Genomic DNA, 113949 nt, shown 5'->3' with positions numbered 1-113949 from the left:
CTGCCCCGCCTCGTCGGGCGAAAGGTCGATCGAAGGGACGAGATTGGCGCGCACCAGCCCGTCGGAGCCGACAGCGCCCGGCGCGCGGAACCCGTCGCCGAGGGTCGCACGGAATTCGGTCCCGTCAGGCAGGGTCACGTTGACGCCGCCGGTCTGCTGCACTTCGAACAAAAGCTCCTGCGGCAGGCGCGCCTCGATGACCAGCGGCGCATCCGGAGCGGAGATCTCGAAGAGCGGCTCGCCGGCAAGAACGGTGCTGCCCTCGGCCACGGAAATCGGATGGACGGTGCCTTTGCTCGGCATGGCGATCGAAAGCGTCTCCCCGTCCACCGTGTCGAGCGCGAAGAGCACATCGCCCGGACCGGCATCGGGGTTGATGAAGCTGATCTGACCGTCGGCGGTCGCCCGGATCGTCTGGCCCTGCGCGACCACGCGGCCCGGGGCTGCGATATCGGTCGTGAACAGACGCGCCTGCATCAGGCTGACGGCCAGCGCGATGAGCGCGACGCTCAGGGCAAGCACGACGAGCGTGCCGAACGCGCTGCGCAGCCGCTTGCGGAACCCGGGCTTCGGCGCCGCTCCGGTGCCGCCCTTGGGTTGCGCGAGCGATCCGCTGCGGATCAGCCCGCCGGAGCTGGTCAGGTCACCCGAGATATAGTCGTTCAGGATTTGCCGCAGTTGCGGCGAGTGATCGCCCGTCGGCTCGGTGAAGACCAGTACGCTAGAATTGTCGCCTTCCACCATGACCCGCGCGGTCGGCACGAGCGCCACCTGAAAGCCGGGAAAGTCGAAGATCAGGTGGACGATCTTTTCCGTGCCGTCGATCCGGCGGTCTATCAGGCCCGAGACCTGCGCCTCGGTCAGCGACAGACCGTCGCCTGCGTAGCGCCGTCCGTCGATGACCGCGGAAAACGGGATATCGATCAACGGGTGTTCGTTTCCGGCCGAAAGCGGCGCCGGGGAAGTATCGGGGGCGTGTGTCATGGTGCGTCCTGTCGGTCGTTTAGAGAAGTCCGGTCGAGAGCGCCGCGGCGAGGGTTAGCCACCCCAGCGCAAGGACCTGCATGTAAGTGGAAGTGGCCGAGCGCAGCCGCGCTCCGAGAGGCATGCGCGCCGCGGCTTTCTTGGCGGCCTGGCGCGTCCATTTCTGCCGGTCGAGACGGAACAGGGCCGAGCTCTTGACCGACGCGCCGAGGATCTGGCCGAAGTAGAGCAGCGGCGCGTAGATGATCGGGAAGCCGCCGCCCCGGAAGGTCGAGAGCATCCAGCAGAAGACGTAGCGGGTGAACATCACCCAGGCGATGTAGGCGGGGATCACCGCAGGCGTCGCGAAGAGCGCGGTCAGCGCGATCGAGATCGGCCCGAACAGCGTCGTCCAGATCGACACGCGCTGGTCGAGGATTGACCACCAGGTGAAGAACCCGATCCGCGACGGGCCCAGCGCCACCGCGCGGCCATTGGTGCGCAGCATGTTGCCGAACCACCGCTTCATCAGCGCCACGGCGCTTTCGACGAAGCCCGGCATCGGCTGCTCCTCGTAGGAGACGCAGCGCACGTCGGGCAAATAGGTCATCCGGTAGCCGCGGCTCAGCAGCCAGAACCAGGTCGATTTGTCGTCGCCGGTCAGGAAGTTGATCCGACCGAGCCGCCAGTGATCGATATGGTCCGATTGAACCTGTCGGATGAAGCTCGGGTCCACCGCCAGGTCGGCGCGGAAGACGGACATCCGGCCCGTCAGCGTCAGCACCCGGCCGCCGAACGCCATCGAGGACATCATCATCTGGCGCTGCATGAAGCGCAGATCGAACCAGTTCCGAAAGAGCCAGTCATCCGGGATCTCGACGGATTCGTCGGTGGTCAGCGCCCCGACCCGTTCGTCGGTGAAGAAGGGCGCGGAGCGCTCGACGATGTCTGCTGGCACGGCGCTGTCGCCGTCGACGAACAACATGATGTCGTCGCGTCGCGGGGCCTCGCGCTGCATCAGCCGCAGCGAGCGGGCGATGGCGTCGCGCTTCCCGGTTCCCGGGATCTGGTCGATGATGAAGCGCACCTGCGGCATGTCGTGCCTGCGCGCCTCGAAGAGATCGCGCAGCACCCTGAGGTCAGCGCCATCCACCACCGAGGCGACGATGGTCGCGCCGCCGGGCGAGCGGCGGGCCGCCTCGAAGATCGAGCTGTAGACGCGGCTCGTGACGCCCGGCTCGATCTTGTAGGTCGTGACCATGAAATACGCGTGCGCCGGAACGGGGCGGCGCGCATAGGCGGCCTCGGCCCGCGCGCGGCGCCGGGGATAGAGCACCCGGACATAGGCGGTCGCGCGCAGGAAGTTCAGTGCCGCCCATCCATACCGCCACAGGCCGATCACCCCGAGCACCACGATGGCACTATCGGCGGCAGCCAGGCTGGTGTCGCGCACGGCAAGGCCCAATGCGACGAAAGCCGCGATATAAATGAGATGACCCAGCATTGCGGATTACCAGCAGATGCCCTGATAGCCAGCGTCGCTGACGAGGTTCGGGTCGATGCGGCCGAGATCCACCACGCGGCGGTTGCCCAGCGTCTCCTTCAGGCGGGCGGTCACCTCGGGATACTTGTTGCCCACGACGATGACCTCGCTGTCTTCGATCAGACGGTCTAGATCGTCTTCCATCCGTTCGAAGAGGTCGGGCACGACGGCGTTGCCGCGGCCAGCGGCGCCGGGATCGTTGGCGAAGGCTGTGGCGACATAGGGATCGTAGATGCGCACGTCCTGACCGCTTTCGATCAGCCGCGCGGCCAGGTCGGCCAGCGGGCTTTCACGCAGATCGTCGGTGCCCGACTTGAAGCTGACGCCGACGAGACCGACGGTCTTCTTCGAGGCGGAGCGCACCATGGCCTCGGCGCGCTCTATCTGCGCCTCGTTCGCCTCGAGAATGGCGTTCAGAAGCGGCGTCGCGACGCCCGATGTCTCGCCCACCGCCTTGAGTGCGCGCACGTCCTTGGGCAAGCAGGAGCCGCCGAAGGCGAAGCCGGGACGCAGGAAGGCCGGCGACATGGCGACCTTGGTGTCGCTGCACAGGACCGCCATCACCTTCTGACCGTCGAGGTCGTTGGCCTTGGCGATGTTGCCGATCTCGTTGGCAAAGCTGATCTTCGCCGCGCGCCAGCTGTTCGAGGTGTATTTCACCATCTCGGCGGTGCGAATATCGACCTTGTTCATCTCGCAGGGAAGATCCTGGTTGATCTCGGTCAGGACCTGTTCGGTCTGCGCGTCGAGGCTGCCGAACACGATCAGGCCGGGATCGGCGTAATCCTCGATCGCGGTGCTTTCGCGCAGGAATTCCGGAAAGTAACCGACGCCGAAATCGCGCGCTGCGAGCTTGCCGGAGGCGCGTTCGAGCGTGGGAATGCAGATCTCTTCCATGGTGCCGGGGACGATGGTCGAGCGCATGATGACCGTGTGGCGGTCTGACTTGTTGGCGATCGCCTTGCCGATGTCCTGACAGACGGAGACCACGAAGGTCAGACCGACCGAGCCGTCGGGCGCCGAAGGCGTGCCCACGCAGACGAAGGAGGCGTCGGTCTTCGCGACGGCCTCCGCCGCGTCGGTCGTGGCCCTGAGCCGACCGCTCGCAGCCATCTCGGCCACCAGCTCGTCGAGCCCTTTTTCAACGATGGGCGCGCGGCCCGCATTCAGTCCATCGACCTTGCTCTCGTCGAGATCGACCGCAATCACTTCGTGGCCGTCACGAGCAAGGCAAGCCGCTGACACGACGCCCACGTAGCCGATCCCGAAAACACTGATCTTTGCCATAATTCTTTTCCTTCTCCCCTCGAAACGGGCGAATCGAAACGTGTAATGGGCAGGGGTACCGCCCGGTTCGACCCAAGGGATAAAGGAAGATTCGCAGCCCTTTCAGTCGGGAATACGGGCGAAGAGCGGAGGAATTTCGGAAAGGGGTCGGGAGCTTCCTGACCCCCCGTGTAGGGCAAAAACCCACCCGGGAGGTCGGACGGGCTCAGACGAGCCAGCCCCGCGCGCTCGCCATCCGGATCAGCGCGGGCCGGTCCGCGAGGCCAAGCTTGTTCATGCCACGCGCGCGGTGGCTGTCGACGGTCTTTCGGCTGAGGCCGATCTGGTCCGCGATGTCGCTGTTGGAATAGCCTTTGGCCCAGAGCCGCAGCACATATTCCTCGCGCTCGGTCAGCGCCTTGCCCTCGGTGGGGCCCGGCATCTCGCCCTCGGCGGAGCGCGAAAGACCGCGGTCGACCAGGCTGCCGCCCGCAAGGGTGACGCGGATCACCCGCATCAGCGCGGGGCCCGAGATCGATTTCGCCACGACGGAGCTGAAGCCGATCCGCATGCAGAAGCTGACAAGCTCCTTTGTCGGCTGCGACGCAACGGCGATCAGCGCCAGCGAGGGACAGGCGGCTAGCATCTGCGGGACCAGATCTTCAAGGTTCGGAGTGAACTGCGGATCGATAAGGAGAACATCCCAGTCGGGATCGCGCAGGCGTTCTATGTCGGTGGCAGAAAGCGCGTCGCCATGCGTCCCCGTGTCGTCGAATGTCGACGCCGCGAGGTCGAGCACCGCTGACGCGAAAATCGGACTTTGGTCGGCCACGCCGATCCGGATCGGACTAACGCTTCGCATCTTCCACTAGACCCGGTTACACCGCCCAGGCGTTGCGGCGCGCAAAGGTTTCGAGTTCGCGCGCGCATGTGAGACCCATCTTTGACAGGGCGCGGTACTTATGCGTCTCGACGGTCTTGCCGCTGATCAGAAGGTCGTTTCCGATCGCGCGACAGCTCTTGCCGTAGACGAGCCCGCGCACGACCTCCCGCTCCCGGCTGGTGAGGGCTTCGGTGCCGACCAGAATGGGCGCGCTGGAATCGCTGCGCGCTTCGGCATAGCACCCGTCGACATACAGACTTCCCATGGAGACCGAGAAAACCGCGTCGATGAGCATTTCGATATTGCCGCTGCGGGAGACGACGCCGTCGTAATCCGACTGGAGACACTGGCGCGCGATCTCGAGTGCAGTTTCCGGCAGGTAGGCGATTGCGGCGACCGGACCGGCGGCCTCGCGGACGGCGCTCAGGGTCTCGGCAGGGTCCGCAGAGGTCTGGCTCGGGTCGAACACGACCACGTCGCAGGTCTCCATCGGGACGTCCTTCGAGGTCAATGCGGAGGGAACATCTTTGCATTCGCTGACAACCGCGATGCTTCCATCCGCAGCGAAGCTCCGCTCCACAGCATCTGCGAGAATGGCGTTGTCGTCGATGAACAGAACACGGGGGGTTTCGGTTGCGTTCGTGAAGTTGGCCATGTTGAGTTCTCCCGCTCACTTCGGTTAACAGCGAATTTACGGTCCGTTAACAGGTGCTTTGCGGGTTAGTTCCATCACGACTGACGGTCTTTTCGAGCGCTCAGCGGGAACCTGCCGCCGACTTTCGCGAAGGTTCGGATATTGTTGGCAAAGTTCGTTTCATGGCTCTCGGCGCGTTATCGCCTGAAGATTTTGCGACTACCGTTATGGTTGTATTAATTCCCGAAACTCAACCGAGTTCCCCTGCTATCATCGCGATTTCTCGTTGAGGCGCCTCGTCCGAAACCAGCCCCATCGCGTCAAAACACACGTCGAAAGCGAGGCCCAAAAGAGACTGTGCACGGACGCGTGTGAAAGTCTCCTTCCCGCATGCTCGCGCGGCAGCGTCGTTGCGAGGCCTTCGCGGCGATACGCACGGGGCCTGAATGCACTGTGGCGCTCTTTGCGGGCGCCTATGTCGCTGCGCGACATCGGAGTGACGCTTATGCCCATTTCGAGCTCCGGAATTCGTCGTAGGGGCGAGGCTGTTTCAATCCGGGTACGCGCCCGGTCGCCACGAGGTTCATTTTCCGCCTCGAACTTCCCGGAGGCCATCATGGCACGCCAGACAAAGCTCATCCTCTGCCCCATCAACCTGCGCCACGCCCAGGTCGAACATCATGCCTACATGGAAGCCGTCGAGATGGCGCGGCGGCGCCAAGCCAAGCTGATCGTCGCGACGATCGCGCCCGAGATCGAGCGTAATCTCAACATCTACAACTCCGATACCTATTGGGGCCAGCAGCTGCGCAAGTTCGTCAACGACAATCCCGCCAGCGGGGTGCCCGAGATCGAGATGGTCGTGCGCAAGGGCGCCGTGCATCGTCAGATCGTCAAGCTGGCAGACGAGCGCAAGGTGGACCTCATCGTGATGGAAGCCGCCAACCCGAAGGTGAAGGACTATCTGCTGGGCACCACGGCGTCGCATGTCGTGACCCATGCGGAGTGCTCGGTCTACGTGGTGCGCAGCTAAGGACACGGCCCGGGATGCGACAGCACACCGGGCAGCGCGCACCCCGCTCCTGCGGCATCCCACGCTTATATTTGGGAAAAGCCCGCGCCTGTCGCGCGGCGGGTCGGACCCGCCCCAATACAGGGGCGGATCCCTTTCTTCTTACCTCTTGGCGGTTTCGCCCGAGGATTGCGCGGGCACCAGCGCGCGCATGATCGAGGGCATGGTGAGGCTGCCCACCGGCTCGCCCCCCATCATCACGCGGTAGCGGCGGTCGAGCGCCCCTTCCGCCTTGGCGATGACGCTCTCGAGGTTGTCGTTGCCGTCGATATCGCCCGACATTTCGCCTTCCGGCGCGCCACGCTCCATCACCGAGCGCACGCGCAGCACGCGGGCGCGGTTGATGTCGGCCACGAAGTCCTCGATGTAGGGATCCGCCGGATTGAGGAGGATCTCCTGCGGTTCGCCCTGCTGGACCACCCGACCGTCATTCAGGATCACCAGGTGATCTGCAAGCTTGAGCGCCTCGTCCAGATCGTGGGTGATGAAGATGATGGTCTTGTGCAGCTCGGCCTGAAGCTCGAGCAGCAGGTCCTGCATGTCGGTCCGGATCAGCGGATCGAGCGCCGAGAAGGCTTCGTCCATCAGCATGATGTCCGAGTTCGACGCCAGCGCCCGGGCGATCCCCACGCGCTGCTGCATCCCGCCCGAGAGCTGGTGCGGGTGGTGGTCCCCGTAGCCCCCGAGCCCGACACGGTCGAGCCATTTCTCGGCTTCCGCGACATAGTCCGAGGCCGGGAAGCCGCGGGTGGCCAGCGCCATCGCCGTATTCTCCGCCACCGTGCGGTGCGGCAGAAGGGCGAATTTCTGGAACACCATCGACATCCGCTCGCGCCGCAGTTTGCGCAGCTGCGCCTCGTTATAGTCGAGGATGTTCTCGCCATTGACGAGAACCTCCCCCGCGGTCGGCTCGATGAGCCGGTTGAGGTGCCGGATCAGCGTGGATTTACCCGAGCCCGAAAGCCCCATGATGACGGTGATCTCACCCTCTTTCATGTCCACGTTGATGTCGCTGAGCCCGAGCACGTGGTTGCGCTTCTCGAGCAGTTCCGGCTTGCCCATGCCTGCCTTCACGTCTTCCAGCGCCGCTTGCGGATCCGACCCGAAGATCTTGTAGAGATGTCGGATCGAGACCTTGATTTCCTTGGTCATGCCTGTCTCCTCACTTGCCGCTCTTGCTGGTGTCGATCCGCGCCAGCGAGGCTTTCGTCACGCGGTCGAGCAGGATCGCGATGATCACGATGCCGAAGCCCGCCACGAGACCAACACCCAGTTCGAGCGACCGGATACCGCGCAGCACGAGCACGCCCAGACCCGGGGCCGAGACGAGCGAAGCGATCACCACCATGGCGAGGCTCATCATGATCGTCTGGTTCACGCCGGCCATGATGTTGGGCAGCGCGAGCGGGATCTGCACGCCGAACAGCTTCTGGCGCTTGGTCATGCCGAAGGCGTCGGCTGCCTCGATCACGTCGGGATCGACCAGTCGGATGCCGAGATCGGTCAGGCGCACCACGGGCACGATCGCGTAGAGGATGATCGCGATACCGTAGAGCTTCGGCTCGGTCACCGAGAACAGGAAGATCAGCGGGATCAGGTAGACGAAGGGCGGCAGCGTCTGCAGCATGTCGAGGATCGGGATCACGGTGCGCTGGAGCCTGTCGCTCCGCGACATCGCGATACCTATGGGCACGCCGAAGAGAACGCATATGAACGCACAGACGAAGATGATCGCCAGCGTCTGCATCGCCGCGTCGTAATGGTTGATGAAGGCGAGGAAGGCGATCGAGACCAGCACGAAGACCACAAGTCTCCAGGACCGCGTTACCAGCCAGGTGATCAGCATCAGGATCGGCACCATCAGCCACCACGGCGTGTTGGTCATGATCCAGAGCATGTCGCGCAGCGCCCAGCTCAGCGGCTGGGTCAGCGGGTCGACGACGGCACGCAGACCGCCACGGATCGCGAGAAATCCGTCTTCGAGGCCCTGCGTCACGTCGCGCGAGGGCGGGATCGCCGCGCAGGCCTTGTTGAGGGCGTCGAGCGAGGGAAAGGGCCAGTTCCATAGGGAGGGGCCTTGCGTCGTGGTGCCGTCGGTCTGTGCGATCAGGTCGGCCATCGACGTCATGCCGCCGCCACCGTCACCGCCAGCCGAGCACCAGTCCTTCAGCCCCACGGCGTTAAAGAAATTCTCGTAAGCTGCCATTGGTTTTCCGGGTCATTGGGGAGGACCCGCCCCATGTTGTTGCGTGATGGATCGAAAAAGGACGGGGCCTGCCTCGGCCCCGTCCAAGGTGTGCGCATCAAGCGCGCGTCACGATCATCCGCCGATCAGCTTCGAAAGCTTCTTCTGGGCGTCTGCGTTGAGCCAGTTCTTCCAGGTGTCCTGGTAGTTCTTGATGAAGTAGACCGCGGTCTCTTCACCCGACGCCTTGTTCTCGTCCTGCCACGCGAGCAGTTTCGACATGGTGTCGGTCTTGAAGCTCATCTTCGAGAAGAACTCGGTCTCGGCCGGGTGGGTCTTCGCGAAGTCGCTCGTCACCGAGGTCAGCACGGGCGCTGCCGGGAAGTCGGAAACCTGCGGATCCTTGGTGTCCTTGTTCTGGAGCTTGTCGAACTTGGCCTTGTCGTAGTCACCAAGCTTGACGCGGGTCATGTCATAGTTGCCCATGACCACGGTCGGGCCCCAGTAGTAGCCGAACCACGGCTTCTTGTCGGCGAAGGCCGAACCGATCGACGAGGCGAGCGTCTGGCCGGAGCCGTGGTTGAACACCTCGATGCCCGAGCTCTTAAGGTCGAGCGCCTTGATCAGGTTGTCGCTCACGACGCGGCAACCCCAGCCGTCCGGGCAGTTGTTGAACGTGCCGCCGACCCAGTCGGGGTGCGCCATCACGCCCTCGATGGTCTTCAGCTCGGGGTGCTCCTTGGCGAGGTAGGTGGGGATCCACCAGCCTTCGACGCCGCCCGGCTGGAGCGTCTTGGCGACGCGCTTGATCTTGCCTTCGCTCTCGAGCTTCTTGTAGGCGTCGCCGGCCGAGTTCAGCCACAGGTTGGTGACGACGTCGGGGCGGCCGTTTTCGGCGATCGAGGTGATGGCCGGGATGGTGTCGGATTTGACCAGGCTGGTGTTACAGCCGTAGCCTTGGTCCAGCATGAATTTCGCGATGTTGGTGGTGACTTCGGCAGCGGCCCAGTTCATCTGGGCGATCGAGATGTCGCCGCACTGCTCGGCAGCGCGGGCAGTCCCGGTCTGAGCTGCAAAACCGGTCACAATTGCAGTCGCACCGGCGACCGCGAGAAGTGTCGTCTTCCGCATGTGTTTTCCTCTCATCCGTTGGATTGTTTGCGATCGTTGTCGGACCGCATTCGCTTTGCGCGTGACGAGACCGCCTGACCTCCCCGCACGGGCGTGTTTTCCCACCCGGAGGAGCGTCTCGGCCCATCGTCGACCATCAGGTTGCGCAATGCACGCGAATGCGCCCGCTCGACGATTGCCGCAAAACCTAGCCTCCACGGCCCCGATCAGCAATCGTCCGCCGGTAACATTAATTTGAGAAAAGCGTCACGGAACCCAATGATTATTGAGAAAAATTATGTAAACGCCGCCGCTTGCCCGACCTTCCGCCAGTACAACAGCCCGATCGCCAAAAGGCATCGGACTGCCGATTTCGGTGCCTTTGAACGGCGAGCTAAGGCCTGCGCCCTGCCCTGCGGCCCGGGATGAGCGCCCGGGCGCGCGGTTTCAGACCGCCATGCCGTCGGCGTCGAAGAACACCGTGCGGTCGGCCTCGAAGGCCAACCCAGAGACATCGCCCGGGCGCAGGTCGGTATCGCCCGCGACGCGCACATTGATCGCGCCCAGCGGTCCGCAATCGAACAGGATGAACGTATCGGCGCCCAGGAATTCCACCACATCGACGCGACCGTCGCATTGCCCCTCGCCCTCAGCCACGAGCGAGATATGCTCGGGCCGGATACCAAGCTGCGTGGTCTGCGGCGCGGGACAGGCCCCGCTGCGCCCGCCTTCGAGGCTGTAGCGACCATCCGTGACCGCGCAGGGCATCACGTTCATCTTCGGGCTGCCGATGAATTGCGCCACGAACAGGTTCGCGGGCTTCTCGTAAAGCTCGCGCGGGGTGCCGACCTGCGCGATCTTGCCATATTCCAGCACCACGATCCGGTCCGCCAGCGTCATCGCCTCGACCTGGTCATGGGTGACGTAGATCATCGTGCGCTTGAGATTGCGGTGCAGCCGCGCGATCTCAAGCCGCATCTCCACGCGCAGCGCCGCATCGAGGTTCGACAGCGGCTCGTCGAAAAGGAACGCGGTCGGGTCGCGCACGATCGAGCGCCCGATTGCCACGCGCTGACGCTGGCCGCCAGACAGGTCCTTGGGCCGCCGGTCGAGGAAGCTCTGCAGTTTCAGGATGTCCGCAGCCTCGTCGACCTTGGCGCGCCATTCGCCCTGCGGCGCCCCGGCCATCTTGAGCGAGAAGCCCATATTCTCGGCCACCGACATATGCGGGTAGAGCGCGTAGGACTGGAACACCATCGCGAGGCCGCGTTTCGAGGGCGGCTGATCGGTGACGTTCGCGCCGTCGATCTCGATCGCCCCGCGCGAGGTATCCTCGAGCCCGCCGATCATCCGCAGAAGCGTGGACTTGCCGCAGCCGGAAGGCCCGACGAAGACGACGAATTCGCCATCCTTGATCTCGAGGTCGATCCCCTTGATGACCTGCACCTCGCCGAACCATTTCTCGACACCGTTTAACGTGATCGACCCCATGTCAGCCCTCCTTGCCGGCCCAGGCGAGCCAGACGGCCGCCGTCCAGGTGAATGCCTTGCCGCCCGCAGCCGCGCCCGTCATCGGGTCGAAATACTCGACGAAACCGTAGCGCCCGATCACCTCGCGAGTGCGCTTGCGGACCTCTTCGCCAAGCGCGACGCCCCGTTCCGAGGCGCCCTCGCCGATCATCATGTTCATCATCCCCCAGGTCGGGCCGCGCCAGTAGCGCTTCGCGTCGAAGCGCGGATCGAACGGCGCGAGCGAGGGCACGCCATAGGGCGCGGCATCTAGCACGCGGGCGAGGTGTTGCTCCATCTGCGGCGCGTCGAGCCCGCCGAACCAGCACAGGAAGGAGGCGTTGCTCAGCGCGTTCGACCAGATGCCGTTGTTGCAGTTGTAGCTGTCGTAGAAGCCCATGCCGGGGTTCCACAGCGCCTGAGCACCGGCCTCCAGTTCGGCCAGCTGCGCGGCCATGTCGCCGGTATCGAGATCCTGCGCCTCACCTGCCGCCAGAAGGTCGCGCAGGCCCCGCATCAGGATGAAATGCATGGTCGGATCGGCCACCTTGAACGGGTTGTCCTCGGCGACCTTGGCATCGTCCCAATCCAGCGCCTTGGCGCGCTGCACCAGCCAGATATAGCGGTCGTAATCGTATTTCGTCGGGCGCATCGAGGCGTCGACATGCTGGGTGTCGCGGCGCTCGTAATAGCCCACGTCCTGCGGGTCGATCTTGCTCATCGCGTCGTCCCAGTCCGGCGCATTGTCGCGGCCGGATTCCCACGGATGGATCACGAAGATCGCGCCCTTCTCGTCACGGCGCCATTTCAGGAACCACTCCGCCCATTTGCGCATCTTCGGATAAAGGGCCGCGAAGCGAGCTTTCCCCGCCTCCGGATCGGCCGCCAGAAGCCGCGTCGCGAAGCTGAGTGCCACGGGCGGCTGGGTGATGCCCGAGGACGCGATCGGCCCGTTGCAACCCCAGACGTCGGGACCGGGGAAATAGCCCGGATCGGGTTTGTGGAAGATGATATGGGGGACCATGCCGCTGTCCCATTGCCCGGTGAACAGCGTCTCGATTTCCTGCCAGGCGCGGTCCAGGTCGAATTCGGCGAAACCGAGACTCGCAAAGGCGCTGTCCCAGTTCCACTGGTAGGGATAGAGGCCATCGGTCGGCACGGTATAGCCGCCCCGGTCGTTCTGCGTAAGGATTTCGCGCGCCGCAGCGTCCCGGTCGGAGAAATCGGTGGCGGCCACAGTTTCGGTCATCATGTCTTATCCTTTCACCGCGCCGGCCGTCAGGCCGCGGGTCATGAAACGTTCGAGCCCGAGGAACAGCGCCATGATCGGCACCGTCGCGATGACGGCGCCCGCCATCAGGTGCTGGCGCGGGATCTCGGAGGAGTTGAGCGAGGCGATGCCTCGCGTGAGGGTGAATTTGCTGGGATCGTCGAGCAGCATGAAGGCGAGCAGGAACTCGTTCCACGCGATCATGAAGACATAGAGCCCGACCGAGGCCATCGCGGGCAGCGCCAGCGGCAGCGTGATCTTCCAGATCACCTTGAGCCGCGAGAGCCCATCCATCAGCCCCGCCTCCTCGACCTCGACGGGGAGGCCGCGGAAATAGCCCTGCAGCATATAAAGCGCGACCGGGATCGTGGTGACCGGATAGATCATCACGATCCCGAGGATCGAGTTGCGCAGACCCACCATCGAGTAGGCGATGTAGATCGGCAGCGCGAGCACGATCATCGGCACCATGTAGATCAGCAGGATACCGCGCGAGAACACTTTCTGCCCGCGAAAGCGCAGCCGCGCCACCGCATAGGCGCCGGGCACCGAGAACAGCAGCGTCAGCAGCACGGTCAGCACCGAGACGTAGAAGCTCGTCCAGAGGTAGCGGCCGAAATGGAACCGCGTCATCAGCTCGTAATAGCTGTCGAACAGGTGCCAGCCCCGGCTCAGGTCGATCGAGAAATCGAGCGGGTTGAGCATCAGCTGCTGCTGCGACTTCATCGAGGTCATGACCATCACGTAGAACGGGATGACCACGATCGCGGTGAAGAAGATGTAGCCGAAACCGGTCAGGAAGCGGATCACCGCATCCTCGAACTGGTGGCGGGTGAGCGCGCCGAATTGCAGCTCGCGCAGGATCGAGTTGAGCGGGATCGACACCGTGCCCGCGAGCACAACGCTGAGGACGAAGCGCCAGACAAAGTTGAAGCTTTCGTCGAATTGCAGCGCGCCGAGGCCGATGGCCATCAGCACCAGCGCCACGACCACCGCCACCGCATCCGCAGCCCATCGATTGGCGATGCGCACGCGGGCAAACCCGGTCGCAAGCCCGAGGATCAGCGAGCCGATCAGCGCAGGCTTGGCCGCAGCCCCGGTGGCGAAGGAAATCGCGACCCCCAGCGTGACCGACATGACCAGCGCCCAGAGCGCTCCGATGATCGGCCCGGCGAGATAGCCTTTATGCAGGATTTTCATAGCCCTTCCTCCCGGCTCATGGTGCGGAAGAACAGCCCCGAGAAAACCAGAAGGCAGGCGAAGATCACCACGGCGACCGCGGCACCCGCACCGATATTCGACACCGCGAAAGCCTGTTCGTAGACATTGACCGTCAGGACCCGCGTGCCGGCATTACCGCCGGTGAGCAGGAAGATGTCGTCGAACTTGTTGAAGGTCCAGATGAAGCGCAGCAGGAACAGGACCGAGAGGATCCCCAGCAGCTGCGGCATCGAGAGATACCAGAATTTCTGGAACGGCGAGGCCCCGTCCATATCCGCCGCTTCGTACATATCCGTGTCGATGCTCTGCATCCGCGCGAGGATGAAAAGGAACGAGAGCGGGAAATAGCGCCAGATCTCGAACACCGTCACCATGATGAGCGCGAGCGGCTTGGCCCCGAAGAAGTTGATCGCGCCTTCGCTCACGCCCATCTGCACCAGCAGCGCGTTGGCGGAGCCGGAATAGGGATCGAAGAGCGTGATCCAGGTGAAGGCCACCGCGATCACCGGGGCGACATAGGGAAACAGGTAAAGCCCGCGCAGAATGCCCTGCCCGCGGAAGCTCTTGTTGAGCAGCAGCGCCGCGAACAGCCCCACGACCAGCGCGCCCAGCGTGCCGAAGACCGTGTAGAACAGCGTGATACCCAGCACGCTCCAGAACTCGCTGCCCGAAAAGAGCCGGCGGAAGTTCTCGAGCGTGAAGGTGGAATTCGTCAGGACGTTCGAGACGTGGCCGGTCGCCGTGACCTCGGCGTCACGCATCGCGCGCTCTGCCGCGCGGGTATCGCCGGTCACCTGCGCATCGACGCGGAACCGCTCGTTCGCGCCGGGTTCGAGCGTGCCGAAATCGCAAGACAGGTCCTGCCCGTCCATCGCGCAGCCCTGAGGCAGATCGCCGGTCAGCGTCACGCCCTCGGGCAGGGTCACATTCAACCCCGCCTTGGTCATCTCCTGCTCGCCCGACGGATTGATCACGCGCAACTCGAGAAGCGGCTGATCGCCCCGCTCGCGCAGCGCCACCCGCGTGCGGATCTCGGCCGGACGCAGATCGCCCAACGTCACCGGCTTGAAGGAGATCCAGAAGATCGCCAGCAGCGGCACGATCACAACGAGCGCCACGATCGCGATGGTCGGGAACAGCAGGCCCCAGGCGAGACGCGCTTCGCGACGGGCAAGCGCGCCGCGCCCCTTGGGCGGCGATATGTCGGTCATGACAGTCTCCAATCCATGCAGTCAGAGCGGGCTTCGGTCCCGGGGCAAGGCGCGACCGCCCTGCCCCGGCCAGAGATCGGATCAGTTGATCTTGCCCAGCTCGTCGTTCATCTTCGCGACCGCATCCTCGGCCGAGATGTTGCCGTCGATGAAGTCGCGCACAACCCGGTTGATGACCTGGCTGTTGAGCATCTTCGAGGCCAGCGCGAGCTGCCCGTCTTTCACGCCCCAGCGCTGTGCAGTGTCGAGACCCTTGGTGATCTCGTCGACCACGGCCGGATCGTAGAGATCCTTGAGCGGCGCCTTGCGATCCACGCCCACCGGCAGGGTCGCCCAGAGCTTGGTGAACTTCTCCGGATCCTCATCGGTGCCGCGACGCGTCGGGAACTTGCCCTCGGGCGCGATCGACAGCGTCTGCTCGTAGCCGTCATTCATCGAGTAATCGACGAATTTCTCGGCCGCATCGGTGTCGGCGTCGGCGGTGATGGTGAAATAACGCAGGTCCGCCCAGCTCGCACCGTCGGGATTCGACGGGCCCGCGAGGTTGGTCACGACGCCGGTATCCTTCGACAGCTCGGTCGAGGTCGGATCGTCGTTGATCATCGGCGGGGCGCTGTCACGCAGACCGGCCAGTTCGTCGAGGATGAAGGGCGACCACATGATCATCGCCGCCTTGCCCGCGAAATACAGCTCGCGCGACTGCTTCCAGTAGTTCTCGCCGGGCGGGGAGGCGTCGGCCAGCTTCTTGTAGAAGTTCAGCACTTCGACCGTCTTCTTCTCGTCGAGCGGCTTGAAGCCGTCCGGCCCCACCGGCGAGACGCCGTTGGCGAGGAAGATCTGCTCGAGGATCTGGCTCATGTAGTTGTCGTCGACCTTGGTCGCTGCGACGAAACCATACATGTTCGGCGGATCGTTGAGCTTGTCGAGCGCGGCCTCGATCGATTTGAAATCGGTCGGCGGCGCGAGGCCCGCCTTGTCGAACAGATCCTTGCGGTAGAGGATCATCTGCGTCCAGCCATCGACCGGCACCGCGGCGTAATCGCCATCGGTCTCGACCATCTTCAGCGCGCCGGGCGCGAAGGTGGCCGGATCGAGCTTGTCGACCACGTCCGAGCTCGCCAGCGTGTCGAGAATGCCCGCATCGGTCCAGGGCAGCACGTTCTGCAGCGGCGTGTAGATCACGTCGGGCAGGTCCCCCGCCGCGAAGGCTGCGGTCGCGCGCTGGTTCAGGTCGCTTTCGGTGACCGGGATCACGTCGACGGTGATGCCGGTCTTGGCCTTGAAGTCGTCGGCCATCTGCTGCTGCTTGGCCAGACGCTCGGGCTGTTCCTCGGTGGTCCAGAACTTGATCGTCTGCGCCTGCACCGCGACGGCGCCCGCCATCAGCGCAAGTACGGTCGAGCCCATCAGCATCGCCGTTTTATGTCCAAGTATCGATTTCATTTACTTTCCTCCCGGTAGATTGCGTTACTCTTATGGGTCGACGGGCGGCCCGTCGGAGCCTCCCGGTTCCAGTTGCGCCGCCACCAGTTCCGTCAGCTCACCGGGCGGCGCACCACGGAGCTGCGCGATCAGCAGCGACGCGAGACGCGCGCCCGCATGCTGGCTGTCGACTGCGAATGTCGTGAGGGGCGGATCGACCATCCCGCCCTCGGGAATGCCGTCATAGGAGATGACCGACAGATCGCGCCCGATCGTCAGCCTCCGCTCGCGCGCCACGTCATAGGCGCCGAGCGCCGTCGCGTCGGTCGAGTAGACGATCGCCGTCGCGGGCTCGGCCAGGTCGAGCAACTGGCGCGCGGCCTCTGCCCCTTCCGCGCGGTTCGAGACCTCCATCACCTCGAGCGCGGGATCGAAGGGCAATCCGGCCTCTTCCAGCCCCTTTCGGTAGCCGTCTCGGCGCAACAGCGCGAAATTGTAGCTCGTATGCGACCCGGCGAAGGCGATGCGGCGATGGCCGAAACCCGCCAGACGCGCGACGGCGGCGCGCATCGCCCCCTCGCCATCGACGTCGAACCACGACAGGCCCGGATCGGGCTTGCCGTGACCGGTGCGGCCGAACAGAACGAAGGGCACATGTTTCGATTGCAGGAATTTCACCCTCGGGTCGACGACCTGCGTTCGCGGCAGGATGAAACCATCGACCTTGTGCTCCTGCAGAAGCCGCGTGACCGTATCCTCCATCTCCTCGCGCGAATTTGACGAGGCGATCGTCAGGGTCCAGCCTTCCAGCGAGGCTTCCTGCGTGATCCCGCCCAGAAAATCCGTAAGGAACGGGCCGTAGCGGTCCGGTGCGTCCAGTTCGAGCACCAGGCCCAGCGCCCGTACCCGCCCCGTACGCACCGCCTGCGCATAGGGCATCGGCGCGTAGCCCATCTCGGCTGCCACCCGCGCCACGCGTTCGCGGGTTTCGGGCGAGATGTCGGAATAGTTGTTGAGCGCGCGCGACACGGTGCTCTTGGTCAGCCCCAGCGCCTGCGCAAGGTCAGAGATCCGAACCCGGCGCGGTGCCGGCTCGGACGGTTTCTTATCGGTGTCGCGAATCTCCTCCATGGCGAGAGACTAGGTCACCGAAACCGATTTCGTAAAGCCGAAACCGGTTTCGAAGCGCGATTTCAGCCTCAAGTCGCCGTGTGCCGCACTGCGGCGTCGCGGTCGCGGATCATTTCGGTTGGGGGCGCGCCGGTTTCGAGAAATCATTCAAAACCAAAGCCCTAGGAGGCGACTTTAAAGTGAAAGTATGCCGCCGCAGGTTCCGCTCACGTGCCTGCCTTTCGTCGATGACGAAAGCTGACCGTGGAACCGGTGCGCCAGCCAGCGATCACAGCTTGGTGTTGAGGTCGGAAAGCTGTGCAGATCCAATAACACGAAACCAAGTGCTTTCAGGCACCTACAAGGCGACCTTAAACCTAGAGGATAACGTCGCGTGTCCCCGCTTTCTCCTCCTTGCGGCTGAACCAAACCCGGCTCCGGGCCGTTGTCTTACAGGGTAGTCCAGCGCGCCCCCGAGATTTTCGAACAGTTTCCTCAAGGACTGACCAGCATCAGCCTTCAGCGAAAAGGAATTGCCATGTCAGTTTACCTCCACGGTCTCTCCACCGCTCTGCCGCCGCATTGCCTCGCGCAATCCGAGGTGCGCGAGCGGGCCGAGATCATCTTCGGCGAGACCTACCCGCAATTCGAGCGGCTCTCGAAAACCTTCGACACGGCGGGGATCGACCGGCGTTATTCGGTCGTGCCGATCGACTGGTTCTCGGAAGCCCACGGCTGGGCGGATCGCAACGCGGCGTTCATGGAGGGCGCGAAAGCGCTGTTCATCGACGCGGCGCAGGCGGCGCTCGACGCCGCAGGCTGGCAGGGTTCGGAGGTCGATTGCGTGGTCACCGTCTGCTCGACCGGCCTCGCGACGCCCTCGCTCGAGGCGCAGGTTCTGGGCGAGATGGGCTTTCGCGACGACATCATGCGCGTGCCGATCTTCGGCCTGGGCTGCGCGGGCGGCGTTTCGGGACTGTCGACGGCGCAATCCATCGCGGCGGGCCGTCCGGGCGCGAAAGTGCTGCTCGTCGTGGTCGAGACCTGCTCGCTCTCGTTTCGCGCCGACCGGATGCAGAAGGCCGATATCGTCGCTGCCGTCCTCTTCGCCGATGGCGCGGCTGCGGCCTGTATCAGCACCGAGGCGCCGGGCGCGGGTCAGGTGATCTCGCTCGGTCAGGGGCACCAGAAGACATGGCCCGACACGCTCGACATCATGGGCTGGGACGTGGACGAGATCGGCTTCGGCGTGATCTTCGACCGCTCGATCCCGGGCTTCGTCAATTCCGAATTCGCGACGGCGGCGGAGGGCGCGCTGCGGGCCGCGAACCTCGATCACGCTGATATCGACCGCTATGTCTGCCATCCGGGCGGCGCGAAGGTCGTGGAAGCGATCGAGGCCGCGTTGCATCTGGAACAGGGCGTGCTGGATGCCGAGCGCAACGTGCTGCGCGAGGCGGGCAACATGTCGGCGCCGACCATGCTCTTCGTGATGCGCGCGGTGTTGGATGCGGGCAAGACCGGGCAGATGATGGGCTGCGCGCTCGGGCCGGGCTTTACCGCCTCGTTCCTGCCCTTCCATGTCGGCCCGTCCCAAATCGAGGCGGAGGCCGCGTGATGTCCCTCCCGAGCGTTCTCTTTCTGGCCTTCATCATCGTCCAACGGCTGAGCGAGCTTGTCATCGCCAGGCGCAACACTGCGCGGCTTCTGGCGCGTGGAGCCCGTGAGGTCGGCGCGGCGCATTACCCGGTGATGGTCGCGATGCACAGCGCGTGGATTCTGTGCCTGATCGTCTTCGGCCTCGGCCAGCCCGTACACTTCGGCTGGCTCGCTCTCTTTGCGGTGCTGCAGGTGCTGCGCATCTGGATCCTCACCAGCCTCGGCGGACGCTGGACGACACGGATCATCATCCTCGAAGAGCCGCTGGTCGCGCGCGGGCCATTCAAATACGTCTCGCACCCCAATTACATGCTGGTCGTGGCCGAGATCTTCGTCGCCCCGATGGTACTGGGCCTGCTCTGGGTCGCAGTTCTGTTCACCGTACTGAACGCGGCGATGCTCTGGGTGCGGATCGGGGTCGAGAACGAGGCCCTCGCCCCGATGCGCGCGGGCTGAATGCGAAACGGGGGGCGATTGCGCCCCCCCGTTCCGTCTCATCCGCTTGTCTTGAGAGGATCAGCCACCAAGCACGCGAGGCAGCCACAGCGTCAGCGCCGGGAAGCCTAGCAGAAGCGCGACGCGCACGAGCTCGGACAGGAAGAACGGGAAGACACCGCGGAAGGTGGTGCCCATCGGAACGTTCTTCGCCAGCGCCGAGATCACGAAGACATTCATCCCCACCGGCGGCGTGATCAGCCCCAACTCCACCACGACAAGCGCAAGGATACCGAACCAGACCTTCAGCTCGTCGGTCGAGAGGCCGAAGCCAGAGCCGTCCGCCATCTGGTAGAGACCGCCATTGATCTCGACCAGCACCGGCCAGAAGAAGGGCAGCACCAGCAGGATCATCGACATCGAGTCCATCAGGCAGCCCAGCACGATCAGAGCGATCAGCAGGATCGCCATCACCATCATCGGCGGCAAGCCGGAATTAACCGCCATATCGGCAGCCGCTTGCGGCACGCCTGCCCGCGACATGAAGATCTTCAGAAGCTCCGCGCCCAGCAGGATCAGGTAGATCATGCCAGTGGTGCCCGCCGTCTCGAGGATGGACGAGCGCAGGGCTTCGCGCGACATCAGCCCGCGGAAGAGGCCGTAGACGAAGACCGCGAAGACGCCGATCGCAGCGGCGGGCGTCGGGTTGTAGAAGCCTGCATAGATGCCGCCGATGACGACGCCGAAGATGCCCAGCACCGGCAGCACGCCGCGCGTGGCCGCCCAGAACTCGGCCTTGTCCGACACGCCCTGCGCGGGGCCCGCGCTCGGCACGAGGCGGACATAGATCGCGATGGTCAGCAGGAACAGAGCGACCGCGATCAGGCCGGGCACCAGTGCCGCCATGAACATCGTGACGATATTGGCCTCCACGATCACCGCGTAGATCACAAGGATCACCGAAGGCGGGATCAGGATGCCCAGCACGCCGCCTGCCGCGACCGAACCGGTCGCGAGCGCGGGAGAGTAGTTGTAGCGCTCCAGCTCCGGCAGGGCGACCTTGCCCATCGTCGAGGCGGTTGCGAGCGAGGAGCCGCAGACCGCGCCGAAGCCCGCACAGGCGGCGATCGAGGCCATCGCGGTGCCGCCGCGCATCCAGCCGAACCACGCATTGGCGGCGCGGAACATGTCGCGCGACAGGCCCGTCTTGGTGGCCAGCGCCCCCATCAGGACGAACATCGGCACGACCGAGAGGTCATAGATCGAGAATTGACCGTAAGCGAGCGTCTTGAGCTGGCTCAACAAGATCGCCGGGCCGTTGATGATCGCGGTGCCCCCAGCGCCCACGAGGATCATCGCGTAAGCGATGGGCACACGCATGACGATAAGCGCCACGAGAATGGCGAGGCCAAGCAGGCCGAGAGTAATCGGGTCCATCAGGCACGCCCCGTCCAGTTGTCCCGCAGGCTCAGCGCTGCGGCGATGAAAAGTAGCGCAAGCGAGGCAAGCGCGGGAAGGTAAGCCCACCAGACCGGGATCTGCAGGATCGTGGTGGCGAGCGAATATGATTTCTGATCGAGCATCCCGAAATACATCCGCCACAGCAGAAGCGCGGCAAACCCCAGCGCCAGCACCGAGCCGATGGCCGAGAAGCGACGCTGCACGGCGGCGCTAAGTTTCGAGGTGAAGATATCCGCCGTGACGTTCTGATCGGCCAATTGGCAGTAGGGCAGGAACATGAAGGCCGCGATGGCGACCCCCATCTCCGTCAGTTCGAAGTCCCCCGCGAAGGGCAGCCCGATAAAGCCGCCCAACACTGTCCAGACGTTTACGGCGACGATCGCTGCAAGCACCCCGCCTCCGGCGAGGGCCCAGGCATAGATCGCCTTGCGCAAGAAAGTCTCAGTTGCAGAATGCATGATCGTCGCCGCTCCGTTGGTTACTGGCTCGCCAGGTTCTTTTCTTCTTCAGCGGTCAGCTCGCGGGCTTCTTTCACCAGCGCCGGACCGTCGATGCCCTGGCCTTTCACCTCGTCTTCCCAACGGGTGACGACCGGCTGCATCGCATCCTTGAAGGCTTGGGTCTCGTCGGCCGAGAGCGTGATCAGCTCGTTGCCATCGGCTTCGGCGGCCTTGATCCCGTTATTGTCGCTGGTGCGCCAGATCTGGCCGACTTCCTTCAGCCACTCCTCGTCGGAGGCCTTGCGGAACGCCGCCTTGACGTCATCGGGCAGGCTGTCCCATTTCGCCTTGTTCATCGACACCTGGAAGATCGAGGTGCCCAGACGCCAATGGTCCTGCCCTTCGATCTGGTACTGTGTCTGCTGCTGCAGCTTCAGCGCGGGGATGATTTCCCACGGGATCAGCGCCCCGTCGACGACCTTCTTCGACAGCGCCTGCGGCAGTTCCGGCACCGGCATCGCGACCGGCTGCGCGTTCAGCGCCTCGATCACCCAGGCCCCCGTGCGCGACGGCGTGCGCAGCTTCAGGCCCTTCACGTCGGCGGGGCTGTGAACCGGGGTATCGACGGTGTGGATGCCGTTGCCCGCATGGGCGTGCAGGAACATCACTTCGAGGCCCTTGTCCTCGTATTCCTGCTTCAGTTCCTTGTCGAACATGTCGCGCATCGCGAGGTTGGTCGCGGCCGGGTCGTTGTTATAGACCGTCGGCAGCTCGAACACCTCGGTCCGCGGGAAGAGACCCGGCGTGTAGCCGTTGAGCGTCCAGATCAGATCGACCACACCGTCGCGCGCCTGCTGCACGAGTTCCGGCGGGCGACCGCCCAGCGTCATCGCCGGGTAGATGTCGATCTTGACCTTGCCGTTCGACAGCTCTTCGACGCGCTTGGCCCAGGGCTCCAGCATCTGTGTCTGCACCGGCGCCTTGGCGCCAAGGAAATGGTGCAGCTTGAGGGTGATCTCCTGTGCGAAGCTCCCGCTTGCCCAGAGCATGGCTGCGGCGCTCAGGCCCAGCAGTTTCGTAAGTTTCATCGTTATTTCCTCCCTTTGTGCCCCTTGCGCGGGGGCGGTTCGGCCCGTCAGTAAGGCAGGCCCACGTAGTTTTCGGCAAAGCTCTTGCGTGCGGTCTCCGACATCTGGAGATATTCGAACTCCGCGCGCTGCATCCGGCGCTCGAACGCACCCGTTTCCGGGAAATCGTGCAGCATCGAGGTCATCCACCACGAGAAGCGCTCGCATTTCCAGACCCGCGACAACGCCGTCTCGGAATAGGCGTCGAGCCCTTCGGACGTGCCGTGGTTGTAGAACCGATCGAAGGCGCGGTGCAGATAATAGACATCCGAGGCCGCGAGGTTCAGGCCCTTCGCGCCGGTCGGCGGCACGATATGGGCGCTGTCGCCAGCCAGGAACAAACGCCCGTGGCGCATCGGCTCGGAGACGAAGCTGCGCAGCGGCGCAATCGACATCTCCAGCGGCTCGCCGGTGACCAGCGTCTCTGCCACATCGGCCGGGATGCGGGTGCGCAGCTCGTCCCAGAACCGCTCTGCGGGCCAGTCTTCCAGCTTTTCGCTCAGCGGCACCTGCACGTAATAGCGGCTCAGCGTGGGCGAGCGCATCGAACACAGCGCAAAGCCCCGATCATGGGCCGCGTAGATCAGCTCGGGCGCGGCGGGCGGCGTCTCGGACAGAAGGCCAAGCCAGCCGAACGGATAGGCACGCTCGAATTCCTGACGGTGGCTTTCCGGGATCGCCTTGCGCGACGGCCCGTGGAACCCGTCGCAGCCCGCGACGAAATCAGCGGTCAGGGTCTTCGCTTCGCCCTCATGGGTGAAATGCACGGTGACGCCGTCGCCCTCGATCCCCTCGATTGCCGTTACCTCGGCCTCGTGCAGCACGGTGCCGCCGCGCGCATCGCGGGCGGTGTAGAGGTCCTGCGTCACCTCGGTCTGGCCATAGACCATTACCCCTCGGCCCGTCAGGCTCTTGATGTCTATATTGAGCCGCTCGTCGTGCCACGAGATCTCGACACCGTCGTGGATTTCGCCCTGCCGGTCCATTCGCGCGCCCACTTCGGCGGCGCGCAGCAGATCGACGGTGCCCTGTTCGAGCACCCCGGCCCGGATGCGCGACAGCACGTAATCGCGCGAGCGGCGCTCCAGCACGACGCTCTCGATCCCGTGCAGGTCGAGCAATTGCGAAAGCAGCAGCCCGGCCGGGCCACCGCCGATGATGGCGACTTGAGTCTTCATGCGTTTCCTCCGCAAAGGTCATTGCAGCGCTGCGCGAAAGCGCGCGCCTGCGCCGGGGCCTGCCCTGCCGCGAGAAGCGGATCGGTCAGGATGTTCCCGTCGAGTTCGGGATGGGCGGCCAGAAGCGCCGCCACGGGATCGGGTGCGGCCATCGCCTCTTGCACCGCTTTCTTCGCCGCGTTGCGCGGCAGCGTCTTCGCGAGCGTAAAGATCGCGCGCTCGGCATAGGGGCCGAAGCCCGCAGCCTCGAGATTGGCGCGCATCCGGGGGGCGTCGGCCTCGAGCCCTTCCAGCATCTCTCCGGCAAGGCGCAGCGACGTGCCACAGGCCACGAGGATCGGGCGCAGGCTCATCCATTCCAGCGCCCAGGCGGCGCCGTCGCGGAACTGACCATGGAGCGCGGATTCAAACAGGCTCCCCTGCAGATGCGCCGCGTGACGCGCCAGCGCCACCAGCGCCTCGGCGGCCACGGGGTTCGATTTATGCGGCATGGTGGACGAGCCCCCCCCCGAGATCCGCACCTCGTTGATCCCCGATTGCGCGAGGGTCACGACATCCATGCCGATCTTGCCCAGCGAGCCGGTCAACAGCACCGCCTGCGCGCCCAGCCCGGCCATCGCGTCGCGGCGGCTGTGCCACGGCTGATCCTCGGCCTGAAGCCCCAGCGCCTCCGCCATGCGGTTACGTACCGCCTGCGCCTTGTCGCCCAGCGCCGCGTCGGTGCCGACGGCGCCATGTAGCGCGACCCGCCCAGCGCCCTGCATCACCGCCATGCGCGCCGCCGCGTCGATCAGCGGCTGGCCCCAGGACGCGACCAGCGCGCCGAAAGTCACCGGCAAACCGATCTGGCTGCGGGTTCGCCCGGCCATCACCGTCTCCGCCTCGCGCCCGGCCAGTTCACCGGTCACGCGGATCACGCGCCGCAGCCGCGCCGCGATCACGGCGAGCGCCTGCGTCATCAAAAGCGCCGTCGCACTGTCGATGATGTCCTGCGAGGTCGCGCCCCAATGGATCGCCTCCCCCGCCTCTTCCGACAGCTTGGCGCGCAGATCGCTCAGCAGCGCCGGAACCGGCACTCCGTCGCGCGCGGCGCCCTCGGCCAGTGTCGCCGGATCGGGCTGGTAACCGGTCAGCTTCTCGGCAATCTCGGTCGCCGCAGCCTCGGACACCACGCCTTCGGCCGCGCAGGCCTCGGCCAGCGCCACTTCGACGCGCACCATCGCCGCCAGCAATGCGGCATCGTCGAGCATCGCACCCAGTTCCGCATCGCCATAGAGACCGGACCAGAGCGGGCTGTCGAGGGGAGAGAGGCTCATGCGGCCCCCTTCATGGGCAGCGCGAGGATTTCGCGCGCCTGCTGCCATGTGGCAACCGGACGGCCCGCTTTTTCACACAGATCGACCGTGCGCTGGACAAGCGCCGCGTTCGAAGGTGCGAGCGTTTCGCGATCCAGCCGAATGTTGTCCTCCAGACCGGTGCGGCAATGCCCGCCGGTCTCGATGCACCATTGGTTGACGACCACCTGCCCCGGCCCAACGCCTGCCGCGCACCACGTCGCCTCGGGCAGAACGCGGGCGCGGGTCTCGCGCATGAAATCGAAGGCCGCGCGGTCGACCGGCATCGCGTTCTTCACGCCCATGACGAATTGCACATGGACATTCGCGGGCAACCGCCCGTCGCCGACCAGTTTCGCGGCCTGAAAGATGTGGCTGAGATCGAAACACTCGATCTCGGGGCGCACATCGTAGGTCTTCATCTCGCAGGCCAGCCAGTCGACCAGATCCGGAGGATTTTCATAGACCCGCGTCGGGAAGTTGTTCGACCCGACCGAGAGCGAGGCCATGTCGGGCCGCAAGGGCAGCATCCCGCCGCGCGTCTTGCCCGCGCCGGAGCGCCCACCGGTGGAAAGCTGCACGATCATGCCGGGACAATGTTCATGCAACCCCTCCATCAGTCGTGCGAAGCGGTCGGGATCGGAACTGGGCGAGCCGTCCTCGTTGCGGACGTGGCAATGCGCAATCGTCGCACCCGCCTCGAACGCGGCCTGCGTCGACTCGATCTGCTCGGAGATCGTGATCGGCACCGCCGGATTGTCGGATTGCTGCGGCACGGAGCCGGTGATCGCGACACATATGATGCAGGGATCCTGGGTCATGGCTCAGATATCGAAGAAGACTGTTTCGCCCGCACCTTGCAGGCGGATGTCGAAGCGGTATTCGCCCGGGCCGGTCGCCTCGGCGACCATCGTGGCGATCCGGTCGCGATGCTCGATCCGCGCGAGAAGCGGGTCGCCCGAGAGATCGTCCTCGGGGAAATACATCCGGGTGTGCAACCCGTGATTGATGCCGCGCGCGAAGATCCAGAACGAGATATGCGGCGGCGTCTCGCGGTCGCCCGAAAGCGCAATCGCGCCGGGCTTGATCGTTTCGAAAATGATCTCGCCCGTGCTGAAATCGGCGGGGATGCGACCGAAGCCGGAGACCGCCGGATCTGCCCCCTCCTGCCCCGGATAGATCCCGGCGGCATCGGCCTGCCAGGTCTCCACCAGACAATCGCGCAGCGGCAGATCGCCGCCATCGACGACGCGGCAGGTCACCTTGATCCGCTCGCCCTTCGCCTCCGGCCCGGCGATCTCGCGGCCCAGCGTCTCGAAAGGAGCCCCCTCGATGCCGCCCGCCTCGGGAGCGAGCCCGATATGGACGTAAGGCCCTGCCGTCTGCGAGGGCGTCAGGATCGGCTTGTCGAATTTCTGCACCATTACATGCCCTCCGGACGGTTCTCGAAATGGGTCTGGCGGTGGCCGCGCAGCACGATGTCGAAGCGATAGGCGATCGCGTCCATCGGTTTCGTCTCGCTCATGTCGAGCGCCGCCACGAGCCGGTCGAGTGCGGCCTTGTCGGGGATCGTCTGCGCGATCGGGCAGCGCGCGATCAGGGGATCGCCCTCGAAATACATCTGCGAGATCAGGCGCTGGCCGAAGCTGTGCCCGAAGATCGAGAAGTGGATGTGGGCCGGGCGCCATTCGTTCGGACCGTTGGGCCACGGATAGGCGCCGGGCTTCACGGTGCGGAACGCGTAGGAGCCGTCCTCGCCCGTGATCGTGCGCCCGCAGCCGCCGAAATCGGGATCGAGCGCCGCCAGATAACCGTCTTTCTTGTGGCGGTAACGCCCGCCCGCATTGGCTTGCCAGATCTCGATCAGCGCGTTCGGTATCGGACGGTTGTTCTCGTCGAGAAGCCGACCATGCACGATGATCCGCTCGCCAATGGCGCTGGTGCCGGGGCGGGCATAGTTCAGCAGCAGGTCGTTATCGAGCGCGCCGAGCTTCACATGGCCGAAGGTCGGCCCGGTCTCTTCGCTGGGCGAGCTGTCGAAGGCGATCAGCGCGCGCTGCGGGCTGCGCAGCACCGAGGTCTTGTAGGCCGGCGTGAAGAGAGGCGGGTGGATACCGGCCTCGCGGGGGATCAAACGACCGGTCATTGGCCCATCTCCTTCAGCGTTTCCTTGATGATCTTGATCGCGTGATTGGCGCGGGGCACGCCCGCATAGACCGCGACATGCAGCATCGCTTCTCGCAGATCCGAAGGCGTGGCGCCGGTATTGGCGGTGGCGCGGGTATGCATCGCGATTTCCTCGTGATTGCCCTGCGCCGCCAGAAGCGCGATCGTCACGATGGAGCGTTCGCGCGGCGTCAGGTCAGGCCGCGACCAGACCGAGCCCCAGGCGCCCTCGGTGATGAACTCCTGAAACGGCGCGTCGAACTCGGTCTTGCTCGCATCGGCGCGGTCGACATGGGCGTCGCCCAACACACGGCGGCGCGTTTCCATCCCTGCTTCATATCGCTCAGACAAGCTCGTGCTCCTTCAGAAATTCAGTGATGAGACGCGCGACGTGGTCGGGCGCCTCGATTGCGGGGATATGCCCCGCGCCTTCGATCAATTCGGCCCGCGCGCCGGGAATGTCGGCGGCCATCTCCATGACCTGTTCAGGCGGGGTCGCGCCGTCATGGCTGCCCGCGATCACCAGCGTCGGGGCGGAAATCTCGGGCAGAGCGTCGCGCAGATCAGCTCCGGCGAGCGCCTTGCAGCAATTCGCATAGCCCTTGGCATCCGTGCGCGCGACTTCCGTCACCCAGAGCGCGCAGTCGGGATGGGCGCGGAACGCGGGGCCGAACCAGCGCTCGATCACGCCGTCCGCCATCGCGGGCAGACCTTGACTTTCCACCGTGGCGATCCGCTCTGCCCAGCTTTCCTCGGTGCCGATCTTGGCGGCCGTATTGCTGAGCACCAACGCACGCACCCGCTCGGGGGCGATCCGCGCGATCTCCTGCGCGATCATGCCGCCGATGGAGCAGCCGACGAACACTCCCGCCTCGATACCCAGATGATCGGCGACCGTCAGCGCATCCTGCGCCAGATCGGTGATCGTGGGGGCGGTTTCGGAAGTCGCGCTCAGCCCGTGACCGCGCTTGTCCATCCGCACCAGACGATAGCCGGAGAGCGGGGCGACAAGGCCTTCCCACATCCGCAAATCGGTGCCCAGCGAGTTCAGACATATAACCGGGACGCCCTGCGCCGCGCCGTCTTCGCGGTAATGGATATGCCCCCAGTCGCAATTAAGTGCGTGCATCCTCTTCCTCCCACCATAATCTTTTCTGAAGTTTTCGCTTGAGCCAAATATAAAATGCACGTTAATCCATAACCCCATGGCTATGCATAAAGGTCTCAAGCTCCGTCACATCCGCGCCTTTCTCGACACGATCGAGGCAGGCGGGGTCTCGGCTGCGGCGCGTAAGCAGGGGATTTCACAGCCTGCCTTGTCGAAGACCCTCTCCGAGATGGAGGCGATGCTGGGCGGTGCGCTGCTGGAGCGACGCGGGCGGCGGTTGACCGTGACGCCGGCGGGCGAGGCGTTTCGTCGCCATGCGATTCAGGCGTTGCAGGAACTGGAGGCCGGCGCGGCTGCGCTCAGCGGCGACGGGATCGGCGACGTGATCAATGTGGGCGCGCTGCCGACGGTGGCGGGCTCGATCTTTCCGGGCGTAGCCCTCGAGTTCAGCCGCGCCCATCCGGGCACGCGGCTCTCGATCAGCACCGGGCCCAACCTGTATCTGCTCGACCGTCTGCGCTCGGGGGCGATCGACCTGATGATCGGACGGATGCCCGCCGCCGCCGACATGCCGGGGCTGCGTTTCGATTTTCTCTACGAGGAAGAGGTCATTCTGGCCGCGCGCGCGGGCCATCCATTCGCGCACCGCCCCGCCCCCGAGGCGCTGCGCCAATGCGACGTGATCCTGCCTACGCGCGGCGCGATCATCCGGCGCATCGTCGATGATTATCTGGGCGCGCAGGGCATCACCGAGCCGCGCTGCCCGATCGAGACCGTGTCGCTCGCGACCGGACTCGGGCTGTTGGAAGGGTCGGATATGCTGTGGTTCATCTCGCGCGGCGTGGTCGCTCGCGAACTGGCCTCGGGGCTTCTGGTGAGCCTGCCGCTGGGCGCGCAGTTCATGTCGGGCGCTGTCGGCTTGACGATGAAGCACGAGATGACCGAGCGCCCCGAGGTCGCCCGGCTGACCGCGATGATGCATGAGGCCGCCCGGTTGCGCGCGGCCACGTCCGGCTGAGGCTTGGCCGAGCCGCCCTGCCCCAGTGCGCCAAGCCGCGTGCTGCAGGCTGGACCCCATTTGTGCTATCCGCCATATTGTGAACGATTTTTCATGATTTCTCGCCCCGAGAGACGCCCGACATGGCCACGATTTCGGGCCCCGCCAAACCGCCGAGATAGGTTACACCAATGCCTGATACCGTCTTGAAAGACCGCCAGATCGCCTGGACTGGGCAGCTCGAACGGATCGGGGCGGATCATGGTTTCTACCGCCGCCTCGATGCCGAGCATAAGGCACTATTCGTCGAGGGCGACGACACGCTGGTCGTGACCTTCGACAATCTCGACGATGCGCGCCAGAAGGTCGAAGAGCGCCTGCCCTGGGGCGTGAATTTCATCAACTCGCAGGGCTGGTCGGCGCTTGGCATCGGGGCGCATGGCTGGACATGGTACCGCGCCGAAGCGGTCTATGATTTCTTCGACGAGATGCGCGAGACCGGATTTTTCGAGCGGTTCCGCCGCGTGGTGTTCTACGGCACCTCGATGGCGGGCTACGCGGCAGCGGCGTTTTCCTCGGCAGCTCCCGGCGCCACGGTGCTCGCACTCTCGCCGCAAGCCACGCTCGACCGCGACGTGACCGGCGGCTGGGAAGGGCGCTATCGCGCGGTCTGGCGGCGCAATTTCACCGATCGCTACGGCTATGCGCCCGATGAGGCCGCACAGGCGGCGCAGATGTGGCTCCTCTACGATCCGACGGTGCGCGAGGATTCGATGCACGCGACCTTGTTCCGCGCGCCCAACGTGACCCGGATCCGCTGTCGACGCTTCGGCCATCGACTGGGGTCATCGCTTACCGCGATGGGCGTTCTAAAACCGATCACGCAACGGGTGGTCGCGGGCGACGCGACCCCGGCGGAGATCTACGCTTTGCTGCGTGCGCGCCGCACCGTGCCCGCCTATCAGAAAACCCTGCTGAAACAGCTTCTCGCGATGAAGCGGCCGCGCCTGACCTATGACTATGCCCATGCGGTGCTGAGATCCTCCCACCCCGCGCGGCGACCGCATTACCGCAAGGCGATGGACGAGATCGCCAAGCAATTCGACTGGCCCATCTACACCCCGCCTGCCGTCTGACCGCCGCGAAAGACCTTCCCAATCAGGAGCCTACCCTTGTCCCAATTGCCGACGATCGCGACCCTGTGGATCGGTGACCGCCTGTCCTGGCTCGAACAGCTGAGCCTGAAATCCTTCGTCGACGCGGGCCATGATACCCTGCTCTATTGCTACAATCTGATCCCGAACGCCCCGCCCGGCGTGACGCTGCGCGATGCGCGCGACATATTTCCGGGCGACAAGATCATCCGCCACAAGCGCACGGGAAGCCCGGCTATCCATGCCGATCTGTGGCGGCTGCATCTGATGGAGAAGACCGATTACATCTGGGTCGATGCCGATGTGCTTTGCGTGAAACCCTTCGATTTCACCGATGATTACGTTTTCGGGCTCGAGAAACCGCACCTGATCTGCAACGCGGTGATGCGCCTGCCGGCGGAGTCGCAAACCCTGCGCGGGCTGCTGGATTTCGTGGCCGACCCTTATGCGATCGGGCCATGGCTGAAGGAAGAGCAGCAAGAGGAATTGCGCGCAGCCCGCGATCGCGGCGAACCGGTGCATTTCTCCGAGCAGGAATGGGGACTGACCGGCCCGGCCGCGCTGAGCCACTTCCTGCGCGAGACCGGCGAGTGGGACCATGCGCTCTCGCAACAGGCCTTCTATCCGATCTCCTTCAAGGACCGGAACAAGATGATCATGTCGCGCTTCGACGTGGAGGCGGATTTCCTCACCGACGAGACCTATGCAGTGCATATGTGGGCGCGTCGGATGAAACCGCGTCTGGAAGAGGCCGAGAACAACCGCCCCCGGCGCGGAAGCTACATGCACAAGGCGCTGCTGAAACACGGCATCACGCCCTCCGAAGCGCCGATCCCGCCGAAGGTGAAGCCCGTCGACGCCTGACGCAATGGCGCGTCGCCGCGTCGACATCGGCAACGCGCGCGCCCAAGGCGTGGCAGAGGGACATCATGCGCTGCGAGAAACGGATCCGGCCGAGCTGCGCCATATTGCCCGAGCGGTGATTTGCGGCTATCGAACGGACAGGTGCCGGGCACCTGCCGCCTGCAGACAAACGTCACGGTGAAGCCCGGAGCAAGATGACATCTCACCCTCGATGCATTTCGCAGGTGGGCAATGCAGGCACCCTCCCCATTCGAAATGCCTCTGCGGAGGAGTGAGCGATGTCTGTTGGACCCGCTTCGAACACTGTTGAAAACCGCTTCCTGACCCGCCCCGTCGGGCGATTGTTCCTCTCGAATGCGCTCCCCATGGCGGTTGTCATGTCCACCGGGGGGCTGTTGAACGTGATCGACGGCATCTTCGTCGGTCGTTTCATCGGCGCTGAAGCCTTGGCCGCCGTCAGCCTGGGCTTTCCGGTCGTCATGTTGCTCACCGCGCTGACCGCCCTGGGCGGCGGCGGCATGTCGAGCCTGCTCGCCCGCCATCTCGGAGCCGGCGAGCGAAGCAAGGCGGGCGCCGTGTTCGCCCGCGCGCACGGCTTGGCGCTCGCACTCAGCGCGGGGTTGATCGCCGCGGCGCTGACTCTCGGCCCATCCGTCGTCTCCGCCCTCGCCGCCGGGAACGAAGCGGTCGCGGCGGAAACACGCAGCTACCTGCTGATCCTTATCCTCGGCGCGCCGGTCCAGTTCACCTTGGGGCTGCACGCCGATGCCCTTCGCAACGAAGGACGCGCGGGGCTGATCGCGCTGCTCTCGGTGCTGGTGAACCTGCTGAACATCGCGGCGAACTATGTCGCGATCGTGCTCCTCGGGCTGGGCGTCGCGGGCTCTGCCCTCGGCACCGTGAGCGCGCAGATCCTCGGGCTGGCGCTGGTGCTGATCGTGCGGGCGCGCGATCGGGATTTGCTGCCGCTCGGGGCGCTCGTGCAGGCCAGTTGGCTGTCGGGATGGGGGCGGATTCTCGCGCTCGGCCTGCCGCTGTCGCTGACCTTCATCGGGATGGCGCTGGTGAGCAGCACCGTTCTTCTTCTGATTGGCACCACCTCCGCGGATCACGCGAGCTATGTCGCGGCCTATGGTGTGGTGACGCGCATCCTCGGGCTGGCCTTCCTGCCGCAGATGGCGATCGCGCTGACGACGCAGAGCATCACCGGAAACAACGTCGGCGCAGGCCGCATGGCGCGCGCCAGTGCGGCCCTGCGCCTCGCAATCGCCGTCGTGTCTCTCTGGTGTGCCGGTGTGGCGCTGACGTGTCTCGTCGCGGGTGAACCGCTTGGTGCGATGTTTTCGGAAGATCCGCAGGTCACGGCGGCAGTCGCCGCGATCCTGCGACCGATGACGGCGCTCTACGTCTTCACCGGGCCGATCCTCGTTCTCGCGATGCACTTTCAGGCGATGGGCCATCCGCTGCGGACGGCGGCGCTGACACTGGTGAAGCCCTGGTTGTTGGTGCCGGCCCTGCTGGTCCTCATGAATGCGCTGGCCGGTATCGAGGGCCTGTGGTTCGCCTTTCCGATTGCGGATGCAGTGCTGCTTGGCCTCGCGCTGCTCCTGATCAGGCGGGTCCGTCCTATCGCCTCCCTCTCGGCGGCCCCGTCTGCCGAGAAAGCGGCCTGACATCGCCGCTCCCGAGATCGCGTCGGCCGAGGCCGGATGACGCGGCTGCGAACGGACGCGCGCCCCCAACCGGGGCGCGTGTCTGTATGTGACCCGACCTTTCCAAATGCGATCTGCCCGCTCGCCTTAGCCGCCCACCAGTCGGCGACGAGATCGCGTTATCAGCCGTCGGACCGGTTCCAGACGGCGCTGGAAGACGCGGGCCTCAGGTCGGGCGGCGCGGTCTCGAGATAACGCCGGAACTGCCGGACCAATTCGTCGGCGATCACCGGCTTTTCGAATTCCGCGACGATGTTCGGGAACTTGGATCGTTCGAAATTGACGACCTCCGCACCGCTGCCGACGATGACCGCGGGAATCCCGTGCCGTTTCAGCCAGGGAAGCGCTTGGGCAGCGGCGGCTTCGTGCAGCGTGACGTCAATCACTGCCGCCAGAATCCCGCCCGGGCCATACGCCTTCAGCTCACTCACATCGCACGTCGCGCAATGCGCGACGCGGAATCCGGCCTCCTCCAGCACCTGCTCGAGGTCGAGCGCGAGGACTGTTTCACTCGTAAAAAGCACAACAGGGCGAGAACGAACCAGATCGCCTTGATATGTCTCTGCGTTCTTCTGTTCCATGTGTGAAGTCTAGCATGAATTTGAGGTTTTCGGTATTCATTTCAATTACATAAACTTAACACCCTCGGCCACTTGACAACCTTGACTGCGAGCAGTTCGTGACCTCCCTGCCCTCAATTGACAAACTTCTCGAAGATATTAACCTTGGGTAAGCTAATTTAAGTTGAGTAAGTTTAGTCGGTCCGGAGGGTTTCATGGCGAACGACCACGGCAAGCGCCTGACCAGACTCCAGATCATGGTTTCGGACGACGAAATCAAAGCACTGGATGACTGGCGTTTTTCCCAGCGGATGCCGAGCCGTGCTGCCGCCATTCGCGAACTGCTCCGACGCGGCCTCGGGGCCGAAGGCTATATCGGAGAGGCCGGCAAGCAAGGCGATTCCAGCAGTTTCGGCGTCATTGACGTCAACCCTGATAGCCCGACATCGCGGTGATGCGCGCTCAGGCGCTGGCCGTCGTGACGCTCTGCGCGACGAGCCAGTCGCGGAATTTCTTCGCCTTTGCGGAGGCACGCCGGTGAACCTTGATGTAGAAGCACTGCGGTGACACGACGCTTTCCGCCCCGAGCGTGACGAGCTCTTCGGCCTCGATCAAGTGACCCACGAGGCCGTCCCAGCCCAGCAAGGCGCCGATGCCTTCCTTCGCCATCTGCAACCCGATCATGTAATTGTTGACGGTGATCCGTTTGCCGGTCGGCTGCGGGCACCCAAGCTCGGACAGCCAGTCGGGCCATTCGGTCCAGCGATGGCGCTCGCGGGTGATGTGGATCAGCGGGACACGGTGCAGGTCATGCGCGGAGGCGATGCCGTAACGCGCGGCAAAAGCCTCCGAGCCGACCGCGCAGATACGGTCCTGAAAGAGCTGCGTGCAGCTTTCGTCCCCTTCGGGGAACACGCCGTAATGCAGGCTCAGATCGACGGTCGCTTCCAAATCCACCGCGTCGCTCACGATCTGCGAGACGTTAATTTCCGGGTGGGTCAGCCAGAATTCCGTCAATCTCGGGGTGAGCCAAAGCGAACTCACCGCGGTCGAGGCCAGCACCATCACGTCGTCTTCCGCGACGGGCCCGCGCATGTCGCGCACGACGTCGGAAATGGCTTCGAAGCTGCGCTGCACCGCGTTGAACAGATAGGCCCCGGCTTCGGTCAATTCGACGCCGCGATGCTGGCGGCGGAAAAGCTGCTGGCCAAGCTCCGTCTCGAGCGCCCGAATCTGATGGCTGACGGCCGTCGGGGTCACGTTCAGCTCTGAAGCCGCCGCCTTGAAGCTTAATTTTCGGGCAGCCGCCTCGAAACAATTCAGTGAGCTAAGCGAGGGAAGATCATAGGGGCGCTGCATGATGTCGGTTTCGAACCATTCCATGTCGAAATATGTCTTGGGTGAATTCAACTCACCCCGGATGAATATTTATGACGTTGAGAGGCACAAAAAAGCAAATTTGAAATGAGGTGAAATCACGCTTGGATAGGAAAGGCCGCGCCCGTGACACCTCCTCTTGCCGATCTGCTCGCACATCGCAAACCCGGATATTCGCTCGACCGGGCCTTCTATACCGACCCGGGCATATTCGAGGCGGATCTCGAGCATATCTTCTATCGCCAGTGGCTCTTCGCCATTCCCGCCTGCCAGTTGGTCAAGACCGGCGACTATGCGCGCCTGAAGATCGGGGCCTATGACGTCGTTCTGGTCAAGGGCAGCGACGGCGAGATCCGGGGCTTTCACAACAACTGTCGTCACCGTGGCTCGATCCTGTGCAAGACGAGCGCGGGCCGCGTGGCCAAGCTGGTCTGCCCCTATCACCAGTGGACCTACGATCTCGATGGCAGCCTGCTCTGGGCGCGCGACATGGGGCCGGATTTCGACCCGGCAGCGCACAGGCTGCGCCCGGTTCAGACCCGCGACCTCTGCGGTCTGATCTATATCTGCCTTGCCGATGACGCCCCCGATTTCGAGGCCTTCGCCGCGATGGCCCGCCCCTATCTGGAGGTCCACGACCTGCACCGGGGCAAGGTCGCCTTCACGTCTTCAATCATCGAGGAAGGCAACTGGAAGCTGGTCTGGGAGAACAACCGCGAGTGTTATCACTGCTCGAGCAACCACCCCGAGCTGTGCAACTCCTTCCCGCTCGACCCGGAAGTCGCGGGCGTTTCCCCAGATGGCTCGATCTCGAGCCGGCTGCAGGGGCATTTCGACCGCTGTGAGGCATCCGGCGCCCCGGCGCAGTTCCGTCTGGGTGGCGACGGCCAATACCGCCTCGCGCGGATGCCGCTGCAGGACAATGCCGTCAGCTACACGATGGACGGTCAGGCGGCGGTGCGGCGTCCCCTCGGCCGCGTCGCCCTGCCCGATGCCGGCTCGCTTTTGAAATTCCACTACCCGTCGACCTGGAACCATTTCCTGCCCGACATTTCGCTGACCTTCCGGGTGATGCCGATCAGCCCCACGCAGACCGAGGTGACGACCTGCTGGATCGTGGATCGCGATGCGGTCGAGGGGGTCGATTACGATCTGCAACGGCTGACCGAAGTCTGGATCGCCACCAACGATCAGGATCGCGAGATCGTCGAGGACAACCAGCGCGGCATCAATTCGCCGGCCTATACGCCGGGCCCCTACAGCCCGGAGTGGGAATCGGGCGTGATCCAGTTCGTCGACTGGTATGCCGCCACCATGACCCGCGCGATTGCCCCGCGCAGCCTCGCAGCGGAGTAGGCTCATGGCAGCAAATGCTCAACCGCTCCTTCAGTTCTGGACCGACGACGAACCGCTGGAATGCGTCAACTTCCTGCCCGAGGCCCCGAATACGGCGAGCTTCACCTTTCGCCCGCCCTCAGGGGCGCTGTTTCACTTCAATGCCGGGCAATTCGTGACGCTGGAATTGCCGGTGGCGGGCGGCCCGCTGCACCGGACTTTCACGATCTCCTCGTCGCCATCGCGGCCCACCTCGCTCACCGTCACGGTCAAGGCACAGCCGACCTCGCTCGGCACGCGCTGGATGCTCGACAATCTGCGCCCCGGCATGCGGATCAAGGCGTTGGGGCCTGCGGGGATGTTCTCGAACGTCGTGCATCCGGCGTCGAAATACCTGTTCATCTCGGCAGGCTCCGGCATCACCCCGATGATGTCGATGACGACGCAGCTCTATGATGCGGGCAGCGACCCGGACATCGTCTTCATCAACTGCGCGCGTCGTCCGTCCGAGATCATCTTCCGCGAGCGGCTGGAGCATATGGCCTCGCGCCTGCCCGGCATCGCACTGACATGGGTGGTTGAAGAGCAGGATCCCTACGCGCCCTGGACCGGGATCAAGGGGCAGCTGAACCAGCTCATCCTTGGCCTCGCAGCCCCCGATTACCTCGAGCGCGAAGTGTTCTGCTGCGGCCCCGAGCCCTTCATGCGCGCGGTGCGCGAGGCGCTGACCGGGTTGGGTTTCGACATGGACCACTACCATCAGGAGAGCTTCAACGCGCCGGTCGCCGACCGCCCCGTCGAGCCCGAAGACGACGTGACCCCCGACGAGGATGCCGCCGTCGAGGTCACTTTCGCCAAATCCGGCAAGACCGCGAAGATCAAGGAGACCGAAACCCTGCTCGCCGCCGCGAAAGCTGCGGGCGTGCCGCTGCCGTCCGGCTGCACTTTCGGAGTCTGCGGCACCTGCAAGATCAAGACCAAGGGCGGTCAGGTCCACATGGTCCACAATGGCGGCATCACCGATGACGAGATCGAAGACGGCTACGTCCTCGCCTGCTGCTCGAACCCGATCGGGGATGTCTCGATCGACGCCTGACGCCCCTGCCCTCACGACCCGACCTCAAGGAGTCCGCCCATGTCCAGTGATCCGCTTCTGCAACCCTATCAGCTCAAGCATCTGACGCTGAAGAACCGCCTGATGATCACGAGCCACGAGCCCGCCTATCCCGAGGACGGGATGCCGAAGGAGCGTTACCGTGCCTATCACGTCGAGCGGGCCCGCGCGGGCGTGGCGCTGACGATGACGGCGGGCTCTGCCTCCGTCGCCCGCGACAGCCCGCCGGTCTTCAACAACATCCTCGCCTGGAAAGACGAGGTCGTCGGCTGGATGAAAGAGCTGACGGATGCCTGCCACGCGCACGACTGCGCCGTGATGATCCAGCTGACCCATCTCGGACGCCGCACCCGCTGGGACAAGGCAGACTGGCTTCCGGTCGTCTCGCCCAGCCACGAACGCGAAGCCTCGCACAAGGCCTTTCCGAAGAAGGCCGAGGAGTGGGACATCTCGCGCATTATCGAGGACTATGCCGACGCCGCCGAACGGATGAAAGCGGCTGGGCTCGACGGGATCGAGCTGCAAGCCTATGGCCACCTGATGGATCAGTTCTGGTCGCCTCTGACGAACGAACTGGACGGGCCTTACGGCGGCAGCCTGGAGAACCGGCTGCGCTTTACCTTCGACACGCTCAAGGCGATCCGCGCGCGGGTGGGCGACGAGTTCATCGTCGGCGTGCGCTACACCGGCGACGAGGACCTGCCCGGCGGCATCACCCGCGAAGAAGGCTTGGAAATCTCGCGGCGGCTGAAAGACAGCGGCATGGTCGATTTCCTCAACGTGGTGAAGGGCCATATCGACACCGATGCGGGGCTGACCGACGTGATACCGGTGCAGGGCATGCGCAGCGCGCCGCATCTCGACTTCGCCGGAGAGATCCGCGCCGCCACCCAGTTCCCGACCTTCCACGCCGCCAAGATTCAGGATGTCGCCACCGCGCGGCACGCCATCGCGGAGGGCAAGCTCGACATGGTCGGCATGACCCGCGCCCACATGGCCGACCCCCATATCGTCGCCAAGATCATGCGCGGCGAGGAAGAGCGTATCCGGCCCTGCGTGGGCGCGAATTACTGCCTCGACCGGATCTATCAGGGCGGCATGGCGCTGTGCCTGCACAACCCATCGACCGGGCGCGAACTGGAAATGCCGCATGAGATTACCAAGGCCGACGCGTCGCGCCGGGTGGTCATCGTCGGCGCCGGTCCGGCCGGACTGGAGGCCGCGCGCGTGGCCGCCGAACGCGGCCATGAGGTCATCGTTCACGAGGCCGCCAACGATCCCGGCGGACAGGTACGCCTCACGGCGCAATCCAAGCGCCGCCACGAGATGATCCAGCTGATCCAGTGGCGTTTCGCGGAATGCGCGCGTCTCGGCGTGAGTTTCCGGTTCAACAGTTTCGCCGATGCGGACACCATCCGCGCAGAACAGCCCGATGTCGTCGTGATCGCGACCGGCGGGCTGCCGCATACCGAGGTGCTGGCCGCAGGCGATGATCTTGTCGTCTCGTCTTGGGATATCCTGTCGGGTGACGCCCGCCCCGGCAGCAACGTGCTGATCTATGACGACGCTGGCGACTACGCCGCCCTGCAGGCCGCCGAAACCCTCGCCGCCAGCGGTGCCAAGGTCGAGGTCATGACGCGCGACCGCAATTTCTCCTCCGAGGTCATGGCGATGTCCCTGACCCCGTCCTTGCGCGAATTGCAGGCTCGCGACGTGACCTTCACCGTGCTCTGGAAGCTGACGGGCGTGGCGAAGGCCGGCAACGGCCTGGTCGCGACCATCGGCAGCGATTACGGCGACTTCACCCGCGAGCGGCATGTCGATCAGGTCGTCGTCAATCACGGCACCCGACCGCTGGAAGACATCTATTTCGATCTTCGCGAAGGCTCGAGCAATCACGGCGAGGTCGATTACGAGGCTCTGATCGCGGGCGAACCGCAGAGGGTCGCGCGGAACCAGGACGGCACCTATCAGCTTTTCCGGATCGGCGACGCGGTCGCGGCGCGCAACACTCACGCCGCAATCTACGACGCGCTGCGGCTGGTGCGGACGGTCTGATGCGTTCGTGACGGCTCGATGGCGCGGGGCCGACAGCCGAGGCCCTTGCGCATCAGATCCGGGTCTCGCTGACGAGGCGCAGGCCCAGATGCGCGGGCGGGCTTCCGACGGCACAGCCGCCCCGCGCCGGATCTCGCACCAGAAACGGGATAGCTGCGACATGCTCGCCGCCCGCGAAAAAGGCCGCGCAGCGCTTCGGATCGACCGGGCCGCCGCCCTCCCCGCCATAGCAGTCCTGCGTCCATTCCCAGACCGACCCGTCGAGATCGACGATCCCCTCGGCGCTGGTCGAGAAGCTGCCCCGCGGCGACAGCTTGCGCGGCGCGAGACCGCTCGTCAGGTAGGTCGAGGCCCAGGTCAGGTCAGGATCGGTGAAGATCGGGTCTTCCTTCTCTGGCAGCACGTCCTTGGCCATGAACTGCCACTCGGCGATCGTCGGCAGCCGGAATTCGTGACGCGCCTTGCGGTTGATCCAGCCGAGATACTGCTCGACGTCGACATGGCTCAGCCCGGTCGCCGGGGTGGCCTCCGGCGCACTGCCGTGCGGCGCGCGCAAGGCAAGCTCGCAGGCGCCGTCCGCGTGGCAACGGTTCCACTCCGCGACGGTCACCTCGTATTTCTGAACGTAGAGCGGGTGGCCGTCGGGCAACGTCACCGCCCGCTCGGCCATCTGGGGCACGTAATCGAGATCGGGGCCGCGCAGGAAACCCCACGCGGCCCCGAGGGCGAGGATCGCCGCACCCGCCGCAAGCACCTGACGAAGGGAAAGACGTGGTGCGCGCGAACTGAGCTTGGCGATCATCTCCGGTCTCCTTCGATCAGGTTTCCACCACGTGGGGCGGCATCACCTGCTCCATCAGGGCGTTGTCCCAGGCACCGTCCACCACGAAGTGGGCCGTCGCGCCCAGCAGGGCCGCCTCGATCAGGTTGTGGTTGACGTAGGCATAGACGCCCGGCTGCAGGAAGGTGTACATCGCCGCCCCCGCGCTGCCGCCGCGGATGAACCAGGTCTCCTGATCCTTCTGCGGGGGATTGGCGAATTTGCCGTTCTCCCAGACATAGTCGCCATGACCGCCGATCAGGTGCGGACGGGTGTCGCGGTTCGCCTGATTGTGGATCATCAGAACCGTGTCGCCGACCTTGGCCTTGAACGCGTTCTCGCCGGTCAGAGCCCCGACCGAGCCGTTGAACACGGAGTGGGTCGGCGTGAGCGTGCGCATCGCCTCGACACTGTCGGAGAAGTCCTCGCCGGCGACCTCGTAGGTCTTGTAATCGCCGTTCTCGTCCATCGGCAGATAGAAGTCCTGCTCGCCGATATAGGCGATCGTGTCGTAGCGCAGCGGGTTGCCCTCGGCATCCTTGAGCCCGTCACGCGGCAGCACCATCAGCGTGCCGTTCATGCCGTGGGTGACGTGGTAGGGGATCATCGCCCCGCCCGGCGCGCAGTGATAGGTGAACACGCCCGGCCGCGTCGCCTTGAAGCGCAGCACCGTTTCCTCGCCGGGATAGACATGGGTCAGGCCACCGCCGCCCAGCGCGCCCGAGGAGGCGTGAAAGTCGATATTGTGCTCCATCTGCGAGTCGGCGGGGTTGGCGAGGGTCAGTTCGACATAGTCGTCCTGGTGCACGATGATTAGCGGGCCGGGAACCGAGCCGTTATAGGTCAGCGCCCAGATGCTCGCGCCGGTATCCTCGTCCACCGTCAGCAGAACCTCCTTGGTCTCCATCCGGATCTCGACGATTTTCGGGCCACCGGTCGCGACCTGTTCGTGTGCGGGAGCAAAAGGCGGCGCGACCAGCTCCTGGCGGACGCGGGTATAGCCCGACAGGTCCACCTTCGGAGCGGCGACCTGCGCCTCGGCTTCGGCGAGGATGAATTTCGGCGCGGCAGGGCGCGGCGCGACATGGGGCGCCATGCGCTTGGACGGGGTTCCGGCCATCCCGGCCCCTGCGGTCATCGCCGCGGCACCTGCCAGAAGCGACCCGCGCAGCACATTGCGCCGATTGGTTTTCACGAGAGCTGGATTGATAAATTTAGGCATTTTAGCCTCCGATGGTTAAAAGTAGCAGGAAGTTGTCGCGCGTTTCCTGCCGCGGGCGCTCACAGCGCGCCCAATTCCGCTTCGAAGCGTTCCTTGGCTTTCTTCGGCACACGGCCATCGAGGAACCCTTCGGGTGCCTTGGCGTCGCCCACCGAGATCAGCATCACCATGCCCATCGCGTAGTGCGGCTTGCAGCGCACCGCGTAGAGCCCTTCGGTGTCGAGCGTGACCTCGACGTCCTTGTTGACCTTGCCGGCGAAGCCCTCGGCCCCGTCCGGGATCATGCCGTCGATGGTTTCGGCGTTATGGCCCTTGTCGGTGGGAACGAAGCGGATCGTGTCGCCGGGGGCGGCCTTCACGAAGGCGGGTTCGAAGACCATCACGCCCTTTTCGCCCTTGTTGAGCATGTGGACTTCGTAGGTCTCGGCGCTTGCAGCCCCGCCCAGAAGGGCGGTCATCGCGAGGGCGGAAATCAGGGTGCGGATCATCTCTTGTCCTTTCCTTGCATCCTTGGATTGCCCTTGGTTTAGCGATCTCCGCGCCGCCGTTTTTTGCTCTGGCGCAAACTTCGCGGCGCTTTTCACGAAATCGCGATATTTTTTCACCCGCCGCTCGCGCGCGTGTGACTTTTCGTATTGGACGTGGCGGGGGCCGTATGTTTAGAGAAGGCATGAGCGCGCCTGCCCCCCGCAAGACCATGCCGCGGCTCGACGAGAGCCTGCTGACGCCGATGCCCCCGTTCTCCCGACTGGAGAAACGGCAAATTCGCGAGATTCTCGATCTCGCCAGCGTACGCCGCTTCGACGAGGGCGTGGCCGTGTTCGAGGAAGGCGCCCCGGCCGAACGGTTCTACATGCTGCTCGACGGCTATATCCGGGTGATGCGGATCACCCCCACGGGCGAGCAGGTGATCGCGCTGCATATCCCCTCGGGGCAGCTGTTCGGGATCGCGCAGGCGATCGGGCGTACCACCTACCCCGCCACTTCGGTTACCGCTTCGGAGGCGATCGTGCTCGGCTGGCCGATGCGGCTCTGGGATCAGTTCGTGGCGCAATATGACGGCTTCGCGACAGAGACCTACAAGACCGTCGGACAGCGTCTTGGCGAGATGAACAACCGCATCGTCGAGATGGCCACCCAACAGGTCGAGCAGCGGGTCGCCAATTCGCTCCTACGACTGATCAATCAGACCGGGCGCAAGGTCGAGGCCGGAATCGAGATCGATTTCCCGATCACCCGGCAGGATCTCTCGGAGATGACCGGAACGACGCTGCACACGGTCTCGCGGCTGATGAGCGCGTGGGAAAAACAGGGGCTGGTCGCCAGCCGCCGCAAGCGGATCACCGTGACCGATGCGCATCGTCTGGTGCTGATCTGCCGCGGGGAGCTGCCCCCTTCTCGGTAGCTGCCCCGATAGTCGTCTAGGCAGCCGCCTCGATCGCCGCGCCCAGCTCGGCGATGAACCCATCGAGATCGAGGTGATACTCGGTGCAGGCATCGTCGATCGTGTGGAACGGGTTCACGAGACAGCCGACGCAGAGCATCTTGTGACGCATGAACACCTCGATCGTCGCGGGCCATTCGCGCATCAGCGCGTCAAGCGTGACATCCGGGTTCTTCCAGCTGGGTTTTGACATGGCGGGACCTCTCTGCCGACCACGTTAATCCCGGCAATCCCATCAAACGTTGTGCTGGCGCAAACTTCCCGGTCGCGAACGCCGCTATCCCTCGGGCCATCGACTGACCCCAAGGGAGGCCCCAATGGCTGAAATCCTGACCAAGTCGCGGGCGCGAAACATCTTTTACGGAGGATCCATTTTCTTCGTGCTGGTGTTCATCGCACTGACCGCGCAGAGCCACTTCTATATCGTGAACAACTCAACCGCCTCCGCCCCGCTGACCGAACAGGTCGCGCGCGGCAAGGCCGTCTGGGAACGCAATTCCTGCATCAACTGCCACACCCTGCATGGCGAAGGTGCCTATTTCGCGCCCGAGGTCGGCAACGTGATGACCCGCTGGGGCGTCGCCGACGATCCGCAGGGCGCCTACGAGACGCTCGACGCCTGGATCGCGGCGCAGCCTTCCGGCATCGAGGGCCGCCGCCAGATGCCACATTTCGACATCAACGAAGAGGACATGCGCGCACTCGCGGAATTCCTCCGCTGGGCCGATCACACCGACACGCAGGGCTGGCCGCCCAATGATGCGGGCTGAGGAGACAAACCGATGAAATACCAATCCCAATCCGTGGCGAAAGCCTATTTCTACTGCGCGATGCTGCTGTTCGGCGTACAGGTTCTGGGCGGACTTCTGGCTGGCTGGATCTACGTTTCGCCCAACACGCTGTCCGAAGTCCTGCCCTTCAACGTGATCCGGATGATCCACACCAATGCGCTGATCGTCTGGCTGTTGCTGGGTTTCTTCGGTGCGGCCTATTTCCTCGTGCCAGAGGAAAGCGAGCGCGAGATCTTCTCGGTCAAGCTCGCCTATCTGCAACTCGCGATCCTGATGATCGGGACGCTAGGCGCGGTCGGCTCCTACCTCGTCGGGATCCATGGCGGGCGCGAGTTCCTCGAACAGCCCCTCTGGGTGAAGTTCGGCATCCTCGTCGCCGCGGTGATCTTCCTGATCAACATCTCGCTGACGGTGCTGGCGGGTCGCAAGACCGCGATCACCAACGTCCTGCTGATGGGCCTTTGGCTGCTGTCGCTGCTGTGGATCTTCGCCTTCATCAACCCCGACAACCTGTCGCTCGACAAGATGTACTGGTGGATGGTCGTGCACCTCTGGGTCGAGGCGACCTGGGAACTGGTGATGGCCGCGATCCTCGGCTTCCTGATGCTCAAGCTGACGGGCGTGGACCGCGAGGTAGTCGAGAAATGGCTTTATGTCATCGTCGCGACGGCACTGTTCTCCGGTATCCTCGGCACCGGGCACCACTTCTACTGGATCGGCACGCCGGGTTACTGGCAATGGGTGGGCTCGATCTTCTCGACCTTCGAGGTGATCCCGTTCTTCCTGATGATGTCCTTCGCCTTCGTGATGGTCTGGAAGGGCCGCAAGAACCACCCCAACAAGGCAGCGCTCCTGTGGTCGCTGGGGTCGTCGACCGTGGCCTTCTTCGGCGCGGGCGTCTGGGGCTTCCTGCACACGCTGCACGGGGTGAACTTCTACTCCCACGGCACGCAGATCACCGCGGCGCACGGGCACCTCGCCTTCTACGGGGCTTATGTCGCGCTCAATCTCGCGGTCTTCACCTACGCGATGCCGATGCTGCGCGGGCGCGATCCCTACAACCAGGTCCTCAACATGGGCGCGTTCTGGCTGATGACCGGCGGCATGGCCTTCATGACCTTCGTTCTGACCTTCGCAGGCACGATCCAGACCCACATGCAGCGGGTCGTGGGCGACTACTACATGGATGTGCAGGACAGCCTGTCGATCTTCTACCTGATGCGCTTCGGCGCGGGGGCGGCGGTCGTGCTGGGGGCGCTTCTGTTCATCTACTCGCTCGTCGTGGTGCGCCGGCGTGAAGTCATCGCCCCCGGTCCCGCAACCCCCGTGGCAGGAGAATGATGATGTCCCTCGACATGACCAACGACCGCATCCCCTACTACCACCCCACCGGCCGCGAATGTGCCCTGTTCGAGCGCGCGCATGACAACGGTTTGCCCCTTCTTCTGAAGGGGCCGACCGGCTGCGGCAAAACCCGCTTCGTCGAGCATATGGCGGCGCGGCTGAACAAGCCGGTCTACACCGTCGCCTGCCATGACGACCTGTCGGCGGCGGACCTGATCGGGCGCTATCTGCTGAAGGGCGGCGAGACCGAATGGGTCGACGGGCCGCTCACCCGGGCGGTACGCGAAGGGGCGATCTGCTATCTCGACGAGGTGGTGGAGGCGCGCAAGGACGTGACCGTGGTGCTGCACCCGCTCACCGACTCGCGCCGCCGCCTGATCATCGACCGCACCGGCGAGGAGCTGGACGCGCCAGAGGGCTTCATGCTCGTGGCCTCCTACAACCCGGGCTATCAGAGCGTGCTCAAGCGGCTCAAACCCTCGACCCGGCAGCGGTTCCTCTCGATCGCCTTCGACTTCCCCGAACCCGATGCGGAAACCCGCGTGATCACCGCCGAGACCGGCCTGCCGGTGGCGCAGGTGGTGCCGCTGGTGCGCCTCGCCGGGCATATCCGCAAGCTCTCGGGCATGGATCTGGAGGAAGGCGTCTCGACCCGGCTTCTGGTCTATGCCGCGCGGCTGATCGGCGCGGGCATCGCGATCGAGGAGGCGCTGGAGACCGCCGTGGTCCAGGCGCTCAGCGACGAGGCGGACGTGCAGCAGGCGCTGCGCGACCTGATCGCCACGATCTACGGCTGAGGAGCACGCCATGAAACTGATGGACCTGATGGAGCCAGAGGAAACCGTAGGCGAAATCTGGCACGATCTGGCCAAGGATATCGGTCGGGACGATCGCCATCCCGACGCCGCGGTCGAGCTGGCTGCGTTGCGCCCCTCGCTCGCGCTGCTGCTGCGCGCGCTTGGCGGCGGTGCGGATGTCGAAATCGTCGAGGCCCCGGCCACCCCGGTCCGTCACCGCCAACCCGTCCGGCGTCGCCTTGGCGCCGGGCGCGAGACCGAGCGCGTCGCCCGCTTCGACGGCGCGCGGCTGCGCCTGCCGCCGGTGATGGATGTCTTCCCCCGATCTGATCTCAACCGCGCGGCCTATTTCTGGCTGACCGCACTGGCTGCGCTCAGCCGCGACGCGATGCCCGATCTGCCCGACGAGACCGACGGCCCGGCGATGGATTGCGCGCAGATCCGCGCCAATGCGCGAGCCTGCGATCTGGCCTATCGCCGCTGCATCGGGCTGCGCGCCCCCTACCACGAGATGGCCGCGCTCACCCTCGCACGTCGCCGCAGATTGTCGCGCCCGGCGGCCGAGGCCGCGCTGGAGGCCGCGCTCTGCGACCAGCTTTCCGCCGATGGCACCCCCGCAGCACTGCCCGAGACTGCGGGGGGCGCACGCGGTTACATGCCGCTCGCCCCGGTGCCGATCTGGCTGCAATTTGCCCCCAACACCGCAGGCCGCAGCGCCGCCTCGGAAGAGGCCGACGCGCCCGCCTCTGCCCCGGCCGCGATGGTCAGCACGCAGCGCAAGCATGGCGAGCGCCGCGATCTCGATCAGGCGCGCCGCCGCGACAGCTTCATCATCCACCGCTTCGAGTCGATCCTGTCCTGGGTCGAGGCGCTCAACGTCAATCGCTCGGTCGACGACGATGACGAGGACAACGCCGCCAAGGCCGCCGAGGATCAGGACCAGATCACCCTGACGCGGCATGATCGCAAGGCCGCGACGCGGATGCGGCTGCATCTCGACCTCTCGCCCGCCGAGGCGGAGCACGAGGCGCTGGCGGGCGAGCATGTCTATCCCGAATGGAACCACCGCAGCCGCGCCTACATGGAGGGCCACTGCCGGGTGCTCGACGCGCCCGCGCGGCCCGAAGCCGCGCAAACCTTCCGCGCCGATCCGCGCTATATCCGCGCCGTGCGCCGTCAGTTCGAGGCGCTGCAACCGCGCCGCATCCTGCGCCCGCGCCAGATCGACGGGACCGAGCTGGACCTCGACGCCGTCATCGCCAGCCGCGCCGATCTCGCCGCGACCGGGCGGGGCAGCGACCGGATCTGGCAAAGCCTGCGCAAGGTCGAGCGCGACCTCGCCGTGGCCTTCCTGATCGACACCTCGCGCTCCACCGAGGCCGCCATCGGCGAAAGCTGCGTGATCGACATAGCGCGCGAGGCGATATCCGCGCTGGCCGAGGGGCTGGACGCGGCGGGCGACCGTTTCGCGATCTGGGGTTTCTCGTCGCTCCGCCGCGACCGGGTGTTCCTGACGCGGGTGAAAGGCTTCGACGCCCAGATGGCCCCGCCGATCCACGCCAACATCGCGGCGCTGCGCCCGGGCCATTACACGCGCCTCGGGACCGCGATCCGTCACGTCTCGGCACAGCTCGCGCAGGAAAGCGCGAGCCGCAAGCTGCTCATCGTGCTGACCGACGGCAAGCCCAACGACCTCGACCATTACGAGGGCCAGCACGGCATCGAGGACAGCCACATGGCCGTGCGCGAGGCCCGCCGCGCGGGCCAGAGCCTGCACGGCGTCATCATCGACGAGGACGGGCAGGACTGGTTCGCACGGATCTTCGGGCGCGGCGGCTTCACCCTGCTGCCCCGGCCCGAACGGCTGCTGCGCGCCCTGCCCGACATTTACCGCTCGCTCACACAGGAGACCTGACATGCGTAAACTGACCCTTCTTCTCGCCCTCGCCCCACTCACCGCACAGGCGGCAAGCTTCAATCGCCCGATCCCGCAGGCGCAATCGGCCACCGCCGAGTTCTGGTTCGCGCTGGCGGCGCTCGCGCTCGTCGCGGCGCTGGCGGTGGTGGCGCGGGTGGTCGCCCGGCGATGAGTGCGCGCTGGTCCCCTGCCCGGATCGCGCTGCTGCTCTACCCGTTCGGCTGGGGCGCTTTCGCGGTTAACGTGTTCTTCGCCTCGCTGATCGGGTCGTGGGTCGGGCTGCCGGTCGCGACTCCGGTCGTCTCGCTGGGGTTGGGCGCGGTGGTCGCCGTGCCTGCGACCTACGCCTTCGCATGTCACATCCGGCGGCTGATGGACGCCGCCGAAAGCTGAAAGGAGCCGATCATGGCCATGTCTTCCGCAGAGCAGATGCGCCGCTGGCAGGGCCCGGCGCTGCTGTCGGGCGGTTTTCGCCCGTTCTTCTTCTTCGGCGCCGTCTGGGCCGCTCTGGCGATGGCGCTCTGGGTGCCGGCACTCACCGGGCTGATCGCGTTGCCGACGCGGCTCGACCCGGTCAGCTGGCACGCCCATGCCTTCCTCTTCGGCTATCTCGACGCGGCGATCGCGGGCTTTCTGCTGACGGCGGTGCCGAACTGGACCGGACGACTGCCGGTCGTGGGCTGGCCGCTGCTTGGCCTCGTCACGCTCTGGGCGCTTGGGCGGCTGGGGTTGCTGGCCTCGGCGCATCTGCCTTTCGCGCTGGTCGCGTGCATAGATCTCGCCTTCCCGCTGGCGCTTGGCGGCGTCGTGCTGCGTGAGATCCTGGCAGGGAAGAACTGGCGCAACCTTCCTGTGTTGGGGCTGCTCGGCGTTTTCACCCTCGCCGACCTTCTGTTTCTGATCGAAGCCGCGCGTGGCGGTTATGCCGCCGACGGCATCGGGATGCGGCTGGGTCTTGCCGCGGTGGTGATGATGGTCGCGCTGATCGGGGGGCGGATCATCCCCTCCTTCACGCGCAACTGGTTGGTCAAGGAGAACCACCCCGCGCGCCCTGCCCCGCCGATGCAACGCTTCGACAAGCTCGCGATGCTGGTCGCTGGCGCGGCACTGCTCGCGTGGGTCATTTCGCCAGAGACTCGGCTGACCGCCGCGCTGCTGCTGGCGACCGGCGTGCTGCATCTCGCGCGGCTCTGGCGCTGGAAAGGCGGGCTGACGCTGCGCGCGCCGATCCTTTTCGTTCTCCATCTGGCCTATGCCTGCCTGCCGCTCGGCGCGCTGGCGCTTGGGTTCGCGATCCTGCTTCCCGCCGCCCTCGCCCCCGCGACCGCGATGCACCTGTGGACGGCGGGCGCGCTTGGCGGGATGACGCTGGCGGTGATGAGCCGTGCCTCGCTCGGCCATACCGGTCGCCCGCTGGAGGCCGGCACCGGCACCGTCGCGGTCTATGCCGCCCTCTTCGTCGCGATGATCGCGCGGCTCCTCGCGGGCTGGCTCAACGTGAGCGCGCTTTATTCGGTCTCCGGCGTGGCGTGGTGCGGTGCTTTCCTCGGCTTCGCGATCCTCTATGCTCCGGTGCTGTGGCAACCCAGACGGAGGGCGCAATGATGTGGCTGGCTTATGGCGGAGTGTTCGCGGCGTTCCTCGCGACCCATTCGATCCCGACACGCCCGACGGTTAGGGCGCGGCTGGTGGCGGCGTTCGGATACGCAGGCTTCGGGCTGGGCTATTCGCTGCTGTCGACGGCAATGCTGCTGATCCTGATCCGCGCCGCCGCATGGCCGGACCCGATTTACCTTTGGCCCACCACCCTTTGGGCGATGGAGGCAACAAAGATCGGGATGGCGCTGGTCTGCATGTGGTTCGCCGTCGCGCTTGGCCATGCCAACCCGTTCTCCTTCGGCGGCAGCCGCCGCAAAAGCTTCGACCCCGAGCGTCCCGGCCTCGTGCGGCTCACGCGCCACCCGATGCTGCTGGGCCTCGCGAGCTGGGCCGGGCTGCACCTGCTGCCGAACGGCGATCTGGCGCATGTCCTGCTGTTCGGTGCGCTCGGCGGCTTCGCCCTGCTCGGAATCCGCCTGATCGACCGCAAACGCCGCCGGGAGATGGGTCCGGAGGTCTGGGCGGAGACGCTGCGCCGGACGAAAGCGGCGCCGCCCTTCGCGGGCCTCACGCTGGCCGATCTCGGGCGTGCAGCGCTTGGCCTCTTGGCCTATATGGCGCTGCTGCACCTGCATGAATATTTCGCAGGCGTGGCCTTGGTTTAAGCCCAGCGTCAGATGCCATTCGCCTCCGCCTTGAACCGCAGCAGGCGCAGCGCGTTCATCGTGACCAGCACGGTCGCCCCGGTATCTGCCATCACCGCGATCCAGAGACCGGTGAGACCGAGGAGCGTCGTCACCAGAAACACCCCCTTCAGCCCGAGCGCGATGGCGACGTTCTGACGGATGTTAGCCATCGTCGCGCGCGCCAGCCGGATCTGCTCGACGACATCGGTGACCCGGTCGCGCAGCAGCGCTCCGTCCGCGGTCTCGAGGGCGACATGGGTGCCCGATCCCATCGCGATGCCGATATGGGCGGTGGCGAGCGCCGGGGCGTCGTTGATGCCGTCGCCCACCATCATCACATGCGCATCCCGCGCCAGATCGCGCACTGCCGTCACCTTGTCCTCGGGCAGCAGCCCGGCACGGGCTTCGATGCCCAACCCGTCGGCAATCGCGCGGGCCGTCACCGGATTGTCGCCGGTCAGCATGACCGAGGAGACCCGCATGCGCTTGAGGGTGGAGACCGCCTCGGCCGCATCGGCGCGCGGCTCGTCGCGCAGCGCGATGAGGCCCAGAAGGCGCTCGGGCGTGAAGACGGCGACGACGGTCTTGCCCGCGCTTTCCAGCCGGTGGACGGTGGCGCTGTCGGAGGCGCTGAGCACGCCTGTTTCGATCGCCAGCCGCGGCGCCCCGACATTCCAGACCGCGCCGTCGATCTCGGCGCGCGCACCACGGCCCGGGATCGCCGTGGCTGCGGTGGCCTGCGGCACCGCGATCCCGCGCACCTCTGCCCGGGCGAGAACCGCCTGTGCGAGCGGGTGACTGCTGCCGGTCTCGACCGCCGCGGCGGTGGCGAGAAGTTCAGCCTCGGTCCCGTCGAGCGGCAGAAGATCGGTGATCTGCGGCCGGCCCTCGGTCAGCGTACCGGTCTTGTCAAAGGCGACGAGGCTGGTTTTGGCCGCCGTCTCCATTACCGCGCCGCCCTTCATCAACAGCCCGCGGCGCGCCCCGGTCGAGAGCCCGGCGGCGACCGCGGCGGGAACCGAGATCACCAGCGCGCAGGGGCAGCCGATCAGCAAGAGCGCGAGGCCGCGATAGATCCACGTCTCCCAGGGCGCGCCGAAAGCCAGCGGCGGCACGATCGCGGCCAGAAGCGCCACGCCCACCACCGCAGGCATGTAGACGCGGCTGAACCGGTCGATGAACCGCTCCACCGGGGCGCGCGCGCTCTCGGCCTCCTCGACGAGGTGCAGGATGCGCGAGATGGTGTTGTCCTCGGCGGCTTTCTCGACACGGATGCGCAGCTCGCCTTCGGTGTTGATCGCGCCCGCGAAGACAGCATCGCCGGGCTCTTTCAGGACCGGCACGCTCTCGCCGGTCACAGGGCTTTCATCGACGCCCGAACTGCCGGAGACGATTGTGCCATCCGCCGGGATGCGATCGCCGGGACGGGCCTGCACGGTCTGTCCGATGGCGAGGCTGTCGGCCGGAACTTCGCGGATGCGCTCACCCGTGACCAGCCGCGCGGTCTTCGGCACAAGATCGGCCAGCGCCCGGATCGAGCCGCGGGCGCGCGACGCCGCAAGCCCCTCGAGCATCTCGCCCACCGCGAACAGGAAGACGACGAGCGCGGCTTCCTCCGCCGCACCGACGAAGAGCGCGCCGATCGCGGCGATGCTCATGAGCATTTCGATGGTGAAGGGCATCCGCGACCGCACCATCAGGGCGGCGCGCCGCGCCACGGGGGCGACGGCTATCACGGTGACGAGCACGAAAACGCAATGCGCGATCGGGCCGCCGACCAGCAGCTCCACCACCCAAGCCGCGGCCAGCAGAAGCCCGGTCGCGATCAGGTAGCGCCCCTTCGGGGTCGCATACCACGCGGGATCGGCGGGCGGCGTTGGCGCGCTCTCGACCGCAGGTGTCTCATCCGTCTCGCCCGCCGCCGGAAGGGCGCCCTCGGGAAGAACGAAGCCGCCCTTGGGCTTTTCCGGCGCAGCCCCCTTGGCCGAGACGCCGTAGCCGAGGCGGCGGATCGCCTTCTCCACGCTTTCGCGCGAGGTGGTCGCCGTATCGAGCCGCAGCCGCAGACGCTCGTTCATCAGCGTCACCTCGACCCCGTCGACACCAGGCAGAGCCTCGACCGCGCCGCGCACCTTCGCCGCGCAGGCGCCGCAATCCATGCCCGTCACGCGCCATTCCTGAAGGTCTGCTGTCTCGGTCATCTGCTGTCCTCTCGCGTGGTTTTCTCGACAGAGGGGAAGATAGGAGCTACAGCAACTATAGGTTCAAGGGGGAAATCCGCACTCACGTAACCGTGAAGGGAGGTGCAGCATGCATACGATCGGAACATTGGCCCGCCGCACCGGAACCAAGGTGCAGACGATCCGCTATTACGAGCAGATCGGCCTGATGCCCGAGCCCGGGCGGACCGAGGGCGGCCAGCGGCGCTACCGGAACTCCGATCTCGACCGGCTCGCCTTCATCCGGCACTCGCGCCAGCTGGGCTTCCCGCTCGAAGCGATCCGCGAATTGCTGGACCTGTCGGACCACCCTGCGCGCGATTGCGGGGCCGCAGATTCGATCGCGCGGCGGCAATTGCGCGAGGTCGAGACCCGGATCGCGCGGCTCGAGGCGCTCAAGCGCGAACTGGAACGGATGATCGGCGAATGTCGGGGCGGGCCGACCTCGGAGTGCCGGGTGCTCGAGGTGCTGCGCGACCATTCGGAATGCCTCGCCGACGACCACGACACGATCGGCTGACGCCGCGGCGCCGCGGTTCGACTATGGGCCTTCGGGAAGAGGCTGGCCCGGAAAGCCCGAACGCTGCGCGCGTGGCGACCCGCCGCGACGAGACGAAAAAAGCTTGAGCCCGACGAGCGCGGCGCGATCGCTCGCTCAGCCCCGCGACGGTTTGTCAACGATTTCAATCACATCACAATGCGCGCCCCCGAGGAGAGAGGCGCCCTGCAGCCTCTCATATCCGCAGCGGAGCCCCGGCTTGCGCCATCGGTCGCGTACGCTCGCAGGAACATTCTGGATCAGATCTTGTTGTTTTGAAGCTGATTTGATCGATAGGAATAGGAGGCAGACATGGCTGGCGAGAGCGGCAAAACGGTTCAAACTGACATTCCCGCCCGCATGGACCGCTTGCCGTGGTCTCGATTTCACCTGACGATCATCGTCGCGCTCGGCGTCACGTGGATTCTCGACGGCCTCGAAGTCACGCTGAAAGGGGCCGTCTCCAGCGTTCTTCAAGAACCCGAAAGCCTTGGCTTCACGAGTTCGCAGATCGGGATGATCGCGTCGTTCTACATCACCGGCGCGGTTCTCGGCGCGCTCCTGTTCGGCTATCTCACCGACCGCTTCGGGCGCAGGATGTTCTTCTTCATCACGCTCGCCGTCTATCTCGTCGGCGCGCTGCTGACCGCCTTTTCGTGGAACCTGTGGAGCTTCGTCGCCTTCCGGTTCATCACCGGCCTCGGCATCGGCGGCGAATATGCCGCGATCAACTCCACGATCGACGAGATGATCCCGGCGAGGGTGCGCGGTCAGGTCGCGCTTGGCGTGAACGGCTCCTACTGGCTCGGTGCGGCCCTCGGCGCGCTGTCGACGATCGTGTTGCTCAACCCGGACTACCTCCCGATCGATATCGGCTGGCGTCTGGGCTTCGGTATCGGCGCGGTTCTCGGCGGCATCATCCTCTACATGCGCCGCCATCTGCCGGAGAGCCCGCGCTGGCTCGCCACGCATGACCGGTTGGACGAGGCCGAGGAGGTCGTGAGCGACATCGAGAAGCGCACGAGCGAGCAAACCGGCGAGGAGCTTTCGGAGGTTCCGGACGACGACAAGATCAAGATCCGGCCGCAGAAATCCTTCTCTCTGATGAAGATCGTCAAGGCGATGTTCTCGACGCACCGCAAACGGGCGCTGCTCGGCCTCATCCTGATGAGCTCGCAGGCGTTTCTCTACAACGCGATCTTCTTCACCTATGCGCTGGTTCTGTCGAACTTCTTCGACGTGCCCTCGAAGAACACCGGGCTTTACCTCGTGCCCTTCGCCATCGGCAACTTCCTCGGCGTGATCGTTCTGGGGCGGCTGTTCGACAAGATCGGGCGCCGCGTGATGATCTCGCTCAGCTACGGCCTGTCTGCCGCACTCCTGATGGCCACCGGCTACATGTTCGCGCAGGGCTACCTCACGGCGATCACGCTCACGGCGCTCTGGTCGGTGATCTTCTTCTTCGCCTCTGCGGCCGCGAGTTCCGCCTATCTCACCGTAAGCGAGGTCTTCCCGCTCGAGACCCGGGCGCTCGCCATCGCGATCTTCTACTCGATCGGCACCGCCGCGGGCGGCATCGTCTCGCCCTGGGTCTTCGGCGCGCTGATCGACACGGGCTCCGCCTGGAACGTGTTCTATGGCTACCTCTTCGCCGGTGCCCTGATGACGGTCGCGGCCGTCACCGAAGCGGTCATCGGGATCGATGCAGAACAGGAGTCGCTGGAGAACGTGGCCGATCCGTTGTCCGCCGAGGGCGCGGAATAGGGGCAGGCCTCTGACGGTGGAGGTATTCCAGTCCTGAGATAATGCGTGCTGCGAGGCTCCTTGGATGGGGCCTCGCTTCGCTTTGTTACCGCCCTCCCCTTTGCGGATTGGAGGCGGCGCATTGTCTGGTCCCCGATAGCAGCGCTCCGCCCATTGGTGCAAACCCTTCGTTGCCGCCGTGGCGCACCGCAATCGTCATCTTTTGGCCGTCCGCGTAAGCGTGCCGCTGACATCAATCTATTCCACCGCTGATGCGATGGACCGCAGTTGCCCCCGGGTCGAGCGCGACATGAGAAAGCCCCCCGCCGCGTGCGACGAGGGGCTCCGGGGAGGATTTAGGTGTGAGGGTCGATCAGGCGTTGCCGTTGACCACGACGACCAGGTTGCCATCGGTATCGATGAACGCGGTTTCGACGTCATCGGCGGTGTAGCCGGTGCCGTCGAACACGCCGTCCGGCAGCTGGCTGTAATCGGCGTCCACGTCGGACCCGGCCGCGTTCTTCAGAGCCGCGGAGCCATTCTCGGCGCCTTCGCCCTTCAGGTCGGACAGCGCGACGATCTCCACCTCACCATCGGTTCCGACCTGATAATCGGAGAACTGATCGGTGGAGGCGGCACCGTTCGCCTTCAGGCTCGAGATGAGCTGACCGTAGGTCTTCACCGTCTCGCCTTGGCCCATGCCGGAGGTCGTGCCCGCATCCGCCGAGGCGCCCGTATCCACATTCGCGCCGACATCGGTGCCCGCACCCTGAGCAGCAACCGAAGCGCTGCCGCCCATGTCAGTCGAAACACCGGCAGCGGCGTTGCTATCCTGGGCCAAGGCCGCGAAGGGAGCCGCAGAGGCGAGAAGGCCGACGAGGGCGATCGATTTGAGGCTATAGATCATAGTAGTCTCCTTCCATTTCATGCGCCGACCATCGGCCGGCAGGAGGAGAACACGGGTGAGGTAATTGCCGTTCCGCGGGGCGAAAAGGGTCGGAAGAACCCTGCCCAAACTTCGATTATCGTGAGCGCGATCACGCCGGACAGAGACCGACATTCCGATTGATAACTGGAACCACGGGGCGCGTGCCCGACGCTCGTTCTTCAGAGCGCCGGGCCGCGTTGTCAGCCGATCTGGGCGGCTGCGGGGCCAAAGAACTCGTAGTGGATCCGAGCGTCCGGCACATTGGCGGCCTTCAGGCCTTTGACCATCTCCTGCATGAACCCGGTCGGGCCGCAGATGAAATAGTCGGCCTTTTCGGCATCGCTGATCTGGACCAGCCAGCTGGGATCGACACGTCCGGAATGCACACCGTTCGCAACATCAGTCTCTTCCGGCGCCTCGTAGAAGACATGGGTTTCATGTGCCTTTGTACGGGGCGTATTGCTGAGCGCATGGGTTTGACCATTCCGGGTGGCGTGGACATAGACCATCCGCAGATCGCCGCCGCCGTAGCTCTCGAGCATCGAGATCATGGGCGTGAGACCCACCCCGCCCGACAGAAGCACGATTTCCTGCTTGCCCTTCGGATCGAGGAAGAATTCGCCGGCGGGCGCGGCCACGTCGAATTCGGCGCCGACCTCGACCGTGTCGTGCAGCCAGTTGGAGATCCGCCCGCCGGGTTCGCGCTTGACCGTAATCCGGTAGGACTGGCCATCCGGCGCCGAGGAGATCGAGTAGTTGCGACGATATTCCTCGCCCTCCGCAGGGGTGAAGCGGAAGCTAAGATACTGGCCGGGGCGATGCTTGAGAACCGGCATGCCGTCAACCGGATAGAGCGTGAAGGACGCGATCTCGGAGGTTTCCTTCTCTTTCGCACCGACCCTGAAGCGCCGCCAGCCACGCCAGCCGCCGTCCTGCTCTTCCGCACCGGCGTAAATCTGTTCCTCGCGGGCGATCAGCGTATCGGCGAGGAACCAGTAGGCTTCGCCCCAGGCGTTCAGAATTTCAGGCGTGGCGGCGTCTCCCAACACCTCCGCGACAGCCCCGAGCAATGCTTCGCCGACATGCGGATAATGCTCGGGGAGAATCTGCAGGCCCACGTGTTTTTGCGCGATCCGCTCCAAGGCGTCCGCGAGGACGCCGGGGTTCCGGATATGGGTCGCATAGGCCACCAGGGCGCCCGCGAGCGCCTTGTGCTGCGGCGAGTTGCCATGCTGATGCGACATGTTGAAGAGCGCGCGAATTTCGGGAGCGGCCAGCAGCCGCCGATACATCACGGGCACGATCTGATCGACGTGTTCCGCCACGACCGGCGCAGTAGCTTCAATGATCGCGAGTGTTTCTTCCGAGAGCGGCTTTGCCATTCCTGTCTCCTAGGCTATAAAACATACCAACAAGACGCATCTATTTGCTCAGCCATTAAGATGCCAATCACAGGTATGTTTTTCCCGTGCGACATTCTGTCCGGTCTCGTGGTACGAGACGGGTCGCTGAGGAGGCTGCATCAGGAGAAGTGCGAATGCGCTTGAACGACACCACGGACCTCGCCTTGCGCGTGATGATCTACGCCGCTTCGATGAAAGACCGACGTTTCACGATCGATCAACTCGTTGAGGCCTATCGCGCACCACGCAGCACCATGATGAAAGTCGTCAACGCGCTGACCCGGGGGGATTTTCTGGTGGCGCAACGCGGACGCTCCGGCGGGTTGGGACTTGCCCGGCCAGCGCAGGAGATCGGCGTGGGGACGATCGTGAGCCACATGGAGACGGATTTCGACCTCGTGGAATGTATGCGCAGCGGCGGCGACTGCACGATTACCGCCGCATGCCGCCTCATCGCGCCCTTGGCCGAGGCGCGCGCAGCGTTCCTGACGACGCTGGACGCCTACACGATCGCCGATATCGCAATCTCCCCGCGCGATTTTGGCCTCGCCGCGTCGTGACGCGAATGGTCAGGCATGACCGTCTCCGGGTTGCAAGTGCCGGAGGCAGAGCAAGCGGGTAAAAGCGAAGCTGCGCGATGACCGCCAGGAAGTTGTCGCTGCGAATGGTGTTTGGGCGATGGATTTCGCTTCGCGGACCTTCGGTTCGTTCACGATCAGCTCGCGTTACCCAAGAAACTGCGGTTTCTGACCATCGTCCACAGTCATTCACGTTACTGTCCAGCGACGGATGTGCGGTTTCGGTATCGCGGTGAAGATGTCGTTCATACGCTTGAACGGATTTGTAGCAAGCTCGGCACCCGAGAACGATACGGGTCGATGAGGGCCGTGAGTTCATCTGCCGCGACCTCGATCTCTGCGCTCATGCCAGGCAGGTCACCTTGGGCTTCTCACGGCCCGGAAAGCCAACCGACAACGGCTTCATCGAGGCTTTCAACAGCAAGCTGCGGGCCGAGTGTTTAAACGCCCTTCGCCACTGTCGCTCGGCCCAATGGCGCAACATTGGCACCTTCATGAGCCTTGCGGATGCCGCGGAAAACTGGAGGATCGGCGCAAACACTACAACCAAGCCACTAGTGAAGCGCAGGCTTGGCAATTTTCAGAGACAGCCTCTCGACATTCATCTGATACCTCCCTAATTTTCGAAGCTGCAGACATCGAAATAGGAAGCGCAAGTCCATGAAATCAAAGGGAGAGGCACTTAACGGCGCCTGCGCAGACCGTCAGGCAAAGTCGCTCTACCGAGATTTTCGAGATCAAATTTCCGACTGATCTAAGTCAGTGAAATCCTGCGACCTGGAAGATGAAAGCTCTGTAACGAAATCTCAGAAGATATCGAGAGGGTACCGCCCCTTGATGATGCGATGAAAAATCTGGCACATCCACCACACCGTAATTGATGTGCTTGAAAACTGCGGAAAGTAACTTCGATTAGTCAAGCAGGAAGACAGAGCGTATTTGGCAATAAGTACTACCCAAGCCCGTGTGGCACCTGCCAATATTAGCTCACTCACACAAGCTGCTTACGTATCGGTGTTGATGTCAGGGCGCCCAAATGAAAAAAACGACAGCTAGCCTATATGTCACGAACTTCAAAAAAAGGTTCACAGGCGTATCTTCAACTGCGGCAGCGGTGTTACGGCAGCAGCAAAATTTACTGAATGTAGCGCTTGTTGGTTACGCATTGCCGAAATGCGCAAAACCGATTGGTTTTTTCCGCGCTCTCTGGGAATGTCGCGAGCCTCCTGCCGGACGTGAATTTTCAATTTGGCACACACGGCGAAATATTGAAATGCAACTTGCGATATTGGCCCGAGATGTCCTGCGCCTGCCAATAAGAATTGTTTTCACCTCAGCCGCACAACGTCGCCATTCAGCTTGGCCACGCTGGCTAATTTCACGAATGGATGCGGTAATTGCAACAACTGAAGAGGCCGCCAAATATGTGCCTAATGTGGTTGCAGTAGTGCCTCATGGAGTGAATACGGAGCACTTCTTCCCCGCCCAAGAAGAAAGCTATAAGCGCAAGTGGAAAGAACTGCAACTTCCCGGGGAATATGGGATCATAACGGTGGGGCGCGTGCGTCCAGAGAAAGGCACGGACCTTTTTATCGACGCTATGATTACTGCGCTTCCGGACCTGCCGGGAGCTTGCGCTATTGTTGTCGGAACGGCGAGACCCGAACACCAAAAATTCCAGGAAAAAATAAAGAAACGTGCTGAAGCAGCTGGGCTTTCAAGCCGGATTGTTTTTTTGGGAGAAGTCGACCCTGACAAATTGCAGCAGATATTGCAGGGATGCCGAGCGCTCGTGGCACTCCCCCGTTATGAAGGATATGGGATGACGCCTCTGGAAGCCATGTCTACCGGACTTCCAGTGATTTTGAGTGAGACCGGCTACTTCAAAGAGTTCGTGGGAGAAAATGATACAGACACCGGCTCATGTGGCGCGGTTGTACCAATAGAGGGCGCCGAATTAGCAGCAGAGGCTCTAATAAGAATTCTCAAGGACAAAGACTTATACCATCAAAAATCGATAGCCGCCAGAAAAAGGGCCGTGCGAAAATTTAGCGTAACTTCCGAAGTGAATGCGATAAATATCGTTTACGAAGACCTATGGTCCCTTGCCGACAAAAATAATAAGATCACGCGATCGAGTTAACTTATATACGCTAAAGGTTGGGTCCTGAAGCGTTTCAATCAGATCTTCGATTTGAACCGGCATCCCAATGGACAAAAGGGCGAGATTGAGCTAACAGCAAACCAGACCAAACGCTCGGAGCATGCTTACGCCTATGTACTGCCTGGTAATTAATTTGAGCACTGCGACCGCGCGCATGTCATTTATGGCCGATCAGCTGAACAGGCTGAAAATACCTTTTCAGAGGATCGATGCATTCACGCCGGAAATGATAATTAATTATGAGAGTTCTTTTGAATGGTCAAGCTGGGAGCGCCCTCTCAAAGACACTGAGAAAGCATGCTTTTTAAGCCATGTGGAAGCGTGGAAATTTTCCGCAGCACAGGATAAAAGCACCCTCATACTAGAAGACGATGCGCTTCTTTCCTATCAGACGCCCAGTGTCCTAAATGCGATTGACGAGATCGAAGGCATTGAGCATGTGACCCTTGAGGTACGGACGCGCAAGAAGATCGTTAGTAAGATTGGGCGCGCGATCGGGTCCAACCACCAACTACTCCGCCTCTATCAAGACAGGAGCGGCGCTGCTGCTTACGTAATTTCGCCTTCTGGGGCGCGAAAACTTCTCGCGCGGGCGTCCAAAGAGGTCGCCCTCGCTGATGCGCTGATCTGCAAAGCCTATGAATTGAAAAGCTTTCAAGTCGAGCCGGCTTGCGGCGTGCAGCTAGACCGCGCCGCGGACTACGGCATTACAAATCCTTTTAATACCGTCTCTCAGATAGACTCAGGAAAACCAACGCCGATAACCAAGCAGGCCTCTGGCTTTCGCGCCCGTCGGATCGGTGCGCAGCTCCGCATGGCCGCTCGCGCCCTAAGGCACGTTGGAATAGCTGAACGACGTGAAATTCGCCTAGACCCCGCGCATTTCCTCTAGGACTGACTTCGTCAGGCTTTCCACCACCGGTTTTTTCGCGCCGGTGCAAGCGGTGCACCCGATTGAAAACCCTGTCCTCAATTTGGAACCTCCGCCAAATTTCATTGGGAACCGGCCCCGCAGGTTCGCCCACCGAAGAACGGATGCAGCCGCCATACCATGTGACCTGCCACGGGCTTTTTCCTCCACCATCGATTAGAGTCCGACCCAACTTGAGGACGGACAATGAAGCGAACGAGATTCACGGACGAGCAGATCATCGGCATCCTGGCCGAACACGAGGCAGGCGCGAAGTGTGCGGACTTGTGCCGCAAGCATGGCATGTCGGAAGGGACCTTCTATAACTGGAAGGCGAAGTTCGGCGGCATGACGGTGCCGGAGGCATAGCGGCTGAAGACGCTCGAATACGAGAACGCCAAGCTGAAGAAGCTGCTGGCCGAGCAGATGCTGGACTTGGCGGCGATGAAGGAACTGGTTTCAAAAAAGTGGTGACGCCTGCGGTGAAGCGCGAGGCGGTCGCGCATCTGAGGTCCCTGCTCGGGCTCTCGGAGCGGCGGGCGTGCCGGATTGCCGGGGCGGATCGCAAGATGGTCCGCTATCAGGCGCAGCGAGCTCCGGATACGGAGCTGCGTGGCCGTCTGCGCGAGCTGGCCAACGAACGCAGACGGTTCGGCTATCGGCGGCTCTTCGTGCTGCTGCGCCGCGAGGGCGAGCCATCCGGTATCAACCGGATCTATCGGCTCTACCGCGAAGAAGGCCTGACGGTGCGCAAAAGGAAGGCCAGGCGTAAGGCAGTCGGAACACGGGCCCCGATCTTGGTCGCGGCGCGTCCCAATGCCCGCTGGTCGCTGGATTTCGTCCACGACCAGTTCGCCAGCGGCCAGCGCTTCCGAGTGCTCAACGTGGTCGACGATGTTACCTGGGAGTGCCTCGCCGCCATCCCGGACACTTCGATTTCGGGGCGCCGGGTGGCGCGCGAACTGACGGCTCTGATCGAGCGCCGCGGCAAGCCGGGAATGATCGTCAGCGACAACGGCACGGAACTGACCTCGAATGCCATCCTGCGGTGGGGTTCCGAGCACCGGATCGAATGGCACTACATCGCGCCGGGCAAGCCGATGCGAGACACGGTTTCGTGGAGAGTTTCAACGGCCGGATGCGCGACGAGCCACTCAACGAGACCATGTTTCGTAACCTGGCTCATGCGCGCGTCGTGATCGCCGCTTGGGCTGCCGACTACAACACCGAGCGTCCGCATTCGGCTTTGGACTACCAGACCCCGGCTGACTACGCGCGGGCCCTGACCACCGCAATCGCCCCTCCCCCCCGCTACGCGAGATGATAACTCCGCGCGTCGGGCGATTTCTCAACCTGCGCCGATCGGCGTAAACACCAACCGGGCTCCGGTCGTGGCTGGATGAAAGACCCGTAGCAGGTCACAGGGGAGCAGGTCATTCCCCATTGCTTCTGGGGGGCTTAGCACAACGCAAGAGACCGCCCGAAGGCGGCTGCGCAGCGTCTTGACCCGAGTTCGGTAGAAGTGGTTGCGGGAGAGCGGTTTGGACTTTGGCGAAAACCACTCTGTTCATCCCGGTTGCCCGGTGAGTTCCATGGCGGGCGGGGGCGCAGCGTTACGCCCCCTGCCCGACTGAGGTCTATCAGGCCTCGGTCTCGCCTTTCGGCTCGTCATCTTGCGGCATAGCCTTCGCGGCCTTGGCATCTCGCTCGGCAGCCTTGGCGGCTGCCCTCAGCTCTTCCTCGGCCGCGCGGGCTTCCTCGGCGTCCGCCTCTTCGTGCCACTCATCGACGATGTCCGGACGCAGGGGATGCGTGGCAATCCGGCGGCGGTTCGCGGCGGTCGCGAGCCGCTCCAGCCCGAAGAAGAACGGAGCCAGGACTTCATCGTCCATGGCCGCGATGAACTCGGGCATCGTGTCGTTGATCGCCTTGGATCGCAGGCGTTCCTCCTTGTCCTCCTTCTTCACCTGCTTGTCGAGCGAGCGACGGAGGGTCGCCAGCGCGCGGGCCGTAGCCGCCGTATCGGGCAGCCCCGCCGACTGCTGGCGCTGCTTGCGCGAGGCTTTGGAGGCGGCGAGTTCGGAGTTGAGGAAGTTGGTCATCGTGCAGTCCTTCGTTGATGTGATGGCCTCCGCGGAGGTCCGGGTTTGAGGGGCACCCTCTGGTGCTGGCCAGCACATCGCCCTCTTTCTTCCGATCGAGTCGCGGGTTTCGCGATTTTTTTCGCGAATTTCTCGCAAGCCATTGTCAGCGTTCACAACTTTTCTTCATCTCCGGGATCTTCGGGCCGCGATGAACCCTCCTGCGGACCGGCAGAGTGCCCCTTCGCGGACCGCTCCAGCTTGCGCAGCATCGTCGGGATCGTTTTGCGGATGCTCGCGATCAGCGTCCGCGTCGGCAACGGCAGGTGAAGGGCTGCTTCGACAAGGGCATCGTCGGCTCGTTCGATCTCCTCCATCGCATCGGAAACGCGCGCGTCGGCCTCGGCCGTTGCCTTAGATCGAGCCTGCCTGAACAGGCGCCCCCACGCGCGTCCGAATGCGCCCGCGGCGCGGGCGAAGCCGGATGGCGATCGTCGCCGCAGGTCATCGAGGGTCTTCGTCTCCGCCGGCTTGGCATCCGGCGCCTCGATCAGGGCCGGCTCATCATCATCGCTGTCGTGCGCAATGAACTCGCCGGACGCGACACCCTCCGCGACAGCGAGCACGGTCTCGGCTTCGTTCTCCCGCTCGACCACCCGCGCTGTCCGTTCGTCGAGCGCAGCCTTCTCGGCTTCCAGTTCTTCGGCCTTCGCCCTCAGGCGCAGCTCTTGCTCGGCGCGCCATTTCCAGGTCTTCGCGTGATATCGGCGCTTCGGTGGCTTCTCTCCGCTCTTCCGGGCTTCCCGGATCTCCTCAGCACGGCGCTCGCCGCGGACCAGGCCGAGATCGGCGAACCACTGGCCGACGCTGTCCTGCGCCGCCTCGTAGTCCTTGATGAGCGGGTGAATCGAGGGTTGCAGCATCCGTCGCGTCGCACTGGCTGTCGGCACCTTCGCGTTGGGCTTTGCGATTTCCACCGTCGCCCGCGGCATGATCACCGCGTGGATGTGATAGGCAGCTTCGTCCCGGTCCGCGCGGGCGTGGATGACATCATCGCCGAAGTTCTTCTTCAGCCAGGCAACCGCGTGTTTTCCGAACTTGTCCTCCCGTGACGCCGGCTCCTCGCCGAAGAACGCGGCGTCACCGTCGAACCAGTCCTTGTTGACCGTGAGGATGACCTCGCGCATCGGCCCGTGACGGGTCGCTCGCCAAGGCTGCTTCGGTCCCTCGATGATGCGCCGCTCGATGTCCTTCTTCCGGTTGCGCTTCTCCAACGAAGCCAGCTCCGCCGCGAAGTTCTCCGTGGTCATATCTCGGATCTCGGCCAGCGCCTGCGCCGCCCAGTCCTCGGGGCCGATTAGGGGCGGGCCGTTCAGCTTTGTCCGGGACCGGTCGACATGGCTGAGATCCCCACCCTTCCGGAGGCGGTGAGCCTCGTAGCCGGCGAGGTGGTGGGGATAGAGCCCCTGAAACCGCAGCACCACGGGGTAGTCTGTCTTGATGTTTGAACCGTCCATCGGTGATCTCCTGAGCACAAGAGCTCAGGAGTTCGGTCGATGTTTCTCATCGGGGAAGCGCTCAACCGACGGGGAATGCTTCAAGCCATCAAACCGTTCTTCCGCAGCAGCGCCACATATCCCGCCAATTCAGCCCGTAGAGGTAATGCTGGTTGACTTCGGCGTATTGAAACCCTTGAAGTGCGGGAGAAAACGACCAAGGCTAAGCGCCGGGAGGGGCGAGTGGCATTCGATGAACATCGCCTGATCGACAGTCTGAACGACTCCGAACTTGAAGACCTCATAAAGAAGTGGCTGGGTCGATTAAATGTAGAATATGTCGGCTTTGAACGGCCCACAGGATCCGCAGATATGGGGCGTGATGCGGTCGGCTTTCTTACGCCCCGTCGCTACGACGGCGCCTGGCACAACTATCAGTGCAAACACCTGAAAAAGCCGCTTGGAATACGCGATTTCACCGTCGAGCTCGGCAAAATATTCCACTATGCATGCGCCGGCGAGTTCACCGTGCCCGAAAAATACATATTTGTGGCACCGAAATCTGGGGTGCGAGATGTCAAAAAGCTAATTGACAGACCCTCAAATATCGCCTCTTTCCTGAAGGAGAATTGGGAAAAATACTGCCTAGCCGGAATCGCAACAGAAAAATGCCCACTCACTGCGTTTATTAGAAAAGCAATTGACGAATATGATTTCGAGAAGGTAGAGTTGTGGAAGTCGACAGAATTGGTCGAACTGCCCCATATGCGTGCAGTCCTTCATGACCATATGGACATCGACCCTGGAGAAGCGCCACGGATTCTTCCGGAAGATGTTCCGGACGCAATTACTGACACAGAACTCCACTACGTCAGTCAGTTAATAGAGGTTTTCCGCGAGGCGGCAAATTTCGAGTTTTCCGGGTATGACGATGTGATTGCGGACAGCATGTATGGCCCCCAACTTCAACTCGCACGGCAGCGCTATCTCGAACGAGAGGCATTTAGAAGACATTTTCGCGACAACTTGCCGCTGACCCATTTAGATGGAGTGGACATTGATGTCCATTCCACTATCGTTGATCGGTATCATGCGCTACACCAAAGCCCACGATACCAACGGCTCAGCGAAATCATGACTCTTGCAACGTCGGCGCAGATTACCGGACCTCTTGGGCGGCACAACCGTGTAACTCCAAGTGTAAAGCAGGGAGTTTGCCACCACTTCGCAAATATTAAGAAGCTTCCGTGGGCATGACTTCTGAGCCCTTTGATCAGAATCTGTTTAACAGCCCACTTGAGGCTGGAATCAGAGCCATCGTAATTCTTGAGATGTTTGAACCGAAATCTTTCGACATCTCTACGCTTTCTCTACTCGATTATTTTGTTGTGCATACTGGTGATGCCGGCGGACCGCCCAGTATTCATCCTGAAATAGAAGCTCGCGCCGGTGAGTTTTTCGTTCGGAGACATCTGGTTGAACGTGGCGTTGGATTGATGGTTCGTGCGTCGGTCCTTGAGCAACGCGTCGAGAGCACTGGAATTACCTTCCGATCACACGAAACTGCGTCAGCAATGCTTGACCTCATGACAAGTAGTTATAATCGCCAGCTCAAGACTGCTGCGGCTTGGCTAGCGAATGAAGCTTCTAAAGAGGGAATAGAGGCGTTCTTGGACAACTTGCGGCTACAAATAGATATGTGGTCACAGGCCGTAATCACGACAGAAGGTATGACACGTTGAAACGAGGACGGATCCGAATTGACCAGCTCGCATTTACGGGTCCGGAAAGAGAGCCGGAAACCCTTCCGTTCTCGGATGGCGTGAACATCATATGGGGTGCGTCCAACTCTGGGAAGTCTTTCGTCAGAAAATCCATAGACTACGTCTTGGGTGGAGAGAAGCCAACGTTACCGAAGGAAGGAGCTGGCTATGATAGCATCCTTCTTTGGCTCACTCTTCCCAATGCAGGAAAGGTAACTCTTAGGCGCTCGATACTCGGAAGTGATGTGTATAAAGCGGACGGCCACAGTCTAAGCGTTACGAATAGCTCGCCTGGATATGAAAGCCTATCTCAAAGGCATACTGCGGGACCAAATATCTCGCGTTTGATATTACAGGAATCCGGATTTCGTGATGCTCGACTACTAAAAAACGAGCGAGCGGAGAAAAGCACTTTCTCACTGAGAATGCTGATGAGATATATTCTCGTTGACGAAACTCGGATGATTGATGAAAAAAGTGTGCTCTTGGCACACAACACAACGGTTACTTCCGAAGATAAGGGTTTGATCAAGTTTGTCCTAACCGGAATTGATGGCTCATCAATTGAGCAAGTCCGGTCAGCAGATCAACTCAAAGCGGCAAGAGATGGCCAACTCGAGATCCTCGCACAAATGGCTGATGAACTACGATCCAGCATAGATGAAACCATCTCTCTTGATCGGCTTGAGGAATTGCATTCTGAAGCTGAGATCAATAGAGAAGAACTACATGAGGTACTATCTGCTCGACAAGACGAGCTTGACGATTATGCCTCCAAAATTCGCTCACTGGATGAGGGGCTTAGAGAAACTTATTCGACGATTTCCGACCTTAACCAAATGATCAGCAGATTTTCCGAGCTATCGGCTATCTACAAGTCCGATATAGAACGTTTATACGGCTTGGAAGAAGGAGGCTTCCTCCTAAAACGCTTTGCCGAGATAAATTGCCCTCTTTGTGGGGCGTTGCCTGAACACCAGCATCACGATCACGGTCTCTCCAGAGTTGAAGAACAGCGGGAGGCCGTAGCGGCAGAAATCGCGAAAATTTCGAGAGATGCCAGCGAACTGGATCAAGCTATTTCCGACGCAAACGGGCGTATCCAGGCGCTTGAGGCAGAGATCTTGGAGAGCAACGCTCGCAGAGCAGAATTAGTTTCGAGCCAGGAGAACGCTCGAGCAAAGGAACTAACCTCGCGGGAGCTCTTCCTCTCGGAAAGCGAGAAGGTTTCGAAGTTCTCGAATCAAATTGAGTTTCGGCATCGACTAACTTCTATCGAGAAGCGCATCGAACGGGTTGGAAACCAAGCGGTCCGATCACGCCAACGTGCCGACGGTATAGACGCCAATGTCGATCTAACACAAAGCGAGGCGTTCGAGCTCTCCAATGAGATAAAGGACGTGCTCCATGCGTGGAATTATCCTGGCGCTAATGCTCTTCATTTCGAGAAGAGCGACCATGACATAGTTGTTGACGGAAAGCGAAGGAGAGACAATGGGGCTGGCGTTAGGGCGCTTTTGCACTCGGCCTTCAAGGTTGGGGTTCTCACCTATTGCATTCGGAAGAATAGACCCCACCCTGGCTTCTTAATCCTTGACTCTCCGCTGCTGGCATATCGGCCAGCTGACGAGGGTCGCTATGGAGAACTGCAAACTGATGAACTTGAACTTCAGCAAGCGGGTGTTGCTCATCATTTCTACGAGCATCTGGATGGTCTGCGCGATCATGCTCAATTCATCGTAATCGAGAACCATCGATCGGACCAGGAAGTCGTTGAGCCGTTTTCCAATGTCAGGTTCACACTGGATTCCGACTTCGGGCGGCGTGGCCTCTTCACCTGATTGTCCTGGCACGATGACGCCGGGATTTTGGAAGTTTGTGCATCTACCTACTCACTAATCAGCTGGCACTCCGGCCCTTCGGGCCTGCGTTCCAGCTGTCGTTCGCCGGGGGCTGACGCCCCCGGACCCCGGCGCCGCTGACGCGCCGCTCGGGAGACGCTCCGCCCTCCCGAACCCGCCAGGGGCCGTCAGCCGGACCAAAGGGCGCACCGCCCCTCTGGACACCCAGGGCAGGGTCATCGTTCGCCACTCCCCCTGCACCCCCTGGCGTCTCCCGACGGGCTCGGGTCATCGTTCCGCGCTCCCCCAAGACCCCCTGCTCCCGGAGGGTGCCGCTCCGCGCTCGCCTCCGAACCTCCCCCGCTCCCGGGAAGAGCGTTCCGCACCTCTTCCCGAACCCATCTCCGCTCGTCACCCGACGGGGTCGAAAGGGATACCCTCTCGACGCTCTCCCACAAGCACAGGGAACAACACACACCAGAGAAGCAGGGCCAGCCCCTTCCGCCGTGCGCGCGCCTTTTGACGCGCACGGTGGAAGGCCCCGGCCGATAGGAGAATAGGGCAAGATCGCGCGCGTCGGACATCCATCCTTCAAGGAGCCGACAATGCTCGACACGACGACCATCCAACTCACGATGACGCCGGCCTGGCGGGACCACCTGTCCCACGGCGACATCGTCTCGTTCCGCTTCCCGCTCGCGGAGGAAGCCAGCACCGGACAGCCCAAGGCCCGGCCCTGCCTGGTCCTCGACATCGAGATGCACGGCGACCAGCGCTATGCCCTGCTCGCCTACGGGACCACCTCGCGCCGGCGGTCCAACGTCGGCTACGAGATCCACGTCCGCCGCCGCGACGAATACCTGCCCGCCGGGCTCGACGAGCCGACGCGCTTCGTCGGCGCGCGCCGCCTCTTGGTGCCGCTGACGCACAGTGGCTTCGCCATCTGTGGCGCGACAGGCTCCGCCGTTCTCGGCCGTCTCGACGGCGCCCCCTTCGAGGCCATGAACGCAGTGCGCGGGCGCATCCACGCGGAGGCCGACATTGCGGCCGATCATCGGTCGCGGCGGCGGCGTGGACTCCGGCGCCCGCGCGATGTCGTCGTGGAGCACCGGCCGCGACGCGCCGCACCTGCGAAAAAGGTGGTGCAGCAATGAGCGACATCGTCTCGCGGACGCTGTTCGAGCAGCAGGTGGACCTCACCAAGGTCCTGCTGCAACGGATGCAGGGCATCGACAGCCACCTGACGGCGCGCGTGAGCCCGCACCTTCCCGACGAGGCCAGATACACCGTGGCGCACCTTATCGAAGCACTGGACGAGGAGGAGCAGATCGACCCGAACCTGCACTTCTACGTCGACGCAGTCCTCGGCGAAATGCGCCTGGCGATCGCGGCCGGAACGACCGAAGAGCAGGTTCCCATCCCGCGCGGGCAGCTCGTCGGCTGCACGGAGGCGTTTGATACGCACAAGGTGTTGAGCCCGGCTGCTGAGGCGCTTCAGGCCGCCCTGCCGCCGCTGGAGGGGCTCTTTGGCGCGGCTCAGCAGGCGCTCCACTTCGCCGAGGCGATCCGGCTGAGCTTTCGTCTTCTGCATCCGGACTGACCCTTGCGGCGCCCCACGGGGCGCCGTTCTTGAGGGCCCCTGCGGCCCCGCTGGCGGGATTGGATCCCCCGCCAGACGGCGCGCCGGCGACCAATGCTCCGTCGCTGCTACGACGATGCCGGCGCGCCAATTTCCGAATATATACTCACTATTATGAATAAATTTTAGCACTACTTGTGCGAAACAGAACGACTCCAGTTTCGTCGCTACGGGGCGCCTTCAAGCGCTTCAGCGACCGCATCAATCCACTTCCTTTTCCTAAGCGTTCGATTTTGCCAAACTTTAACGTGTGCGAGATCATCCTTCAGCAGGTCGGAGATTTTCCTTTTTTGTCGCGTTACTTCGCTCCGGGAAAGCCACGGATTCAAATAAATACGCTGAAGGCTCAATGCAGAAAACGAGAATTTGTCAAAGGCCATGTGTTTCGGTTTCTTGGTTCTCAAAACCCTAAACTCGCACTCGTCTTGATACTGCTCTCTCTTGGCGAAAGGGATCTGATCATCCTCAAGAAAACGAACGTCTTCGGGCAGCCGGTATAATACCTCACCACTCGAGAGAGTGGTGTCGCCCTTGATATCATTAACAAGGGCTTTCCTTTCAAACCAGAGACATACGCCCTGTTCACGCTCGCCAAAGATATGCCAGAAATGGAATCTATCTGGAGCCCCAGTCAAGCACGTTCCGACAGCGTCAAAACTAAGAAACTTATTGGAGTAAAGTTTTACGACCATGCTATCGTTTTTGTCGTCCCATTCCGATGGCGAGCTGAGATGCAACTGCCTCTCTCGCAATATTCCCTCTAAGTATTTGATCTTTGTATATTTCTTCAACCACCGCTCGCGCATCACCGATGAATCTCCAAAATGGTCTTCGCAAGTAGACTGTATGAATATCGTATATTCCAGAGCAACCCCAGAGACCATCCAAGCGCAAAATCGTAGAGGCGATTAGATGAGATTGCGGTTCACTTTCGTGCGCGCGATTTTTCTTCAACACCAGGCTCTAATTGTTCGCGCCGCAATCGTCCTGCTGCTGCTCGTGCACGCGGCGCTGCTATTCCGCTGAACGAGATGCGCCCGCGGGAGACCCGCGGGCGCTTTCGGCCACCTCTGTGCGAAGGCTCGGGTAGGCGTCCGCCATGTCGGTTGTTCAATGCCCGAACAGGAAAGGACTCCGCCGATGCCGCTCGACAGACTGATCGACCTTCTCGCAGAAGCCGCGGTCCGCAAGCTCTCGCAGGAGCGGGAGGCAAAGGACGCAACGCCTGACGCGATGCCAACTCTCTACCGAAGATTGCGCCGCTGGTCACAAGATTTCCGCAATGGCTGGCGATATTGCTGGCCTCCGCAACCGAGACGCTACATCCTGCCGTTCGCCTAACGACGAGACTTCCGAATGACTCAACCCACCCAGCCTTGCCGCGTCGCGCTCTACGCGCGCTACTCGACCGACATGCAGAACCCGATGTCGGTCGAGGACCAGTTCCGCCAGGCCGAGCGATACGCCAAGCAACAGGGCTGGACGGTTGTCGAGCGATTCTCGGACAGCGCCATCAGCGGCACGGCAGGCCGGACCCGTCCCGACTTCGTGCGCCTCTCCGAGGCCCTTCACTCTAAGGCCTTCGATATCGTCCTCGCGGAGTCCCTCGACCGCATCTCGCGGGACCAGGAGCACCTGGCGGGCTTCTACAAGGCCGCACGCTTCGCGAAGGTCGAGATCCACACGATCGGACGCGGCAAGGTCGATGCGCTGACGCTCGGGCTCTCCTCGATGATGAGCGCCATGTTCCTCGAGGAGCTCTCGGACAAGGTGCGCCGGGGCATCGAGGGAAAGGTGCTGTCGGGGTTGAGCGGAGGCGGCCGGATCTACGGCTATCGCCCGGGCACCGACGCGCGCGGCGCGCCGGTCAAGGGCGCGCTGGCAATCGACGAGATCGAAGCGGCCGTCGTTCGCAGCATCTTCCGCGACTATGCCGCCGGACTGTCACCGATCGCGATCGCCAGTCGGCTGAACGAAGAGGGAATCGCCTCTCCCTCCGTGGGCTCGAAACGCAAGTCGTCGGGGCACTGGAAGCAGAACACGATCAACGGCAACCGCGAGCGTGGCACGGGCATCCTGAACAACGAACTCTACATCGGGCGACGGGTCTGGAATCGCCTCTCCTACGGCAAGCACCACAGAAGCGAGAAGCGGCGCTCGACGCTCAATCCCGAGAGCGAATGGCAGATCACCGAGGTGCCGGAGCTACGGATCATCGACCAAGATCTCTGGGACGCGGTGAAGGCGCGCCAGGAGAAGCAAGCGAAGCGGCGTTCGAAGATCGCGAGCACGGACCGCAACCACCTGTCCTCCGGGCAGTCGCTCCGTCGGCGCAAGTATCTGCTCTCCGGGCTGCTGCACTGCGGCCTGTGCGGCGGCAAGATGACGGTCGCCGGCACCGGCAAATACAAGGCCTACTACTGCGCCGACGCGAAGGAGAAAGGGAAGAGCGTCTGCGCGGGCTTCAGGGGCCTCAAGGAGGTGAGGGCCTCCGAGATGGTGCTCTCCGCCCTGCGGAGCGAACTGATGCAGCCGGAGGCCTACGAGGCCTTCCGGGAGAGCTTCCGCAAGCACCTCGTGCAGAGCCAGGGCGCGGCGGAAGACACCCTGCGCCTCCACGACGCGCGGGTGCGGGAGCTTGAGACGAAGCACCGCAACCTGATGCTCGCCGTCGAGAACGGCGACTACGCGCCGGCCATCGTCGCGCGGCTGAACGCCGTCGATGCCGACCTGGAGGAGATGAAGGGGAAACGCGAAGAGATCGTGCCGCCGACGGTCGAGCTGCCGGACGACCTGCCCGAGCTTTACCGGGCGATGGTGAGCGACTTGGCGGCGAGCCTCTCCGACGAGGTCGTTGCCGGCCGCGCGGCCGACGAACTGCACGAGATCGTCGAGCGCGTCGATGTGCACTGGGACGACGAGGCCAAGGGCCACCGTCTGGTGCTGTCCGGGAACCTGCTGGAGATGCTACGAAAATCGGCGCCGAGTGATCTCGACGCCGTGCGTGATAACGCGATTTTCGCGGAAGTTGGTTGCGGGAGCAGTCAACCGCCGAAGTCTACGATGCATTCGAGCTAAAGCCTAGGAAACCAATGACCTGCCACGGGCTCTTCACCCAGCAGCGACCGGAGCCCGGTTCGTAGTTACGCCGATCGGCGCAGGTTGGGTAATCACCCGACACGCGAAGTTACCATCTAGCGTAGCGGGGCGGGCGATTGCGGTGGTCAGGGTCCGTGCGTAGTCAGCCGGGGTTTGGTCATCTAGGGCCGTTCGCTACACGCTCGGTGGTCTGGGCGGAAACCGGTCGTTCGCTGCGCGCGCCACGAAGGTCCGGTCTTGGAGAACGCAGGACGCTAACGACCCAATTTTCTGTGATACGCCGTCGCCTTCGGATTCATTCCGTAGGGTGAAAACAGCTTCGAGTTCAGACACGAAGCGAGGGGTCCGGTGCATGCCATGACCGAGGCGCAGATCAAGCCAACAACTGAAGAACTCCGCTCATTATCGATGAGTTGCGCGTCGAAGAAGAACAGGCCGATCATTTCCGAGATGCGTAGAAGCTCATTCCGGAAAAATCGAGGTCAATCAGTTCGGCGCGACGACGCCCGATAGTTCCGCGCTAAGCCTGCGCCAGCCCCCGGTAATGCGCCACAAGTTCGCGCGCGTTGTCGGGGTGGTGTCTGCGCCGGCCGGCCTCGATCTCCTTCGCCATCTCCACGACCTTGCGGTTCATCGGCGCCGCCTTGCCGCGCGCCTCGAGGAAATCGACCACCAGCCCGTTCACCTCGTCGACCTCGGCGCGACGGCCCTTGCGCCAATCCTGCAGCGAGGTCGTCAGCGTGTCGTCCCTTGAGAAGGTGCGAACGACCTCGTCGAAGATCTCGTCGACATAGCGTTCCGGGTGGTTACTCATCACCGGCGGCATCCCGATGATCGGCATGATGGTGGCGCCGTCAGCGAGCGCTGCCTCCATTGCCTCATAGCCGGCGCGCCGCATCACTTCGAGAAACTCGGGGTCGCGGACGCTGTCGCGCATCGCGGTGTCGATGATCGCCGTGGGGATCAGTTCGGCTGCATTCACCACCAGCTTCATCCATTTCGCCGAGCGGATATCGTCCACCACCTGAACGGTGCCGGAATGACGCAGGATATCGGCGACGTCGTGCACCCGCGGCTGTTGCTCGGGGTCGAGCGCGCCAAGCGCGAACCAGCTTTCGTCCGTGTCGTTCTGGCGGGTCGTGACCCCCGGCTCCCACATGTTCGACGCAATCTGGATAACCGCGCCGATCGTGCGATGCGCGCCGACGATGTCGGCGATCGCCTCGTGAGTCATGCCGTTCTGCAGTCCCACGACGAAGCCGTGCTCCGCCAGAACCGGCTTGATCATTTCCGCCGCCCAGCGGGTGTCATAGGCTTTCACCACCATGAAGACGAGATCGAAGGGCTCCTTGATTTCGGCGATCTCGCACAGGTGCAGCGCCTTGACCGGCGTGTGCAGCTGGCGGGTCGGCAGGTTGACCGTCAGTCCCTTCTCGCGCATCGCCTCGACATGCGCCGGCCACTGGTCGATGAAGGTGACGTCGAGCCCCGCCAGCGCGAAATCGGCGGCGACCGATGCGCCCTGCGCACCGGTCCCGATAAAGGCGATCCGAGGGAAAGGGGTTTGCTTCGTCATCGGGCGTATCTCCTCGGTTGCGGTCATTGCATGATCATCCCGCCGTCGATCTGCAGGCATTGGCCGGTCATGTAATCGGAGTCCGGCGAGAGGAGGAAAGCCACCGTTCCGGCGACATCAGCGGGCGTCGAAGTCCGGCCGAGCGGGATCCCGGCGGCGAAGTTGCGCAAGGCCTCTCCCGGCTCGGAGGAGACGCCCATTTCCATCAAGTCCTTGTCGAGCACCGTCCAGAGATCGGTCTCCACCACGCCGGGAGCGAAGGCATTGGCGGTGATTCCGTGCGGCGCGAGCGTGCGGGCCGCCGCCTGCGTCAGACTGATGACCGCGGCCTTGCTTGCGCAATATGGCGCGAAATCACCGAAGCCGGCGCGGCCCGCCATCGAGGCGGTGTTGATGATCTTGCCTTTCCGCTTGGCCGCGATCATCGCCTTCGCCGCTTCCTGAATGCCGATCATCACGCCCATGCCGTTGACTGACATGATCTGGGTCCAGTTTTCCTCGGTCGTCTCGAGGAAAGGCTGAGGACGGTTGAAACCTGCGTTGTTGACGATGGCATGGAGAAAGCCGAACTCCGCCTCGCAGGCGGCAATGGCCGCGCGGGTGGCAACCCGGTCGGTCACGTCGGTCTTGCAGAAAATCGCGCGTCCACCGTCGGCGGTGAGGGCTGCGGCGGCCTTCGCGCCAGCCTCTTGATCAAGATCGGCGATCACCACGCCGTATCCAGCCGCCGCGGCGCGCCGCGCAATCTCGAGACCAATTCCCCGTGCAGCACCCGTAACGACGACGCCGCCCATTTGCTCTTGTTCAGACATGATATCCTCCCCTGCTCAGGTCGCGCGGTGCAGCACGAAATCGTAGTTGGACTCCCACAGCGTTTCGCCGTTTTCGACCGGGGTGAACTCGGCGATCAGGGATTCCTTGACGCCGAACACCGCATCCGAGGTCAGGTATTTGTCGCCCGCCACGAAAGTATGGGTCGTCACCGGATCGAAACCCTCGGCGCTGACGATGAAATGCATATGCGCCGGGCGATACGGGTGACGCCCGAGCTTGCCCAGCATCTTACCCACCGGACCGTCGTCGGGGATCGGGTAAGAGACCGGCTTGATCCCCTTGAACCAGTAGCGCCCGTCCGGCCCCGTGGTGAACACGCCGCGATTGTTGTTGCGCGGCTGAATGTCTGGCTGCTGGACGTCGTAGAAGCCGTCCTCGCTGTCCGACCAGACGTCGATCCGCGCCCCTTCGACCGGGTTGCCGTCGAGATCGGTGACCGTGCCATAGAAGCGGCAGGTCTCGCGCCCGCCCGCTTGTGTGATGTTCGCGCCCATCTCGTATTCCGGCACGCCGTCGACATGAAACGGGCCGAGCACCGTGTTCTCGGTCGCCCCGGTCGGGCGGCGGTTGTTGATCGCATCGACCAGCATCGAGACGCCAAGCACGTCGGAGAGCAGGATGAACTCCTGACGGTTCTCGTCGCAGATCTGTCCGGTCTTGGTGAGGAAATCGATCGCGATATCCCACTCGGCCTGCGTGAGCTCGACGTCCTTCACGAAAGCATGCAGGTGGCGGACGAGGCTCGCCATCACGGTCTGGAGGCGCGGATCGGTGCTCTCCGAAACCCTGGCGTTGACGGTTTCGACCGAGGCGTCCTCGGTGAAATAGGCGATCTTCGGCTCTTGGGTCATGTCATTCATTCCTATCAGGTCGTGACGGGGCGCTGCCCGGCATGGGCGCGGCTCAGCAGGTCGAGAATACCGTCGCGCGTGATTTCGCGCGGGTTCTTGTAGGGGTTCTGGACGGCCATATCGGCGGCGCGCGCCAGATCGCTTTCCTTGAGGCCATAGTCGGCCAGCGCGAGCGGGGCGCCGATGGAGCGCGCGAAGTCGTAAAGACCGCCGCCCAGATCGCCACCAAACAGCTCGGTCGCGCGCGCCAGTTCGGCAGACGCCGCCGCGGCGTTATAGGCGGCGGTATGCGGCAGCAGGATCGCGTGCGTTTCCGCGTGGGGCATGTCGAACCCGCCGCCGAGCGTGTGGCAGAGCTTGTGATGCAGCGACATCGCCACCGCGCCCAGCACGGTGCCGCAGAGCCACGACCCGTAGAGCGCATCGGCGCGGGCATCGCGGTCCTCCGGCGTCTCGACGATCCGCGGCAGCGCTGATTTCAGCGCGCGCAGCCCTTCGACCGCCATCAGCGACGTGACCGGGTTCGCATCGGGCGCGTAGAGCGTCTCGACCGCGTGGGCCATCGCGTTCAACCCGCTCGCAATGCTCATCGCGACCGGCAGGCCCAAGGTCAGATCGGGGTCGTAAATCACGGTTTCCGGGCGGATTTTAGGGTCGCGGACGGTCGTCTTCTGCCCCTTCTCGGTCTGGCCGAGAATGTCGGTCACCTCCGAGCCGGCATAGGTCGTCGCGATCACCACCTGCGGTGCGTCATTGCGCCAGGCGATGGCCTTGCCCAGACCAATGGTCGAGCCGCCGCCGAGCGCCACAACGCAGTCGGCCTTGGTCTTGTTATAGACTTCGAGCGCGGCCTCGGTCACGGCGACGGGCGTGTGCATCGCGGCTTCGGTGAAGGTTCCGGCCGCCATCTCCCCGAGGTCTTTCGCAAGCGCCTCGGCGTCGTTTTTCTGGAACGGCGTCGACAGGATCAGCGCGCGGGCGCAGCCCAGTCTCTCCACCTCCTCGGCGACCTTCGCCAAAGTCCCGGAGCCAAAGACGATACGCCCGGGGCTGGATGTGTAGATGAACGCTTCAGGCATGGTTCCTCCCTGCGCCTCGCACAGACGAGGCGTTGAATTGAGCCAGCGTGGGCCGCGAGGTTACTCTTCGCGGCGCCGACGCGCGGTCGTGTAGATGAGCGCCGCCACGAGGATCAGCACCCCTTGGAAGCCGTATTGATAGGCCTGCGACAGCCCGAGGAAGGACACGGCGTTGAGCACTTCGGTCAGAAGCACCGCGCCCAGCAGCGAGCCGATGAAGGTGCCGCGCCCGCCGAGAAGGCTGGTGCCGCCCAGCACAACCGCGGTGATGCTGCCCAGCGTGTAGTTCACGCCTTGCGCCGGATCGCCGACGCCGATCTGAGCCATCAGCATGATCGCACCCAGTGCGGTCAGTAGCGACACGGCGATATAGCCGAGCACGAAGGTCCGATCCGTGCGTATCCCGATCCGCCGCGCGGATTCCTCGTGCGAGCCGACCGCGCGAAGCTGCCACCCTGCCCGCTTGCGGCGCAGACCCAGCTCCATCGCGATGGCGATCACGATCATCACCACGAAGGCGATCGGGACCGGCCCGAAGCTCCGGGTGAGCGTATCGATCACGTCGAAGGAGATGTAGCCGCCCGGGCCCTCACGCAGCACGAAGCTCATGCCCTGCAGGCCGATGAACATCGCCAGGGTCGCGGCGATTGGTGTGAAATTGGCGAAACGGATCAGCACGCCGTTGATCAATCCGACGACAATCGCCGCGCCGAACATCAGCGCGAAACCGAGCGCCATTGTCGAGGCCGGGCTGCCATCGTTGATGAAGAACGACCCGATCACCACGAGGAAACCTGCAAGCGGCCCCACCGACAGGTCGATCCCGCCCATCAGCAAAGCAATGGTCTGCCCCAAGGCGATGAAGCCCAGTGCGGTGGCGAGGATCAGGATGTTCGAGACGTTGAAGGACGACAGGTAATTCTCATTCTGCGCGCTCACGAACAACGCAAGCAGCACGGTCACCAGCGCGAGCGGCACGATCGTCGCGTTGTCGGTTTGCACAAAATGGCGCAGCTTCGCGCCGAAGCCCTCTTTCGCGCTCCGTTCCTCGGCCACGTGATGCGCATGCGTGTCAGCTTCGACCGCAGCACCGACGATGCGGGCTTCGGTGATGTCATCGCCGCGCAGCGTCTCGACGATACGGCCCCGTGACATGACCAGAACGATGTCGCACAGCCCTTCCAGTTCCGCCGCGTCCGACGAGTTGACAATCACCGGCGTGCCCGCATCGGACACTTCGCGCAGGATCCGGTAGATCTCGAAGCGCGCACCGACATCGACACCCTGCGTGGGTTCGTCGGCCACGATGAAGCCCGGCTCCGACAGAAGCGCGCGGGACATCACGATCTTCTGCTGGTTGCCGCCCGAAAGCTGGGAGACCTTCGCCTCGACGCCTGCGGCCTTCACCGCCAGCGAGGAGAACACCTCCTGCACTTTCTGCATTTCCTTGCTGCGATCCAGCACGCCGCTCGAGGCATATTTGTCGAGCGAGGCGAAGGTCGCGTTTTCCCGGATCGTCAAATCCGCAGCGAGGCCTTCCGTATGGCGATCCGACGGCATGAAGGCCGCCGCGTGTTTCAGCTCTTTCGGCGAGAGCGTGCGACCGTGGAGCTTGATCGCGCCGCGATAGGGCTGAAGGCCCACCAAGGCGCGCATCAGATCGGACTGGCCGTTGCCTTCGACACCGGCGACGCCAATGATCTGGCCGCGTCCGAAGGCGAAAGCCACATCCGAGAATTTGCGCCCGCTGAGGCCTTCGACCTCGAAATTGATCGGGGGATTGGCGTCGGCGCATTTCGGCGGGAAGGCAGAGGCAAGACGGCGCCCGACGATCAGATCCAGAAGTTGGGAATTGCTGATCTCGCTCGCAGGCGCGCTGCCCCGGTGACGGCCATCGCGCAGCACGGTCACGCGATCCGCGATCTGGCGCAACTCGGCCAGACGGTGGGTGATATAGATGACGGCGGTGCCGGAGGCCTTCAGCGCCCGAACCTTCGCGAAAAGCATATCCGTCGCGTCCTGATCGAGCGCGGCCGTCGGTTCATCCAAAATAAGCACACGGGGCTGGACGGCGAGCGCTTTCGCCAGTTCCAGCAGGTGTTTCTGCGCGATGGTCAGCGTATCGACACGCGCGTTCAGCGGCACCTCAAGGCCGACCTCTTCCAGCAGACGCTTACCGACGCGGTCTTTGCGGTCGCCTTGGAAAACAGAGGCAGGAAGTGAAACCTGCAGGTTCTCGAGCACCGTCATGTCAGGCAAGATCGCCGGGTGCTGATAGGAGATCGCGACGCCAAGCGCCGACGAGCTTTCCGGCGAGAGCGGCATCACATCCCGCCCGTCAAATTCGATCCGGCCGGTGCTGGGCTGCAGAACGCCTGTGATCAGGTTCATCAGGGTCGATTTCCCGGCCCCGTTCTCGCCCAGGATCGCGTGCACTTCGCCCGCGTGAATGTCGACGCTCACATCGCTCAGGGCGCGGACCGCCCCGAAGGATTTCGACACACCGCGCAAGCGGATCACGGGGGTGCCCGTTGACGTTTCGCGGAGCCCGTCCGCCTTCTCCATCGGTTCGATTTCAGCCAATGCTATCATCCGTTTAGTTCCGCCGATCTGAGGGGTTGGCGCGGGTATCTCCGGGCGGATAGCGCCGCCCGGAGACAGGGGAGGTTACTGGCCGACGGCCTTCGCCTGCTCATCACCCGAAAGCTGAGCAGAGAGATAGATCGCACCGGGCAGATCCGAGCGACACTGAACGGGGTTCGGATCCCCATCGGTCGAGTCCTCGAAGTTCGGGGCCTTGAAGACTTCCTCCGACGGAGGGGTGCCACCGGTCGCTTCCGCGATCGCCCATTGCACGGCGAGACGAACGTTGTCGTTGCCGGTCGCGACCGTGAAGAGCTTGAAATCGGGGTTGTCGGCGTGGACCTTCTCCCAGAAGCAGCCGAGCGAGTTGCCGTCGGATGTCGCGAGCGCCGGGATCGAGCGGTCGAAGTTCGCAAACACCGGCAGCGCGCCCACGAGCGACGGGCCGAAGTCGGATACGATGACGTCGATATTGTCATGCTGCGCGATGGCGGCCGACAGAACCTGCTGCGTCAGGGACGGGTCCCAGTTGGTAACCGCGAAGGGGTCCGGGTTCAGGAACTTGTAGCTGTCGTCGAGGATGTTCTTCATCCCCTTGAGCTCGTCCAGACCCTGGCTGTTGCCCGCCGGGCCCGACAGGAACAGGATGTTCGCGCCGTCCGGGAAGTTCTCCTTGATCCACTTGCCCCAGCTTTCGCCGTCATAGACGAAGTCGGCACCGACGAAGCGGGTGTAGTTCTTGCCGGCTTCCCCACCGACATTCACACGGTAGGGCACGACGACCGCGCCCGAGCGATAGGCTTTGGTCAGCGCGGGCAGGATCGCGGGACCGGCATCGCCGAAGACGACCATTGCATCGACACCGCGTGCCGCCATCGAGTTGATGTCGGAGATCGCCTTCTGCGTGTCGCCCTGACCGTCGGCATAGTAGTAGTCGGTGATGCTCGGACACTTCGCGGCTTCCTCCTTGCCCGAAGCGGTCGTCACCAGACGCCAGCTATTGCCCCCGAAACCGTCGAGCAGCGCCAGCGAGGCCTTGTTCGGGCCGCACCAGGAGGGTGCGTCCTCTGCGCTGGCCGCCGAGGCCGAGAGGGCAATTCCAAGCCCCAGCGCCATATAGGCAGCGCATCCTTTCAGGTTAGACAGTTTCATGGTTCTCCTCCTCTGTAGAACTTGTTTGTTCTGTCTTGAAACGGTTCGTCCATTCGATCGAGTAGACCCCGATGCCGAATACAAGAGCGAGCGCCTGCACGATGGTCTGCGCCGAGTAGGGCACACCGATCGACAGAGCGAACTGGCTTAGCTGATTGAGAAAGAAGGCGGCGATGACGACCGAGATAGGAAAGCCGCGCCCTCCCAGAAGCGATGTCCCTGCCAGCACCACGACGGCGACCGAGGGCAGAAGCAGGCTGTTGCCCTGAAATGCCGTGGGTTCGCGGGTGATGCCTGCGATCAGGATGCCCGCGGTGCAGTAAAGGATCTGCGCCGCCACATAGGCCATCGCCTGATACGGCTTGACGCTCAGACCCGCCGCGCGGGCCGCCTTCGGATTGGCTCCGATCGCCTCGAAGCGACGGCCAGCCACCGTCTTTTTCAGACCGAAGGACACGAGAGCCAGAATGGCGAGGGCGAACAGGACCGAATGGGGAATGCCCAGGGTCTGACCGCCCGCGATATGGGCCAGCAGGTTCGTGGTGATCCGCGGCACGCCGCCGGAGATCGCAAAGACCGCCGAGAACAGAAGTGCGTTCATCCCGATGGTCGCAACGATCGCGTTCAGGCGGAAATAGGCGACCATGATGCCGTTCAGGATCCCCGCCGCGAGCGCGAAGCCGACCGCGATGACAAGTGCGGGCAGTAGCCCGGCATCCTGCCCGTTGGGCATATGGGTCGCGATCACCACCGCGAGCGATACCGACCCCGGCACCGACAGATCGAAGCCGCCCTGCTGCACCACCAGCATCTGGCCCAGCCCGACGATGCCAAGCACCGCCGCGAAAGGCAGGCTGCCCATCAGCGACCCGGCGGTGACCGCCGAGGGTGCGAAGATGACGCAAAGAAGGATGAGCGCCAGCGTCGAGGCGACGATGGTGACGAAGCCCTTCGACAAGGGCATCGACATCAGACCCGTCGGGCCTCCGAAGCTATGCGGCGTCGTCTCAGCCATGATTTCTCCTCCTCCCTCGCGTCGCGTCTCAGCTGATTTCCAAGGTGACCTTGACCGCCTTGTCGGGCGACTTGCCAAGCTCCAGCGCGGTCATCGCGTCATCGATGTTGTAGCTGTGGGTCTGGATCGGCGAGAGATCGAGCCCGGTGCGCTCCAGGAACCGGATCGCCGCCGGCCAGACGCCGGGAGAGCCGATGCAGCCGCGCACGTTGAGGTTCTTGATCTGGATCTTGCCCAGCTCGACCGGGAATTTCTGGCCGATATTGATGCCGACCATAGAGACATTCCCGTCGTCGCGGGCATAGTCGAAGACATTGGCCAGCGAGGCCGGATGGCCAGCGCATTCGACCACCAGATCGGCACCGCCCTTGGTCATCTCCTGCACCGCTTCGATGGGATCGCCGTCGGTCGGATCGATCGTGCCGTCCGCACCGAGCTTCATCGCGATCTCACGGCGCAGCGGCACCGGGTCGACCACGATCACGCGGGCGCCCATGCCGATCGCGGCGGCAGCCGAGACGAGGCCGATCGTGCCGCCGCCAGAGACGACGACCGTATCCGCCGCGCAGACGCCACCATGGCGCATCACCGCGTAATACCCGCAGGTGAAGGGCTCGATCAGCGCGCCTTTCGCGTCATCCACCGCATCGGGCAGCTTGTGCAGCCATTCGGGACGCGCGGCGAAGAATTCACGATCCGCACCGTCCATCGAGAAGCCGAAGTGATGGATGCGCTCGGGCGTATTGATCACGCATTCGCCGACCACACGATCGCCGGGCTTGAGCCCGTCGACATTCTTCCCGACTTCGACGACTTCGCCGACCCATTCGTGGCCAGGCACGACCGGGTAGGAAATCGGGATGATGTATTGACCGGCCAGCAGCTCGTAATCGGAATGGCAGATCCCGACGCGGCGCGACTGGATCAGCACCTCGTTGTCGGTGATGCCGGGCGTCTGCACCTGCGTCACGATGGGCTTGTTCGGTTCGTCGAAGATCAGGGCTTTCATGTCAGGCTCCAACTTTGGCTGCGGCGGGTTGCGCCACATGTTCGATTTGACCGCTGCGGGACGAGGCGAAGACCGCCTCGAGCAGCGCGATATTGTCGACCAGATGATCGGCGGTGATCGGGTAGGTTTCCTGTCCGCGCACGGCGCGGGCGAAACTCACCAGGTTGTCCTTCACGGGCTCGGCCTTGCCGATCTCCACGGTCTCGATCGGGCCGCCAGCCATGGCCGAGGTCACGATCCAGCCGTCGGGCGCTTCGACATGCGCCTTGTCACGGATGTCGATCCAGCCTTTCGAGCCGTAGACTGTGAAGCGGGACATGAACGGGTTCGACAGAGAAGCCGACACGTAGGAGGTCCCTCCCCCGGCGAATTTCACATAGGCCGCGACCGTGTCGCCCTGCGGCAGGTCCGAAGACAGCTGCTCGCAGATGCACAGCACGCTTTCCGCACGGCCCAGAAGGCGGACCGACAGATCGAGCAGGTGAATGCCCGTCGCGGTCATGCCGCCAGCCGGAGCCTCGCTCGCCTGAACGCGCCAGTTGCTCGGATCCATGCCGACGAACTTGTCGTGGCTGAAATTGGCCTCGATCTGCTGGATACGGCCCAGCTCGCCCGCATCGGCCTTCGCCAGCATCTCGGCGATCGGCGGCTCCCACCGCCGCTCATGCCCCATACCGAGGACCAACCCGGCTTCGGCGCAAAGCGCGACCGAACGGGCGGCTTCTTCTGCGGTGAGCGCGAGCGGCTTTTCGCAGAAGACATGTTTGCCTGCCGCGACGGCCTTGGCGATCTGATCCGTGTGGAGCGAGTGCGGCGTCGCCAAGACGACGGCCTCGACCTCGGGATCGTTCAGCGCATCCGCGTAATCCGCGCTGAGCGTCACGCCCTTCTCGGCACACAGATCGCGCACCGCGTCCGTGTTCGGCTCCACTGCGCGGACGACGTTGATATCCTCAGGGGCGCTCGACAGAACGGCGAGCATCTTCTGCCCCCACCACCCCATGCCCACGAGGGCGATTTTGACCGGCCCCGACATCAGCGATTGTCCACGCGCTTCGAGAACGGACGGATCGAAACGGACTTCCACAGACCGACCTTCGCGAAGGGGTCGTTGCGGTTGAAGTCTTCGACCTCTGCGAGGCTGTCGGCCTCCAGCACGAAGCAGCTGCCGATCATGGTCTCTTCGTCATCTGCGAGCAGCGGGCCCGAGATCACCGTCTTCACCGGCGCCTGAGCCAGATAGGCTTTGTGGTCCTCGTAATTGGCCAGCCGCTTGTCGACGGCACCGTCATGGTCGAGGCAATGGATCACGTAATGCATTGTGGTCTCCTCAGTTTCCGGCCGGAATGATCTTGCGCGCACGCAGCTCGTCGAACACATCGAAGAAGCTGTCCGGCGTGCTCTGATAGGCGTCGAAGCCCAGCTTCCGGCTGTTCGTCATATCGGTGAAGCATTCCAGCTCGCGACCCAGGTCGGCGTCGCTGTGCCACCACGAGGCGAGCTTGGTCACAGGGATGTCCTGCAGCCCATATTGCGCCACCATCTCGGACCAGATCGCGGGCGCATCCGCCATCTGCTCTTCGAGCGGCGTCGTGTGACCGGGGTATTCCGCGACCTCGAGGCCGAAATACTCGGCGATCCGCGCCCAGAGCCAAGTCCAGCGGAAGACGTCGCCATTCGCAGTGTTGAACGGCATGTTCGCAGCTTCCGGCGTCGTCGCCGCCCAATAGAACTGTTTGGCGAGGATGCGTGCATCGGTCACATCGGTGACCGCGTTATATTGCTCGGGCGAGCCGGGATAGAGGAACGGCTTGCCGGTGTGCTTGCAGATCGAGGCATAGACCGCGAGCGTGACCGCCATGTTCATGTAATTTCCGACTGTGAAGCCGATCATCGTGTGCGGGCGGTGCACCGACCAGGTGAAGCCGTATTTCTCAGCCATCTCCAGCAGCACATCTTCCTGCGCGTAGTAGAAGTTCGGCCCCGGCAGACGCGGACTCGATTCAAGGAAGGGCGTGTAGGGCGTAACCTTGGCGTAGTCGTCGAACGAACCGAGGTAATGCTTGAGGCCCGTGACCAGCGCCCCGTGCTTGATCGGCGCGCCTGCGATCCCCTCAAATAGGTTGCGCACCATCATCCCGTTCACGCGGACATTCTCTTCCTCGTTCGCCTGACGCGACCACGTGCAATAGAACACATGAGTTACGTCCTTGGCCGCAGCCAGCGCGGCCTTGCTGCCCTCTGCATCGGTCAGATCCGCGGCGATATGACGGTCGGACCACTCAAGATCGACGTCGCTGCGCGACACCGTGACGACCGTCCAACCATGAGATTTCAACTCGCGCGCGGTGTAGCTGCCCGAGAGACCGGTAGCCCCGACAATCAACGCAATATTCTGTTCAGCCATGGGTCTTCGCCCCTTTCTTGCAGTTCGGTTTCGTCAGGTGGTGACGAGAATTTTCAGATGTTCCCCGGCAGGATCGAGCAGCGCCTCGAAGCCTTTCTCCACGACGTCCTCGGCACGGATGCGGGCCGTGATGACTTTCTCGATCGGGAAATTGCCCGAGGCGACCATGCGCGCGATGCGCGGCCAGATCTGGGTCGGGTAGCACCAGGTCGCTTCGACCGTGATATCCTTGAGCGCCCAGAGCATGGCGTCGATGCTGGCGGGCTTCATGTGCAGACCGACCTGAACGACCTTGCCCTGACGGCGCACCGCCTCGACGCAGGCGTTGAGCGAGCGCTCGAGACCCACGCATTCCAGCGCCACGTCGACGCCGACGCCTTCCTCGGTCAGATCGCCCACGACTTCCTGAAGGTTGCCCGCGCCGGGATCGACGACGAAGGCATAGGGAGCAATCTCGGAGATGATCCGGCGGCGGTTCGGATTCGGCTCGGAGACGATGATCGTGCTTGCGCCCGCTGCATGGGCCGAAAGCACCGTCAGCGCGCCGATCGGACCTGCGCCCGACACCAGCACGGTGGAGCCTGCGGTCACCCCGCCCCGGTCGACGCCGTAAAGCGCAACCGCCGCCGGTTCGATCATCGCAGCCTGCTCGTCGCTCAGCGCGTCGGGCACGGGCTGGGCGTTGTAGTCCTTGACAACGGCCTTCTCGCCCATGCCGCCCCAGGCCCAGCTGAGGCCGATGCAGCCGAGCTGCGGCGAGAGGTGATAGAGACCGCGCTTCCCGTAATAGTCATTGCGTGGCGCTACGAGCGGTTGGATCGAGATCCGATCGCCCTGCGCAACATCGCTGACCGCATCACCGACCTTCAACACGCGGGCCGAAAACTCGTGCCCGAGGATCTGCGGGTTGCTTGCACCGGTGTAGACATGCGGCTCAGCGGGCGTGACGATCGGCCCCGCGATATACTCATGAAGATCGGTGCCGCAGATGCCCGTGATGATCGGCTCGATCAGCACGTCATCGGGGGCAAGCTGCCCGGACGGCTCCTCCACATCCTCGACGCGGATATCCTTTGCTCCGTGAAAACGAACGGCTTTCAATTCGACCTCCTCCTGTCCTGTCGGCGCGTCGACTGCGGCCTGTGATCCGCTTGGCGGACCGCGGCACCATCGCGCTGCTTGCCATGATTCGTAGCAAACCGATCCGATCGCATCAGGAAAAAAATCTCCGCTCCGGAAAAATTACTTCAGTGTTCGCCGAAGCGGCATCTTAGGGTGAGGCAAGACAAACGGAGACATATGGATGAGCAACATGGCGAGTGCGCCGCACCTCCCCCAATCCGAATCTTGCGCGGTCGGCTGGATCGGCGTCGGAAAAATGGGCGGGCCGATGGCGCGAAACCTCCTCGACAGCGGCGTCGGGCTTACCGTTGTGGAACCCGATTCGGGCAACCGTGCGAAGCTTGCCGAGAAAGGCGCTAAAACCGCCGACTGCGCGCGCGATCTGCGCGATGTGCAGGTCGTCTTCTCTACGCTACCCAATGACGACGCGCTGATGGCGGTGGTATCGGGAGAGACCGGGCTAATTCACGGCCTACCGCGCGGTGCCTTGCTGGTGGAAATGAGCACCGTCTCGCCGGAATGTTCCGAGCGCGTTGCGCAGATCCTGAGCGAGGCGGGCCTGCGCTACCTGCGTGCACCGCTCTCCGGCAGCACGGATCTCGCCGCAAAAGCGGCACTGACGGTTCTTGCGTCGGGCGATCGTGCGGGCTGGGACGAGGTGCTCCCCCTCATCAAGACCTTCTCGGCACGGCAGTTCTTCCTCGGAGAGGGCGAGGAAGCGCGCTATATGAAGCTCGTGCTAAACACCCTCGTCGGCGCCTTCTCGGCCGTGCTATCGGAGGCGCTGGCTATTGGCGCGAGCGGGGGGCTGTCGCGGGCCGACATGATGGAAGTGATCTGTGAAAGCGCCGTTGCCTCGCCGCTGTTCAAATACAAGCAAGAGGCCGTGGTCAACGATGACTACACCCCCGCTTTCACCGTCTCGCAGATGATCAAGGATTTCACGCTGATCAGCGATGCGGCGCGCCGCAATGACGTGCCGCTGATGACCACCGGCCTGATCCTCGAACTCTATCGGAGCGCGTCGAACGCTGGCATGAGGGACGAAGATTTCTTCGCATTGGTGAAATGGCAGGAAAAATTGTCGACAAGGTGACTCCGGTCGGGCAGCATCCGGACGCAATGCAACCACAGGATGCTGATCTGACGAGCCACGAGCTTTCCAGAATCGTCGATTTTCTTCGACGGTTGCGGGCGCCGTTCGACCATCAGATGCCCGGTGCCAAGCCCGACGTCTATCAGAATATCACGCTGGAATTGGTGGACGCGCATCTGCGACTGAGCCCGATCGACAAGTCAGGGCTCATCAGCCTTGCCGATGTGCCCTATAGCACCGGCAACCGCATGATCATGAAGATGATAGATGACGGGCTGATACGGCAAGTGCCGCGCGGGAACGGATTGAAGACGCATTTCCTCGAGCCTTCGGAGAGCTTGTTAAATGCCTTCATGAGCTATGCCATCCACGTCAAAGGTCACATGGCGAAAACCTTCGGTCTGCGGCAAGGCACCGAAACGAGCGAATACTACTTCGGCGGCAGCTATTTCGCAGCGCAGATCATCTCGCCGGTGCGCGGCGAGGACATCACCGGACTCAACCTTAGCGACATCAAGTTCCTGCTCAACGATGACAACTACTTCATCGCGATGCGCAACATGTGGTCGGATTTCCGAAATGAATTCGGCAAGCGTAGTAGCTTTGACCTGCAACGTCTCCCCAACCTATACGCCAAGTCGCGGCAGACCTTTTCGGAGATGACGCCACGCTATGACGTGATTGCGATGAACATGCCGTGGCTGGGTGAATTCGCCGAACGCGGAGAGCTCGCGCCACTCGACGATCTGATCTCGAATGCCGCGATCAACTCGCTCGATTTCCACCCCTCGGTCTGGGGGACGGGCAACTGGAAGGGCACGCAATACGGCATTCCGCTCTATTGCACGATCGAGATCCTCGCTGCGCGCAAGGACTTGTTCGATGCCGAGGGGGTCACCTATCCCAAGACCTTCGACGAGACGATCGCGGCCGCCCGCGCCTTCCACGATCCACAGAACGAATTCTACGGCATCGCGTGGAACGGACAACGCGGCATGCCGATCGCGAATTCCTTCATGTTCTTCCTCGCCGCCTGTCGCACCACCGTCATCGACATGCCGCTGCGCAATCAGGAGAGCTGGAGTTTTGATACGTTTGACTCGCTCAAGCTGCAGATCGACACCGAGGATGCGCTCGAGGTGATCGAATACATGAAGCAGCTTGTAGAAGTCTCGCCCCCTGATATCGCGAGCATCGATTGGGAGCGGCGCATCCATTACTTCATGTCCGGTCAGGCCGCGATGACCTATTGCTGGACAATGCGCGCTGCCCGCTTCGAACACGAGCTGAGCTCTCGCGTGGCCCGTCGCGTGGCTTACCTTCCCCCGCCTTCGCGCCGGATGCGGCGTGTTTCCGCCCCGGTCGGGGGCTTCCTGCTGACCATCCCCTCCTATGTCGAGCCGACCCGGCAGAAACAGATCATCGACGCGATTGCCTGGATGGTGTCTCCCGAGGCGATGAAGGAGCACGTGAAAAACGGCTTCCCCGTCGCGCCCCGATTCTCGGTCTGCGCAGACCCCGAAGCTCTCGCCTCCTCCCCGATCGTCAGCATGGTCGACCGAATGGCCCGCAAGAACGAACTTGTGACTTGGGCGCGCCCTCCGGTGCCCGCCTTCAACCTGATCGAGCGGACCTTGGGCGAAGAAATCCACGACATCGTCTTCCACGGAAAATCGCCGCAACGCGGTCTGAGGGACGCCGAAAACCGCATTCTCTCGGCAATCAGGGCAGAGGCCTGAGGCCGCGAAAGCTGTCAGAAATAATCTTCGGTTAAGTCTGGGGACATTGGAGGAATGCTCGGAGAACTCCGAGAAAAGCCCCGCTCTTCAGCTCTCGAGTTCCGCAACAAGATTGACGGAAAATAGGGAAAGCACTTGGCTCAGTCTCGACGCGGGGCGATAACCGTCGGGACAGAACACAAGGTAGCGACCTCAAACGTGAAGATTCATAAGTTCGATATCAGTGGCCATCCGGGGGAAACCGTCGGGGACATTACCCATCGGCGCCTTCGCGGAGACATCGTGCACGGGCGGTTCAAGCCGGGGCAAAAGCTGAAGCTCGATTTGCTGCGCAAGAAATACGATGTCAGCGTGACGACCCTGCGCGAATTGCTCAGCAGCTTGACGAACGAAGGGCTCGTCACCGCTGAAGGACAACGCGGCTTCGAGGTTGCGCCGATCAGCAAGGCCGACCTTCGGGATCTCGCAGATCTGCGTCTGTTGCTCGAGACCCATGCGTTGCGCCAGTCCATCGCGAATGGCGATATCGAGTGGGAGGCGGGGGTCGTCTCGTCCCATTACAAACTGGAGACGATCGAGCGCGAGCTGATCGCGGGTGGCGACGGGCCGGTGCAACCCTGGGTGCGTCATGACTGGGATTTCCACTTTGCGATGATCGCGGCGTGCGACAGGCCAAACCTGATGCGCACGCATTCCTCGGTCTTCGATCGCTTCATGCGCTATCACATGATCATTCTGGAATTTCGCGGCGAAAAGGCCAAGGAAGACCACATTCGCCTGCGTGACCTGACCTTGGCCCGGGATGCGGATGCCGCCGTGGAATTGCTGATCTCCCATGTCGAAAGCGGCGTCGACCACATTCTGGCGACCGGTCGCGTTCCCTGAACTCCTCGAACGAGGGCTCCGAAAGCCGACAAGCGGGTGAAGAAGTAGAACACTCGCTCGTGATTTTGTGCGTCAAAAATAAAAATGTATGATATTTTTGAAGTTGACATATGAAAATCGAGATGTCGAATTGGATGAGCCGCTCTCGATGCGGCGAAAGGGAGGAACTATGACCAAATTGACTCGCCGCAGCGTGCTGGCGACAGGGGCCGCTGGCGCAGCCGCGACCCTGATGGCCGGCACTGCACTCGCTCAAGATCGCAAACGACTCCGCCTGTCTTCGGTTGTGTCGAATAACGATATTCGCGCCAAGGCCTTTGCCCGCATTTCCGAAGACGTTGCCAAGGATTTCGACCTGCAGGTCTACAACCAGTCGACGCTCGTCCCGCAGGGGGGTGAACTGACCTCGATCCAGCGCGGGACGCTGGAAATGGGCCTCGTCGCGCCGCAGAAGCTCGCCGATCAGGTGCCGGAATGGTCGATCCTGACCGCAGCCTACGTGCTGCGCGATGCCGCCCATATGAAAGCCGTCTTCGACAGCGACGTGGGCAAGCAACTCAATGACCTTGCCGCGAAGGCCGGGCTGCATGTCCTCGCGCCGGTCTATTTCGGCGCACGTCAGGTCAACCTGAAGCCCAAGAAGAAGATCAACACGCCGGAAGATCTGAAGGGTATGACCCTGCGCATGCCGGGCGGCGACGCGTGGCAGTTCCTTGGGGAGGCGATCGGCGCCAGCCCGACGCCGCTGGCATATTCCGAGGTCTACACCGCCCTCCAGACCGGGGCGATCGACGGTCAGGACAACCCGTTGCCCAATGATTACAACATGAAGTTCTACGAGGTCACGAGCCAGATCGCACTGACCAGCCACCTCGTCGGCTTCGACGTGCTGGGTATTTCCAAGAAGATCTGGGACGACATGAGCGCCGATCAGCAGAAGTTGCTGAAGGACTCCGTGGACAAGGAAATCGCCGCCAGCACCGAGGAGCACCTCAAGCGCGAGCAGGAACTGGTGGACTTCTTCAAGAAGCAAGGCCTCGAGGTCTATGAACCCGACCGCGCCGCCTTCCGGGATTACGCCCAGAAGAAGTATCTCGCCAGCGACTTCGCCAAGAGCTGGCCCGAGGGGATGCTCGAACAGATCAACGCGATCCAGGCCTGAACCCCGGACAAGCTGAGGGCGGGGGGTCGTGTCGGCCCTTCGCCCCTCGAAAGGCAAACCGATGCAAAACACGAGCCGCCGCTGGCGGAACGTAGCGCGCCGTCTGGCGGACGCCGTTCCGGCGCTGCTTCTGGCCGCCATGTTCCTGGCCTTCATCGTTCAGGTTTTCATGCGCTACGTGCTGAACCACCCCGTCGGCTGGACGGTCGAGCTCTGCGTCATCGCGTGGCTCTGGGTCGTGCTATGGGGACAATCCGTCTCGGCGCGTGAAGAAGACGAGATCCGCTTCGACATCATCTACGGCGCAGTCCGGCCCAAGGTTCGCCGCGTCTTCCGCATTCTGTTCTCGCTCTTCATCGTCGGCATCTATGCGGCCTCACTGCCGGATGTCCTCAGCTACATCTCCTTCATGAAGATCGAGAAGACGGCCTACATGAAGATCCCCTTCAGCTACGTCTTCTCCGTTTTCGCAATTTTCACGGCGGTCACGATCCTGCGCTACGGCTGGATTCTGATCAAAGAGCTGCGCGGCCCGGGCCCCGAAGATGACAGCCGCGATCTGACGCAAGTCGCGCGCAAGGATTTCTCCGAATGAGCTGGGAATTCACCCTCGCCGTGGCGGCCATCGTCGCCACCGCCATCGTCGGCCTGCCGATCGGGCATGCCATGCTGGGGGCCTCGATCCTCTATCTTCTGCTCGAACATCAGGACATGAGCATCGCCGCAGAGCAGGTCCTGCGCGGGCTCTACGGCTCCTACGTTCTGCTGGCGATCCCGCTCTTCATCTTCGCAGCCGACCTGATGAATATCGGCTCGCTCTCCGACAGGCTGCTGGATTTCTGCCGTGCACTGGTGGGGCGCTTCCGGGGCGGGCTTGGCCACGTCAACGTCGTGTCGTCGCTGATCTTCTCGGGCATGTCGGGCTCGGCCATCGCCGACGCGGTGGGGATCGGCAAGATCATCATCCAGCTGATGACGAAGGACGGGAAATATCCCCCCGCCTATGCTGGGGCCATCACCGCCGCCGCCGCGATCATCGGCCCGATCATACCGCCCTCTATCCCGATGGTGCTCTATGCGCTCGTCTCGGACACCTCGATTGGATACCTCTTTCTCGGCGGCGTGGGGCCCGGTCTGATCCTCGCGCTCCTGCTGATGGTGATGAACGCGATCCAGGCACGGCGTCACGGCTTCCCGGTGGAAGTGCCCGTCCCGGTGCGAGAAATGCCCCGCATCACGTTGCGCGCCGTGCCTGCGCTGCTGATGCCGGTGATCCTTCTGGTCGGCATCTACGGCGGCATTACCACGCCGACCGAAGCGGCAGCACTCGCCGCGCTCTATGCCTTCCTGATTTCGACCTTCCTCTACCGCTCCGTCAGCCTGCGCGCGGCCTATGACACCGTGTGCCAATCCGCCCGCTCCACCGCGAGCGTGGGCATCCTCATCGCAGGGGCGCTGGCCTTCAACTACGTGGTCACGGTCGAGCAGATTCCGAACGAGATCCGCGGCGCGTTGGGCGACATGCAGCTCGACCGCGTCACTTTCCTGCTTCTCGTCAACGTTCTTCTACTGGTGCTCGGGTGCTTGCTGGAAGCCAATACGATCCTCCTCGTGATCGTGCCGATCCTGCTGCCGACCGCAGTCTCGCTCGGCGTGGACCCAGTGCATTTCGGGGTGATCGTAGTGGTCAACACGATGATCGGCCTTGCGACGCCCCCCTACGGATTGCTGCTCTTCGTCGTCAGCGGGATCACCAAATCCCCGATCGGCCAGACGATCCGCCATCTCGTCCCCTTCCTCATCATCATGATCGTCGGACTCGCAATCATCACTTTCGTGCCGGGCACCGTGCTGTGGCTGCCCCGGCTTTACGGTTACGGCGGCTGACAGGGCCGCACATCAGGAGACCTCTCATGGCCCAGAAAGACCTTCCGATCCTGGTCATCAATGGCCCCAACCTGAACCTGCTCGGCACGCGTCAGCCAGAGATCTACGGGCACGACACGCTCGAGGATGCAGAGCGGTTGAGCCGCGATGCGGCTGCCGCGGCGGGGGTGGAAATCGACTTCCGCCAATCCAACCACGAGGGTGAAATCGTCGACTGGATTCAATGGGCCCGCACGAACGCCTGCGCCATCCTGATCAACCCGGCGGGCTTCACTTCGACCTCGATCGCGATCCTCGACTCCCTGCTGATCTTCGACGGGCCTATCTTCGAGGTTCACGTCTCGGCCTTGTTTCGGCGCGACGAATTCCGCCACCCGTCCTACGTCTCGAAAGCCGCGACGGCGAAGATCGAGGGCTTCGGCATCGCGGGTTACGGCTTCGCGATCACCCGGATCGCCCAACTCGTGAAAGGCGCCAAGTGATGCCTGCCCCCGAGAGCCCTTCTGAGGCCGCGTCGGACGACGCGGTCATCCGGCTGGGTCTGATCGGCGACAATATCGCCGTCTCGCAGGCCCCGCGCCTGCACCGGCTGGCCGGGCTGCAGAACAGGCGTGAGGTGACCTATGACAGGCTTGTCCCGCGCGAGCTCGGACAGGATCATACGACGATCCTCGCCGACTGCGCGGCACAGGGCTATCGGGGCCTCAACATCACCTACCCCTACAAGGAGAAGGTGGCGGCACTGGTTCGGATCTCCGACCCGATGGTCCGACGGCTGGGCGCGGTGAATACCGTCCTCTTCGAACCCACCGGAGCCGAGGGCCACAACACTGATCACTCCGGCTTCATCTCCGCCTATCGCGAGGCACGCGGCTCCTCCCCGCCCGGAGCAACTCTGCTTATCGGCACCGGCGGCGTGGGACGGGCCATCGCCTTCGCGCTGGTCGCGCTCGATGCTTCAGAGATCCGCCTTGCGGACCGTGACATCCAGAAGGCCGATGTCCTCGCCTCGGAACTGAAGGCGGCGCAACCGGGACTTCGCGTCACCGTGGGACGGGACGCCTCCGAGATGTCCGAAGGCGCCGAGGGACTCATCAACGCGACCCCGGTCGGTATGACCGGCCATCCGGGATCGCCGCTTCCCAAATCCGCCATCGCCGGCGCATGGGCCTTCGACGCCGTCTACACGCCGGTCGAGACCGAATTCCTCGCCGCGGCGCAAGCGGCAGGCCTGCAGGTCATTTCCGGTTACGAGCTGTTCATCTGGCAAGGCGTCGATGCCTGGAAGCTCTTCACGGGTCTACCGCTCGACGTCGCCCGTTTGCGCAGCGATCTCGCGAAAACCGACCCGGCCACATCCTGAAAGGAGGCCTCCAATGAAAACCGCCATCGCCACTGTCTCGATCTCAGGAACGTTGCAGGAAAAGCTGGAGGCGATTGCTGCAGCGGGATTCGACGGGATCGAGATATTCGAGCAGGATTTCATCGCCCATGACGGCGGGCCGCGCGAAGTCGGCCAGATGGTGCGCGATCACGGGCTGGAAATCTTCCTCTTTCAGCCCTTTCGGGATTTCGAAGGGCTTCCGGCTCCGCTGCGCCACCGCGCCCTGAAACGCGCTGAGCACAAGTTCGAGCTCATGCGCGAGCTCGGCACCCGCGACATGCTGGTCTGTTCCTCCGTCCATCCCGAGGCGCTCGGCGGGATCGATCGCATGGCTGGCGATTTCGCCGCCTTGGGCGAGCTTGCCGCAGATTACGACATCCGCGTCGGGTTCGAGGCGCTCGCGTGGGGGCGTCATGTCTGGGACCACCGCGATGCGTGGGAAGTGGTGCGCCGCGCGGACCATCCCAATGTCGGCCTGATCCTCGACAGCTTCCATTCGCTCGCCCGCAAGATCGAGCCGGATACGATACGGCGGATCCCGGGCGACAAGATTTTCTACGTCCAGCTTGCCGATGCTCCGGCGATCGATATGGACCTGCTCTATTGGTCGCGCCACTTCCGCAACATGCCGGGCGAGGGCGATCTGGACGTCACCGGCTTCATGCGCGCCGTGATGGCCACCGGCTATGACGGACCGGCAAGCCTCGAGATTTTCAACGACCAGTTCCGCGGCGGCCCGACACGGACCATCGCACGCGACGGCTATCGCTCACTGGTGGCGCTAATGGACGATGTGCGCCGCACCGAGCCCGGGCTCGAAGACAAGATCAGCGAGATTCCGGCACGCGTTGCAGTGGAAGGTGTCGAATTCATCGAATTCGCGGCCCAGGGCGCCGAAGCGGAGACGCTGAAGACATTGCTCTCCACACTCGGCTTTCACATGTCGGGACGGCACCGCAACAAGAAGCTGGAAGTCTGGCGTCAGGGCGATATCCGGATTCTCATCAACGCCGAGACAACGGGCTTCGCCGCCTCCACTTGGACCGCGCGCGGCACCAATGTCTGTGACATAGGCCTCAAGGTCGCGGATGCCGCGGCGACAGTCACGCGTGCACGTGCGCTCGGCGCGAAGACCTTCTCGCAGCCGATCGGTCCCGGGGAATTGGAAATTCCGGCGATCCGCGGTCTTGGAGGTTCGGTTCTGCATTTCGTGGATGGCTCCAGCGGCCTCAACGACGTCTGGGACGTGGAGTTCGAGCCCGCGGAAGAGACATCGCTATGCGAGGCCGGTCTGATCTCCATCGACCATTTTGCCCAGACGATGGAATATGACGAGATGCTCAGCTGGACCCTTTTCTACACGACGCTATTCGACATGCAGAAGGCCCCGATGGTCGATGTGATCGACCCTGACGGCCTGGTCCGCAGCCAAGCCATCGCATCGCGCGGGTCCGGGAACGGAAAGGGCCTGCAGGTCACTCTCAACGGCGCCGAGACGCATCGAACCCTCGCGGGCGATTTCCTGACACATGGATTCGGAGCATCGGTTCAGCACATCGCCCTGAGAACCACGGACATGCTGAAGACCGCTGCGTCGCTTGCCGATCTTGGCTTCGACCCGTTGCCGATGCCATCCAATTACTACGCCGATCTCGAAGCGCGCTTCGAATTGTCGCGCGAATTTGTGCAGAAGTTGCAGTCGGCCAACATCCTCTATGACGAGGACGCGCAGGGCGCCTTTCTTCAGCTCTATTCCCGCCCCTTCGCGGGAGGAATGTTCTTCGAAATCCTCGAACGAAGAAATGGTTACGAAGGCTTCGGAGCCGCCAATGCCCCCTTCCGGATCGCAGCGCAGAAGCGGTTTGGCCGCGTGAAGGGAATGCCCGACCTCTGAGCTCGCTGGTCACCGGTGAAAGATCGCCCAGTGTCTTTTGGGAGGATCCAGGGGTTTGTCGAAATCGGCCTAACCCACGAATTCGATGGCTGCCGCGAAGAAAGCGCGCTTGCGCTGATTTGCCAGTATTTTCTGGTCCGCTGGACGTAGGGGTTTCCGTCCTCATCATTTAGGCCGCTTCGGGACCGGTATCGGCCGCTGGCTAAACGTGGCGTTAAGGACCGCTAAGGGCCGTTCACTGCGCCGAAGCAGGAAGGGCGGAAAGCAGACTTTCTCTGCGCCTGCGAAAAGATTGAGCCGACATCGAGAACCAGACATTCGAATCTTTCCGGAGCGATCATGAGTCCGGTTAGGCATTGGCCAAAAGCGCGGGAAGCCCGTTCAGCAGAAGGGGCCCGCTTTCGGATCCGCCGACGCACACTAAAGCACATCGACTGCCGCCACTGCGGCCTCGCCCAGGAGGATGATGGTAAAGAGGCCAAAGCGTTCGGGCAGGTGTTCGGGGTGCGGAGGAGCATGGTGTGTTTCGCTGGCGACCAGAAAGGTCGTCAAGATGTCCTGTGCAAGGGCAAGCGCCCAAAGGACCAACTGCAAGCATGGCTCGACCCAGAGCGACCCGGCCCAGAGCGCGGCCTGAGGAAGACCTTGAAAGTGGCAACGCCTCCCGCAAAGGCCCAAGCGCGGGCGCCAAAGGCGTCGCTTGCGCCATAAGCGATAAACAGCACCACCAGAATCTGGGCAAAGCCCACGGCTCACTGGTCCGGCCGGTCCGTGTCAAAGCGGCTGGCGTGGAAGGTGTGGCCCAGCCAGAGCCAGCATGGCACGAGGAACAGGAAAGTAAATTCGGCAAACCCCTTCCATTCGTAGTGATGCGAGAGCGCGCTGGCGAGCGCTGCCACGGCAACCACAAAGACGAGGTCGAAGAACAGTTCGAACCATATGTTCTTGCAGCCGTCTTCGTGGGTCAGGACTTGGGAAGCGGCGTTGGTCATGGTTCCTCCGGATATTCGGCAAAGGACCCGACCCTGCGCGTCCTGCACGGGTCCGGATCGGTTTTCCTCAGCGGCCCAATGTCTGCACGACAAGTTCGGCCGCCGCCCCGCCCGAGAATTGCTGCTGGCCGGTGATCAGGTTGCCGTCGCGGACTGCAAAGGCCTTAAACATGGAGTTCACCACGAAGTTGGTGTGTTCCAGCTTCTTCGCCTCCTCCTCGATCCAGAAGGGCTGAATCTTCTGACCGACCCAGTTGTCGGCGAACTGCTCTTCGCTGTTAGCAAACCCGGTCCAGGTTTTACCCTTGACCAGTAGATCGCCATTCGAGAGGCGCGTCTTGAGCAGGATGCAGGTGCCGTGGCAAACGATGGAAACGATCTTGCCCGCCTCATAGGCCTTCGCCACGAAGGCATGCAGCGCGGTATCGCCGATCATCGTGACCATGGGCGACTGCCCACCGGCAAGGAACACCACATCATACGCGGTGGGGTCCACCTCGGCGATGGATTTCGTGCCCGTCAGAAGCGCAGCATGGGTGGCGGACTTCTTGAAGCCGAGCGAGATCAAGTCATGGGCGGAATAGCCCGACTGGTCCTCGGGGTCCGAGAAGCCGTCAGCCACCAGATCGCCGCCCTGGGGCGAGACAATCTCGATCTCATACCCGGCTTCCGAGAAGGTCCAGTAGGGGTGGGTCAGTTCTGCCCACCAGAAACCCACGGGCCAACCCGTGGTGGGCGAGGTTCCGGGGTTGGCGGCGATCATCAGGACTTTTTTCTTCGAATGCACATCAATGGCAGCAGACATTGTCTTTTCCTTTCAGAGGGTTTTGGTTTTCGTGTAAATGAAGCGCGCGAGCAGCGGAGTCAGGCAGGGCATGATGACACAGCTCATCAGACCGACCTGGAGGCAGACGGCGACCAGCACGGGCAGCGGCAAGGGCCAGCCGGTCATCAGGGCCCCCAGGGTCAGGTTCAGCGCCAGCACCAGGGTGAAAACGACAGCGACCAGGACCAGCGCCATGCGGTGCTGGGTGGGCTGCGGGACACGGGTCCCCGGCGGCGGGTCGAACCAGAATTCCAGGCCGGTCATCCGCTCCCATGTCGCGCCTGCGGCAAACAGGGGAGCGGCTTCGCTTAACATGCCGAGCCGGAAGTCGGATTGTTCGAAGGCGTCGAGCGCCGCAAGGCTGTCAAAACGAAAGACGCTGCGATACTCGCCTCCGGCGCTGGCGCGGCGATTAAACTCGGCTCCCAGATAGCCTCGGAATTGTTCCGCCACCCCTCTCGCCAGGCGCTCCAGCCAAGCCTCATAGTCCTTCTCGCGCCCCTGCTTGACCTTGCAGCGCACGACGATGGTGACGGGATCGGTCATGGCGTGACCTCCGGAAGGTCACACCTGTCAGGTTTCGACTGTTCCCATAAGTTGCGTATGATCCGCTTGCCCCAAAACCCGTCGATCAACCCGGCCGACACGAGCCAGCGCCCCGCGGCGCTGATCTCCTTGGCCACGCGCGCCCCGCAGCTTTCGCAAAAGGCGCGGCGCGAGTCTGCGGAGGATGGGCACCGGACTGGCGCGTCCTCTCTCGTCACGGTCATGTCGGCACGGGGCACTGCCACGAAGGCGTCGAAATTGCCGTGCATCCTCCAGTAGTCGCCGCAATGGCAGGCCAGAACCCCGACGGCATCGGGGGAGGCAGCGTGATGTGGACCCTGCCACAATGGCAGGGCGCCGAAAGTGCAACAGTCATCATGGTTCCTCTCAGTTATCGCGCCAGGTGCGCGCCGCCGTCCACGTCGAGCGTTGCACCCGTGATGAAGGAGTTTGCCGCGGTCATAAGGATCGCCTGTGAAATGTCGTCGGGGGTCCCGATCCGGCCTGCGGGCAGTTTCGCGGCGGTGGCCGCGAACATGCTGGTGCGAGCGTCATTGGGCAGCCCGGCATAAGCCTCGGTCGCCGTCGTGCCCGGCGAGACCGTATTGACCCGGCGCGGCGCCAATTCGACGGCCAGCACCTTGGCCATCGCCTCAAGCGCCCCGTTGACTGCCGCAAGGCCCGAGGTGCCGGCCAAGGCTGCCCGCGCGGCCGCGCCGGTGACGAGGGTGATCGAACCTTGCGGCGACAGTTTCGGTGCCATTGCGTGGATCACGCGCCAGTAGCCCCAGTATTTCGCGTCGAAGGCAGCGCGGAGCGCGTCTTCGCCAACTTCGGCAAAGGCTCCCCAGGCCGCGGCGTCCGAGGCCGAAAGCACGAGGTGATCGACCGCCCCCGATGTTTCTGCCAAAGCTGAGACCGAGGCTGGATCGGTGAAGTCGAGCACTGCGCCCGCAATACCTTCGGGAAGTTCGGCGAGGCTCTCGGCCGACCGCCCTGTGGCGGTGACAATAGCTCCGGCTGCACGGGCTGCGACGGCTGTCGCACGACCGATCCCCTTGGTGCCGCCGACGATAAGGATATTGGTTCCAGCGAGTGCCATGGCTCAGCCCTCCACCGCTGCGAAGGCCCAGTTGCGGCCCTTGCCCCGGAACAGGGCCTGGTTGATCCAAACCATGCCGAAAGGTTCCAGCAGGCGGGCCTTGGTGATGTCCCCTGCGTCCATCGCGGCAAAGCCGAGATCGGTCAGCAGCGCCGCGACCCGCGCTTTCGCCGCTGCATCGTCACCAGCCATGAACATCACGGGCCGCTGTGGCAGGGTATCGTTCTTCGCCATGATCTCGGCGCCGACCTGGTTCAGCGTCTTGACCACATGGGCACCAGGAATCCAGCCCTGCACCATCTCTCCGCCGGAGTTGCTGTGCCCGAGCGTTAGGCCAAGCGCCCCTTCCACCATGCCCAGAGGGTTCATGCAGTCTATGACTGTCTTGTCCTCGAGCGGCCCAAGCGCCTTGACCGCCGTTTCGGCTCCGCCCCACGGCAGGGCGAGAACGATGATCTCAGCCTCTGCCGCCGCCGCTGCGGGAAACATCGGCGTCGCATCCGTCGCGGAGACAAGCTCTGCGACTTCCGCGGTCTGCGGATTCCGCGCGCCCAGAAGGACATCGTGACCCTTGCCCTTCAGCCCCCGCGCGATAGCGCTGCCAACATTGCCTGTGCCGATGATCGCAATACGCATCTCAGTTTCTCCTTGCTTCATTCGATGCTCCGGAGATATGCGATAACAGAAAGAAATAGTAATTAATAAAGGTCATGTCTGAGTTAAGCACATCAGAACTCCGTAGGTTGGACCTGACCTTGCTTCTCGTCTTTCTGGGGCTTTTGCGGCATCGCAAAGCGCTAGATGTGGCGGCGGAACTGGGTCTGACCCAATCCGCCATCAGCCAGTCCTTGAGGCGCTTGCGCGACATTTTCGGAGACGAGTTGTTCCTGCGTCGACCGCATGGGATGGAGCCCACGGCCACTGCGCTGGCGCTCGAGGCTCCGGTGACCTCGGCCGTCGATGCCCTACGAGGCGCACTGGGGGCTGCGCGGACCTTCGATCCGGCAACCGCGTCAGGTGTTGTCCGCGTGGCCGCGCTGGACGCGGAACAGGCCGTCCTGTGTCCGCCGCTGGCGGCAAGATTGCGCCAGCTTGCCCCTGGGTTGACGCTGTCAGTCCTTCCGCTTGGGCGCGGCGCTGCGATGGAAGCCCTGGCCGAAGGGCGGGCCGATCTCGTGCTAGGATACGTCTGGGATCCGCCGGATGCCATTTCCAGCGAGTCGCTTTATGCGGAGTCCTTCCTCGTCGCTGGCCGCGCCGAAGCGCTGCCTGACGCCCCGCACATCGGCCTCGACGCCTACTGCGCTTCCGATCATGTCCTGATTTCGCCCGCGGGCGACTTGCGCGGAGTTGTGGATGATCAATTGGCGACGATGAAGCGTAGCCGGCGCGTCATCTTGGGTCTTCCTGCGTTCCTGCCCGCACTTGCCGCCGTAGCTGCCTCTGGTGCGCTCGTGACCTTGCCCGCCCGCGTCGCGCGCGCCTTTGCTCCCGGCTTCGGACTGGTCACGGCAGAGCCGCCGATTCCCGTCAGGACCTTCCCCGTGTCGGTCTTCTGGCATCGGCGCAATGACGCCGACCCCAGGACATCATGGATCAGACAAAGAATTCGCGAAGTCAATCGAATTGCCTGAGTTTACAAATTGCATGTCTCATCTCGACGTGAGTAATCAAGCCTGAATCTGAAACATTAGAAATTCCGAATTTCGAATTAACGCTTTCGATTTCCTTGATGACTTAACTGCGCAAAGACGTGCTATTTCCCTTGCACGGAGGCTGGGCGTCTAACGGGTTCGTCTCATATTAATTCGACAAGATGAGGGCTGCCGTTGGTCTTCATTCGGTGACAGCAGACCAAAACTACGCTGGTTCGAATCTCGCACTTAGCGAAACATTTATCTTTGACAGCTTGCCGCAGCGAAAATCATTGTAGTCAGTTACTTCGAATGACTGCAAAGCGGACTGCTATTGCGGCACCGCGAAAGGATGCTGGAAGTCCGGTTCGGGCCGACCGCAACGCTCTGATAGAGAGGACGGAAAACAGTCATGCGCCGCGGTTGCACAACCGCGCCTCAATCCGCGCAGGTAGGTCTGTGAACTTCGCCACCAGCTTTCCGGCGAAGGGTTCGTAATCCCGATAAAGATCGGCCATCGCTTTATCGCATCGGAAAAGGTCGCAGTCCGGCACGTAGCACATCTGCATGATGTCCATGAAATCCGAACGCTTGAAATTGTAGTTCTTCTGGGACGCCTTGAGCATGTAGTGGCCAATATGGCCTGCGCGCCCCTCACCGACGTGATCCTCAATCTTGCGGACCACATCTGACAGGTCCAGCGTTGGCCGTTGGCCTGGCGTAGTGAGCCGTCTGGCTGTGCGTTTATCAAAACCCATATCGATCAGGTTCTGACGTTGCCCTCGGATAGACTGCCCCAAGTCGTCAAAGTTGCGACTTGCTTCTTGCATCTGCTGCAGTGCGGCTTCCATCTGGTTGAGGCTCGGGCCGAAGAACTCATCCAACAGGTTCGGCTTGTCAGCGTAGTCGTAGGCGATCCGGCTGAACTCGGCTGGATCCGAGAACCAGCGGTTGACCCGTTCCTCGAACTCGGCGTCCGAGCATCGACCTTTCAGAAAGCGTGTCAGAACGCCACTTTCGATAAGCTCATCCGATACTGGAAACCCTTTGAAATCTTCCCGCTTTGAGCCCCATGTCGAAGTATTCTCGCGTAACAGTTGACGCATTGCTGATGGCGTTTTCAATCGTCGGCGCTGGGCGCGGTTGAGGCCCCGCTGTTCCGCGAGAGTTTCAAGATATTGCTTCTCCATCTGACGCCGAAACCACTTGGCCGTCATCAATTTTCCATCGCGGCCTGTGATCCACGCGCCGTTGTTCGGGAAGCGCGCTCCATGTTTCAAGTCCGAAAAAAAGGGGAAGGCATTCCGCCCGCAGATATCTTTCACCAACTGTCCCCTACGGACACGTTCTTCACGGAACTCGTCGGTCGGGCGTGTGATGAACTCAAGCATGATCGCCCACGAGTAGCCGATCACGATATCGCCCCGATCCCGAAATACGATGAGCTGGTCGAGGATCGCATGGGTAGGACCGTCATCCGGTTCGTTGAAAAGGCGGATATAATCTTGCGTATCGAGGTAAAGGATCAGCGGCGGAGCGATCACAGTGCCTTGTCCTCCATAGCGAACAAATCGAAAAATCTCTGATAGCGGAAAACTATATGCATCGGCGAGCACAATGAACGGCAGTAATAGGATGTTGCGCCACAACATTCACACCACGTGCTCAGACACTTACCCTAACCGGCACCAAAGGTCGCGCGGCGGTTACGCGAAATAGCGCCGCACACCCTTCACGTATAGTCGTCGATGCTGTCCTCAAAACTTTCGCCGGTCAGCTCGCAGAAGGCCTTCAGCGCTCCCTGAAGCGTGAAATATTGATGCTTGCTGCAATGAACAAACAACTCGCCACGGATCGTGATCATAGCGACAGCCCAGTCCTTGATCGCGTTAGCTTCCCCAGCCCGGGTAAGCACAACCAGCCCGCCCTCGACGAGCGCGCATTGCACGACCAAGCTCTGATAGATGCGGTTCCGGGCGAAGACATCTCCGAACCGGAGGTTCTCAGCGTATTGCTCCAACCCATCTTCTGACACCGCCTCCGGGCATCCGGGAAACTCGGTCGGGACCCTCCACTTAACTTGGATTGCCGATGGCGTCAGGCTTTCATACTCTTCCGGCTCCGGCTCGAAGTCAGCTCGCTCACGGGTGCCGTAGAGCCACTCGCCGATTGCGCCTCCGCTTGGAACCGCCCCGCTCTTCGCCCATGCCTCAAAGCGGGACATGGTTCTGGCACCTTCTTCCTTGGTCACGGTCCGCATCCATGAGACGTCGGGAAAGGATGTCTCGTTTATGGGCTTGGATGGATCCTTGAGAAACGCTTCGATCGACCCGTAAGCCAGCTCAATGCGGCGGGCGGTGGTTTCGTTCAGGAGTGCGTTTTCCAGCCTCGTGAGCCAGCGCAGGTTCTCGGGCCTGTTATTCGCCCGATTGGTGTCGATGTGATCGACGACATGCTGATCGGTGGGTGGCGGACCGTTGAAGGCGGTGCAAACGATGCGATGGATCGGCACACCGGCCAGAAGTTGGTAACCGGTCGCGAGGTTCTGGCGTCCGAAGGTCCAAGCTTTATCGAGCGGACGAGCGCGTTTTCGGAATTCGTTTAGTCGGTAGACCGCGCCGTTGTCACGGACGCGATATCGCTCGCCGCGATATTCGACCTCGACTTCGGCGTCGTAGATTTCCAACAAGTGATCATGCTCGCCCACAGGCGTTTTCGAGGATGGCATCTTGCTCTCCAGTGCAAGGGTGTCTCGGCCATTCCCCGGAATGGTCCGGTGCCGGTTATTGTTGGCAGACGTGAAATAGAGCGTCTGGCGCTGCCTTATACTCTGGACGCATTGAGAGAATGTCGATTTTGCGAGGTGTGTGTCAACGACAAACGTGGACAGTGCACATTCATGCGACGCGCTTTAATGCGAGCTCCTCTAATGTCAGCTATGCGGGTGCAGCCGCAGCATCAAAGCACGGTGCTGAGAGACCGGTGTGGGCCGAGAACAGCCTCGCGCTGCAGTTCTACTCACCAATGGCTATCGTATCCGACTCGTCACCAACGTCTTACGATCTGGCGAACGGCAATCGATCCATGTAAAACCATCGTGTCATTTCCAACGTCACTTTCAGAAACATAGTTTGACACTCCCCGCCCTCCCTCTACGCGCCCGCCGCCGCGCACTCGGCCACACTCAGGCAGCTGTCGCTTCATCAGCGGGCATCAGCATCCCGGCCTTGCGCAATCTAGAGACCGGCCGCGGCGCGATCGGCTCGCTTGCGCGGGTGTTGCCGGTTCTCGAACTGCGCTGGTCTTGGGTGGACAGTGCAGCTGTCGGCCCGGCGCTGGCGGAGCGGCGGCGCGCCGCCGGTCTGAGCCAGAGCGCGCTGGCTATTCGGGTCGGGTGCTCGCGGCCGACCATCCATGTGCTAGAACGCGATCTGACGGGGCGGATCGAGACGTTGCTACGGGTCTTAGGCGTGCTGGGTCTTCGAACAGCGGTCAGAGAGCTACCGCGTGCCAGCAAGCCCGGGCTCGTGCCAATGCGGAACGCACCGGAGCGGGATCGCGTGATGACGCCCCCTGCCCTCGCCGCCACGATCATCGCGCATTTCGCCGATCGGATCTCGGGACATATGCTCGATCCGGCGCGGGGTGCGGGGGCATTCTACGATCAACTGCCCGAGCATCTCGACCGCTCCTGGTGCGAGGTGGAAGACGGGCGTGACTTCCTCGACTGGGAGACAGCGGTCGACTGGATCATCACCAACCCGCCCTGGTCGAAGATCCGAGCGTTTACGCAACACGCGATGATGGTGGCCGATCATATCGTCTGGCTGGTGCCGATCGTGAACATCACGACCAAGGCCCGGCTGCGGGATCTTCGGGACCACGGCTTCGGGATCGCGGAGCTGCTGCTGATCGACACGCCACGCGGTTGGCCGCAGAGCGGGTTCCAGCTGGTCGCGGCCTATCTGAAGCGCGGCCACGAGGGCGACTGGCGGATCTCGCGGCTGGATGCGTTGGCCGGAGACTGAGCGCACAAACGCGCCGCTACCACCGGCGCGGCATCGGCAAAGTTTGCGTGAGATCGGAGATCGGTCCAGACTGCGGCTCAACGAACCTGCCGCAGACCGCGCCGCATTCCACAGGCGACAACACGCTTACCGAGAGAGTTCCCCCCATGACCGAGTTCACCGCAGATCAGAGGGCAGCTGTCGGGCTCAAGGCCTATGGTCGCATCATCGCGCAATGGGGGCTGTCCGCGCCGGAGGCCGCCGCGCTCGTCGGGCTGAGCGAGGCGGACATGGCCAAAGCGCGCGATCCTGATGAGACCATTAGCCTCACCGAAGATGAGGTGCTGCGGCTCTCGGCACTTCTCGGGATCTACAAGGCACTCGGCACCTATTTCGAGGATCCGATCGCACGTGCCTGGATGACGCGGGCCAATGCCGGGGCGCTCTTCGTGGGCGCGCGGCCGGTCGATGTCGCGATCGAAGGCGGGTTGCCGGCCTTGCTCGAGATCCGGCGCGAGTGCGAGGGCATCGCGATGGGGCTCTGACCGCCCCCCTCTCGAGCCACCCCGCCCCGAATAGGTCCCAGCACACCGATTCCATCCCAGCACATCGCCTCGTCTGCGGCGTGCCCCGGGCGGGCCGTTTGCATCTCGTCGCGCGCTGGTGCGACGCTTTGGCAAGGATGGCGTGCCATCCGCGCAGTTGGGTCGAGATCCTGCGCCAGCGGATTTCGACCCGACGGAGCGCCTCCCCGGCGTAAGGGGCAGACGACGGTAGCTTTAGCTACCTACAGTCTGTCGCTGTATCTAGCCCCCACCGGGGCCGTTTTCGAAATAGAATTTCGCAAACGTTATCAGCATCCTAGGTTATCCCCACCTTCGCTTCAAGATGACCGGATTCCGTTTCGGATTTTCGCTGAGCCTGTATAAATGAGCAGCCATGATCGCAATTGAAGAGGTGCGCCGTGGCCTACCAGTTCGTCCATATTCAGACTTACAGCCTCAAGCCGACCTTGGTTCAGAGAACGAAGGATCACTACAACGACCTTAATCAGGTCTTCGGCGAGGCGCTGCGAGACCAGCGATATTCCAGGCACATCGCGACGCCCCGCCCGCCTCAGATCCTGACTGGCTTCGGCTTGATCGCCCCGGCTGAGCTGCGTCGTCTCCATGATGCGCATCGGACCGAGATCCGGGAAACCGTGCGCAAGAAAGGTGGTGGCAGCTACGAGCGGGGGCTGAAGACGGACGCACCGACGCTCTATACCGAGATCCATTCCCACCCGATCACCTCAGCTGAGTATCTTAGCGGCTCGGAACAGATCACCGCCGAGATCGAGACATGGGCCGATCGCCTGCTGAGGGATTTCCGGGCAAGAATGCCTGAAGGCCTCTCCGCCTCGGCGGTGATGCATCTCGACGAGAAATATGTCCATATCCACGTCCTCGCCATCAATCTGACAGATCCGAAACTCAGCGCGAACAAGCTGCATGTGGGCAAGGTCGCAGCCGCAGCATGGCGCACCGCCCATGGTCCTGCTGAGGCACTCACCTCCCTGCCCCGTCCGGAGCCTCTTTCGCGACCGTTGAAACCCAAGCGCCCGAAGCCGTCGAAGAACCGTGTGACTCAGGCCCGGCGCATGAGCCACTATGAGGAGCAGATCGCTGCGTGGCAGGAGCGCTGCGCCGAGATCGAGCGGCAAAACTCCGAGGCACTCGCGACTTGGACCTTCGAGAATGACCGTCACCTGCTCAAGGCGCGCAAAAACAAAACTGAGAAGAACTCTGAAAAGGCAGCCTATGAGGCCGCGATGGCGTCCTTTCAGGACGACTATTACGAGGCCGTCGGCAAACCCTGTGGCCTGCTGCGCCACGGCCCCCGGAACGAGCGGCTCTCTACAGTGCAATATGCGGAGCGCAAGGCGCATGCACGCCATATTGCGGAGGTTGAAGCCGCACAGCGGGAATTGGATCTTTCGAACAAGGAAAAAGCAGAAACGTTGGAGAAAGCTGAAGAGGCGTTGGGCGAGCGGGTCGGCGAACTGAATGAGAATTTGGACTGGATCGTAACGGAGAGAGAAAAGCTCGCGCAGCGAAAGCAGAAGGTCGTGGCGCGAGAGAACGAAGTTGCCGAGCGGGAGCGCGCCGCAGAACGCCGCGAGCAGGTCGCGACGCGGAAGCTTCAGGAGTCGGAGGACGGTCTCGGGACGATGCGCGACATGCTGGGCATGGTCGAGGATGGGCGGTTTCTTGAGATGAATGAACCGGATCAGTTCCTCCATCGGGCCCCGAAGTTTCTGCAAGAGATCGCAGCTACAGAGCCTGGCGAACGCAGCCCTGTCCAGAAGATGGTCATCCGCTTCGCAGACCTGTTGCAACGCGTCGTCACGGCGATGGGCGGCGGCCCGGATAAGGCGCCGCCCGAGACCGACAGGGGGCCGGGGCTCTAAGCCCTACCCGGCTTGCCGATCACGGTGCGTTTTGGTGAAAGCAGCACCCCCGCCTCGCAGCCTTGCTCATGACCTGCCGCGCTCACCAGACCACCGTTTGGAGCTTGCTGGCGGACGCTCTCTGCCACAGACGGCGGGAAACCCAGACCATACGTAGCTGGGCGAGCTCGTTGAGGTCGATGGTGGACAGAACGATCCTGAACGATCGGTAGAAGAGAAGACGCCGAAGGCCGAAATCTAAGTTGCAGACGGCACAGCTTCCGCTGCGCGCAACGCGCCCTTTCACGTTACTTGGGCAAGTAGCCATTCTCTTTGAGATAGTCCGTCAAAAGCTTCTCAATCAACGATGTGAGCGATCGTTGATCATCCACTGCAGCGCGATCCGCCGCATCCTTCAAGGTCGGAGTGATCCGGAGATTAACTTGTTTGGTCTTCGGCTCTCGCGACATTTTTGTATATACATCCTCTTTACATTCTAAAATTCGGAGTATATACAAATGCTATACGCCGAAACTGGTCCTCGCCAATGGTTGCAACATCGACGAGGACCGCCAATCCCTGATCTTTCGTGGAGACCAGACAATGACTATTCAAGCCAATACCACTCTCAACGGTGACGTCAAAGCGCCTGAGCGCCACCAGCCTCTGAAGACCGAGCTGTTCGACCAGAACGCTTCGTTCATCGTCTCGCTCGCCTAAGCGCCCTTCTCTTCCATCACTGCCCAGAGCGACCGACCTGCGCCATCTCTTGGACGCAGCGCGTGTCCCTATGCGCTTAATTCAGAGGTCACGATGACTCACAACGTTTCTCCCCCCACCCCGCAGTCGCCCTTTGTCATCCCACCCGGGAACCACCCCCGTCTCTATATTCCGCGCCGTTCGCGTTCCGCTCCAGCCGAAGCGTGGCAGGAGGTTTCCGGCGAAATCCATGACGAGTGGATCGAGATCGCGATGGATAAGGGCTTTCGCATCGATCGCCGAGTGCGCGATCGCTATCACGTAGTCCTCGAATGTGAGGAATGCGGAGCGCATGTTGCACAGAAGCTCTTCACCCTGCGCACCGCAAGTGTCGCCTGCACAGCGTGTGAGGATGCTCGGCGACGCGAAGCAGCGAAGTTGGCCGGTCTCAATTTCCTCGGCTACGACATCGCCAACGCCAGTTATGGTTTCTATGAGGCAAGCTGTGGCCACACCTTGCGCCGACAGTTCGAGCTCGTCGGACGGGCGGCTCGAGGCGAAGTGGAAGCGCGCTGCGAGATTTGCCACCTCGCGCGCGAAGAAGACGAAGCGATCGAGAGAGGTTGGGAGCGGCTCGGCCCGGATCTGGCGAATGACCCGAATTACCGTATGTATCGGCACGAATGCGGCCATGAACAACGGGTTGCGCGCGCCAACATGCAGAGTGGACATGTCGATTGTGGTGCCTGCGGCGCATCCTGGTCCGCGCGATCTTCCGTCATTTATCTCCTCGATATCCGACACGGCGAGGATCATGTGTTGAAGTTGGGCTACAGCAATGACCCCGAGCGCCGCCACCGCTATCAACTCGGCATTCCCAAAGATGCTTCAGTGACGATCCTGCGACAGGTCGAAATGAAATCGGGAAGCGTTGCCTGCTCCGCAGAAAAGACAATGCACGGCACCCTTACGCGTCACCTCATCGAAGCGGTCGTGCCGCAAACGGAGTTCGCGCATCTCCTGAATACGACTGGCGAAGTATATCGTCCCTGGGCCCGCCCCGAGATTGAGAGTCTTCTCGATGCAGTCGTGCTCGCGCAGGCCAGCGGCGGGGTGAAGGTCTAAGAACCTCTCGCTAGCTTTCTTCCCTTTCCCACCCCGGCTCTTGCCGGGGTGCATCTCCTCTCTGCCTGGAGCTGCCTTATGAAAAGAACCAAAATCACCCCCGCGCCGCCTTGGGCCCCCTTCGCCGAACACGTCATCGCCCGGCTTCGGTTGCGCCATGCGCTGATCTTAGACAGCGCATGCGAAAATCCTGGAGAATGGGAGTCCAGTTTCGCGGAGGACACCAATGGGCCCGCGCCCGTTGAGGATTGGGAGACCGTGGGGAACTCTACTGGAGAAAACTCATCATGTCGCTCACCTGCCTCCGACCGCGTGGCGCCGAACAGGGGCGCCACCGGCGAAGGTGACAAAAAAATGGGACCCAGCGACGAACCTGACGAAGACCCGGCCGACATCGCGATCCCGACGAACGAACTCTTGATCGCCCTGCAACTTGCGGCCGCATTCGGGAACGAGACCGAGTTCCGCGAGCAACTCGCTCAAGGAGCGATCACCGTTCTCCACGGCCTCCACACGGATGACATCAAATTCCTGACGTCCGTCATTGAAGACGCGATATTGCCACCGGGCTGGGCACTCGAAAGAGTCGTTCGCGGCTCGCCGCACCAAACGCTTCTCTTCGCGGAAAGCGGTGTTGGGGCCGCACTCCTCCCGGAACGGCTCGCGCTTCGTGCCCCGCTCTTCATTGCCCATATCGCCTCCCGCGATTTGCCCAATGCCTACCTGCGTCCGCCCTGCAAACAGGTCACGCTCCTACCGCCTGACGCGGATGTTTTGATGTTTCTGCTGCGTGCGAGCCGCGGGGACATGGAAGCGATCGACGAAGAGGCAATTCGCGCCACTCTGCCCTCGCCCGAAGCGATGGCCAAATTCAGTCGCGAGCAGTGGTTGATTGCACTACGTGCACCGACAGCCCACGCGGTCGCTGAGCGGTTCGCAGGCTTCACCGAGAACCGCGCAGGAAAGTCTTTCTCGGGAAGGGTCCTACCTGATCTTGAGGCCATGGCAAAACGCACTCCGGTTCACGCGGAAGCGTGGCGGATGGTGCGAGATCTCGCTGCCTGGAAGGCAGGAGAGGTCGACTGGTCGGAACTTACACGCTCGCTTCTCCTTCATGGCGCACCCGGGACCGGCAAGACTTGGATTGCCCAAGCGATGGGCAAAAGCGCCGGCGTCGCCTTGGTGCAGACCAGTTTCGCGGAATGGCAAGCCGAAGGACACCTCGGTCACATGCTGGCCGCTATGCGGAAAAGTTTTGCCGAGGCGCGCGCGGCGGCGCCTTGCGTCATGTTCATCGACGAGATCGACGCCGTGGGCAGTCGTGAGGATCGTGATCCGCGCAACAGAAACTATCGCGACCAGGTCATCAACGCATTCCTTGAAGAAGTCGATGCGCTCTCCCGCGAACCAGGCGTCCTGCTTGTCGGTGCCTGCAACTACCCTACCCGCATTGATCCAGCGATCTTGCGACCGGGACGCTTCGACGTGTCGCTCGAAGTGCCGCTACCTGATCGTCACTTCCTGGAAGCCATGCTGCGTGACGCGCTGGCTGGAACGTTAACCGACGCGGATTTCGCAGAAATCGCGCGCGTCGCCGTTGGACACACGCCTGCCTCGCTCGACGCTGCGATCCGGGCGGCGAAATCCGAAGCTAGGCACAGTGGCCGAATGCTCGATGCACCGATGCTGCGGACGTTTCTGGGGCATGGGGAAGAGACATCAGGAGACCTGAAGCGTATCGCCATGCACGAGGCTGGGCACGCTGTTGTCGCCGATCTTCTTCGTCCCGGCTCAGTTCGCAGGGTCCAAGTTTCGCCACGTCATGGCTTTATCGAGCGTGCGCCCGCCCCTGTTTCGATGCTGCTAACTGACTTCGAAGACCAGGTCGTAGCACTCCTCGCCGGCCGAGCCGCAGAGCATGTCCTTCTCGGCGCAGTGTCGAACGGATCCGGAGGTGGGAGCCGATCGGACCTCGCGCTCGCAACCGAACTCTGCACCGCCATTGAGCATAGATACGGAATGGGGAGCGAAGGGTTACTGTGGAGCCCAGACGATGTCCTCACCGTTGGGAGCCCGTCCGCGCTTCGTTCGCGCGTCCGGCAGCGGCTGGACACCGCATGGCAACGCGCATGCGGTTTGGTCCGTGAGAATGCGTCAGCAGTCGAGGCGCTGGCTGCTTGCCTCATGGAAAAACGTGAGCTTGGAGAAGATGGGCTGACCCGGTCGTTTCGACCGCACGATCGCCTGGCGACCTGAATAAATTGGACGACGTCCTAGTCGTGGCTAAATCCCGCAAAACGCACTCTTGGAAAAACTTTCGTCTATCGAGCCGCTCGGCAGTCATATGCCACCGCCTGCCAGCAGCTTCACGCGTTCCTTGCCAAGAGTGTAAATTCCTTACTTTCGAGTAAGTTATCCACATTCCTAGCTCGCAGGGAGATGGTATCCATGCGCTTCTTTCCTCCCGACGAAGTAGACTACTCCCATCGGCAGTATGCTCAGATGGATCAAGATTTTGGGACGACGGGAGAAGCGAAAAGAACCGGTGATCAAGCGGGAAGCGACCGCGAGTGGGACTTCTGCGCTTGATCCCCACTCTTCGCCGCATCCGTCACTCATCGAAATTGCACGTCTTCTCGCGCGGCAAGCGACACGGGAGTATCCCACCCCCGAGCCGGAGAAATGATAAATGTTCAGATCCGATCCGCTTCGTGCAGCCGTCTATGCACGCTATTCATCAGACTTGCAGTCCCCAGCCTCGATCACCGACCAGATCCGGCTTTGTCGGCGATTTTGCGAGGAACATGGCTGGACGGTCGTTGAGGTTTTTTCAGATGAGGCCATGAGCGGGGCCTCTCATCTAAGGCCGCAATTCCAGCAACTGCAACAAGTAGCAATGCAGGATCGTTTCGATATCTTGGTTGCGGAAAGCCTCGACCGCCTTTCGCGCGACCAAGAACATATCGCAGGACTGCACAAGCGCATGCGCTTTCTCGGCGTGGCAATACACACGAAAGCCGAAGGCGAGATCAATGAGATGCACATCGGCCTTGGCGGAACGATGTCAGCACTGTTTCTGCGCCAGCTCGCCCAGAAGACCCATCGCGGCCTCGAGGGACGCGTCAGGCAAGGCAAGTCAGCGGGAGGCCTCAGCTTCGGCTATCGCCTCGATCGAAACGCTCTGCCCGATGGCTCTCTGAGCACGGGCGATCTCGTAATCGAGCCGACCGAGGCTGCCATCGTGCGCCATATCTTCGAACGCTTTGCTTCTGGAGAGAGTGCTCGGGCGATCGCATTCGAATTGAATGAGCGCAACGTCTCTGCCCCGCGTGCCGCGAAGGGCAAAACCGCTGGAACCTGGTCATTCTCGACGATCTCGGGCAACCGCAAACGGGGCACCGGGATCCTCAATAACGAACTCTATATCGGTCGACGTGTCTGGAACCGGCAACGGTTCATCAAGGATCCTTTGACAGGGAAGCGGCAGGCACGGCCTAATCCACCCGAACAATGGGTCATCGAGGACGTTCCAGATCTGCGGATCATCGATGACGATCTATGGGGGCGCGTGAAAGAGATCCAAGAGGGCGTCCGAGCCGCCATCAAAGCCGATGATCGCCCGAACGCGTTCGGTGCCGCGAGGCGGCCTACGCATCTTTTCTCGGGCCTGCTCAAATGCGGCTGCTGCGGCGCGAACTATATTCTCGTCAACAAGGTCAAATATGGCTGCTCCGCAGCCCGCAACCGGGGAACCTGCGCCAACCGTGCGCTGATCCGTCGGGAAGAGATCGAAGCACGCGTTCTCGAAGGGCTCAAGGCACATCTTCTGCACCCGGACCTGATCGCGGAATTTGTCGACGAGTTCCAACGGGAAGTTCGCGAAGAACAACGCGCAGCAAAGCATGCGCGCAACACTTCAGAACAGCGCCTCGCACAGATTGACGGCGAGATCGCCAATCTCGTGAATGCGATCACCGCCGGTATGTTCCACCCGAGCATGAAGGAACGAATGGACGCGTTGGAGTCCGAGAAGTCCGAACTCCGGAACAAGCTCGCCACGATGCCAACGCCCGATCCCGTCATCATCCACCCGGCGCTTGCCGAGGTCTACCGCAGCAAGGTGGAAGATCTGACGGTAGCGCTCAATGACAGTGATAGCCGCAGCGAGGCGACGGCCATCCTGCGCGGCCTGATCGACCAGATAGTGCTGCACCCGGACCCGGACGCACCGAGCGGCCATGTGATTGAGCTCTATGGGGAACTAGGCGCGATCTTGGGATTGGGGGATGGCACAAATGACAAACCCCGCCTTGGTGTGGGCGGGGTGTCGAATTCGTTGGTTGCGGGAGTAGGATTTGAACCTACGACCTTCAGGTTATGAGCCTGACGAGCTACCGGGCTGCTCCATCCCGCG

Annotated in this window: 102 protein-coding genes, 1 tRNA gene and 4 pseudogenes (1 of these 107 only partly in view); 49 read left to right on the top strand and 58 right to left on the bottom strand. The window is 62.9% G+C overall.

The window, feature by feature from the left end; all coding sequences use genetic code 11:
• The 5 genes from B6V75_RS00550 to B6V75_RS00530 form a co-directional block, all read right to left on the bottom strand.
• Window positions 1–984 carry the 5' portion of an HlyD family efflux transporter periplasmic adaptor subunit gene (locus B6V75_RS00550; RefSeq protein WP_077701258.1) on the bottom strand. Its footprint begins 123 nt before the window's first position, so only the first 984 of its 1107 coding nucleotides appear in the window; its start codon is at window positions 982–984; its stop codon lies beyond the left edge, outside the window.
• Between the two features lie 19 nt (window positions 985–1003).
• Entirely contained in the window at window positions 1004–2467 is a 1464-nt protein-coding gene (locus B6V75_RS00545) for a glycosyltransferase (protein WP_075777051.1), read from the bottom strand.
• Between the two features lie 6 nt (window positions 2468–2473).
• Window positions 2474–3793 carry a nucleotide sugar dehydrogenase gene (locus B6V75_RS00540; protein WP_075777050.1) on the bottom strand — a complete coding sequence of 440 codons (1320 nt, stop codon included), beginning with the start codon at window positions 3791–3793 and terminating at the stop codon, window positions 2474–2476.
• Between the two features lie 205 nt (window positions 3794–3998).
• Window positions 3999–4634, bottom strand: a complete 636-nt coding sequence (locus B6V75_RS00535) for a response regulator transcription factor (RefSeq protein WP_088718385.1) — start codon at window positions 4632–4634, stop codon at window positions 3999–4001.
• 16 nt (window positions 4635–4650) lie between these two features.
• Window positions 4651–5310: a response regulator transcription factor gene (locus tag B6V75_RS00530; RefSeq protein WP_088718384.1), complete on the bottom strand. Its 660-nt coding sequence runs from the start codon at window positions 5308–5310 to the stop codon at window positions 4651–4653.
• Window positions 5311–5905: 595 nt separating this feature from the next.
• Between B6V75_RS00530 and B6V75_RS00525 the strand changes: the two genes are divergently transcribed.
• On the top strand, window positions 5906–6322 hold the full coding sequence (locus tag B6V75_RS00525; RefSeq protein WP_075777047.1) for a universal stress protein: 417 nt from the start codon (window positions 5906–5908) through the stop codon (window positions 6320–6322).
• A 141-nt stretch (window positions 6323–6463) separates the two neighbouring features.
• Here the strand turns inward: B6V75_RS00525 and B6V75_RS00520 are convergent, their stop codons facing one another.
• From B6V75_RS00520 to B6V75_RS00480, 9 genes are all read right to left on the bottom strand, one after another.
• Window positions 6464–7513 carry a betaine/proline/choline family ABC transporter ATP-binding protein gene (locus tag B6V75_RS00520; RefSeq protein ID WP_075777046.1) on the bottom strand — a complete coding sequence of 350 codons (1050 nt, stop codon included), beginning with the start codon at window positions 7511–7513 and terminating at the stop codon, window positions 6464–6466.
• A gap of 10 nt (window positions 7514–7523) precedes the next feature.
• On the bottom strand, window positions 7524–8567 hold the full coding sequence (locus B6V75_RS00515; protein ID WP_075777045.1) for an ABC transporter permease subunit: 1044 nt from the start codon (window positions 8565–8567) through the stop codon (window positions 7524–7526).
• Between the two features lie 114 nt (window positions 8568–8681).
• Window positions 8682–9677 (bottom strand): ABC transporter substrate-binding protein, encoded by a 996-nt coding sequence (locus tag B6V75_RS00510; protein WP_088718383.1) that lies wholly within the window; start codon window positions 9675–9677, stop codon window positions 8682–8684.
• A 426-nt stretch (window positions 9678–10103) separates the two neighbouring features.
• Window positions 10104–11147: an ABC transporter ATP-binding protein gene (locus tag B6V75_RS00505; RefSeq protein WP_088718382.1), complete on the bottom strand. Its 1044-nt coding sequence runs from the start codon at window positions 11145–11147 to the stop codon at window positions 10104–10106.
• 1 nt (window position 11148) lies between these two features.
• On the bottom strand, window positions 11149–12417 hold the full coding sequence (locus tag B6V75_RS00500) for a hypothetical protein (RefSeq protein WP_233243052.1): 1269 nt from the start codon (window positions 12415–12417) through the stop codon (window positions 11149–11151).
• A gap of 3 nt (window positions 12418–12420) precedes the next feature.
• Window positions 12421–13635 carry a carbohydrate ABC transporter permease gene (locus tag B6V75_RS00495; protein ID WP_088718381.1) on the bottom strand — a complete coding sequence of 405 codons (1215 nt, stop codon included), beginning with the start codon at window positions 13633–13635 and terminating at the stop codon, window positions 12421–12423.
• Window positions 13632–14867 (bottom strand): sugar ABC transporter permease, encoded by a 1236-nt coding sequence (locus B6V75_RS00490; protein WP_088718380.1) that lies wholly within the window; start codon window positions 14865–14867, stop codon window positions 13632–13634. The genes B6V75_RS00495 and B6V75_RS00490 overlap by 4 nt, the downstream gene beginning before the upstream one ends.
• 81 nt (window positions 14868–14948) lie before the next feature.
• Window positions 14949–16310, bottom strand: coding sequence for an extracellular solute-binding protein (locus B6V75_RS00485; RefSeq protein WP_088718379.1), 1362 nt, complete (start codon window positions 16308–16310; stop codon window positions 14949–14951).
• A 30-nt stretch (window positions 16311–16340) separates the two neighbouring features.
• Window positions 16341–17420 carry a LacI family DNA-binding transcriptional regulator gene (locus tag B6V75_RS00480; protein WP_088718378.1) on the bottom strand — a complete coding sequence of 360 codons (1080 nt, stop codon included), beginning with the start codon at window positions 17418–17420 and terminating at the stop codon, window positions 16341–16343.
• 517 nt (window positions 17421–17937) lie between these two features.
• Here B6V75_RS00480 and B6V75_RS00475 point away from each other — a divergent pair.
• Entirely contained in the window at window positions 17938–19017 is a 1080-nt protein-coding gene (locus B6V75_RS00475; protein ID WP_088718377.1) for a type III polyketide synthase, read from the top strand.
• Window positions 19017–19514 (top strand): isoprenylcysteine carboxylmethyltransferase family protein, encoded by a 498-nt coding sequence (locus B6V75_RS00470; protein ID WP_088718376.1) that lies wholly within the window; start codon window positions 19017–19019, stop codon window positions 19512–19514. The genes B6V75_RS00475 and B6V75_RS00470 overlap by 1 nt, the downstream gene beginning before the upstream one ends.
• Window positions 19515–19574: 60 nt before the next feature.
• Here B6V75_RS00470 and B6V75_RS00465 read toward each other — a convergent pair whose 3' ends face one another.
• From B6V75_RS00465 to pcaD, 10 genes are read right to left on the bottom strand one after another with little or no spacing between them, the layout of a single operon-like run.
• Window positions 19575–20930 carry a TRAP transporter large permease subunit gene (locus B6V75_RS00465; protein ID WP_075777037.1) on the bottom strand — a complete coding sequence of 452 codons (1356 nt, stop codon included), beginning with the start codon at window positions 20928–20930 and terminating at the stop codon, window positions 19575–19577.
• A complete protein-coding gene (locus B6V75_RS00460) occupies window positions 20930–21412 on the bottom strand; it encodes a TRAP transporter small permease subunit (RefSeq protein WP_075777036.1) in 483 nt (160 codons plus the stop codon). Before B6V75_RS00460 ends, B6V75_RS00465 begins: the two co-directional genes overlap by 1 nt.
• 20 nt (window positions 21413–21432) lie before the next feature.
• Window positions 21433–22482, bottom strand: a complete 1050-nt coding sequence (locus tag B6V75_RS00455; protein WP_075777035.1) for a TRAP transporter substrate-binding protein — start codon at window positions 22480–22482, stop codon at window positions 21433–21435.
• 47 nt (window positions 22483–22529) lie between these two features.
• The gene (gene pobA / locus B6V75_RS00450; RefSeq protein ID WP_088718375.1) at window positions 22530–23699 is read right to left on the bottom strand and encodes a 4-hydroxybenzoate 3-monooxygenase; all 1170 of its coding nucleotides are present in this window, start codon (window positions 23697–23699) and stop codon (window positions 22530–22532) included.
• Window positions 23696–25015, bottom strand: a complete 1320-nt coding sequence (locus B6V75_RS00445; RefSeq protein ID WP_168174415.1) for a lyase family protein — start codon at window positions 25013–25015, stop codon at window positions 23696–23698. Before B6V75_RS00445 ends, pobA begins: the two co-directional genes overlap by 4 nt.
• Window positions 25012–25854, bottom strand: a complete 843-nt coding sequence (locus tag B6V75_RS00440; protein WP_088719343.1) for a 3-keto-5-aminohexanoate cleavage protein — start codon at window positions 25852–25854, stop codon at window positions 25012–25014. The genes B6V75_RS00445 and B6V75_RS00440 overlap by 4 nt, the downstream gene beginning before the upstream one ends.
• Before the next feature lie 3 nt (window positions 25855–25857).
• Window positions 25858–26457 (bottom strand): protocatechuate 3,4-dioxygenase subunit alpha, encoded by a 600-nt coding sequence (gene pcaG / locus B6V75_RS00435; protein WP_088718373.1) that lies wholly within the window; start codon window positions 26455–26457, stop codon window positions 25858–25860.
• Window positions 26457–27179, bottom strand: a complete 723-nt coding sequence (pcaH, locus tag B6V75_RS00430; RefSeq protein WP_088718372.1) for a protocatechuate 3,4-dioxygenase subunit beta — start codon at window positions 27177–27179, stop codon at window positions 26457–26459. Before pcaH ends, pcaG begins: the two co-directional genes overlap by 1 nt.
• Window positions 27176–27550: a 4-carboxymuconolactone decarboxylase gene (pcaC, locus tag B6V75_RS00425; protein WP_206184168.1), complete on the bottom strand. Its 375-nt coding sequence runs from the start codon at window positions 27548–27550 to the stop codon at window positions 27176–27178. The genes pcaH and pcaC overlap by 4 nt, the downstream gene beginning before the upstream one ends.
• On the bottom strand, window positions 27543–28328 hold the full coding sequence (gene pcaD, locus B6V75_RS00420) for a 3-oxoadipate enol-lactonase (RefSeq protein WP_088718371.1): 786 nt from the start codon (window positions 28326–28328) through the stop codon (window positions 27543–27545). Before pcaD ends, pcaC begins: the two co-directional genes overlap by 8 nt.
• Before the next feature lie 76 nt (window positions 28329–28404).
• On the opposite strand from pcaD, the gene B6V75_RS00415 reads away from it, so the two are divergent.
• From B6V75_RS00415 to B6V75_RS00400, 4 genes are all read left to right on the top strand, one after another.
• Window positions 28405–29325 (top strand): LysR substrate-binding domain-containing protein, encoded by a 921-nt coding sequence (locus B6V75_RS00415; protein ID WP_075777028.1) that lies wholly within the window; start codon window positions 28405–28407, stop codon window positions 29323–29325.
• 170 nt (window positions 29326–29495) lie between these two features.
• Window positions 29496–30440 carry a phosphoadenosine phosphosulfate reductase gene (locus tag B6V75_RS00410; RefSeq protein WP_088718370.1) on the top strand — a complete coding sequence of 315 codons (945 nt, stop codon included), beginning with the start codon at window positions 29496–29498 and terminating at the stop codon, window positions 30438–30440.
• Window positions 30441–30476: 36 nt separating this feature from the next.
• On the top strand, window positions 30477–31322 hold the full coding sequence (locus B6V75_RS00405; protein WP_088718369.1) for a hypothetical protein: 846 nt from the start codon (window positions 30477–30479) through the stop codon (window positions 31320–31322).
• Window positions 31323–31600: 278 nt separating this feature from the next.
• Window positions 31601–32995 carry an MATE family efflux transporter gene (locus B6V75_RS00400; RefSeq protein ID WP_088718368.1) on the top strand — a complete coding sequence of 465 codons (1395 nt, stop codon included), beginning with the start codon at window positions 31601–31603 and terminating at the stop codon, window positions 32993–32995.
• A gap of 161 nt (window positions 32996–33156) precedes the next feature.
• On the opposite strand, the gene B6V75_RS00395 is transcribed toward B6V75_RS00400, so the two are convergent.
• Window positions 33157–33615, bottom strand: coding sequence for a hypothetical protein (locus B6V75_RS00395; RefSeq protein ID WP_088718367.1), 459 nt, complete (start codon window positions 33613–33615; stop codon window positions 33157–33159).
• Window positions 33616–33809: 194 nt separating this feature from the next.
• Here B6V75_RS00395 and B6V75_RS00390 point away from each other — a divergent pair, with 194 nt between their 5' ends.
• On the top strand, window positions 33810–34049 hold the full coding sequence (locus B6V75_RS00390) for a hypothetical protein (RefSeq protein ID WP_088718366.1): 240 nt from the start codon (window positions 33810–33812) through the stop codon (window positions 34047–34049).
• 7 nt (window positions 34050–34056) lie between these two features.
• On the opposite strand, the gene B6V75_RS00385 is transcribed toward B6V75_RS00390, so the two are convergent.
• A complete protein-coding gene (locus tag B6V75_RS00385; RefSeq protein WP_240496878.1) occupies window positions 34057–34977 on the bottom strand; it encodes a LysR family transcriptional regulator in 921 nt (306 codons plus the stop codon).
• 120 nt (window positions 34978–35097) lie between these two features.
• Between B6V75_RS00385 and B6V75_RS00380 the strand changes: the two genes are divergently transcribed.
• From B6V75_RS00380 to B6V75_RS00370, 3 genes are read left to right on the top strand one after another with little or no spacing between them, the layout of a single operon-like run.
• A complete protein-coding gene (locus tag B6V75_RS00380) occupies window positions 35098–36327 on the top strand; it encodes an aromatic ring-hydroxylating dioxygenase subunit alpha (protein ID WP_088718365.1) in 1230 nt (409 codons plus the stop codon).
• Between the two features lie 4 nt (window positions 36328–36331).
• Window positions 36332–37402, top strand: a complete 1071-nt coding sequence (locus B6V75_RS00375; RefSeq protein ID WP_088718364.1) for a hybrid-cluster NAD(P)-dependent oxidoreductase — start codon at window positions 36332–36334, stop codon at window positions 37400–37402.
• A gap of 39 nt (window positions 37403–37441) precedes the next feature.
• Window positions 37442–39478 carry an NADH:flavin oxidoreductase gene (locus B6V75_RS00370; protein ID WP_088718363.1) on the top strand — a complete coding sequence of 679 codons (2037 nt, stop codon included), beginning with the start codon at window positions 37442–37444 and terminating at the stop codon, window positions 39476–39478.
• A gap of 52 nt (window positions 39479–39530) precedes the next feature.
• Here the strand turns inward: B6V75_RS00370 and B6V75_RS00365 are convergent, their stop codons facing one another.
• Genes B6V75_RS00365 through B6V75_RS00355 form a run of 3 tightly spaced genes read right to left on the bottom strand, consistent with a single transcriptional unit; the run spans window position 39531 to window position 42008 of the window.
• A complete protein-coding gene (locus B6V75_RS00365; protein WP_088718362.1) occupies window positions 39531–40280 on the bottom strand; it encodes an SUMF1/EgtB/PvdO family nonheme iron enzyme in 750 nt (249 codons plus the stop codon).
• A gap of 16 nt (window positions 40281–40296) precedes the next feature.
• Window positions 40297–41520, bottom strand: coding sequence for a copper-containing nitrite reductase (nirK, locus tag B6V75_RS00360; RefSeq protein ID WP_075777019.1), 1224 nt, complete (start codon window positions 41518–41520; stop codon window positions 40297–40299).
• 59 nt (window positions 41521–41579) lie between these two features.
• Window positions 41580–42008, bottom strand: coding sequence for a pseudoazurin (locus tag B6V75_RS00355; protein ID WP_088718361.1), 429 nt, complete (start codon window positions 42006–42008; stop codon window positions 41580–41582).
• A 209-nt stretch (window positions 42009–42217) separates the two neighbouring features.
• Between B6V75_RS00355 and B6V75_RS00350 the strand changes: the two genes are divergently transcribed.
• Complete coding sequence (locus tag B6V75_RS00350; RefSeq protein WP_075777077.1) at window positions 42218–42925, top strand: Crp/Fnr family transcriptional regulator; 708 nt, start codon at window positions 42218–42220, stop codon at window positions 42923–42925.
• A 16-nt stretch (window positions 42926–42941) separates the two neighbouring features.
• Here the strand turns inward: B6V75_RS00350 and B6V75_RS00345 are convergent, their stop codons facing one another.
• Window positions 42942–43157, bottom strand: coding sequence for a DUF1858 domain-containing protein (locus B6V75_RS00345; protein WP_088718360.1), 216 nt, complete (start codon window positions 43155–43157; stop codon window positions 42942–42944).
• Between the two features lie 124 nt (window positions 43158–43281).
• Here B6V75_RS00345 and B6V75_RS00340 point away from each other — a divergent pair, with 124 nt between their 5' ends.
• The 8 genes from B6V75_RS00340 to B6V75_RS00305 are packed head-to-tail and all read left to right on the top strand — an operon-like array spanning window position 43282 to window position 50078.
• Window positions 43282–43734: a cytochrome c gene (locus tag B6V75_RS00340; RefSeq protein WP_075777016.1), complete on the top strand. Its 453-nt coding sequence runs from the start codon at window positions 43282–43284 to the stop codon at window positions 43732–43734.
• Window positions 43735–43746: 12 nt separating this feature from the next.
• Window positions 43747–45096 (top strand): cbb3-type cytochrome c oxidase subunit I, encoded by a 1350-nt coding sequence (locus B6V75_RS00335; RefSeq protein WP_075777015.1) that lies wholly within the window; start codon window positions 43747–43749, stop codon window positions 45094–45096.
• A gap of 2 nt (window positions 45097–45098) precedes the next feature.
• On the top strand, window positions 45099–45896 hold the full coding sequence (locus tag B6V75_RS00330; RefSeq protein WP_075777014.1) for a CbbQ/NirQ/NorQ/GpvN family protein: 798 nt from the start codon (window positions 45099–45101) through the stop codon (window positions 45894–45896).
• Between the two features lie 10 nt (window positions 45897–45906).
• Window positions 45907–47811 (top strand): VWA domain-containing protein, encoded by a 1905-nt coding sequence (locus B6V75_RS00325; protein ID WP_088718359.1) that lies wholly within the window; start codon window positions 45907–45909, stop codon window positions 47809–47811.
• Between the two features lies 1 nt (window position 47812).
• Window positions 47813–47986, top strand: a complete 174-nt coding sequence (locus B6V75_RS00320; protein WP_088718358.1) for a protein NnrT — start codon at window positions 47813–47815, stop codon at window positions 47984–47986.
• Entirely contained in the window at window positions 47983–48207 is a 225-nt protein-coding gene (locus B6V75_RS00315) for an NnrT protein (RefSeq protein ID WP_078521634.1), read from the top strand. Before B6V75_RS00320 ends, B6V75_RS00315 begins: the two co-directional genes overlap by 4 nt.
• 12 nt (window positions 48208–48219) lie before the next feature.
• On the top strand, window positions 48220–49419 hold the full coding sequence (locus B6V75_RS00310) for an NnrS family protein (RefSeq protein ID WP_088718357.1): 1200 nt from the start codon (window positions 48220–48222) through the stop codon (window positions 49417–49419).
• Window positions 49416–50078, top strand: coding sequence for an NnrU family protein (locus tag B6V75_RS00305; RefSeq protein WP_088718356.1), 663 nt, complete (start codon window positions 49416–49418; stop codon window positions 50076–50078). The genes B6V75_RS00310 and B6V75_RS00305 overlap by 4 nt, the downstream gene beginning before the upstream one ends.
• A gap of 8 nt (window positions 50079–50086) precedes the next feature.
• Here B6V75_RS00305 and B6V75_RS00300 read toward each other — a convergent pair whose 3' ends face one another.
• Window positions 50087–52300, bottom strand: coding sequence for a heavy metal translocating P-type ATPase (locus B6V75_RS00300; RefSeq protein ID WP_240496877.1), 2214 nt, complete (start codon window positions 52298–52300; stop codon window positions 50087–50089).
• A 109-nt stretch (window positions 52301–52409) separates the two neighbouring features.
• Here B6V75_RS00300 and B6V75_RS00295 point away from each other — a divergent pair, with 109 nt between their 5' ends.
• Entirely contained in the window at window positions 52410–52838 is a 429-nt protein-coding gene (locus tag B6V75_RS00295; protein ID WP_075777007.1) for a helix-turn-helix domain-containing protein, read from the top strand.
• Between the two features lie 330 nt (window positions 52839–53168).
• Entirely contained in the window at window positions 53169–54620 is a 1452-nt protein-coding gene (locus B6V75_RS00290; protein ID WP_075777006.1) for an MFS transporter, read from the top strand.
• Window positions 54621–54972: 352 nt separating this feature from the next.
• On the opposite strand, the gene B6V75_RS00285 is transcribed toward B6V75_RS00290, so the two are convergent.
• The gene (locus tag B6V75_RS00285) at window positions 54973–55506 is read right to left on the bottom strand and encodes a hypothetical protein (RefSeq protein WP_088718355.1); all 534 of its coding nucleotides are present in this window, start codon (window positions 55504–55506) and stop codon (window positions 54973–54975) included.
• A gap of 221 nt (window positions 55507–55727) precedes the next feature.
• Window positions 55728–56909: an NO-inducible flavohemoprotein gene (hmpA, locus tag B6V75_RS00280; RefSeq protein ID WP_088718354.1), complete on the bottom strand. Its 1182-nt coding sequence runs from the start codon at window positions 56907–56909 to the stop codon at window positions 55728–55730.
• A gap of 155 nt (window positions 56910–57064) precedes the next feature.
• Between hmpA and B6V75_RS00275 the strand changes: the two genes are divergently transcribed.
• The 5 genes and pseudogenes from B6V75_RS00275 to B6V75_RS00255 all read left to right on the top strand — a co-directional run bounded on the left by B6V75_RS00275 (window position 57065) and on the right by B6V75_RS00255 (window position 61985).
• Window positions 57065–57490: an Rrf2 family transcriptional regulator gene (locus B6V75_RS00275; RefSeq protein WP_088718353.1), complete on the top strand. Its 426-nt coding sequence runs from the start codon at window positions 57065–57067 to the stop codon at window positions 57488–57490.
• 52 nt (window positions 57491–57542) lie between these two features.
• A pseudogene (locus B6V75_RS18815) lies at window positions 57543–58128 on the top strand (DDE-type integrase/transposase/recombinase); the annotation flags it as partial.
• Window positions 58129–58544: 416 nt separating this feature from the next.
• The gene (locus tag B6V75_RS00265) at window positions 58545–59651 is read left to right on the top strand and encodes a glycosyltransferase family 4 protein (RefSeq protein ID WP_088718351.1); all 1107 of its coding nucleotides are present in this window, start codon (window positions 58545–58547) and stop codon (window positions 59649–59651) included.
• Window positions 59652–59772: 121 nt separating this feature from the next.
• A complete protein-coding gene (locus B6V75_RS00260) occupies window positions 59773–60564 on the top strand; it encodes a glycosyltransferase family 25 protein (protein WP_346393641.1) in 792 nt (263 codons plus the stop codon).
• A gap of 225 nt (window positions 60565–60789) precedes the next feature.
• Window positions 60790–61985: pseudogene (locus B6V75_RS00255) on the top strand (IS3 family transposase).
• A 237-nt stretch (window positions 61986–62222) separates the two neighbouring features.
• Here the strand turns inward: B6V75_RS00255 and B6V75_RS00250 are convergent.
• Together B6V75_RS00250 and B6V75_RS00245 are read right to left on the bottom strand one after the other, a co-directional pair.
• Window positions 62223–62684, bottom strand: coding sequence for a hypothetical protein (locus B6V75_RS00250; protein ID WP_088718349.1), 462 nt, complete (start codon window positions 62682–62684; stop codon window positions 62223–62225).
• Window positions 62685–62836: 152 nt separating this feature from the next.
• Window positions 62837–64180 (bottom strand): plasmid recombination protein, encoded by a 1344-nt coding sequence (locus tag B6V75_RS00245; RefSeq protein ID WP_088718348.1) that lies wholly within the window; start codon window positions 64178–64180, stop codon window positions 62837–62839.
• Between the two features lie 222 nt (window positions 64181–64402).
• Between B6V75_RS00245 and B6V75_RS00240 the strand changes: the two genes are divergently transcribed.
• From B6V75_RS00240 to B6V75_RS00220, 5 genes are all read left to right on the top strand, one after another.
• Window positions 64403–65416, top strand: a complete 1014-nt coding sequence (locus tag B6V75_RS00240) for an ABC-three component system protein (protein WP_088718347.1) — start codon at window positions 64403–64405, stop codon at window positions 65414–65416.
• Window positions 65413–65901, top strand: a complete 489-nt coding sequence (locus tag B6V75_RS00235; RefSeq protein WP_088718346.1) for an ABC-three component system middle component 2 — start codon at window positions 65413–65415, stop codon at window positions 65899–65901. The genes B6V75_RS00240 and B6V75_RS00235 overlap by 4 nt, the downstream gene beginning before the upstream one ends.
• Before the next feature lie 452 nt (window positions 65902–66353).
• Window positions 66354–67763 carry a hypothetical protein gene (locus tag B6V75_RS00230; RefSeq protein WP_206198457.1) on the top strand — a complete coding sequence of 470 codons (1410 nt, stop codon included), beginning with the start codon at window positions 66354–66356 and terminating at the stop codon, window positions 67761–67763.
• A 605-nt stretch (window positions 67764–68368) separates the two neighbouring features.
• Complete coding sequence (locus B6V75_RS00225; protein ID WP_088718344.1) at window positions 68369–68917, top strand: hypothetical protein; 549 nt, start codon at window positions 68369–68371, stop codon at window positions 68915–68917.
• Window positions 68914–69363, top strand: a complete 450-nt coding sequence (locus tag B6V75_RS00220) for a hypothetical protein (RefSeq protein ID WP_088718343.1) — start codon at window positions 68914–68916, stop codon at window positions 69361–69363. Before B6V75_RS00225 ends, B6V75_RS00220 begins: the two co-directional genes overlap by 4 nt.
• Window positions 69364–69569: 206 nt before the next feature.
• Here the strand turns inward: B6V75_RS00220 and B6V75_RS00215 are convergent, their stop codons facing one another.
• Window positions 69570–70208, bottom strand: coding sequence for a hypothetical protein (locus B6V75_RS00215; protein ID WP_088718342.1), 639 nt, complete (start codon window positions 70206–70208; stop codon window positions 69570–69572).
• Window positions 70209–70758: 550 nt separating this feature from the next.
• Here B6V75_RS00215 and B6V75_RS00205 point away from each other — a divergent pair.
• Window positions 70759–72480 (top strand): recombinase family protein, encoded by a 1722-nt coding sequence (locus tag B6V75_RS00205; protein ID WP_088718340.1) that lies wholly within the window; start codon window positions 70759–70761, stop codon window positions 72478–72480.
• A gap of 33 nt (window positions 72481–72513) precedes the next feature.
• Here B6V75_RS00205 and B6V75_RS18395 read toward each other — a convergent pair.
• The 13 genes and pseudogenes from B6V75_RS18395 to B6V75_RS00145 form a co-directional block, all read right to left on the bottom strand.
• A pseudogene (locus B6V75_RS18395) lies at window positions 72514–72669 on the bottom strand (IS3 family transposase); the annotation flags it as partial.
• A 352-nt stretch (window positions 72670–73021) separates the two neighbouring features.
• The gene (locus B6V75_RS00200; protein ID WP_088718339.1) at window positions 73022–74077 is read right to left on the bottom strand and encodes a 2-dehydropantoate 2-reductase; all 1056 of its coding nucleotides are present in this window, start codon (window positions 74075–74077) and stop codon (window positions 73022–73024) included.
• Window positions 74078–74100: 23 nt separating this feature from the next.
• Window positions 74101–74889, bottom strand: a complete 789-nt coding sequence (locus B6V75_RS00195; protein ID WP_088718338.1) for a glucose 1-dehydrogenase — start codon at window positions 74887–74889, stop codon at window positions 74101–74103.
• Between the two features lie 15 nt (window positions 74890–74904).
• Window positions 74905–75762: an intradiol ring-cleavage dioxygenase gene (locus tag B6V75_RS00190; RefSeq protein ID WP_088718337.1), complete on the bottom strand. Its 858-nt coding sequence runs from the start codon at window positions 75760–75762 to the stop codon at window positions 74905–74907.
• 14 nt (window positions 75763–75776) lie between these two features.
• Entirely contained in the window at window positions 75777–76841 is a 1065-nt protein-coding gene (locus B6V75_RS00185) for a maleylacetate reductase (RefSeq protein ID WP_088718336.1), read from the bottom strand.
• A 60-nt stretch (window positions 76842–76901) separates the two neighbouring features.
• On the bottom strand, window positions 76902–79424 hold the full coding sequence (locus B6V75_RS00180; RefSeq protein WP_206198455.1) for an ATP-binding cassette domain-containing protein: 2523 nt from the start codon (window positions 79422–79424) through the stop codon (window positions 76902–76904).
• Between the two features lie 84 nt (window positions 79425–79508).
• Window positions 79509–80576, bottom strand: a complete 1068-nt coding sequence (locus B6V75_RS00175) for a substrate-binding domain-containing protein (protein WP_078571710.1) — start codon at window positions 80574–80576, stop codon at window positions 79509–79511.
• Window positions 80563–81591 carry an ABC transporter permease gene (locus tag B6V75_RS00170; RefSeq protein WP_199224689.1) on the bottom strand — a complete coding sequence of 343 codons (1029 nt, stop codon included), beginning with the start codon at window positions 81589–81591 and terminating at the stop codon, window positions 80563–80565. The genes B6V75_RS00175 and B6V75_RS00170 overlap by 14 nt, the downstream gene beginning before the upstream one ends.
• A gap of 28 nt (window positions 81592–81619) precedes the next feature.
• The gene (locus tag B6V75_RS00165; RefSeq protein WP_088718334.1) at window positions 81620–82600 is read right to left on the bottom strand and encodes a zinc-binding dehydrogenase; all 981 of its coding nucleotides are present in this window, start codon (window positions 82598–82600) and stop codon (window positions 81620–81622) included.
• Window position 82601: 1 nt separating this feature from the next.
• On the bottom strand, window positions 82602–83636 hold the full coding sequence (locus B6V75_RS00160; RefSeq protein ID WP_088718333.1) for a Gfo/Idh/MocA family oxidoreductase: 1035 nt from the start codon (window positions 83634–83636) through the stop codon (window positions 82602–82604).
• Window positions 83636–83920: a YciI family protein gene (locus B6V75_RS00155; RefSeq protein ID WP_038067927.1), complete on the bottom strand. Its 285-nt coding sequence runs from the start codon at window positions 83918–83920 to the stop codon at window positions 83636–83638. The genes B6V75_RS00160 and B6V75_RS00155 overlap by 1 nt, the downstream gene beginning before the upstream one ends.
• A gap of 10 nt (window positions 83921–83930) precedes the next feature.
• Window positions 83931–85007 carry an SDR family oxidoreductase gene (locus tag B6V75_RS00150; protein ID WP_088718332.1) on the bottom strand — a complete coding sequence of 359 codons (1077 nt, stop codon included), beginning with the start codon at window positions 85005–85007 and terminating at the stop codon, window positions 83931–83933.
• Window positions 85008–85040: 33 nt separating this feature from the next.
• Complete coding sequence (locus B6V75_RS00145) at window positions 85041–86108, bottom strand: 2,3-butanediol dehydrogenase (RefSeq protein WP_088718331.1); 1068 nt, start codon at window positions 86106–86108, stop codon at window positions 85041–85043.
• A 202-nt stretch (window positions 86109–86310) separates the two neighbouring features.
• On the opposite strand from B6V75_RS00145, the gene B6V75_RS00140 reads away from it, so the two are divergent.
• The 9 genes from B6V75_RS00140 to B6V75_RS00100 all read left to right on the top strand — a co-directional run bounded on the left by B6V75_RS00140 (window position 86311) and on the right by B6V75_RS00100 (window position 96176).
• The gene (locus B6V75_RS00140; RefSeq protein ID WP_088718330.1) at window positions 86311–87225 is read left to right on the top strand and encodes an NAD(P)-dependent oxidoreductase; all 915 of its coding nucleotides are present in this window, start codon (window positions 86311–86313) and stop codon (window positions 87223–87225) included.
• Between the two features lie 116 nt (window positions 87226–87341).
• Window positions 87342–88964 (top strand): extracellular solute-binding protein, encoded by a 1623-nt coding sequence (locus B6V75_RS00135; protein WP_158275146.1) that lies wholly within the window; start codon window positions 87342–87344, stop codon window positions 88962–88964.
• Between the two features lie 198 nt (window positions 88965–89162).
• Window positions 89163–89849, top strand: coding sequence for an FCD domain-containing protein (locus tag B6V75_RS00130; protein WP_088718328.1), 687 nt, complete (start codon window positions 89163–89165; stop codon window positions 89847–89849).
• Window positions 89850–90018: 169 nt separating this feature from the next.
• Window positions 90019–91011 carry a TRAP transporter substrate-binding protein DctP gene (gene dctP / locus B6V75_RS00125; RefSeq protein WP_088718327.1) on the top strand — a complete coding sequence of 331 codons (993 nt, stop codon included), beginning with the start codon at window positions 90019–90021 and terminating at the stop codon, window positions 91009–91011.
• Between the two features lie 61 nt (window positions 91012–91072).
• A complete protein-coding gene (locus B6V75_RS00120) occupies window positions 91073–91606 on the top strand; it encodes a TRAP transporter small permease subunit (protein WP_088718326.1) in 534 nt (177 codons plus the stop codon).
• Window positions 91603–92898, top strand: a complete 1296-nt coding sequence (locus B6V75_RS00115) for a TRAP transporter large permease (RefSeq protein ID WP_088718325.1) — start codon at window positions 91603–91605, stop codon at window positions 92896–92898. Before B6V75_RS00120 ends, B6V75_RS00115 begins: the two co-directional genes overlap by 4 nt.
• Window positions 92899–92924: 26 nt before the next feature.
• Window positions 92925–93380: a type II 3-dehydroquinate dehydratase gene (locus tag B6V75_RS00110; protein ID WP_078522945.1), complete on the top strand. Its 456-nt coding sequence runs from the start codon at window positions 92925–92927 to the stop codon at window positions 93378–93380.
• Window positions 93380–94261, top strand: a complete 882-nt coding sequence (locus B6V75_RS00105) for an NAD(P)-binding domain-containing protein (protein ID WP_088718324.1) — start codon at window positions 93380–93382, stop codon at window positions 94259–94261. Before B6V75_RS00110 ends, B6V75_RS00105 begins: the two co-directional genes overlap by 1 nt.
• A 13-nt stretch (window positions 94262–94274) precedes the next feature.
• The gene (locus B6V75_RS00100; RefSeq protein ID WP_088718323.1) at window positions 94275–96176 is read left to right on the top strand and encodes a sugar phosphate isomerase/epimerase and 4-hydroxyphenylpyruvate domain-containing protein; all 1902 of its coding nucleotides are present in this window, start codon (window positions 94275–94277) and stop codon (window positions 96174–96176) included.
• 752 nt (window positions 96177–96928) lie between these two features.
• Here B6V75_RS00100 and B6V75_RS00090 read toward each other — a convergent pair.
• The 5 genes from B6V75_RS00090 to B6V75_RS00065 form a co-directional block, all read right to left on the bottom strand.
• Complete coding sequence (locus B6V75_RS00090) at window positions 96929–97168, bottom strand: low temperature requirement protein A (protein WP_088718321.1); 240 nt, start codon at window positions 97166–97168, stop codon at window positions 96929–96931.
• A gap of 67 nt (window positions 97169–97235) precedes the next feature.
• Window positions 97236–97973 (bottom strand): type 1 glutamine amidotransferase domain-containing protein, encoded by a 738-nt coding sequence (locus B6V75_RS00085; RefSeq protein WP_088718320.1) that lies wholly within the window; start codon window positions 97971–97973, stop codon window positions 97236–97238.
• A 12-nt stretch (window positions 97974–97985) separates the two neighbouring features.
• Window positions 97986–98540 carry an antibiotic biosynthesis monooxygenase gene (locus tag B6V75_RS00080; RefSeq protein WP_088718319.1) on the bottom strand — a complete coding sequence of 185 codons (555 nt, stop codon included), beginning with the start codon at window positions 98538–98540 and terminating at the stop codon, window positions 97986–97988.
• Window positions 98541–98931: 391 nt separating this feature from the next.
• Window positions 98932–99642: an SDR family oxidoreductase gene (locus B6V75_RS00070; protein ID WP_088718317.1), complete on the bottom strand. Its 711-nt coding sequence runs from the start codon at window positions 99640–99642 to the stop codon at window positions 98932–98934.
• Window positions 99643–99645: 3 nt separating this feature from the next.
• Window positions 99646–100299: an NAD(P)-binding domain-containing protein gene (locus tag B6V75_RS00065; protein WP_146735091.1), complete on the bottom strand. Its 654-nt coding sequence runs from the start codon at window positions 100297–100299 to the stop codon at window positions 99646–99648.
• A gap of 86 nt (window positions 100300–100385) precedes the next feature.
• Here B6V75_RS00065 and B6V75_RS00060 point away from each other — a divergent pair, with 86 nt between their 5' ends.
• The gene (locus B6V75_RS00060; RefSeq protein WP_240496875.1) at window positions 100386–101276 is read left to right on the top strand and encodes a LysR family transcriptional regulator; all 891 of its coding nucleotides are present in this window, start codon (window positions 100386–100388) and stop codon (window positions 101274–101276) included.
• A gap of 410 nt (window positions 101277–101686) precedes the next feature.
• Here the strand turns inward: B6V75_RS00060 and B6V75_RS00055 are convergent, their stop codons facing one another.
• Both B6V75_RS00055 and B6V75_RS00050 read right to left on the bottom strand, forming a co-directional pair.
• Window positions 101687–102928: a hypothetical protein gene (locus tag B6V75_RS00055; RefSeq protein WP_146735090.1), complete on the bottom strand. Its 1242-nt coding sequence runs from the start codon at window positions 102926–102928 to the stop codon at window positions 101687–101689.
• A gap of 80 nt (window positions 102929–103008) precedes the next feature.
• The gene (locus B6V75_RS00050; protein ID WP_088718313.1) at window positions 103009–104004 is read right to left on the bottom strand and encodes an HNH endonuclease signature motif containing protein; all 996 of its coding nucleotides are present in this window, start codon (window positions 104002–104004) and stop codon (window positions 103009–103011) included.
• Between the two features lie 499 nt (window positions 104005–104503).
• Here B6V75_RS00050 and B6V75_RS00045 point away from each other — a divergent pair, with 499 nt between their 5' ends.
• The 6 genes and pseudogenes from B6V75_RS00045 to B6V75_RS18810 form a co-directional block, all read left to right on the top strand.
• A complete protein-coding gene (locus B6V75_RS00045; RefSeq protein ID WP_240496874.1) occupies window positions 104504–105304 on the top strand; it encodes a helix-turn-helix transcriptional regulator in 801 nt (266 codons plus the stop codon).
• A 146-nt stretch (window positions 105305–105450) separates the two neighbouring features.
• Entirely contained in the window at window positions 105451–105828 is a 378-nt protein-coding gene (locus tag B6V75_RS00040) for an antitoxin Xre-like helix-turn-helix domain-containing protein (protein WP_088718311.1), read from the top strand.
• 419 nt (window positions 105829–106247) lie between these two features.
• Window positions 106248–107732, top strand: a complete 1485-nt coding sequence (locus B6V75_RS00035; protein ID WP_088718310.1) for a Mob protein — start codon at window positions 106248–106250, stop codon at window positions 107730–107732.
• 792 nt (window positions 107733–108524) lie between these two features.
• Window positions 108525–109535, top strand: a complete 1011-nt coding sequence (locus B6V75_RS00020) for a GIY-YIG nuclease family protein (RefSeq protein ID WP_146735088.1) — start codon at window positions 108525–108527, stop codon at window positions 109533–109535.
• A 78-nt stretch (window positions 109536–109613) separates the two neighbouring features.
• The gene (locus tag B6V75_RS00015; protein ID WP_088718306.1) at window positions 109614–111791 is read left to right on the top strand and encodes an AAA family ATPase; all 2178 of its coding nucleotides are present in this window, start codon (window positions 109614–109616) and stop codon (window positions 111789–111791) included.
• A 433-nt stretch (window positions 111792–112224) separates the two neighbouring features.
• Window positions 112225–113289 (top strand): annotated as a pseudogene (locus B6V75_RS18810) (recombinase family protein); the annotation flags it as partial.
• A gap of 162 nt (window positions 113290–113451) precedes the next feature.
• Here B6V75_RS18810 and B6V75_RS18805 read toward each other — a convergent pair.
• On the bottom strand, window positions 113452–113748 hold the full coding sequence (locus B6V75_RS18805; RefSeq protein ID WP_240496873.1) for a hypothetical protein: 297 nt from the start codon (window positions 113746–113748) through the stop codon (window positions 113452–113454).
• Window positions 113749–113872: 124 nt separating this feature from the next.
• Window positions 113873–113949: transfer RNA gene (locus B6V75_RS00005), tRNA-Met, on the bottom strand.

The sequence above is a fragment of the Thioclava sp. F1Mire-8 genome (assembly GCF_002213165.1).
Lineage (GTDB): Bacteria > Pseudomonadota > Alphaproteobacteria > Rhodobacterales > Rhodobacteraceae > Thioclava > Thioclava nitratireducens.
Note: the sequence above shows the minus strand (reverse complement) of the source record. Positions and strands in the feature narration are given on the sequence as shown.

Bases quoted from the DNA above. Each gene is read 5' to 3' on its own strand.
- B6V75_RS00465 (WP_075777037.1), bottom strand. From the start codon at position 20,930: ATGGACCCGATTACTCTCGGCCTGCTTGGCCTCGCCATTCTCGTGGCG.
- pcaD (WP_088718371.1), bottom strand. From the start codon at position 28,328: ATGCACGCACTTAATTGCGACTGGGGGCATATCCATTACCGCGAAGAC.
- B6V75_RS00085 (WP_088718320.1), bottom strand. From the start codon at position 97,973: ATGTCTGCTGCCATTGATGTGCATTCGAAGAAAAAAGTCCTGATGATC.
- B6V75_RS00455 (WP_075777035.1), bottom strand. From the start codon at position 22,482: ATGAAACTTACGAAACTGCTGGGCCTGAGCGCCGCAGCCATGCTCTGG.
- B6V75_RS00535 (WP_088718385.1), bottom strand. From the start codon at position 4,634: ATGCGAAGCGTTAGTCCGATCCGGATCGGCGTGGCCGACCAAAGTCCG.
- B6V75_RS00115 (WP_088718325.1), top strand. From the start codon at position 91,603: ATGAGCTGGGAATTCACCCTCGCCGTGGCGGCCATCGTCGCCACCGCC.
- B6V75_RS00400 (WP_088718368.1), top strand. From the start codon at position 31,601: ATGTCTGTTGGACCCGCTTCGAACACTGTTGAAAACCGCTTCCTGACC.
- B6V75_RS00345 (WP_088718360.1), bottom strand. From the start codon at position 43,157: ATGTCAAAACCCAGCTGGAAGAACCCGGATGTCACGCTTGACGCGCTG.
- B6V75_RS00365 (WP_088718362.1), bottom strand. From the start codon at position 40,280: ATGATCGCCAAGCTCAGTTCGCGCGCACCACGTCTTTCCCTTCGTCAG.
- B6V75_RS00050 (WP_088718313.1), bottom strand. From the start codon at position 104,004: ATGCCATCCTCGAAAACGCCTGTGGGCGAGCATGATCACTTGTTGGAA.
- B6V75_RS00325 (WP_088718359.1), top strand. From the start codon at position 45,907: ATGAAACTGATGGACCTGATGGAGCCAGAGGAAACCGTAGGCGAAATC.
- B6V75_RS00315 (WP_078521634.1), top strand. From the start codon at position 47,983: ATGAGTGCGCGCTGGTCCCCTGCCCGGATCGCGCTGCTGCTCTACCCG.
- B6V75_RS00545 (WP_075777051.1), bottom strand. From the start codon at position 2,467: ATGCTGGGTCATCTCATTTATATCGCGGCTTTCGTCGCATTGGGCCTT.
- B6V75_RS00265 (WP_088718351.1), top strand. From the start codon at position 58,545: ATGAAAAAAACGACAGCTAGCCTATATGTCACGAACTTCAAAAAAAGG.
- B6V75_RS00495 (WP_088718381.1), bottom strand. From the start codon at position 13,635: ATGAAAATCCTGCATAAAGGCTATCTCGCCGGGCCGATCATCGGAGCG.
- B6V75_RS00335 (WP_075777015.1), top strand. From the start codon at position 43,747: ATGAAATACCAATCCCAATCCGTGGCGAAAGCCTATTTCTACTGCGCG.
- B6V75_RS00220 (WP_088718343.1), top strand. From the start codon at position 68,914: ATGAGCGACATCGTCTCGCGGACGCTGTTCGAGCAGCAGGTGGACCTC.
- B6V75_RS00485 (WP_088718379.1), bottom strand. From the start codon at position 16,310: ATGAAATCGATACTTGGACATAAAACGGCGATGCTGATGGGCTCGACC.
- B6V75_RS00250 (WP_088718349.1), bottom strand. From the start codon at position 62,684: ATGACCAACTTCCTCAACTCCGAACTCGCCGCCTCCAAAGCCTCGCGC.
- B6V75_RS00320 (WP_088718358.1), top strand. From the start codon at position 47,813: ATGCGTAAACTGACCCTTCTTCTCGCCCTCGCCCCACTCACCGCACAG.
- B6V75_RS00070 (WP_088718317.1), bottom strand. From the start codon at position 99,642: ATGGCACTCGCTGGAACCAATATCCTTATCGTCGGCGGCACCAAGGGG.
- B6V75_RS00200 (WP_088718339.1), bottom strand. From the start codon at position 74,077: ATGACGAAGCAAACCCCTTTCCCTCGGATCGCCTTTATCGGGACCGGT.
- B6V75_RS00120 (WP_088718326.1), top strand. From the start codon at position 91,073: ATGCAAAACACGAGCCGCCGCTGGCGGAACGTAGCGCGCCGTCTGGCG.
- B6V75_RS00540 (WP_075777050.1), bottom strand. From the start codon at position 3,793: ATGGCAAAGATCAGTGTTTTCGGGATCGGCTACGTGGGCGTCGTGTCA.
- B6V75_RS00195 (WP_088718338.1), bottom strand. From the start codon at position 74,889: ATGTCTGAACAAGAGCAAATGGGCGGCGTCGTCGTTACGGGTGCTGCA.
- B6V75_RS00080 (WP_088718319.1), bottom strand. From the start codon at position 98,540: ATGACCGATCCCGTCACCATCGTCGTGCGCTGCAAGGTCAAGCAGGGG.
- B6V75_RS00135 (WP_158275146.1), top strand. From the start codon at position 87,342: ATGCCCGGTGCCAAGCCCGACGTCTATCAGAATATCACGCTGGAATTG.
- B6V75_RS00100 (WP_088718323.1), top strand. From the start codon at position 94,275: ATGAAAACCGCCATCGCCACTGTCTCGATCTCAGGAACGTTGCAGGAA.
- B6V75_RS00340 (WP_075777016.1), top strand. From the start codon at position 43,282: ATGGCTGAAATCCTGACCAAGTCGCGGGCGCGAAACATCTTTTACGGA.
- B6V75_RS00375 (WP_088718364.1), top strand. From the start codon at position 36,332: ATGGCAGCAAATGCTCAACCGCTCCTTCAGTTCTGGACCGACGACGAA.
- B6V75_RS00165 (WP_088718334.1), bottom strand. From the start codon at position 82,600: ATGAAAGCCCTGATCTTCGACGAACCGAACAAGCCCATCGTGACGCAG.
- B6V75_RS00150 (WP_088718332.1), bottom strand. From the start codon at position 85,007: ATGGCTGAACAGAATATTGCGTTGATTGTCGGGGCTACCGGTCTCTCG.
- B6V75_RS00190 (WP_088718337.1), bottom strand. From the start codon at position 75,762: ATGACCCAAGAGCCGAAGATCGCCTATTTCACCGAGGACGCCTCGGTC.
- B6V75_RS00480 (WP_088718378.1), bottom strand. From the start codon at position 17,420: ATGGAGGAGATTCGCGACACCGATAAGAAACCGTCCGAGCCGGCACCG.
- B6V75_RS00160 (WP_088718333.1), bottom strand. From the start codon at position 83,636: ATGTCGGGGCCGGTCAAAATCGCCCTCGTGGGCATGGGGTGGTGGGGG.
- B6V75_RS00500 (WP_233243052.1), bottom strand. From the start codon at position 12,417: ATGATGACCGAAACTGTGGCCGCCACCGATTTCTCCGACCGGGACGCT.
- B6V75_RS00105 (WP_088718324.1), top strand. From the start codon at position 93,380: ATGCCTGCCCCCGAGAGCCCTTCTGAGGCCGCGTCGGACGACGCGGTC.
- B6V75_RS00445 (WP_168174415.1), bottom strand. From the start codon at position 25,015: ATGAGCCTCTCTCCCCTCGACAGCCCGCTCTGGTCCGGTCTCTATGGC.
- dctP (WP_088718327.1), top strand. From the start codon at position 90,019: ATGACCAAATTGACTCGCCGCAGCGTGCTGGCGACAGGGGCCGCTGGC.
- B6V75_RS00415 (WP_075777028.1), top strand. From the start codon at position 28,405: ATGGCTATGCATAAAGGTCTCAAGCTCCGTCACATCCGCGCCTTTCTC.
- B6V75_RS00260 (WP_346393641.1), top strand. From the start codon at position 59,773: ATGCTTACGCCTATGTACTGCCTGGTAATTAATTTGAGCACTGCGACC.
- B6V75_RS00020 (WP_146735088.1), top strand. From the start codon at position 108,525: ATGACTCACAACGTTTCTCCCCCCACCCCGCAGTCGCCCTTTGTCATC.
- B6V75_RS00230 (WP_206198457.1), top strand. From the start codon at position 66,354: ATGAGATATATTCTCGTTGACGAAACTCGGATGATTGATGAAAAAAGT.
- B6V75_RS00460 (WP_075777036.1), bottom strand. From the start codon at position 21,412: ATGCATTCTGCAACTGAGACTTTCTTGCGCAAGGCGATCTATGCCTGG.
- B6V75_RS00225 (WP_088718344.1), top strand. From the start codon at position 68,369: ATGCTCGACACGACGACCATCCAACTCACGATGACGCCGGCCTGGCGG.
- B6V75_RS00285 (WP_088718355.1), bottom strand. From the start codon at position 55,506: ATGATCTATAGCCTCAAATCGATCGCCCTCGTCGGCCTTCTCGCCTCT.
- B6V75_RS00385 (WP_240496878.1), bottom strand. From the start codon at position 34,977: ATGGAATGGTTCGAAACCGACATCATGCAGCGCCCCTATGATCTTCCC.
- pcaG (WP_088718373.1), bottom strand. From the start codon at position 26,457: ATGGTGCAGAAATTCGACAAGCCGATCCTGACGCCCTCGCAGACGGCA.
- B6V75_RS00300 (WP_240496877.1), bottom strand. From the start codon at position 52,300: ATGACCGAGACAGCAGACCTTCAGGAATGGCGCGTGACGGGCATGGAT.
- B6V75_RS00015 (WP_088718306.1), top strand. From the start codon at position 109,614: ATGAAAAGAACCAAAATCACCCCCGCGCCGCCTTGGGCCCCCTTCGCC.
- B6V75_RS00055 (WP_146735090.1), bottom strand. From the start codon at position 102,928: ATGTTGTGGCGCAACATCCTATTACTGCCGTTCATTGTGCTCGCCGAT.
- B6V75_RS00305 (WP_088718356.1), top strand. From the start codon at position 49,416: ATGATGTGGCTGGCTTATGGCGGAGTGTTCGCGGCGTTCCTCGCGACC.
- B6V75_RS00515 (WP_075777045.1), bottom strand. From the start codon at position 8,567: ATGGCAGCTTACGAGAATTTCTTTAACGCCGTGGGGCTGAAGGACTGG.
- B6V75_RS00525 (WP_075777047.1), top strand. From the start codon at position 5,906: ATGGCACGCCAGACAAAGCTCATCCTCTGCCCCATCAACCTGCGCCAC.
- B6V75_RS00530 (WP_088718384.1), bottom strand. From the start codon at position 5,310: ATGGCCAACTTCACGAACGCAACCGAAACCCCCCGTGTTCTGTTCATC.
- B6V75_RS00330 (WP_075777014.1), top strand. From the start codon at position 45,099: ATGTCCCTCGACATGACCAACGACCGCATCCCCTACTACCACCCCACC.
- hmpA (WP_088718354.1), bottom strand. From the start codon at position 56,909: ATGGCAAAGCCGCTCTCGGAAGAAACACTCGCGATCATTGAAGCTACT.
- B6V75_RS00310 (WP_088718357.1), top strand. From the start codon at position 48,220: ATGGCCATGTCTTCCGCAGAGCAGATGCGCCGCTGGCAGGGCCCGGCG.
- B6V75_RS00140 (WP_088718330.1), top strand. From the start codon at position 86,311: ATGAGCAACATGGCGAGTGCGCCGCACCTCCCCCAATCCGAATCTTGC.
- nirK (WP_075777019.1), bottom strand. From the start codon at position 41,520: ATGCCTAAATTTATCAATCCAGCTCTCGTGAAAACCAATCGGCGCAAT.
- B6V75_RS00490 (WP_088718380.1), bottom strand. From the start codon at position 14,867: ATGACCGACATATCGCCGCCCAAGGGGCGCGGCGCGCTTGCCCGTCGC.
- B6V75_RS00395 (WP_088718367.1), bottom strand. From the start codon at position 33,615: ATGGAACAGAAGAACGCAGAGACATATCAAGGCGATCTGGTTCGTTCT.
- B6V75_RS00110 (WP_078522945.1), top strand. From the start codon at position 92,925: ATGGCCCAGAAAGACCTTCCGATCCTGGTCATCAATGGCCCCAACCTG.
- B6V75_RS00370 (WP_088718363.1), top strand. From the start codon at position 37,442: ATGTCCAGTGATCCGCTTCTGCAACCCTATCAGCTCAAGCATCTGACG.
- B6V75_RS00185 (WP_088718336.1), bottom strand. From the start codon at position 76,841: ATGCCTGAAGCGTTCATCTACACATCCAGCCCCGGGCGTATCGTCTTT.
- B6V75_RS00475 (WP_088718377.1), top strand. From the start codon at position 17,938: ATGTCAGTTTACCTCCACGGTCTCTCCACCGCTCTGCCGCCGCATTGC.
- B6V75_RS00290 (WP_075777006.1), top strand. From the start codon at position 53,169: ATGGCTGGCGAGAGCGGCAAAACGGTTCAAACTGACATTCCCGCCCGC.
- B6V75_RS00155 (WP_038067927.1), bottom strand. From the start codon at position 83,920: ATGCATTACGTGATCCATTGCCTCGACCATGACGGTGCCGTCGACAAG.
- B6V75_RS00470 (WP_088718376.1), top strand. From the start codon at position 19,017: ATGTCCCTCCCGAGCGTTCTCTTTCTGGCCTTCATCATCGTCCAACGG.
- B6V75_RS00215 (WP_088718342.1), bottom strand. From the start codon at position 70,208: ATGCGCGAGCGGTGGTTGAAGAAATATACAAAGATCAAATACTTAGAG.
- B6V75_RS00065 (WP_146735091.1), bottom strand. From the start codon at position 100,299: ATGAAGCAAGGAGAAACTGAGATGCGTATTGCGATCATCGGCACAGGC.
- B6V75_RS00275 (WP_088718353.1), top strand. From the start codon at position 57,065: ATGCGCTTGAACGACACCACGGACCTCGCCTTGCGCGTGATGATCTAC.
- B6V75_RS00245 (WP_088718348.1), bottom strand. From the start codon at position 64,180: ATGGACGGTTCAAACATCAAGACAGACTACCCCGTGGTGCTGCGGTTT.
- B6V75_RS00040 (WP_088718311.1), top strand. From the start codon at position 105,451: ATGACCGAGTTCACCGCAGATCAGAGGGCAGCTGTCGGGCTCAAGGCC.
- pcaH (WP_088718372.1), bottom strand. From the start codon at position 27,179: ATGACCGGTCGTTTGATCCCCCGCGAGGCCGGTATCCACCCGCCTCTC.
- B6V75_RS00390 (WP_088718366.1), top strand. From the start codon at position 33,810: ATGGCGAACGACCACGGCAAGCGCCTGACCAGACTCCAGATCATGGTT.
- B6V75_RS00520 (WP_075777046.1), bottom strand. From the start codon at position 7,513: ATGACCAAGGAAATCAAGGTCTCGATCCGACATCTCTACAAGATCTTC.
- B6V75_RS00510 (WP_088718383.1), bottom strand. From the start codon at position 9,677: ATGCGGAAGACGACACTTCTCGCGGTCGCCGGTGCGACTGCAATTGTG.
- B6V75_RS00205 (WP_088718340.1), top strand. From the start codon at position 70,759: ATGACTCAACCCACCCAGCCTTGCCGCGTCGCGCTCTACGCGCGCTAC.
- B6V75_RS00440 (WP_088719343.1), bottom strand. From the start codon at position 25,854: ATGACCCAGGATCCCTGCATCATATGTGTCGCGATCACCGGCTCCGTG.
- pobA (WP_088718375.1), bottom strand. From the start codon at position 23,699: ATGAAGACTCAAGTCGCCATCATCGGCGGTGGCCCGGCCGGGCTGCTG.
- B6V75_RS00090 (WP_088718321.1), bottom strand. From the start codon at position 97,168: ATGACCAACGCCGCTTCCCAAGTCCTGACCCACGAAGACGGCTGCAAG.
- B6V75_RS00355 (WP_088718361.1), bottom strand. From the start codon at position 42,008: ATGATCCGCACCCTGATTTCCGCCCTCGCGATGACCGCCCTTCTGGGC.
- B6V75_RS00170 (WP_199224689.1), bottom strand. From the start codon at position 81,591: ATGGCTGAGACGACGCCGCATAGCTTCGGAGGCCCGACGGGTCTGATG.
- B6V75_RS00235 (WP_088718346.1), top strand. From the start codon at position 65,413: ATGACTTCTGAGCCCTTTGATCAGAATCTGTTTAACAGCCCACTTGAG.
- B6V75_RS00410 (WP_088718370.1), top strand. From the start codon at position 29,496: ATGCCTGATACCGTCTTGAAAGACCGCCAGATCGCCTGGACTGGGCAG.
- B6V75_RS00505 (WP_088718382.1), bottom strand. From the start codon at position 11,147: ATGGGGTCGATCACGTTAAACGGTGTCGAGAAATGGTTCGGCGAGGTG.
- B6V75_RS00295 (WP_075777007.1), top strand. From the start codon at position 52,410: ATGCATACGATCGGAACATTGGCCCGCCGCACCGGAACCAAGGTGCAG.
- B6V75_RS00175 (WP_078571710.1), bottom strand. From the start codon at position 80,576: ATGAAACTGTCTAACCTGAAAGGATGCGCTGCCTATATGGCGCTGGGG.
- B6V75_RS00350 (WP_075777077.1), top strand. From the start codon at position 42,218: ATGCCGCGGCTCGACGAGAGCCTGCTGACGCCGATGCCCCCGTTCTCC.